Source organism: Nitrincola nitratireducens (assembly GCF_000585235.1).
GTDB lineage: Bacteria > Pseudomonadota > Gammaproteobacteria > Pseudomonadales > Balneatricaceae > Nitrincola > Nitrincola alkalisediminis.
In genome coordinates this window covers 1-91,820 of the sequence record NZ_AONB01000018.1, presented here as the reverse complement: position 1 = coordinate 91,820, position 91,820 = coordinate 1, and the positions used below count along the sequence as shown (strand labels likewise).

Sequence of the window (91,820 nt, the reverse complement as noted above, 5' to 3'; positions counted from 1 at the left end):
ACGCCACCAGCTGGGTAAACGGGTGCGAATCTGCAGAAATTGTAAGCTGAAGTGGAAAATACTCCAGGCTGAAAGGGTATATAGGGTCAAGATAATTGAACCGAGAAACTGGTTGAACGCCATCGGCCACAACCAGGGACCAAATCCCTGCGTGACGCCCAGACTGAGAAACACCAGCGAGTGAAACAGGATGTAAAAGCCGTAGGCAGGGTAGCGGAACAGTAAAAAAGTGACGGTGTTATGGATCAGCAAGATCAGCAGTGCACCAGCAGCGGCTGCCCAGATTTTGAAGCTCGTCTCGGTCAGTTGCTCAAACTGATGCTGACTCATCAGCCGCAAAGGTAAGAGAAGCGGTCCTTCGCTGGCTTTGCGAATCAGTACCTGATGGTTACTGCCCGGTTGCAGTTCCACCGGGAACCAGATGCTGGCGTAGGCGGCATCTGGACTCCATGGCTGCGTGTCGCCGCGTACCCAGTGACGCACGACCTCACCGTTCTCGATTAGATAAAAATCCAGCTCATCAATCATGATGTTGCTGAGTCGCAGGATTAATTCAGTTGGTGTATCAACCGGAGCAAACTCGATTTTGTGCCAATAGGCCTGGGCAGAAAGATCACTGGCCTGATGAAATAAAGCGGTGTCGAATTCAAGGCTTACCAGTGCATCTTCTGCCGCAAGGCGCTCCGAACCTTCCTGCGCTGTGAGCAGTGGCTCATGTAAATAGTCTGTCGTTCCAATGAATCCTGAAGGCATGACAAATGCTCCGACAGGTGTGGATAACAGACAGAACAGCACTATCCCGGCGCGACTCAGTAATTGCAGAATGCAGCTCCCATGCAGGTGCTCACGACATAAAACCTGAATGGAGTATAGTACGAAATTTCTGGGGGTGCCCAACTCGGAAATAGAGGATTGTTCTAGTGTATTGGATGTTCCTGTGGGAGGGTGCCAGAGTAGGGAAGGTGTATATCAGTTCTCTTTTAGATGTAACCCACGACACTTGGGAAAGGTGGAACATCCCCAAAATTGCTGACCCGTATTTGCACCACGCTTGGTTTCTCTGATGACCATGGCAGAACCACAACGTGGGCAGAGGGGGTCACTACTCATGTTACTGGCTTCTTGACTGACCTCATGGCTGACTTCCTTGTCGACCTCTTTAGTGACCTCTTTACTGACCACAAGCTCCTTGACATGCTGGCGGTGTTTATAGTCCGTTACCAGACCGGGTTTCAGCTTGATTTGGTTTAGCTTTGTAATCAGTCGGTAGACTTCCGTGTCAGGCATCACCGCCTCATTGAACTGCTTGATATAGTCCAGACAGCCTCGTGCAGCAGTCACATTGTCCGGCATTTCGGTTTTGAAAGTACTATCACCCACAAACACAATTACAGAGTGCATGAACTCAGGATTACAGTCCAAAAGAGACTCCAGTGTTTTAATGTGTTTGTAGTTTTGATGCAGTGGGTTTTGAAATTTAGCAGAGTGGCGGTAAATTTTTTGTGTCCACTGCTTTTGATGAGGTGAACCAAATATCCAGCCTTTCATATTCTTGGTTTCGATCACAAAAATACCAAATCGTGAAACCAGAATATGGTCAATTTGCGTGGTGCCATCCTCAGTTGGAAGAGTAACGTTTTTAATTAATTTGTAGTCGGTTTCAGGTAGACCAGCCAACAGCTTGTTGACAATGTATTCTCCCAGAACACCTTTAAACCAGCGGCTTTTTAAAGTTAATACGAGGATTAACAGTGGTATTATATACCAGGATTGTAAAATGCTATTGAGTAGTATGTTGGATATGTCCACTTGATTTCCTTATGCGATTAATAGCTTGTTTTAATTGGCTTGTTGATGGTTTAAATTAGAGCGCGTGTCGCTTGGATATTTGGCTGTGTTGAAGGGGGTATTGCAAGAATGGTAAATATTCTCCGGTCAAAAAGGTTAACCTGAATCAGTGAGTTGATGACAATTAAAAAGACACTAATTTATTGAATTTAATTTACTATTTTCTATTATTTTCGTTTACAAAAACTCACCGATTTATTGAATTATGCACATCAAGCCATCATAAGAAGAGAATTTTACCGTCAGACACGCTACCGCCCGCCTCGTGCTCCATCACAGCAGTAAGTATTCCCTGATTGTCTATCTATGATTTAAACAGGACTATTCCAGCCTTGCAAGGTGGCTTCGTTCAAACGGGTCTCTTCGGTACTGAATCTGCACTGAGAGGATCTTCATACCAAGAGTATTTTGGTAGCGCCTCACATTTATTTGCATACGTCTGCGTAGGTGTTTCGCCAGAAGTGGAGCAACCGACACAGTACAACATGCAGGGGAGAGCAGCTGGATGAGCATAAGGATCTGGCCGTGTGGCCGATGACCTTGTGCGATAAATTGCCCAGAGCCTCCTAACGCATCATTGCAGGGTTTTGAAATATTTTATAGAATCCTAAGTCTCTGATTCATGTCTAATTCTTAAGGAAAACCTAAATCAGGCAGTGGTGCCATCAATAATGTTGAGGATGTTGGCTGCAGATCAGCGATTCTTTAATATTGTTAGGCGCGATTGTACGAATTGCGTGGGGGCTGTTAGTTAAGTACATCAACCCCGTGTAGTTTGAAACATAACAAACCCTCAGGGTTTACTTAAAAATTGGATGAACACTCTGTTCAAATAGGCCGCTTATGAATGTATCTGTGCTTGTGGTTGACGATGCTAAAGCAATTTGTACACATGTGACACGTATTGTCCGCAACGCATACCCTAAGGCTAGCGTAGTCTCTGCCTTTAATGGCCGCGAAGCACAGAAATGTTTAGAGGGTGCTCAATTCAATATCATCATTTGCGATTGGGAAATGCCGCAAATGTCAGGTCTAGATCTGCTGAAATGGGTGCGTCAACAGGATGCCTATAAGTCGGTGCCTTTCTTAATGGTCACCAGCCGTGGCGAACGAGACTATATCTTAAAGGCCATTCAAGCGGGTGTCAGTGATTATCTTGGCAAGCCGTTTTCAGCCGCTTCGCTTGAGACAAAAATCCAAAAACTCTTGTTTGGAAAAACATCAGAGGCAAAAGCGGGCGTTAGCAGCACCGGATCAATCGCGCAACAGAAAAGCTTTGCTAAAAAGCCGAAGGGGTTAGCGCAACTCAGAACAAGTAAAGGGGTGTATCGCTGCGCGATTAAAGACCTCAGTTTGCGAGATGTGTTAGTGGTCATCAAAAATGAAGACAGCGGAGCCTTTCCCGACATCCTCGAACAAGCGGTAGTGGATATTGAACAAATCTCGGGTGACAGTGTGGCTCGTATTAACGGGTTTGTGTCGCGTCTAGAGGCGTTTGATAATCGTATTGACACGCCGTTTGTATCGGTGAAAGTCACGTTTGTCGACGATGATCCTGAGAAGTTAGAGCATATCTCCAAGTACATTGCGAGCATTCAGCGCTAGTGTTGATGCTGGCAATGTACAAAAAAAGCTTAAGTCAGCGATTGTATCCGTGTCTATCTGCTCTAGCCTTGCGGGATGGCCTTGTGCGGCCTTATCCAGAATCAACCTGCTGAAAGATCGTATAATTTTTTAGCAACACTGTTAGCCATTAGCATAATCGATTAAGATTACGTCCGAAAGGATAGTGGTTATCTCTACTATCGCTTGATATCTTATTATTCACAAACTCTGACGCTGGTGACACGCCAGTGGTGATTCATACAGGATGACAGCATGTCGGGTAACAGCATAGGTAAACTTTTCACGCTTACAACCTTTGGCGAAAGCATGGTTTGGCCCTTGGGGCCATAGTGGATGGTTGCCCTCCGGGAATCGAGCTGAGTGAGGCTGATCTCCAGCTGGATCTAGATCGTCGTAAGCCTGGGACGTCTCGCCACACAACGCAACGCCGTGAAGCCGACGAAGTGAAAATTTTATCGGGTGTGTTTGAAGGGCGGACGACGGGTACTCCAATAGGTCTGGTCATTGAAAATACCGATCAGCGCTCTAAAGACTACTCCAACATTCAAGACACCTATCGTCCAGCGCATGCGGATTACGTGTATGACCATAAGTATGGTTTCCGTGATTACCGTGGTGGTGGCCGTTCATCGGCACGCGAAACCGCGATGCGCGTGGCCGCAGGTGCAATTGCCAAAAAAGTGCTGGCCAGTAAAGGTGTGCAGATTCGTGGGTATTTGTCGCAATTAGGCCCGATCGCAATTGATCCTACGCGTTTTGATTGGTCAGAAGTGGATAACAATCCTTTTTTCAGTCCGGATGCACAGGCGGCTCTGGAAATGGCCGATTACATGGATGCCTTGCGTAAAGAAGGCAATTCCGTTGGCGCTAAAATCACGGTGGTTGCTTCAGGTGTTCCGGTTGGATTGGGGGAGCCGATTTTTGATCGACTCGATGCGGAATTGGCGCATTCATTAATGAGCATCAATGCGGTTAAGGGTGTCGAAATCGGTGATGGATTTGATGTCGTGAGCCAAAAAGGCACGGAGCATCGCGATGAAATGACGCCAGAGGGCTTTTTATCGAATCATGCTGGCGGAATCTTAGGTGGAATCTCTACAGGCCAAGACATTATTGCCCATATCGCCTTAAAACCCACATCCAGTATGCGTCTTCCAGGTCGCAGTATTAATCGTCAAGGTGAAGCCGTTGAAGTGATCACCAAAGGGCGGCACGACCCCTGTGTGGGGATACGCGCAACACCGATAGCGGAAGCGATGATGGCTGTGACACTTCTTGATCATTTGCTTAGACACCGCGGTCAAAATGCCGACGTGGTTACTGACCTGATCAAACTTAGTTAATACTTAACCCTAAGAGGGGAGTAGAGCCTTGGCAGATCCAAAAGATAGACAAGCCTTAACTCCAAACAGTGGTAGCGGTACCCCCGTTACCACTGAATCTAAAGATTTTTTTATTCAGCGTGACGATTACTGTTTTGCGGGAACCCATTTAATCATCGATTTATTTGGTGCTGATCGTCTGGATGATATCGAGACGATGGAGCAGGCGCTTCGTGAGTCTGTGATTGCCGCGAACGCGACCTTGTTGCACTTGCATTTACATCATTTTACCCCGAATGGAGGGGTGTCGGGTGTTGCGGTGTTGGCCGAGTCTCATATCAGTGTGCACACATGGCCAGAGCGTCATTATGCAGCGTTTGATGTGTTTATGTGTGGTAATGCAACGCCTAAGAATACCCTGCCCGTGCTAAGGCGTTTTTTTTCGCCGGATGAGGTGAAGGTAACCGAGCACCTTCGAGGGCAGATGCCACTGGGGCCCTTATGATGACCTTTACCGAAACACTTAACTCTGGCTATGGACAGTCTTTCAGTGTTGAAGATGTTTTGTACGAGGTGCAAACCGATTTTCAACACCTGATCATTTTTCGCAATCCTGTGTTTGGTACCGTGATGGCGCTCGATGGCGTGGTGCAAACAACGGAGCGGGATGAGTTTATTTATCACGAAATGATGGTGCATGTGCCGCTGATTGCGCATGCTCAGGCAAAACGTGTCCTCATCATTGGCGGAGGTGATGGCGGTATTTTGCGAGAGGTGGTCAAGCATCCCGGTGTTGAGGAAATCACTCAGGTTGAGATCGATGCTCAGGTCATCGACATGTGTAAAACCTACTTGCCACACCACTCTAACGGGGCCTTTGATGACCCGCGTGTTTCCATTGTGATACAAGACGGTGTTGAGTTTGTAAACCAAACCACGCAAACCTTTGATGTCATTATTTCCGATTGCACCGATCCGATTGGTCCGGGCGAAGTTCTGTTCACCAGCGATTTCTACGCAGGCTGTAAACGAATCTTATCCGATAAGGGAATTTTTGTGGCTCAGAATGGTGTGCCATTTATGCAGCCTCAAGAGCTTAAGGATACGCGCCTTCGCTTAGGTGCGTATTTTAACGATCAGACCTTTTATACGCTGACGGTGCCAACCTATGCCGGTGGTGTCATGGCATTAGCTGGGCAAGTGATCATGTTCTGTATCGCAGTGTATCGGCTGAGCAGATTAAGGAATATTTGGCTAAGCATGCGATCCACACCCGCTACTATACGGCTGAAGTTCATCAAGCGGCATTTGCGTTGCCGGGGTATATTCAGGCACTGCTGGGTTAAAAATCCTGATTTGAATCCATTTTTTGGACTGCCCGCGGGTTTTTGGGAAAAAAGTGTGCGTCGGCCTGAATTTGAAGGCTAAATTGGCGAGTGTTTTTATATGGCATTTTCATAAACCCCGAGACCCCTAAGCCATTGATTAAGGGAACGGCTGAGATAATGCGCGCCAAGGAGGCCTTGAAAACATCGTGTTGGGTAGGATCTAGCAGCACGTAATCACTGTGAATTTTGAGATGCGTCGGCAGTGCCTCGAAGATAATTAAGCCTGTGTGCCGAATATCGTTGAGGTAGGCGATTTCAGTCATAATCTCGCTGGGTAGCGTGAGAAACTCATCAGGATCTTGTCCATCCTCAAAATACGAGTGATTGCGGCTTTTGTCTTCAGAGAGTGGCGCTTGCATCACCTCGAAGGGAATCACTAAGTCGGCGGGCGGGATAAATGCATCGCTCTCGGATGCGCGCCGAATATGACGCGTGTTTTTCGCATTAAATAAACAGCATTTGAATACACCGTCACGATGAATGGCTCTTGCTAAATTCACCATCGTGTTGACGGCTTGCGTAAAAGCTAATGTTAGGTTGTCATCCTGTAAATTAAGGCTGGAGTCAATGAAAACAGCGTTTTCTTCCCAGCGAATTGCCAGTCCGCCCAACACAGGGTAGCGGCCTAAGCGGCTGATGGAGGCAAGAAAGGCGCGTTCGGTTTTTCCCATGCCGTGCATGAAGTTTTTATAGTATTTTTCCAACTCCACATCCTTCACGTCAGCCATTAAATAGGGGTCGATGTTTCCTTCACGCAGAAAACTCTTGCGCGAGCTGTAGACCACTGTTTCGATATCGAGGCCATCGTCATGATTCCAAACAGGGATCAGGGCTTTTTCAGGAGGAAGGTGTAAATCGGGAAGGGCTAAGCGGCTCATGTATTTCATGTGGGTTAATAAATAGTCACCCGCTTGAGCACGAACCTGTGATGAGCCTCTAAAAGTGCTTGCAGTGTCAGAGCGAACTCCTTGGGTAAGCCCAGAGAGGTGGCAGGGATGGCTTCGTAGCCATATCGACAGCTTTGACCCGATGCTAGGGCATAGAGAGTACCTGCCATGCCTTGTTCATCAAAACGCGGTGAGCTGAGTTCGCCATTTAATTGCTCATCACCAATAAAATAGACATCGCCGAGCTTGGCGTTGGTTTGTTGTAAACTATCACTCAAAAAATTAAAGGGGGATTGTCCAATCGCGTGGCCATTGGCATCCACTTGAGCAAAGACGCTGGATCCCCAATCAATCAGTTTGATGGTTTCTGTTCTTGGATCAAACACGATATTAGAGGGTTTAATATCACCATGAACGATGGGGCAGTCATGGTTGTCCTGACGAACATTGCGCAGTGCAATCAATACGTCTACCAGTTGTTTGGCAATTTTAATAATTAAGCGTGGTGAAAGCTTGCCGTGTTGAATGGAGTAAGCGTCCAGATCTAAACCGGGTGCGCGCTCCATCATTAAAACTGATTGGCGTGAGATTTTTGTATACTCGCTGACGGCTGGAATAATCGGGTGCAAGACTTGGCTCTGCATCCAGGCCTCATCTTCAAGCCGATCTTGAATGTGTTGCGGGAGGTTAATGCGCGAAAACTTAAAGACATAGTCATTTGCATTGCTATCACGCCCCCCGAACACAAAGCCATACGCGCCTTTGCCGATAAATTCGATATTGCTGAAGCCCAGCCGCATGAGTTGGTCCATGCAGAGCTTAACCCAGTCTTTGATCTTCTGAGCATCTTCATGGCTCATCAGATAAATCGACTGTTCCTCATTAATATAGAACTGTTGCAACAAAGGACGCGTCATCTGAATCCCCTCGTTACTTCAATTCAGCCAGCATCCGTAAGGGGTTCTCGAGATAGCCCTTCCAGTGACAACAGAAGCGTGCCATGGTTGCACCGTCGAGAAGGCGATGATCTCCAGACCAGCTTGCGTGTAGGATTTTAGCGGCGACGACATTGCCGTTTGCATCAAAGCGAGGCAGCGTTTGTATACGTCCGAGTGCGACAATGGCGACTTCTGGCTTATTGATGATAGGGGTCGCAACTGTTCCACCTATGGCACCTATGTTGGAAATCGTGATACTACCGCCTTTCATATCGTCGGCTGATAGCTTCCCTTGTCGTGCGGCGTGCGTCAGTTCATTGAGTTTGCGAGTGAGTTCAAGCAAAGACAGATCCTGAACACGTTTCACGTTAGGAACCAGAAGTCCGATGGGAGTATCGGCCGCCATGCCAATATTTATGTCATCCAAGTAATGAATTTCGGTAGCGTCTTCGTTCAGTCGGCTGTTCAAAATAGGATAGGCTTGCAGCGACAGCGCCAGTGCTTTCATGAAAAAAGGCATGAGGCTGAGCGATAAACCTTCGGCTTCAAACTGGGGCTTGAGTTCACGGCGGACAGCGTCAAGCTGGGTAACATCAATCTCTTCTGTATAGGTGAAGTGAGGAATGCTGCTTACAGAATCTGCCATTTGTCGAGCCATGACGGCACGAACCCCTTTGATGGCTTCAATACGAACACCCGAAGACTGGGGTGCGCTTACGGATTGAGTTGGGGCGTGTGTTGTGTCGACGGATGATGGCTCAAGTAGGTCTTCTTTGAGCACACGGCCATTTTTGCCAGATCCCTTTACCTGAGTTAAATCGAGATTCATTTCTCTGGCGAGTCGTCTGACGGCCGGGCTGGCAATAGCCTTGGATGACTGTGCCATCGGGCAGGCGAGCGCTGAGTTGGTTGCGGTGGAGGATGCCGTGTCGTCACCGGAAGAGGTTGCTTGGCTGGCGGACTTTGTGTCAGAAACCTCTGCTCCAAGTGTTGACTCTTCGACGTCACTCACGACCTCTATCTCAAACAAGGGTTGGTGCACCTTCGCAATTTCGCCTTGAGCATAGTAGAGTTTTGTAATGACGCCCGTGTGCATAGAGGTAATCTCGACCAGTGCTTTGTCGGTCATGACGTCGGCAACGGGTTGATCCTCTTGGATGTTCTGTCCTTCGTGAATGTGCCACTCGACCAGCTCGCACTCGACGATGCCTTCACCTATATCGGGAAGAATAAAATCAATTTTCATGTTCATGCTCCTATTAAAATCAATTCATCAAAAAGTCATGCTGGCCTTAATGGCTTCGAAGGTTTTCAAAGCATCGGGCATGTACTCTTTTTCTAAAGCCAAGGGGAAGGGGGTATCCAAGCCTGTGACTCGTATGATGGGTGATTCCAAATAGAGGAAGCATTCTTCCTGGATTGCAGCGGCAATTTCAGCGCCAAAACCTGAAGTTTTCGGAGCTTCGTGGTTAATGATTAAGCGGCCCGTTTTTTTCACAGAGGCCGCCAGTAAATCTCTATCCCAAGGAAGCAGGTTCGTAGGTCTATAAGCTCACAGGAAATGCCTTGTTCAGCGGCCATATCAGCAGCTTTTTCAATGGCTTCTACCTGTGCACCCCAAGCCACCAGTGTAATGTCTGTTCCTTCACGTAGCAGGTCTCCTTGGCCTAACGGAAGTTCATAGTCCGTGTCGGGAACCTCCCCAACAGACGCGCGGTAGAGCTTTTTAGGTTCAAAGAAAATAACGGGGTTTGGATCGCGAATCGATGCCAATAACAAGCCTTTGGCTTGATAAGGGTTGCGCGGTACCACGATTTTTAGGCCGGGTGTGTGCGTAAAATAGGCTTCGGGTGACTGTGAGTGATAGTGAGCGCCATTAATACCTCCACCATAAGGAGTACGGATGGTCAGGCTACCGACGTTGAATTCATTGCCCGAACGGTAACGAAATTTAGCGGACTCATTAACAATTTGATCAAATGCCGGAAAAATATAGTCGGCGAACTGAATTTCAGCAATCGCTGTCATGCCTTGCGCTGCAGCTCCATTGGCAAAGCCGATAATGCCTTGCTCCGTCAGCGGGGTATTAAAACAACGCTGTTTTCCATACTTTTCTTGCAAATGGCTAGTGGCACGAAATACACCGCCAAAGTGTCCGACATCTTCACCAAAACAAATAGCGAGGTCATTTTGCGCCAGAGTGCTATCAAGTGCTTGGTTGATCGCTTGCAATAGGTTGATTTTACTCATGGTCAAGCCTCCAGGATGTTTTGGGGTAAGCCTCGGGGTATTTACGGATATGGGCTTTTAGAGCGTCATATTGTTCCTGTAAATGCCAGGGAGGCGTGTCATAAACATCGCTGAACAGATCTTCCAGTGTTGGAGCTGGAATCTTTTCGGCTTTTTTCATGGCGTTTACAATCGCACTTCTGTGCGCTTGTTTGCGCTGTTCTTCTTGGTCTTCATCCCACCAGCCTTGTGCGATTAACCAGAGTTTGAAACGAAGGACAGGACACTTGGCCCGCCAGGTTTCTTCTTCAGATTTATTGCGGTATCCACTGGGGTCGTCAGAGCTGGAATGCGCACCTAGGCGATAGGTCATGGCCTCAATTAACACTGGCTCATGCTGTTCGACTGCCATTCTGCGGGCTTCTTGCGTGGCTTTGAGGACGGCTAGTACATCGTTGCCATCGACTCGCAGCGTTTTTATACCGTAGCCAACTCCTCTTGATGCAATCCCATCTCCAGCGAACTGTTCGTGAGCGGGCGTTGAAATGGCATACCCATTATTGCGACAAAAGAAAATAACGGGCACTTTAAAAACCCCTGCCATGTTCAATGCGGCATGGAAGTCCCCCTCGGAGGCTGCGCCTTCACCAAAGTAACAAATAACGCAGTTGGGTTTATTCTGCGTTTTTAACGCGAAGGCGTAACCCGTTGCTTGCGGAATTTGTGTGCCAAGTGGGGATGAAATGGTCATATAGTTCAGCGCTTGCGAACCATAATGAATTGGCATTTGGCGTCCTTTGCTAGATCCAGCTCGTTTGAAAAAATTTGATTCATGAATTGATCAAGGCTGAAGCCTCTAAAGGCGAGAGCACCTTGTTCGCGATACTGTGCCATGATCATATCATCAGGCGTTAACGCGGCTGTACTGCCAATATCTGCGGCTTCCTCACCTGTTTCGGTCATATAGAAACTAATACGGCCTTGGCGTTGCGAGGCAAGCATGCGTTCGTCTAAGGCACGAATGAAGAGGAATGTATCGTAAATTTTTAGTGCGAGTGCCTCGTCAATATCCGGCAAACTGGCGTCAGGGTATAGCGTTCCATCATCCTTGAGAATCCGCAGTGTGGGGATGCTCAGTTGAGAGCTATCAATAAATACAGGTCGATGCACGATCAGCGCATCTGTCTTGCGTTTATCCGTCATAATGTACCTTCTTGTTCTTATTGTGGTGACCATCGATTGTGTCGATTGTCGATAATTGAATCGGCTAGGGGATCACCCTAATGAGTTCAACGCAGAGAATGTAATACTCTGCTGCGTATTTGTAAAGCCTAGACCAAAGAAGGAAAAAATGAAGCAAATGAGGCGTTATCGACCTTGCTTGTTTTGATACATGCGTATGTCAGCGACTTGAGTCAGTTCAATTTCAGTTGCGCCATCATCAGGGTAGAGGGCGATACCAATGCTACAGCTAAGATTGACAGAGTCAGGCTCGCAAAAAGGATCGGTAAATGCTTGATGGATTTTATCGACGACTTGTTGAGCGGCGGCTCGTGAGTCAACATTGTGCAATAAAATCACAAACTCATCCCCGCCGATGCGACTGACGGTGTCTGACTCTCTTACGATGGCTTTGAGTCGGGTTGCGACCTCTTTTAAGACTAAATCGCCGAAGTTATGGCCAAATTCATCATTTATGGGTTTAAAGCCATTTAGGTCGATTAATAGAACGGCAAATGACGATGAGTGACGTTTTGCATGTTTAAGGGATTGATTCAGTCTGTCTGAAAAAAGTGAACGGTTGGCCAAGCCTGTGAGTGGGTCGTGTTGAGCAAGATGGCGATGTAGCTCTTCGCTACGACGCAATTCGTCATAGGCCAGGTGGCGCTCAATCGCAATTTCAGCAAGCTGAGCGCTTTCACGGATGAGTTGAATGTCATCGGAGGTCGGTTCAGAGACCTTGGTGTGATAAATGGCAAAGGTCCCTAAGAGATGTCCATTTTTCCGCATAATGGGTTCTGACCAACAGGCTTTAAGGCCATGTTTAAGCGACAAGTGTTTATAGTCTTTCCAAAAAGGATGCTGATCGATATCGGCGGTGATGACGCGTTTTTTGAAATAGGCGGCACTGCCGCAGGCACCAACAGCTGGGCCTATTTTTACGCCATTAATGGCTTGGTTGTATTCCTGAGGCAAGGAGGGTGCTGCACCAATGTGCAGTGTTTCAGTATCGGAATGAAAGAGTAAGATACTGCAAAATGTTTTTGGGTTGTAGGCTTCAACACCCAGGACGATCTCTTGTAGGATCTGCTCAATGGGTTGATCGGCGGCAATCATTTCCAGCAATGTGTTGCGATGGCGTTGCAGGACTGCGGCTTTATTTTTTTGACGTAAAAGCGAGTTGAGCTTGAGATTGACGCGGTAAATATAAAGGGCAATACCACTCACCAGTGATGCTATCAGTGAGGAGATGATCAATGGAGCAAACCAAGACGTGCTCGTATTGCTGGGATGCTTAAACAAAAACTCGGATAGATCAAGCGGACTTGAGACTAGGTTCAAGGATTGGTAGGTGTTGTGAATATGCGCCCATCTTCCGGGGTTGATATAGCCTATCTCAATCAGCTCAGGCTTGATCAATTGGTGCATGCGGCTGGCTTCAAATTGAAGAAAAGATGCGCTATGCGTTTGAGTGTATTGTTCCAGAATCAATTCGATGATGTAGTCTGGATTTTGTAAGGCATAGGTCCAACCCTTCAGGCTTGCTTGGGTGAAGGCGCTGACAATGTCAGGGCGCTGTTGGGCGAAGGCTTTGCTGGTAAAGAGATTGTCACCGTAAAAATCGATGCCGACCGAGCGGGGGGTGTAGATATGGTATCGGAAGTTGGCTAAGTCTAAATAATAAGGCTCATGCGTAATATAAGCCGACATGGCATCGACCTTTCCGGTGATTAAATCCTCAATGGAAAAGGTATGAGGTAAGCGCTTGTCTTGCTCAAGAAAAATACTTTCATACATTAGATACGCGAGTAGCTCGTCGGAGCCTTCTTCTAGCATGATCGGTTTGTCGGCAAGGGTATGGATGCTTTGTAGGGCAGTGTCCGCTTTCGAAATAATCACTTGGGGCGAGTGTTGAAAAATATTGGCAAGCAGAACCACTTCGTTGCCCTGATCTAAGTCGAGCAATAGGCCGCTGGTCCCTACGCCAAAATCAGCTTGGCGAGAGACAACCTGTTGAGTCGCATTAATACCGGGAGCTCCTTCAATCAGGCTTACATCAAGGCCTGCTTGCTCGTAAAACCCCTGATCGATGGCGGCATAGTAACCTGCAAACTGAAATGCGTGAGTCCATTTGAGTTGCAAGCTCACTTTTTCCAAACCAAAAGCCGTAGGAGGCAAAAATAGTAGGCTCCATAAAACGATGCATAAGGAGTAAAAAATTCGACCGAGCGTAGAGCGCAATTTCAAGTCACTGGCCTCGTGAAGGGTACATAGGTTGTAAGGCACTCTTTAAGTGTAGAAGCTAAGTGTGAAAAGTATATAGTGTCTTGCCTCAAGAGTTGTGTGTATTGGCTGTTGTGCGCTAGTACGGCTATAAAGCATCGCACTTTTTCTAAAGTGAAGTCAAAATTCAAACGCTGTTCCTATCAAAGCGAAAGCAAGAAAAAGCACAATCGCTCAATAAATTAAGGCTACATACCGAAGTCATTTTTCCGCAGTTGCTTTCTATTCAAACAAATAATATCAGAAAAAAACGAATTTTTAATCACATGCCCTCCATTATGGGCGATTCTTCAATGGTTTTTTTGCGTTTGCACAAAAGATAAGTATGATTTAAGTAAATTTTATACTTGATTTGCCGGTCTAAAATTAAATACACTCTTTTTATCGGCTCAGACACCCTTTGAGCTGTTGTTTTTATGTAAATTAACCAAATAAATACAATAAGCATGGTGAGAAAATGAAGTTTACGCCTTTTCGGGTGCCAAGACTGGTATCCTGTGTCTCCTTAGCACTTGTTGCAATGGCTGGAATCCCAAGTATTGCAGTTGCAACACCTTCCCTGACATTAGATGCCAACATTGAGTTGGATACGGATGCTGTGAAAGCATCGTCAAGTAAATCCAGCTATGATCAAGGCGGGCGTTTGGAAGTCAATTTTATGGCTGAGCATCGCATGGGGGATCACTTTGTGCGGGGTAAAGGGACAGGGTTGCTGAAAACCGATGGGAAAACGGCGACGGATGATATGTGGCTGATGTTTGGTTCGGATCAGTGGGATATACAGGCAGGGCGATTTGAGGCGGTTAACCTGTTCCCTCTAGGAAAAGATACGGTCATTATGCATGCAGGTGATGGCTCTGCCCGTGTCTATGAAGCCAATTTAGTGCGTGGGCGAGTGAGTGATGGAGGGCAGTTTGCGTTTCATGCGAACCCATCGGATCAAATTCGTTTTGAGCTGGCGACCGCCTATGGTCAAGGTGATAAGTCGAGAGCATTTACCGGTGTTCGTCCTTCGGTCACGTTTGTGGGTCAGGGCTTTACACTAACCGCAGGGTATGAGCATCAGAAATTTGATGATGCGCAAACAACGCATAAGGCAAATGGCGTTGGTGTGACCGCAGGGTTTACTCTAGGAGACGCTCAGGTAAACTTGAGTGCAGCGCACTTAAGGGATCGTAGTCAGCCTTCAACGGTAAAGGTGAACAGTTACGGTGCCAACCTGACGCTGGGTGGCTTTGGTGCTGGTATCATTCATTCAACAACAGCATTAAGTCAAGCGGCTGATCCTGATGTCACGACGGCCTACGCTGCCTATACATTACCGCTGTTTGATATTCAAAATGCGAGTGTAACCTTTGCAGGTTCGACCTCTCGGGCCGATAATGTTGCCTCCGATAAAACCGTACACGCGTTAAGACTGCGCTTTAACTACACGTTCTAATTGATCCCCCTTCAACTCAATTAGAGCGTCAGCCTGTAAAGCAAAAGTGGGGCGCAACTGAAGGATGCGCCCTGTTTGGAACAAACGAATGGGTTCAGTCAGTAAGCTTACAATCAAAGATGTTGCTAAAGCGCTTAATGTGTCGACGGCAACCATTTCAAATGCGTTTAACCGCCCTGATCAATTATCAATACAATTACGGCAAAAAATCATCGAACAGTGTAAATTATTGGGGTATGACGGCCCGAATAGTGGTCTGAAAAATCGCCGTAATCAGCGCAGTGGTATTGTCGGTGTGCTCTTGTCCGATGGGTTGTCTCAGAGCATGATTGACCCGGTTGATAGCCAATTTTTATCGGGTGTTGGTAAGGTGCTAGATCAGCAGGGGTATCATTGTTTAATGCTGCAGTCGCTCGACAAAATCGATGCAATGCAGCAGCGCTCTCTGGAGACCTTGGTGGATGGCATTATTGTCTATGGCATGATGAGGCGTCCAAGTAGCTATCAGCGTTTGTTGACCCAGCATAAACCCTTGGTTACCGTCGACTTTACCCTCGATGCGTTTCCCTCTGTCACAATTGATAACCTCACGGGTGCAAGAAATATTGCACTGCATGCCTTGCAGCACGGTCATCAGCGTGTAGCGATTATTGGGCTTCGCGTGGTTTTAGATGAGTGCGTGTGTCGAGTAACAGAAGAGCGGGTGTTGAATTTAGAATCCTCTTTTGGCATGCAGCGTTTGATGGGGTATCAGGAGGCCTTGCAAGAAGTGGGTATTGCACTCAGCGAGGTCCCTGTATGGAGTCTGCCTGAAAACTCCCATCGTCAAGCTTACCCATTGGTGTGTGATATTTTGTCGTCTTTGCGACCGACATTATTGTTGTGCATGAGTGATACGATTGCCTTGGCTGCAATGCAGGCGGCCAGTGCACTGGGTTTGTCCGTTCCGCAGGATCTGCATATTGTTGGGTTTGATGGCATTCCTTTGGATGAAAATATACGGCCGTCTTTGACAACTGTGTATCAGCAAAGTGTTGAGAAAGGGCAAGCGGCGGCTCGGGTCTTGTTGGGGCAAAAAGATCAGCAGCATACGGTGTTGGATACTCAGCTGCTTGTGAAGGAGAGTTGTCCTTATCCGGAGTAAAGCTCCAGGTGCTTTAGCAAAAAAAAACCAGCGACAGCTGGTTTTTTTGTATGAGGAATTAGATATTCTGGTGTGGGCGTAATTGAAAGACGGTATCTCGTGCAATTTGTTGAATCGCAGCCCAGTCTTGTTGATCAATCAGCGCTTGCGGTGTTAGCCAAGAGCCGCCGACACACATGACATTGTTGAGATTTAAATAGTCTGCTGCTGATTCAAGCGAATACCGCCGGTAGGACAGAAGCGCACATCGCCGATAGGGCCCGCAAAGGCTTTGAGGGCATTCACGCCACCGGAAACTTCTGCAGGGAAAAATTTAAAACGTTTGTAACCCAGCGCATAGGCTTGCATAAGCTCTGAAATCGTTTGAATGCCAGGTAGTAGAGGCACCTGTTGAGTGAGTGCGTGTTTGAGTAGTTCAGTCGTGGAGCCCGGTGTGACGATGAACGTGGCACCTGCCTCACAGGCTGCCTCATATTGCTCTGGATTCAGTACGGTTCCTGCGCCGACTTGTGCGTCAGGTAGGTTGTCGGCGATGAGTTTGATGGCTTCTAGGGCAATATCGGTTCTGAGAGTGACCTCAAGAACCGGTAGTCCGCCCTTGACGAGTGCTTCAGCAATAGGGAGGACTTCATCCAGTGAATTAAACGTTAATACCGGTATCACAGGGCTTAAGCTGCAGATGCGGTCGATTTCAGTGATATTTTGTTGTTTTAATGTTTCGTTATTCATAGTCAATCCTGATCAGCGGCCGTTGAGTCCAACTTTAAAGTCAGCATTAGGCGCTCCAATAAATGGTTAATGGATGTGCAAGAAAGTAGCGAATGGGCATTTCAATTGAAGGGCCGTCGCTTAATGCCTTCTGTAAGGTTAGGAGTTTGTCTTCACCGCAAATGTGTAAAATTCGGCGGTGTGCATTGAGAATGCGTTTGGGTGTTAGGGTTAAGCGAGAATAGGGTGCCGTTTTAGGGGTAACTAATGCGCAATGCGACTGACTATTCACTGCTGACTCTATGTCATCGGAGCAAGGGAACAGTGAGGCAGTGTGCCCGTCATTGCCCAGTCCTAGTATGATAAGATCTAATGGATCGCTAACCTGATTCAAACGAGCTTCGCATTGAGCTTGTTGCTCTTGATGGGTTAGATCTGAACGGTCTTCAAATAGTGCAACAAAGGATGCATCGCTGGCACAGTTTTGCAGTAACGTATGGCGAACTAAGCCTGCATTGCTATCTGGGTGTTCATGTTTTAAGCAGCGGTCATCGGCTAATGTAATTGTAACCTTAGCCCAGTCTAAGGGGGTTAGGCTGAGTTCATGAAAAAGCTGAATGGGGGTTCGGCCACCCGAAACAGCCATGCTAGCCTGTTGGCGTTGCTGAATCGCTTCGCCTAGCTGTTGAGCAGTATTTTTAGCCAAGGCATGAGTCAGTTCTTCTCGGCTAGAGAAGCTCTTCCATTCAATGTGTGCGGGTAAGTTGAGATCACTGATTTTCATACCAAACTCTTCCGTCATTTGCGAGTAATAAATCCGAGTTGGCAGGTCCCCAGCTTCCTGCAGGGTAGGGAAGAGGTGGGCTGTTTTGTTTTTGCCACTGGTTTAAGAGAGCATCACACCATTTCCAGGCATGTTCGATCTCATCTCGGCGTACAAAGAGGTATTGCTGGCCTTTGATCACTTCAAGAAGGAGTCGCTCGTAAGCATCGGGAACACGGTCAATGCCGAAGGCTTGTGAAAAGCTGAGTTGAAGTGGTGCTTTTCTCAGTTGCATGCCTTTTTCCAAACCTTGATCTTTGGTCAGAATATGCAGTGCAATACCTTCATCAGGCTGTAATTTGATTATCAGCTTGTTGTTGGCAAGTTGGCGTTGTTCAGGATCAAAAATGTAATGCGGTTGCTGTTTAAAGTGCACGACAATTTGAGAGGATTTTTCAGCCATGCGTTTGCCTGTACGCAGGTAAAAAGGCACGCCCGCCCAGCGCCAGCTTCCAAGCTCAACACGAATGGATACAAAGGTCTCGGTTTGGCTGGAGGTGTTTGCCCCTTCTTCTTCAAGATAGCCGGGTACGCGTTGGTCGTTAATGTAGCCACTTGTGTACTGGCCGCGGACCACGTGATGTCCCATTTCTTCTGATTTGATTGGACGTAAGGATTTGAGTACTTTTACCTTTTCGTCACGAATGCTGTCGGCTGACAGGTCGGCAGGTGGATCCATTGCAACAAGGCATAACAACTGCAAAAGGTGGTTTTGCACCATGTCGCGCAGTTGTCCGGCTTTGTCAAAGTAACCCCAGCGCCCTTCGATGCCCACTTTTTCAGCCACGGTGATTTCGACGTGGGAGATGTGGTTTTGATTCCATTGAGTGCCAAACAGGTTGTTGGCAAAACGAAGTGCAATCAGGTTTTGAACGGTTTCTTTGCCGAGGTAGTGGTCGATGCGATAGATTTGGGATTCATCAAAATACTTGCCGACCTCCGAGTTAACCTGATGAGATGTTTCCAGGCTGAACCCTATCGGCTTTTCGAGGACGACTCGGCTTTGCGCATTTAAGCAGCCTTGTTCGTTTAAGTTGGCACTAATGGTGCCGTATAAAGACGCGGAGGTGGCGTAATAAAACACGCGCTCTTTGTTGCTTGAGGCGTCTAGGATTTCTTTTAGGGGTTGGTAGCTGTCTAACTCATCAAAATTCACACTTAAAAAATGGATGCGTTCTATGAATGCTTCTAGAATTTCGGTGCTCATCAGGCTTTCGTTCACATATTTCGTGAGGCTCTGACGTGTTTGACCTATCCCTTTGTCTTGGTCTGTGTTGCGAGCAACGCAGAGGATTCGCGTATCTTTATGGATGAGCTTGGCGCGTTCGAGTTGGTAAAGTGCAGGCAGCAACTTGCGTTGTGTTAAGTCGCCCAAAGCACCAAAAAAAATAATGTCGCAAGCGGATAGGTGTGCAGTCATGGTTGATAACCTGTTTTTGTAGTTATTTAACATACATAGTTGGATTTTATTCGCCATTAGTGGCCGAGTCAAGTTAGATATTTTGTTAAATTTACCTATTATTTGAGTGTTTGCAGGCAATTGTCTGTGTTAAAAAGAGGTCGTTTTTACTGGTTAAGGCCCATATAACCCGTTATAGTTCAACTTGATTGCAATATGTTGAAAATTTACGTATGGACATAAGGTTATGATCGATCAAAGTGGAAATCTGCTGGAAGAAATTCGCAGTCGCTTAGAGACTCTGAACAAGTCTGAGCGTAAAGTGGCGACGGTAATTCTTCGAGATCCAAAGGCGGCGATACGCTTGACTATTACCGCTTTGGCGCAAGAAGCCGGAGTCAGTGAGCCGACCGTCAACCGTTTCTGCCGTGGGTTTGATGAGCGTGGTTATCCTGATTTTAAATTGCGCTTGGCGCAAAGTTTGGCTGAAGGCATGCCCTATGTCACCCGCAATGTTGAATATGATGACAGCACTGAGGCATATAGTGAGAAAATTTTTTCATCCACGATTGCGGCGTTAGACACAGCGCGCAAGTCTTTGCAGCCGAATGTCATCACCCGTGCGGTGGATCATTTAAGTCAGGCGAAACAAATATTCTTTTTTGGTTTAGGGGCTTCTGCATCCGTGGCAGCGGACGCGCGTCATAAGTTTTTTCGGCTGAATATTCCGGTGATGTCCTACGAAGATGTGTTGATGCAACGCATGGTGGCGGCAGGGGCTCATACGGGTGATGTGATTGTCATTATTTCCTATACTGGGCGTACGCAAGAATTGGTTGAAATTGCGGCATTGGGGCGAGAAAGTGGAGCGACGGTGATAGGGATTACACACGATCCATCGCCTTTGGCACGAGAATGCAGTTTGTTGATTTCATTGCCTGCGCAAGAAGATACCGATGTGTATATGCCAATGACATCGCGATTGATACAGTTGACCATGATTGATGTATTGGCAACTGGGGTCACATTGAGGCGAGGAATCGAGTTTCAGCGGTATTTGAAGCGAATTAAAGACAGTTTGTTGCCGACACGCTATAAGTCTGAGTAACGAGAGAGGGGGCAGATCGCCCCTCCTCTGCGATGGGTTGTGCTTATTTTAGGCTATTTTTTGGCCAACGGTTACAATTTTCAGGGTGTTTGTACCGCCTTGAGCGTTTAAATAATCTCCTTTCGTAATAATGACGCGATCGCCTTCACTAACGGCACCTCTGCGGACGAGTTCATCAATGGCGCTTTGATTGATTTGCTCTGGAGGTAGGGTGTCGCTGTCAAACGGAATGGTTTGCACGCCTCTATACAATGCGACGCGATGCTGTGTATCGGCTCTTCTGGAAAAAGCGTAAATAGGAAGCGGTGAACGAATCCGTGACATGATACGCGGGGTTAGGCCGGTTTCTGTCATGCAAACAATCGCTTTAATGTTGCGAAGGTGGTTGGCTGCATACATCGCCGACAGCGCAATCGCTTCGTCAATATTCTCAAAAGCTTCGTGCATTCGGTGCTTAGAGATGTGTGTGATTGGGTGCAATTCGGCACCGATGCAAACACGAGACATGGCCTCGACTGCTTCAACTGGGTAGTCACCAGCCGCTGTTTCAGCCGAGAGCATGACGGCATCGGTATAATCCATAACTGCATTCGCGACGTCAGACACTTCGGCGCGAGTTGGCATGGGGCTGTGGATCATCGACTCCATCATTTGTGTTGCCGTAATCACGATTTTGTTTAAGGTGCGCGCACGGGCAATAATGTGTTTTTGCACGCCAACCAGTGTTGCGTCACCTATTTCAACCGCAAGATCGCCTCGAGCGACCATGACGACGTCTGATGCACGAATAATGTCATCGAGTATCTGATCATCATTCACCGTTTCGGCGCGTTCAATTTTTGCCACTAAGCCTGCTAGAGAGCCTGTCGCCTCGACTAATTGGCGAGCCTCATGCATGTCATCAGCATCCCGTGGGAATGAAACCGCGACATAATCAACGCCCGCTTCAGCTGCGGTAATGATATCGGCACGGTCTTTATCGGTCAGTGCTTTCGCGGATAGACCGCCGCCTTTACGGTTAATGCCTTTATTGTTGGAGAGTTCGCCACCAATAATGACACGGGTAATCACCTCGTGGTCGGTGACCTGCGTGACGACCAGCTCAATGCGGCCATCATCTAAAAGCAGAATGTCGCCTATGCGTGAATCATTGATTAAGGCTTCGTAATCGATGCCCACGCGTTCCGCGTTACCTGCATTTTTGTCTAGATCAGAATCCAGAGTGAAGGTTTGGCCTTTGCGCAGGAGTACTTTTTTTTCGGCAAAACGTGCAATGCGAATTTTGGGGCCTTGCAGGTCGCCCAGTAATGCAACGTGACGACCATGCTTGGCTGAGAGTGTTCTTACGAGCTTCGCGCGTTCAATGTGATCTTGCGCTTCTCCATGTGAGAAGTTCAGGCGCATAACATCAGCACCCGCTAAGATTAAAGCTCTATGGCTTCGGGCGTGCTGGTTGATGGGCCTAGTGTTGCTACAATTTTGGTGCGCCGTAACATGAAAAACTCCTCAGGCGGGGGCCTGCATAAGTGCGAGCGTGTTGTCTAGCATTCGGTTTGAGAAGCCCCATTCGTTGTCGTACCAGGCCATGATTTTTACTAAACGGCCTGACACTTTAGTCTGGGTGGAATCGAAAATGGATGATAGAGGATTATGATTAAAATCTATAGACACTAAGGGAGCACTGTTAAAGCCTAAGACTTTTGAATCTTCACTGGCGGCTTTTAACAGTTGATTGATCTCGTCTTTGGTGGTGTTGCGTTCCGCAATAATCGTAAGGTCGACTAGGGAGACATTGATGGTGGGGACGCGCACAGCCATCCCATCAAATTTACCCGCCAGTTCTGGCAGTACTAAGCCAACAGCGGCGGCGGCGCCTGTTTTCGTTGGAATCATGGACTGGGTCGCTGATCGAGCACGATAAGGGTCTGAGTGATACACATCCGATAAATTTTGATCGTTGGTGTACGCGTGAATCGTGGTCATTAAGCCGCTTTCAATTCCTATTTCACGCTGCAATACTTGAGCAATGGGTGCTAAGCAGTTCGTTGTGCATGACGCGTTTGAAATAATTTGATTGGAGGCGCGTAATGTTGAGTGATTCACGCCATACACGATAGTGGCGTCAACCTCAGTGCCGGGTGCCGAAATAATCACTTTTTTAGCGCCTGCTGTAATGTGGGCGGCGGCTTTATCGCGATGGGTGAATAGACCTGTGCATTCATAAACAACGTCAATATCGAGTGACTTCCAGGGAAGTTCGGATGGATTGCGAATTGCGCTGATGGCAATGGTGTCGTGATTGACGGTTAATGAATGTTCATCATGACTGACGTCGCCGGGAAAGGTGCCATGGACAGAATCGTATTTGAAAAGATGGGCGTTTATGCTGGCATCGCAAGATCATTGATAGCGACGACCTGAATTCGATCACGGTAGTTGTTTTCGTAAAGAGCGCGAAGGATGTTGCGGCCAATACGGCCAAAGCCGTTAATAGCAACACGTATAGTCATGGTCTTGTACCTCGCTGTTTTATGGATTTTATATTTTTTATAAGTAAATATTACTCCTTAAAATGAGATTTTTACAGGTTTTACGTTAAAAAATATGTAAAAATACTAAAAAAATGATATAGAATGGCCTTAATTGAATAATGATAAGAGTAGGTGGTGATCTCTATGCACGCAAATGTTGAAGCCGTAACCGCACGTATTAAAGAGCGCAGTAAGCTTAGCCGGAGTCGCTACCTCGATCAGATGAAGCGCGCCGAGGAGCAGGGGGTGCACCGCAGCCAATTGTCCTGCGGCAACCTTGCACATGGCTTTGCGGCTTGCCAGCCTCAGGATAAGCAGGCGCTGAAGCTGATGAATGCGGTGAATATCGGCATTGTGACGGCTTACAATGACATGCTGTCAGCGCATCAGCCCTATGAGCGCTACCCGGATATGTTGCGTGCAGCGGCACGGGAGATGGGATCGGTTGCACAGGTTGCTGGCGGTGTTCCCGCTATGTGTGATGGCGTAACTCAGGGGCAAGCGGGCATGGAACTGAGTCTGTTTAGTCGCGATGTTATCGCTATGTCAGCGGGTATTGCGCTGTCTCATAATATGTTTGATTGTGCATTGTATCTAGGTGTTTGCGATAAAATTGTTCCAGGTTTATTAATGGCGGCTTTGCGTTTTGGCCATCTGCCTACTGTATTTGTTCCTGCTGGTCCTATGGTCTCAGGGCTTCCAAACAAAGAGAAAGCAAAGATCCGTCAGCTGTATGCAGAAGGCAAGGTGGGTAGGGATGCGCTTCTCCAATGCGAATCCGACTCGTACCACAGTGCGGGAACCTGTACGTTTTATGGAACGGCAAATACCAATCAAATGGTTGTTGAAACCATGGGCTTGCACCTGCCTGGCTCCTCCTTTATCAATCCGGGTACTGGACTGAGAGATGAGCTGACAAAAGAAGCGGCACGTCAGGTCATTCGTTTAACAAAAGAAAATGGCCGCTTTACACCTCTGTATGAAATCATTGATGAAAAAACCATCGTAAACGGGTTAGTGGCCTTGTTGGCCAGTGGCGGCTCTACCAACCATACCCTGCATTTTGTTGCGATTGCGCGAGCAGCAGGCATTATTATCAATTGGGATGATTTTTCCGATCTTTCTGCAGCAGTGCCTTTGTTGGCGCGCGTTTACCCCAACGGTGAAGCCGATATTAATCACTTCCAGGCGGCGGGTGGTACTTCGTTCCTTATTCGTCAGCTCTTGGCCGGTGGTTTCTTGCACGAAGATGTGATGACGGTTATGGGGCAAGGCCTATCACGCTACACTGCCGAGCCTTTCCTTGAAGACCAACGTTTGGTTTGGCGCGAGGGCCCTACAGAATCTCTAGATTCCAAAGTGCTAGCACCTCTTGAAACACCCTTTAGCCCTGATGGCGGTGTTAAGGTTCTGCAAGGAAATCTCGGACGCTGTGTGATTAAGGTGTCCGCGGTTGCGAAAGAGCATCAGGTGGTCGAGGCTCCCGCCATTGTGTTCGAAGATCAGGATGAACTGGCGGCCGCGTTTGATCGTGGTGAGTTGGAGCGAGACTTTGTCGCTGTGGTTCGTTTCCAAGGACCGAAAGCGATTGGTATGCCTGAATTACACAAGCTCACACCTTATTTGGGTACGCTGCAGGACCGGGGCTTTAAAGTGGCTTTAGTGACGGATGGACGTATGTCGGGTGCATCCGGTAAAGTGCCCGCTGCGATTCATCTCTGGCCTGAGGCGATTGAGGGTGGTGTGTTGGCGAAGGTGCAAACGGGGGATGTTATTCGATTGGATGCATTAGCCGGTCAGCTAGACTGGAAGGTCGATCCTTCAGTTGCTGAGCAAAGAGAGGTTGCCCAGCCTATCGTGAGAGCTTCGCATATGATGGGCATGGGACGAGAGTTATTTAGTCCGATGCGTGATAATGTCGGTAATGCTGAGCAAGGCGCCAGTGTCTTTTTGTATTCGGAGGTTTAAATGAGTCGGTATGCTTTGGTTGCAGATATTGGTGGAACCAATGCGCGCTTTGCTTTAGTAAAGGAGGGGCAGGTTCAGTTAGAGCAGGTTAAAACGCTTGCGTGTGCAGACTACGAGAATATTGATCATGCTGTGAACGCCTATTTGAAAGAGTTGGATATTGAGCATGTGGATAAGGCCAGTATTGCACTGGCCTGTCCTGTTAAGGTTGAACAACTGCGCATGACCAATAACCATTGGGTGTTTACGCGCGATCAGCTCTCAAATGCATTGAATCTTAAGCAGCTGACCCTGTTAAATGACTTTACCGCCATGGCGTTAGGGATGCTGGAGGTTTCTGACGCCGATTTGATTCAAATAGGGGGTGGTGAGTCTGATGATGATGCGCCGCGTTTGGTCGTAGGGCCTGGTACGGGGTTAGGTGTTTCGGCGCTTGTGCCCTTTAACGGACAGTGGAAAGCCTTGGCCGCAGAAGGAGGGCATGTCAGTTTTGCCCCAACCGATACGGCTGAAGCAGCGGTTTGGGCGTATCTGACCCAAGTGTTTGGGCGCGTATCCGTTGAGCGGATACTGAGTGGTCAAGGTTTGTTGAGTCTGTATACGGCATTGGCCGATTTCAAACAGATCACGCCTGTGCATAGATCGCCTGCCGATATTTCTAAAGCGGCTTTAGAAGGAGAGGTCTTTTCTCAAGAAGTGTTAAATCGCTTTTGTCGTATTCTGGGTGCCGTGGCAGGGGATGCCGTGCTCATGATGGGGGCAAGAGGGGGATTTATCTCTGTGGCGGTATTTTGCCTCGCATGGTGGACTTCTTCAAAGCCAGTCCTTTCCGTGAAGGTTTAGAGTCGAAAGGGCGCTTTCAATCTTACATGCAGAAGGTACCGGTCTGGCTGTGTGTGGCTGAGAATCCAGGGTTGCTGGGTGCCGCTGCTGCGATTCGTTAAGTCTGCTGGTTTTGTTAAATCTACTGTTTTGTTAGGTCTAGTGGTTTCGTTAAGCTTACTCGGCAAGCGCTTGTGTAATGTTCATAAACGTTCCGCCTGTTCATTCGGTCAAATGGCATGAGTGAGCAGGCGGTTTTTCGTTATGCTTGGGTGCGTTCGCGTAGATAGGATTCGTAGTCTGGAATTTCGTAGGAATGGGCTGTTGAAAACAGTGGTGAGCTGATTAAAAAGTCCGCCGTAGTGCGATTGCAAGCGACAGGGACATTCCAGACCGATGCCAGTCTTAGCAGGGCTTTAACATCGGGGTCATGAGGCATGGCTTCAAACGGGTCCCAAAAGAAAATCACCATGTCGATGCTTTGGGTTGTCAGCATTGCGCCTATGTGTTGATCGCCGCCCAATGGGCCGCTGATCATGGCCTGCACATCCAGTCCCAATTGGCTTTTTAATAAGTGTCCAGTGGTGCCCGTCGCAAAGAGTTCATGTTGTTTAAGTTGATCCAAGTGGCTTTTGACCCAAGCGAGTAGGCCGATTTTCATGTTGTCGTGTGCGATCAGTGCGATGCGCTTACGTGCAGGCATGATGATTTTTTTGCGCTTAATCATGTCGGTTCTCTTTATCGATTCGATCCGGTTGTTGCTGCGACAACACGATTCGCTGTTCTTGAAAATGGCGAATCAAGTTGCTCGTCGATGAGTCGTGGCCTGCATTTTCAATTTTCCCAGTTAGGACAGGAAGTATTTTTTTAGCAAGCGTTTTACCCAGTTCTACACCCCATTGATCAAATGAGCAAATATTCCAGATTACGCCCTGAACAAAAATCTTGTGCTCATAAAGAGCGATCAATGCACCAAGGGTGCGCGGATCTAAACGTTGTAAGAGTAGGGTGTTCGTGGGTCGGTTGCCACTATGAATTTTATGAGGCACCAAGCGCTCAATTTCATCCGCATCTAAGCCTTGCTTGCGCAAATCCTCTTTGACTTCCTCTGCGGTGATGCCGTTCATCAAGGCTTCCGTTTGGGCGAAAAAGTTGGCCATCAGGTTTTCATGATGACCTGGAACGGGGGTGCTGCTTTCCACAGAACCAATAAAGTCTGCAGGAACGATGGTGTTGCTTTGATGCAAGTACTGATAAAAGGCGTGTTGGCCATCTATCCCGAGCTGTCCCCAAATGATGGACCCTGTTGTGTGAGGAACCACTTCACCTTTATGGTTAACAGACTTGCCATTGCTTTCCATTTCCGCTTGCTGAAGATAGGCTGAAAAGCGTGCCAGTGGCCAGTTATACGGAAGAATTGCTTGGGACTGGTAGCCCAAAAAGGTGCTGTTCCAGATGCTGATTAGGGCCATTAATACAGGGGCATTTTTTTCAAGCGGTTCATCCCTGAAGTGTATGTCCATCTCATGAGCGCCCGTCAATAACTCTTCGAACTGGCTAAAGCTAAATAGAGTGCGATGGGAAGGCCAATCGCCGACCAAAGCGAAAAGCGCCCTCCGACCCAGTCCCACATTTGAAAGCTGTTTTCCGCGCTGATACCGAAGGACTTGATGGCTTCTTTGTTGCTTGATACGGCAATAAAGTGCTTTGCAACAGCACGCTCATCGAAGGCGGAGGACATCAGCCAGTTACGCGCCGTGTGCGCGTTGGTCATGGTTTCGCTGGTGGTGAAGGTTTTAGATGCAACGACAAACAGCACGCGTTCAGGATTGAGTGGGCGCAGCGTATTGGCTATTTCCACACCGTCAACATTGGAGACAAAATGGACACGAATGCGATCATCAGCATAGGGTTTTAAGGCTTGGGTAACCATACGCGGACCGAGATCTGACCCACCAATGCCTAAGTTCACAACATCGGTAATGCGCTTGCCTGAGTATCCGCGCCATTCACCTCTGCGCACCTGATTGACAAACTTCTTGATGCGAGCCAGTTCATTGTTAACGGCAGGCATAACATTTTTTCCATCAACATAGACAGGTGTATTCGTCCTGTTACGCAAGGCGGTGTGAAGGACGGCTCGCCCCTCGGTGATGTTGATGCGATCCCCTTGAAACATCCGGCGACGCCAATCATCGACTTTGGCTTCATTCGCTAAGTCCAAGAGGTCGTTTAGAGTCTGGTCGTCAATCAGATTTTTTGAGTAATCGAGAAGAATGTTTTGCACGCGAAGTGACATTTTGTCAAAGCGTTCTGGATCAGCCGCAAATAACTCCCGCAGGTGAGGCGGATTTGCTGTATTGGCACGTTGCAGAAGTGTTTGCCATGCATCCGATTCGTAAATTCGAGACATAGTGCAGATCCTTTTAGTTATTATTGGTCAGAAATAAGATAGGTAAATTTTTATCATTATTTTGTTAAATATACCAATACTTTTATCTTTTTAGGGATCTTTTTCTGATAAAAATAGTAAATTTACCTCTATTTTGTCTTAGTGATCAGCCGCAAGCCGAAGTTTCATGGTGAGTTGTGTATCTAAGGGGTGTGAAATGCTCGCGGTTTCCACACACAGCATTTTCTGAAAGTCGTCTGTGTTCATATCGCTTAAAGATTGAGCGCCTTCCCGCCATGGATTCCAAACAACAACTTCTTGGTGATGTTGATGTTCAACCTCAATCGCACTTGGGAATAAGGGGCTTCTCACGATGGATAGGGGTAAGGGGGTTGTGTAAATGCGATCAATCGCTTGGTTAATCTGCAGTGCAGGCGCATCAAGGTCGTCGATTTGAACCTGTTGTTGCGTGAGGCTGTCGAAATACGCCAAACCTAAGCCACTGACTTGGGTGTTTTGAACATCGCCTACATTCAAATAGGTATGAAGTGCGCCTGTGCTGGCAGCTTGGCAATCGATGTTAAGGTTAATCTGGCACTCTTGTCCGAGTGATAGGGTCAGGCGTAAATGAAAAGAATGGGGCCAGAGTTCACGTGTGTGCGCAGAGTCTTTAAGCTCTAGGGTAACAATGACTCGGTCAGACAGTGTCTCTTGCGTGCAAAGAGTCCAGCGTTCAGTACGCGCGAATCCATGTGAGGGCTGCCCTTGCTTATTAAACCAAGGCCAGCAAATGGGGATGCCTCCACGTATGGCGCGCCCTGGTTGGAAATACTGGTCTGGCGTACACCAAAGAAGAGAGTGATCGCAGCCATGGGGTGTCCATTCAAGTAATTGTGCGCCTTGCAAAGCGATACGCGCATGGCAACTTGGATGCTGAATCTCAATTATGTCCATTTACATGACTCCAATGACGGTTGATTTAACCAAAGGGTTGACTTACCAAGGGCCGACGACAAATCCAAGCTTATCTGGCAGCCAAAGCGCAATACCCGGAATGAGCATGACCAATAATAAGGATACGAACATGGTGACCATAAACAATAAGGCCCATAAAAAGGTCCGTTCCAGCCCTATCTCGGCAACCTTGGTCGTGACCATTAAATTGACAGCGACGGGCGGGGTAAACTGACCTATGGCAATGTTCATTGCCAGCAAAATGCCGAACCAAACCGGATTCCAGCCAAAGTGATGCACTAGCGGAATCAGGATCGGGGTAATAATCAAATAGATAGAGACGGCATCTAAAAACATGCCCGCGATCAGGACCAGGAGCATGATCAAAAGCAATAATACCCAGCTGTTATCGGATAGGCTGAGTAAAGCATTGGCGAGGCTGTTGAAGGTTCCAAGGGTCGTGCCTGCCCATGCAAAGATTCCTGCGAGCGAGATGATGATCATGACCACGCCTGAAATGCGTGCGGCATCGGTCATCAAGGCACCGATTGCGTTGAAGTTGAGTTGCTTGTAGACAAAAACACCAATTAAGAAGCCATAGGTGACGGCGACGACAGCCGCTTCAGTGGGGGTAAAAAGCCCAGAGCGCAAACCACCCAAGATTAAAACGGGTGCAAACAGCGCCGGGATGGCCTGAATAAAGCTTTCTTTAATGGGTGGACGTTCGCCAGAGTCAGGGTGTTCCCAGCCATGACGCTTTGCCATCCACCAAGCGGGAATGAGTAAAGATAAGCCTGCTAATATGCCAGGAAATAAACCAGCCGCAAACAAAGCCCTAAGATCAACCCCCGGCATCACCACCGAATATAAAATCAGGGCAATTGACGGCGGGATTAGAATGGCAGTGGAAGCGGACGCCGCAATTAAAGACGCCGAAAACGGTTTTGGATAGCCCGCTTTCGTCATGCTGGGTAACATCACCATGGCAACGGCGGCGGCATCGGCTGGGCCTGATCCGCTCATACCGCCCATGATTAAGCAGACAATGACAGCGACGAGCGCTAACCCACCATGGCGTGGCCCGATTAAGGATTGGGCAAAGCGAACCAAGCTGGCGGCCACTCCGGCACGTTCGAAAATCAGACCCGTTAAAATAAAGAGAGGAATAGCAATTAAAGGGTATTTTGCAATGCTGTTGTAGGTGTTAGTGCCCAGTGTTGCGAGCATGTCGGGCGATAAGCCAACAAGAATGCCTGCAGCGCCACCGAGCCCCAAGGCGAAGGCGACGGGAACACCCATGAGCATCATGCCCACAAAGACCAGCAACATCACTAAGTCTGGACTCATTGATCCGCTCCTTTGTCGGCGAACTTAAGGCGCTCAATCAGGCTTTGAAGCAATCGATGTATCATCGCGAGCGATAGGATAGGCAGCCATATCAGATAGATCCAAGTGGGGTAGCCAAGCCCTGGTGAAAGCGATTCCCACTGATACTCTTCATAGGTGAGCAGCCCTCCGTACCAGACTATCAGACTGAGCAGTAGTATGCTAAAAAAGGCTTGTGCGATGAGTAGGATGCGTCTCCAGAACCACGGAAGCTTGTCTTCAATAAAGGTGATGCGGATATGTTCATTCTGGCGGGCAGCAACGGCGGCACCTGCAAAGGTTAACACTACCAGTAAAAAAACTGAAAACTCTTCAGTAAAAGCAAAGGAGGCGTTGGTGGTATATCGAACCACAACATTGCCGAGGCTGATTAAACAAATAGCCGATAAGGCGATTGCCGCAATCCAGGATTCTGGTCTTGATTTAGGGTTTGACATGATGAAGGGAGTTCAAGCCATATATGAGCTCTGGTATCTGTGGCTTCCTTCAGATACCAGAGACTAAATTAACGCGCGTCTACAGCGGCTTTAGCCTTGTTAAACAGGTCTTGTCCAATGCGCGGAACCCATTTTTCGTAGACGCTCTCAGTCGCATCGACAAATGCAGCGTGTTGTTCCGGTGTGAGTTCGGTGACTTCAACGCCGCGCTCTTTGATGCGTTCGAGTGTTTCAACCAGCTCAGCACGCGATTTGGCAATTTCCCACGCGCCGGCTTCAATTGCAGCCTCTTTCAACAGTGTTTGGTCTTCAGTTGATAGCGAGTTCCAAACGCGTTGGTTAACACCAAATACCAGTGGGTCAGCCATATAGCGCCATAGGGTTAGGTGTTTTTGTCCGACTTGGTCAATACGTGCAACGTCGAAAACAGACAAGGGGTTTTCCTGTCCATCAACGGCTCCAGTGGTGAGAGCAGGTTGTGCATCTGCCCAGCTCATTTGGGTTGGATTCGCCCCAAGCGTATTAAACGTGTCTAGAAATAAAGGTGAGCCTACGACGCGAACCTTTAGGCCCTTGAGATCAGCGGGTTGACTGATGGCGCCCCGTGAGTTGGAAAGTTCGCGAAAACCGTTTTCACCCCATGCAAGGGGAATGACTCCACGCTTCTCGATGGCTTCAAAAATAGCCTGTCCAGCTTCACCCTGAGTGATGGCATCAATAGCGGCCTCGTCTGGCATTAAAAAGGGCAGAGAGAAAAGGTTAAGTTCGGGGACTTGAGGCGACCAGTTAATGGTCGAGGCAACGGCCATATCGATGATGCCACTGCGCATAGCTGAAAACTCACGGGTTTGGTCTCCTGAGACCAGCTGAGCATTTGGGTAAATCGTCAGTTTCATGCGTCCTTCTGAGCGTTCTTCAACGAGTTCTGCCCATTTCACGGCGGCTTGTCCCCAAGGAAAAGCATCCGATAAAACCGTTGATACTGAAAATTCGCGTGTTTCTTGTGCGAAGGTTGGGGCACTGATAAGGAGTAAGGAGCTGGCTGCTAGAGCAGTTAGAAGGTTCTTTGAGTTCATAATCGGCCCTTTATATTTTTATTTTCTAGAAATGAAAGACATATATTCCGTTTGTTTGAGCAATGAGCATTTTTAGTCATAAGTCTAAGGTTGGTCTATAGTAGACCAGTCAGTTTGAATTTAAAAGCAGTTGAGTTGTCAGAGATTGGATGACGTATTGTAGTTAAAACAGGAGCTAATTTGATGAAATTTAAGACGTGTTCGCTTTTAGTCTGTTTAACTTTAGGAGGGTATTCTTCTTTAAGCTGGAGTAATGATCGTTTTTCGACAGACCTCTATTCGCTAAACGTGAAGACTCATGTGGATGGGTTAGTCAATCCATGGTCTCTTGCATTTTTGCCTGAAGGTGGGATCTTGGTAACGGAGCGACCGGGTCGTTTGCGTTTGATAGAAGCGGGAGTGCTGCGTGAAAGGCCGATTGAGGGTGTGCCTGACGTGGCGGCTTCTGGACAGGGTGGCTTGCTTGACCTTGCCTTGCATCCTGACTTCGAAGAAAACCGTTGGTTGTATTTATCTTTCTCGGATCGAACCGCTGAAGGTTTAACGACGCGCGTGATCCGTGCACGTTATCAAGATGGGCGTCTTACCGATCATGAAGACATCTTTGAAGCGCTGCCTCGATCTTCAGGAGGGCGTCATTTTGGTGGGCGTTTGTTGTTTGATCGTGCTGGCTATTTATACCTGTCAGTAGGGGACCGTGGTGAAATGGATCGAGCGCAGGATCTGGCGGACCACGCTGGCAGTATTATACGTCTGCATGACGATGGTCGAATTCCAGATGACAACCCCTTCGTCGATAACCCACAAGCCAAACCTGAGATCTATTCATGGGGGCATCGGAATCCACAAGGCTTGGTGCTGCATCCCGAAACAGGTGACATCTGGTCACATGAGCATGGGCCAAGAGGGGGAGATGAGATCAACCGGATTCAAGCGTCCCTTAATTATGGTTGGCCAAAAGCAACACATGGGATTAATTACACAGGATTTTCAATTTCGCCGCATCAAACCCTTCCGGGAATGGAGTCTCCTTTACTCTATTGGACGCCTTCAATAGCTCCCAGTGGTATGACGTTTTACACCGGTGATGATTTTCCTGAATGGCAAGGACAGTTGTTATCTGGTGCGCTCAGTCATCGTTTGGTGTCTCGTGTATCGATTGATTCGGCTGAAAATCCTGAATCCGTTGTTGAGGTTGAACAGATGCTCAAAGGGTTGGGTCGTCGAATTCGAGACATACGTCAAGATGCAGAGGGGCGTTTATGGTTACTGACGGATGAATCGCCCGGACGTGTGATGTCGATCCATTTAAACGATTAAGTTTAAAAAGTGCTTGCATTATAAGTACGATAGCCATATAGTACGCACCGTCTTCACGGGCACGGAGTGTAGCGCAGTTTGGTAGCGCATCTGGTTTGGGACCAGAGGGTCGGGGGTTCGAATCCCTCCACTCCGACCATCTTATTTTTATCCTCCCTTTGTTTAGCCTTAGTCCTCGATCACTATCGTTTAGTAAGATGTATTTTAAATACACTTTTTATTTAGTTTGCCCGACAAAGCGTCAGTGCAAATGTTCTGTTATTCTTTGGTTTAATCGATATGGCCCATTAAACGCCTCATTTCCGTGCTATAGCCGCTTTTGTTAAGCGGGTGGCTTCCGCGCTGAGTGGATTTTCAGGCCAAGGGTGTTTCGGATAGCGTCCTCGCATTTCTTTACGCACCTCTGTGTACGCATGCCGCCAAAAATGCGGGAGGTCCCCCGTGATCTGTAAGGGGCGGCGTGCGGGTGATAATAAGTGTATTAATAAAGGTAAACGACCGTTTAGCACCGTGGGTTGGCCTTCGTAGCCGAACATTTCTTGTAATTTTACGGCCAGAATGGGTGGTTTGTGTGCGTAATCTATCGTGACGTTTGAGCCGCTGGGTACTTTAATCTGAAGAGGTAGTAATTCACTTAGTTGTTGCTGTTGCTCCCAACTTAATAAACAGAGTAAGGCTGAATAGGTGTCCACTTTATCCAAGTCGCGTAGATGACGTGCATGATTTAAAAAGGGGAGCAGCCAAGTAGACATAGAACCCAATAAGGCAGTGTCGCTGACGTCCGGCCAAGCACTGCCTTCATATTCATGAAGTAAGCTCAACCGAGCTCTTAAGTTGACTGCAGCTTCCGACCAGCGAAGGCAATTGATGCCACGCTGATGAATAATGTCTTTCCAAGCCTGTTGCCAATCTTCTGCACTTAGGTCCGGCAAGGCCTCGCTGCTGATGTGAAGCTCACCTAAATATAAGGATCGGCGAGCAAGATGCTGCCCGTTTTCTTGCCAACCGATCTGAGTACGCTGATTGAACATTTGCGGGGCCAAGGATTGCAGTAATTCCAAGTGATTGCCGGATACTTCGCACGCGAGGCGAATGCGTGTTGTTTGATTGATACTGAAATCCGCACAGGCCAGCCAGTCCGCAGATACTAAGTCCGATTGAGGTAAGAGCTCAGCTCCTCGACCATTGCTTAACAGAAAATGCAGATTGTGATCACGTCGACGCGCGATTCGATCTGGAAATGCCAAGGCCACCAATACGGCAGGTAGCGCGTCTTCGCTGACAAAATGTTCTTGGTAGACTGAGATTGCCAGAGATTGGAGTTGCTGCCATAAGCGTCGTGATAAGGGGTCTACTCGTTGCTGCCAAAGGTTGTGTTGTCGCGCTTGACCGATTAAGCGTATTAAATCATCGCTTTTGCGCAGACTGTTTGGCCATTCTTGAATAAGAGCCACAATATCGCATGCAAGTTTTCCGAGACCCAAGCTCTGTGCGCAGATAAGCGCATGTGCCCAGCGTGGCTCAATGCCTAAGCGTGCACAAGCTAAGCCCTGTTCTGTTAAGCGTAGTTGATCCTGTGTGATCAGTCCTAATTGTTGCAAGAGATCTCGTGCTTGCTGTAAGGCTGCTAAGGGAGGAGGGGTTAGCCAAAAGAGTTCTGACGGTTCGGCTCCCCAACGTAAGAGCTCTATTAGTAAGGGGGCTAGGTCGGCCTCTAAAATATCAGCGCGAATGTGTGCATCTAAGCGCTCATGCGTGCTTTCTGGCCATAAGCGATAGCAAACCCCAGCCGCTTGTCGACCCGCTCTACCACAGCGTTGCTCCGCAGATGCCCGTGATATACGACGTGTTTTCAGCTCATTCAAACCGCTGCTAACATGAAATACGCTACGCCTTTCTAATCCGCTGTCTATGACAACTCGAACCCCATCTAAGGTAATGGAGCTTTCGGCGATGTTTGTTGCTAGGATGATTTTTCGTTGTCCTGTGGCGGCGGGTTTTAATGCGATCTCTTGCGCTTTGTTACTCAGTTGCGCGTGCAGGGGAAGGACTTGAATGTCATTGGCTAGGTTGCTTAGGGCATTTTGCAATTGATTAATCTCCCTCACACCGGGAAGGAACACTAAAATATCCCCTTCATGGGTCAATGCCTGACGGACAACCTGAGCGCAATGATCAATCAGTGATATTTGAGTATTCAGGGGTGGTTGGTAATGCACACTGACTGGAAAGCTGCGTCCCTTGCTTTGGATTAAAGGCGCATCTAAAGCGGATGTGAGTGTTTGCACATCTAATGTGGCCGACATGATTAATATGCGGAGGTCAGGACGCAAGATCTGTTGACTATGGTGCACCAGAGCAAGCGCAAGATCCGATTGTAAATTGCGCTCATGGAACTCATCAAAAATAACCAGCCCTACGCCTGTTAACTCAGGGTCGTCTTGAAGTAAGCGCGTTAAAATACCTTCTGTGACAACTTCAATGCGGGTTTTTTGGCTAATTTTTGCATCTAAACGAATACGATAGCCGACTGTTTCTCCAACCGATTCCCCGCATTGTTGTGCCATGAACAGCGCCGCATTACGCGCAGCAACACGCCTGGGTTCGAGCATTACAATACGTTTACCAACCAGCCAAGGCGCATCTAATAAAGCTAAAGGCACACGCGTGGTTTTACCTGCGCCGGGCTCTGCGCTTAATAATACAACACCAGGTGTTTGCAGTGATTCACAGAGTTTCGGAATAACGTCATCAATAGGCAAAGCAGTTGTATGCATAAAGGCTCAGAATTGGGTTGGGAGGCGGTGGCTTCGCTATGATACCATGTCGGAAGGGTATGCCAATCCTCGCCTTGCGGGTGAGCCCAGTACTCGATATCGAAATGCACATAAATCGGTGTTGAGTAGGAGTGCAAGATCATTTTAGAGAGTCCTGTTGAAGGGAGGCTGGATTTAGCCTGAAACATGCAGCAGAATGCATAAGCGCTTTGCCCTGAAAAGACAGATAGGCGTGTTTGATAGCCATTTTACTCGGAGTGCCTTGTTTGAATACTGTAATTAGTGGTGTAGGACTGTATACGCCTATCGATACCATCAATAATGATGAATTGGTGGAATCGTTTAACCGTTTTGTAGCTGACTACAACGAGCAGAACAGTGCGGATATAGCGCAAGGTGAGCTGACAGAGTTGCAGCCCTCATCGACGGCATTTATTGACAAAGCGTCGGGTATTCTTAGCCGCTATGTAATCGATAAACAAGGGATTCTTGATCCAAAGCGGATGAAACCCTATGTTGCACCACGAGCCAATGACAGCCTGAGTCTACAAGCTGAAATGGCCGTGAAGGCTGCTCAGTTGGCGTTGGATGAAGCAGGTTTGTCAGGCGCTGATCTGGATTGCGTGATTGTTGCCTGCTCCAATTTGCAGCGTGCCTACCCTGCAGTGGCAATTGAAGTCCAGCAGGCATTGGGGGCAGGCGGTTTTGCCTTTGATATGAACGTTGCCTGCTCGTCTGCTACATTTGCTCTGCAATTGGCGGATAATACTCTGCAAGCGGGCAGTGCTTCGCGTGTGTTGGTGGTGAATCCCGAAATTTGTTCGGCACATTTGAATTACCGCGACCGCGACAGCCATTTTATTTTTGGTGATGCCTGTACGGCGATGATTGTTGAACCAGAGGATGCGGCACACAGTCCGCGACAGTTTCGTATACTGGGAACACGCCTAAAAACCGCCTTTTCAAACAACATCCGCAATAACTTTGGTTTCCTGACTAAGTGTGAAGATCGCTCCTTGGATGCACCGGATACCTATTTTGTGCAGCAGGGGCGAAAGGTTTTCAAAGATGTGGTGCCGATGGTGGCAGATCTCATTCTGGACCATTTGAATTTGCTCAAGCTGCCGCCGTCGGATCTTCGTCGATTATGGCTGCACCAGGCTAACATCAATATGAACAGTCTTATCGCGCGTAAGGTACTCGGGCGTGATCCTACGCAAGATGAAGCGCCAACCATTTTGCATGAGTTTGGTAACACGAGTTCCGCAGCGTCGATCATTGCATTTGAGCGCTATCGTGATGGATTAGATTCAGGCGATTTGTGTTTGCTGAGTTCGTTTGGTGCTGGTTACTCTGTGGGTTCGGTGGTGTTACGCAAAGTTTAGTGTCATGGTCAGGCGTCATTTGTGAAAGCGAGTGACTCTTTCGAGGTCTAAGGTGTATTTTTGACGAAAGCGTGTCTTAGGTTACGCTTTCATTCCTTCTTTGTGTCTAAAAAATCGTATGCAGACTTCATCAGCTCTTAGTATTTCGTTCTTTGGGCTGTTGTTTACTTTACCTTAATCATTAAGTTAGTTAGACTAACTAATATTGATATTGCCTATATTTAGAGAGTTTCTATGGATATACGACCCAGCTTGCAGCGACTAGAGTGGCATCTCTGGAATCAATGGCGTGAACGAGCCCAGCATAACGACCATCTTGAGTTGACAAACAGCGAGTTGCAATACGTCTATATTTTGTTGGCTTGGAGCGAGACGGGGTTGCGTTTGACTGAGTTGGCTGAACTTATGCAAGTGAGTAAGGCTTCAGCTAGCAGCATGATCAGTAAGCTAGAGAAACGTGGTTATCTTTCAAGACAGCCTTGTTCTGAGGACGCAAGGGCGCAAAGACTCCTTCCCACTACAAAAGCGATGACGTTAAAACAAGAGGAGCCAAGAGTGTATCAGGCCGCGGTGCGTCATTTTGAGCAGGTTCTTTCGGCAGAAGAGTTGCAACAATTGACTGTTCTACTGGATAAAGCATGTCGAGATCTTGATCTGGGTGACCTTTATCCACCTCAGCTATTTCAGTCTCCTTATAACATTTGATCATTGCAGATATCTAGGAAGGCGTTAGGAAACGGAGCCACACATGCAAAGCAATTTAGACAATAAACATTTATTGGAACAGGGACCTGTCAGTAGCCTGTTTATTAAGTATGCACTCCCCAGCGTGGTGACGATGCTATTCTTTGGAATTCAAAACCTGATAGACGGGATTGTGGTAGGCAACCATCTTGGGTCTGATGCATTGGGTGGCGTCAATATTATTCTACCCTTATTTAGTGCAATTATGGTGATAGCATTGATTGTGGGTATTGGCAGTCAAACGCTTGTCAGCATGGGGTTGGGTGAACAGAATATTGAAAAAGCTCAAGATGCAATGACAACAGGTTTCTGGTCGTTGGTACTGGTTAGCTTGGTTTCTACAGGTGCTTTACTGATGTTTGCAGAACCCTTAACGCAACATTTGGGGGCGGATGAGCGTCTATTGCCCCATGCGTTGGCTTACTTCAAAGGGCTTGTTCCTTTCATTCTTCCTATCACCTTATGCTTTTACTCAGATGTTATGTTGAAGGCGCTGGGGCATCCCAAGTTTTCGATGATGATTATGACCTCGGTAGTAATCATCAACGTTGCACTGAGTTTGTATTTGGTTCTAGGCACCGATATGGGCACAATGGGGGCAAGTTTGGCAACAGGGATTGCGTTTTCGATCGGACTTGGGATGTCCGCCTATTTGACTTTCAACGTCAAGCAGCGTTTATCGATGCTCAAAGGGCGTATGCGTATGCCTTTGTTGATCAAAGCCGTTTATAACGGTTCCTCCGAAGGAGTATCTGAACTCGCAGCCGCAATCAGTATACTGATTATCAATCTAACCGTGGTTAAAATGCTGGGTGCCGATGGCGTTGCGGCGTTCACGGCAATTAATTACATCAATTTCGTAGGGATACTACTGTTTCTCGGTATTTCAGATGGATTGATTCCAGTATTGAGCTATAACTTTGGTGCAAAAAACTACGAGCGCGTAAAACGTATTTTCCGTTTTGCGGCTTTGGTGAATTTCGGGATAGGTATTAGTGTGTTTATCCTATTGCAAGGGTTTGGTGAATATGCCCTGGGTTTGTTTTTTGATTTAAGCAACAAACGTGTGTTTGAGATCGCATTGGCGGGTCTGCATATATCCGCATTCGTGTTTTTAATGAATGGCCTCAATATACTGATTACGGCTTATTTTACGGCACTCGGCGAAGCAATGAGTTCGATCGTTGTGGCGGCATTGCGTGGTGTCGTATTTGTCTTGATTGGTGTGGCACTTTTACCCAAATTTATGGGTATTGAGGGTGTCTGGATCACCATCCCGCTCGCAGAACTGATGGCGCTAGGTGTTGCATGTGTGTTGGTCTTAAGGATTAATCGAAAACTACTCATGCTCACAAAAAAGACTGAGACACAGTGACTTTTATTACTTCACTCCTGTTGAAGTTTTTAAAGCATAATTGTGCAATCGTGAACATTTTCGGGCTTATTAAAGCCCGAAAATGTTGTAAGCCTTTAATGTGTGGCTATTGACCCCACTGCATTTCACCCATGATGACTTTAGCGCTTAAGCTTAAAATGCTGTCACTAATGTTTGGTTAATTTTATTTCACGTCGGTATTCAGTGTCTTATAAACGGCTGATGATCAGTGCCGCATTGACCCCGCCAAAGCCAAATGCATTGCACAAAGCATGCTTTACTTCGTGATGACGATTCAAGTCAGGCACTAAGTCTAGGTCTTCCATGCCTTGATCGGCTTGCTGCAAATTCAATGTGGGTGGAAGTTTTCCTTCCATGACTGATAGCGCTGTAAAAATGCTTTCAACTCCACCAGCTGCTCCGAGAAGGTGTCCAGTGGCTGACTTAGTCGCCGAGATTGGGATGTGAGGTAGCCGCTCGGCGAAAACACTTCGTAACGCAGCGATTTCTGCATTGTCACCGACAGGCGTAGAGGTAGCATGAGCATTGATGTAATCCACATCTTCAGGTTGAAGTCCTGCCATTTTGAGTGCACGGTGGATGGCCGCTGCCGCTCCTGATCCATCTTCCGGCCCTGAGGAAATGTGGTGCGCATCTGCACTGGTGCCGTAACCACTGATCATGGCGAGAGGTGTGGCGCCACGTGCAAGGGCATGTTCAAGCGTTTCGATAACGAGTAAGCCAGCGCCTTCGCCCATGACAAAGCCGTCGCGTTCTCGATCAAATGGGCGTGATGCTTCCTGCGGCACTTCATTTAACGTTGATAGGGCTTTCATCGCATGAAAACTGGCCAGAGCGAGTGGGTCGACGCAGCTTTCAGCGCCACCTACGAGCGCAATATTTGCCTCGCCGCTACGGATAAGGCGCATGCCGTCGCCAATCGCTTGCAATCCTGCAGCACAGGCTGTGATTGGGCAACCAATGGGTCCCTTGAAACCATATTTGATGGATACATTACCAGCCGCCAAATTGGCCAGAAATGAGGGGACAGTAAAGGGCGATATTTTTTTATATCCGCGGCTTATCAGCGTCTGATAAGCATTTGTAATCGTCGGAAACCCACCGATGCCAGTGCCAATGACTGTCGCCGTGCTTTGTTTGTCTTCTTCTGACTGTGGGTGCCAGCCAGCCTGCTTCAGTGCTTCTTGCGCGGCAGCGAGTGTGAAAAGGGTAAATTTATCCATTTTTTTACGCTCTTTGATGCCGATAACGGACAGCTCGTCTAACCCCCCTTCGGGTCCTGCAACTGACTTGGTACCAGTCCCGCAATTTGAACGGGAAAGTCGGAGGTGTCGAAATGTTCAATAGGGAGAATACCAGAGACACCGGATAAAAGTCGTTGCCATACAGCATCAACATGAATGCCGAGAGGGCTGACGATTCCCATGCCTGTGATTACAATCGGTGAACTCATTGCCATATCTCCATTTGGTGGTAATAGATGCAATATAATCTCGGCCAATATATGATCAAGATAATATTTATAGGGTGGGGTTGGTAAGTGTCTTATTCCAAAGCACATAAGTCTCAATCTAAAGAGCGCATTTTGGCTTCGGCTACCGAGCTTTTCTGTCGCTACGGCTTTGAAAAAGTGTCCATTGGTAAAATTATGAAGTTGGCACGGATGACACATGGTGCTTTTTATGCGCATTTTGAGTCGAAGGAGGCTTTGTTCAATGCATCTATACTGGAGACTTTCAAGCGTAGCCGTGTCGCGCGCTTAGCAAAGGGGCCCTTCGCGGTTAGACATTTGACGTCACTGATAACCGACTATCTCAATCTTCTTGCAGTGAAAGAGCAAAGTACACCGGGGCCGGAAACCCTATTGTTCAATGAAATTGGCAGCGAGCGAATTGAAATCCGCAAGCTCTATGAGCAGGCTTACCAGCATATGAAAAGCGTGTTAGAAAAGCGAATTACAGCCTTGGCAAGATTAAACAAGCTGCCATTTGCCGCTGATCAAAACACTATCAGTGAAAAGTCGCGTGCAATTATCGCTTCGATGATTGGTGCCGTCAGTATCGCTAGAAGTATTACGGATGAGCAGGAGCAACAGCAAATTTTGCTGGCAGGGCAAAATCAGATACTCGCTATTTTGGGAGTTGAAACGGCGGATGCAGATTGGGTAATAGGCTCATAACCGGTATGACGGCCTAATCCAGTGGGCGTAGAGTTTGTTTACGACGAACACAAATAGTAAAGATTAACGACGTTTAAGAGTCCCGTTGGATTCTTTATCAGCAGGTTTCCTGAGTATGAAAAAACTACATTCTTTCCTGAATCGAATTGCAGTTGCACTTGAAGCGGCTTTGCCTGTCGATTCCCCTTCAATTGACTGGTCAACTCAGTGTGCCGCCGTTTGGCGAGTGGAACGAGGGCAGGGAGCTCTGATACCTGTTGTAACAAGCAGCCCCGTGAGTCTAGAGGACTTGATCGGGATTGAGTCTCAGCGTGAGCGTGTTGTCAGTAATACGCGTCAGTTTTTGCATGGGCTACCTGCCAATAATGTGTTGATGTGGGGAGCACGCGGTACAGGTAAATCTTCACTTGTCCGAGCTTTATTGCAAGCATACTCCGATCAAGGGTTGCGATTGGTCCAAGTTGATCGTGAAGATCTCATCCAGATGCCTTATATTTTGAATGCTTTAGCCGATCAACCTTGGCGTTTCGTTATTTATTGTGATGACTTGTCCTTTGAGGAGGATGATGTCAGTTATAAACGTTTGAAGAGTGCATTGGATGGCGCTTTATCGCGGACACCGGACAATGTGCTTCTGTATGCCACGTCCAATCGACGCCATCTGTTGCCCGAGGCTGCATCGGACAATCTGCAAACCGAATGGGTGAACGGTGAGCTACACCCAGGTGATGCGATTGAAGAAAAGATATCCTTATCGGATCGGTTTGGTGAGTGGATTGGCTTTTATCCTTTCGATCAAGCAACCTATTTGCGAGCCGCCGAACATTGGACCAAGCGATTAGGTCAAAGTCATGGACTAGCCCCTGAGTTTTGTCAAGGATTACAGTTAGAGGCTGTGCGTTTTGCGCAAGGGCGTGGCGTTCGCAATGGCCGTGTAGCACAGCAGTTTGCTAAGTATTGGGTGGGGCGTGAGTTGCTTAAAAAGTTATGACGTGTGATTGTGACGGTCCAGTTGTCTTGAAATCTAAATTGGACCGCCATTTTTCTATACTAGAAAAAATCGCTTTTTAAACCTTTCTCTAACTCATATTAGACCTTCTTTGTTGAGTTGTCATTAGTGATTAAAGCGAGCTCACAACAGAGGGAGTCAGCTTCATATAGCCTTCCGCAAACCGAATATCCTGTTTGCTCGTAATGCCAATATTGCGTTTCGCTTGAACACCACGTTGCTGGGCAACTCGAGTGTAATACTCCCATAGATGCTCTTGGCCCTCCATGCACTTAATGGCTTCGAGCTTTGTATCCCATACATCGCTGATGTCTAAAAATGTGTTTGGTTCCCACTGGCATTGCTCTGGTTGATGCGGTTCGAATGCATAAATCGGAGGAGCGCCCAACACTTGTTCACCGGGGTGGTGGCCTTCGGCTTGAGCAATAATGCGTGCTTCTTGTGCCAGCTGCATTGCACGTGGGTGGTCGAAGTTATAAGGGTCATGCAACGAGTGACTCAATACAAACTCCGGTTGTAAGGTCCGGTACAGGTCAACCAATCTGAATAAGATGTCATTATTGATCTGCAGAGGATAGTCGCCGATATCCCAAAACTCGATATCGCTTCCCAAAATATTGGCGGCGCGTTCTGCCTCATTTTGTCGTACGGATTTAACTTTTTCCAATGTCATATTTGTTTGCCGCCAGAGTTTGGCAGACTCTCCGCGCTCACCATATGACAAGCAAATGACCTTAACTTTCCACCCTTGTTTGACATGTGATGCTATGGCACCTCCGGCTCGCCAGACAAAGTCTGCTGAATGAGCACTAACGACAAGCGCATGTTTCTGTGATGTAAGCATGTGACTCCTTGATATGTAATATACGGTTATTATTTATATTTGTTATAACATAACAATTTTGAGAAAAGAAATTCGAAAATGTGATAAATCAATCCACTAGAGCTGTGGATAGGGGGGCATTGTGTTGAAAAAGTCATGGGGTTCCTGTATCTCTAACGCAATTGCTAGTCAACAATGTAGCCTTCTATGCCTTATTTACGTGTATCTGGGTTTTATTTTTTTTACTTTGCGCTTCTTGGAGCGCTAGTCCCTTACTGGAGCTTATATTTAGAATCGCTTCACTTTGATGCGCAAACCATTGGGCTTCTGATGGCAACGCTTCACATCTCTCGAATATTTGCGCCGAACCTCTGGGGCTGGATTGCGGATCATACGGGACAGCGTGTAAAGGTTGTGCAATTCGGTGCGTTAATGGCATGGATCGTGTTCATTGCTATTTTTTGGCAAGGTACGGCCCTTGGCGTTGGCTTGACCATGCTTGCATTTAGCTTTTTTTGGAATGCCGTTTTACCGCAATTTGAGGTGTTGACCTTGAAACTGCTCGGTAAAGATAAAGCCAAATACAGCCACATCCGATTATGGGGGTCTGTGGGGTTTATTTTTGCCGTATTGATGATTGGCGCTTTATTAGAAGTTGTCGAGATAGGTGTTCTTCCTTGGATTTTGTTGATGATCATGCTGTTGATTTGGTTAAACAGCTTACTGATTAAGCCAGCCAAAGAGGTTGCTGGCGCTGATCACCACGACACACGTTCCATGCGCCATATTATGTTTATTCCTCAGGTCCAAGTATTTTTTCTTATCTTTTTTCTCATACAGTTAGGTCATGGGCCTTACTATACGTTTTACTCATTGATGATGCTGGATCTTGGATATAGCTCGGCTCAAGTGGGTTGGCTTTGGGCGGTGGGTGTACTGGCTGAGGTGGCACTGTTTTGGATGATGCCTTGGATTTTTAAGCATCTTAGCTTGCGACTCGTTATGTTGATAAGTTTAGCCTTGTGCGTGTTACGTTGGATGTTGATCGGGCTATTCTCACAGGAGTATTGGGTAATGATGCTATCTCAGTTGCTGCATGCGGCTACGTTTGGCAGCTTACATGCGGTTGGAATTGCACTGGTTAGTCATTATTTCAGTCCATCAACACAGGGGCGAGGGCAGGCATTATTCTCAAGTGCGGGCTTTGGTGCCGGAGGGGCAGCAGGTGCCATTCTATCCGGTGTTTTATGGGGGGTGATGGGCAGTGCAACCTTTTACATTGCAGCCATGGTGAGTTTGCTCGGATTCGGCTTAGCATGGGTGTGGATTCGCCCCGAAAAGGTGCTTAAGCTGGACTCTTAGAGGTTTCTTGTTATAGTGTAAGTAACTATCTGAAGCTTATGCAGTTAAACGCTAGAGGCGCTCATAATGAAGTTTAAAATTGACATCGAAATGACCCCGCAAGAGCTTAGGGAAAGCTTAGGCTTGCCTGATGTATCTGGGTTTCATGAAGAGATGTTGCAGCAAATACGTGACCGAATGCAAGCCGGTGTTGAAGGGTATGATCCTTTAACACTATTCAAACCGTTTATGGCAACAGGGGTTGGGTCGTTAGAGGGATTTCAAAGGTTATTAATGAATATGATGAGCCAGTATTCTCGCATGGGTTCCGAGTCTGATGGTAGGGAATCTAAGTGAGTAGTGATCAAGTTAAGGAGCCGAGCATGCGTATCCTGAGAAAATATACCAATCGACGATTGTACGATACATCTCGCAGTTGTTACGTGACTCTGGAGGATGTCAAAGCTTTAGTTTTAAAGTCAGAAGCGTTTCAAGTGTTAGATTCAAAAACGGGTCAGGACTTAACTCGTAATATCCTAATGCAGATCATCAGTGAGCAAGAGGCTGAAGGGCACGGCACCTTATTGACCAATCAGGTCTTACAGCAACTGATCCGTTTTTATGGCGACAGTATGCAAGGTATGATGAGTCAGTATCTCGAACAAAGCATAGCGGCCTTTCTTGAACATCAGGACCGCATTCGTGATCAAATGCAAAATATGATGGGTGTTGCAAACCCTTTAACGATGATGAACCGCATTGCCGATCAAAACCTTGCAGTATGGAAAATGTTTAATCCCAATTTGCGTGAGTCTGATTATCAGGCTGAGCAAGCCGCTAAAAAAGGCTCGCCTAAAGAAGGCGCTAACGACGCTCCTGTAAAGGACGAGCCAGCGAAGTAAATGAAACTGCCATAACACTAAGGTTATGGCAATTCGCTTTAATTTTGCATCCACCCTGCGATTTCTGCCGCTAACGTCAGATTGTGTTTTGGGCTAACAAAAATACCAATATGTCCTGCATTGAATACTCGTTCTTGATAGTTTGAACTGCTTGTTAACCCTTTAAGTGCCATCGAAGAAGAGGGGGGAACCAAGTGATCTTGAGATGCATAAATATTTAAAATAGGTTGATGAATTCGCTTGAGATCAATGGTGTGATCACCGATGACAAGTGTCTTTTGAATGAGTTTGTTTTGTTGAAAAAAGTCTTTCAAAAAAGATCGGAAGGCTTCGCCCGCTTGATCGGGGCTGTCGTAAATCCACTTTTCCATACTTAAAAAGCGAACAGCTGTTGAGGCTGTGCTTAAGTTTTTTGGCATTTGTAAATTCTTAAGGACGCCAAGGCGCATGGGCAGCAACGCATTAAAGGTTTCATTTAGTAAGCTGCCGGGAATGTTGCCATACGTCTTAACGGCGAGGTCGACATCGACGTGTTTAACCAATCGGCTGAGCGTAAAATCCTCCGTGCTGAAATCAACCGGGGTGACGACTGTGATCAGTCGGTCAATTTTGTGTGGGTTGAGTGCCGTATAGCACAGACTAAAGGTTCCACCCTGACACACCCCGAGTAGGCCGAGTTGAGTTGTCTTTGTGGCGTTGAGTGCTGCCTCAACACAGGCATCCATATAATAAAGAATGTAGTCATCGAGATCCAAAAAACGGTCACTGGCATCTGGATAGCCCCAATCGATCAAATAAATCGGTTGGCCCTGATCGAGTAGCGACTGAATCAGAGACTGCTCGGGGGTTAGGTCAAGCATGTAAGGGCGATTCACTAAGGCATAGCACATCACTAAGGGGGTTAGTGATGGGTCTATTTTTTTAGGCTCAAAGTACTTGAGTTGGACTTTATCAATCGTGTAAATCACATGATAAGGGGTTTGTCCGGTTTTAACCTCTGGTAGCCGCTTTAATACTTCATAACTGTCAATCAGGGCTTGATTGAATTCGAGTATTTCGTTTTTTAATGTCTCAGCATCAAGCTGAATTTTAGTCATTCGAGTTGTTCCTGAGTTGATCAATCTCCAAGCGTAGCTCGGATAATGATCGCTGCAATTCGGGAATCACAGACAATTCTTTTTCTAATTGCCTTACGTGTTTTCGTAAGCGGTGTATGTGCTCAAATGCTAAGCTTAGAGAGGTTTCGGATGCAATACCTATCTGAGCGAGTTGTTCATTACGAAACGTCTGATAGAACTCGCGTAGGGCAAAAGAGGCGTTGCTAATCTGCCCGTAGGTGGTTTGGTAGTGTTCCGTTGCAACCACGCTTGCATACTCTTTTTCGTAGGCATGTGTCCAGGCTTCGTGTAGGGCTTTGAGACTGTTAATCGGCTCAGGTGCGCTATCGATTTTATCCGTAAGACCTTTGATGGCGCTTTGATTAATTTGATCAAAAAGCTCAGCGTATTGCCCAAATGCAATTTGATAGTCGTAAAGCAGCTGAGTGCCTTCGCGAATTAAACGTTGTTGTTTTAACGTTAAGTGTTCAGCATTGGATTCAAGTAGCGTATTTAGCCCTTGCAGCATAGGTTGTTCACCTAAGCCTTGAAAGGTAAGTTGGCTGGTGTGGATGAGCGCATGAAGCTGCTCAGGAATTTGCCAGCGCTTTAAAATCCAATCCCGGCTCAGTTGGCTAATGTGCTCTTTAAAGCCTTTTACGAACCCCTGTATATCCTGCAGAGTGTGGTTTTGCAGAATCAGTTGACTGGCAAAGCGTGTGAACTCAATGGACTCCTGTGTCATCAAGCTGATGAGTTCAGCATGTTGCTCAGGTAAATACTCCCAGCTGCTTTGCTGTAAACGTGTCATGAGGCGAGACCAATCCAGCAATGGATCATCCGATGAGACGGTGCCTTGTTGTTGCATCGTCAACCATTGTTGAATCAATGTGTGCAGATCATCTGTCACAAACGGCTTCCTCTGACTGCTTTGGTGTGTGTTTTTATTGTACCTAAGAGCGTTTTTTTATTCATTGGGCTTGTCTATGTGTTTATCAAATAGTGATGAATACTTTTATAGGCTGGGCTATGATCGGGCTTGTTCAAGAAGCTGAATCATCTCAAGTGCAGCATTCGACAGGGTTCGATTGCGATGATAAATATAGCCTAAGGGGCGTTCAACGGGTTCTACATTCAGTTGTAAACGTACTAAAGTATCATCAATCATCGTCTCAGGTAGTAAGCTCCAACCCAGTCCGATGGATACCATCATGCGCAAGGTGTCGAGGTAGTTTGTGCTCATGTGTACACTCGGTTCAAGGTTATGCTCTGAAAACTGCTTAAGAACGAGTTGGTGAGTAAATGTATTGCTTCTGGGTAAAATGGCGGGGTATTGGCTCAGTCTATCCAAGGTTAATCTAGATTCTTTTGCTAACACGTGTTGTTGCGATGCGACATAGAAAAGTCGATCTTGCCAAATGACTTGCGAAATAATTCGAGCATCATGCTCAGGTGCAAGGGTAATTAACGCCAGTTCAATGTCACCGCGCAATACGCTTTCGTAAGCCAGCTCAGACTCATCAAAGCGTAAGTCTAGCTCAACCTCTGGAAATTTAGCGACATAGTGTTTGAGCACGGGGGGGAGTCTATGCAGACTAATATGATGGCTGGCGGCAACGCAAAGACGGCCGTTGACGGAGCCTCTTAAATTCGAAACAAGTCGTTCTGCATCCTTGATCGCAAGTAATATTTCGCGAGCTTTTGGCAATAAATGGCGGCCTGCGTCGGTGAGCATGACGTGCCGTCCGATTCGATCAAATAAGCGACAATTGAGTTGGCTTTCTAACAGAGCAATGCGTTTGCTAATGGCCGATTGCGTCAAATATAGTCGATCAGCGGCTTCTGAAAAGGATTGGCAGTCAGTAACTGTAACGAAGGCTGTTAGGCTTGCATTGTCCATGGAGATGATCCGTGCCTTTGTATTCCTTTTAGGAATGAATAAGATAAAAATTATGAATTTGTTTATTGTAACGGAGTGAATTAGTATTCCGCTATAACTATTTTAAACCTGTCTTGGAGATTGCGATGGCCGGTAAGACGCTGTACGACAAATTATGGGATGATCACTTGGTGCGCGCGAATGAAGATGGCAGCGCGCTTCTCTACATTGATCGTCATTTATTGCATGAAGTAACCTCTCCGCAAGCATTTGAAGGGTTGCGCATCGCAGGACGTAAGCCTTGGCGTATTGATGCAAACCTCGCAACTCCAGACCATAACGTGCCGACGACCGAACGCTCTGGCGGGGTTGATCGTATAGTTGATCCAGTGTCACGCATCCAAGTGAAAACCCTGGATGATAACTGCGATACCTTTGGTATTACCGAATTTAAAATGAACGATATCCGCCAAGGGATAGTGCATGTTGTCGGGCCTGAGCAGGGAGCAACCTTGCCAGGCATGACGGTTGTCTGTGGGGATTCCCATACGGCGACACACGGTGCGTTTGCCGCGCTTGCACACGGGATCGGCACGTCTGAAGTCGAGCATGTACTAGCGACTCAATGCTTGATTACCAAAAAAATGAAAAACATGTTGGTTCGTGTTGATGGTCAGTTAGGCTTAGGTGTGACGGCTAAAGACGTTATTTTGCATATCATCGGAGTTATTGGAACCGCCGGTGGAACAGGCTATGCAATCGAGTTTGGCGGAGAAGCCATCCGTAGCATTTCAATTGAAGGCCGAATGACCATTTGTAACATGGCCATTGAAGCCGGTGCCCGTGTTGGATTGGTTGCGGTGGATGAAAAAACCCTTGAGTATGTAAAAGACCGCCCATTCTCGCCAAAGGCTCAGGATTGGGAGAGCGCCGTTACGGCTTGGAAAGCGTTGGTTTCTGATGACGATGCAGTGTTCGATGAAGTGGTTGTCATTCGTGCAGAAGATATACAGCCTCAAGTCACCTGGGGAACCTCACCCGAAATGGTGACCTCTGTTGTGGATTGTGTTCCTGATCCCGCTGAAATGGACGATCCCGTTAAGCGTGAAGGTGCCGAGCGAGCTTTGCACTACATGGGCTTGAAGCCGAAGCAAAAAATTACGGATATTCAATTGGACCGTGTTTTTATTGGTTCGTGCACCAACTCTCGTATCGAAGACCTGCGTGAGGCAGCGGCGGTTGTTAAAGGAAAAAAAGTCGCGAGCACCATCAAGCAGGCATTGGTAGTGCCTGGATCTGGCTTGGTGAAAGCTCAGGCTGAACAGGAAGGATTGGATAAAGTCTTTTTGGACGCTGGAATGGAGTGGCGTGAGCCCGGTTGTTCTATGTGTTTGGCGATGAACCCAGACAAGCTCGGTGTTGGTGAGCATTGTGCATCGACCTCCAACCGTAACTTTGAAGGGCGGCAAGGATTTGGCGGTCGGACGCATTTGGTCAGTCCTGCAATGGCTGCCGCTGCTGCGATTGCAGGTCATTTTGTTGATGTTCGCCAAGTGAATAATGCCTAAGGAGCACGCATATGAAACAGTTTATAACCCATCAAGGCATTGTTGCACCCTTAGATCGTGCGAATGTCGACACGGATATGATCATCCCAAAGCAGTTTTTGAAATCGATTAAACGCTCTGGATTTGGTCCAAACTTATTCGATGAGCTTCGCTATTTGGATGAAGGACAGCCAGATCAGGATTGCAGTCAACGCCCTTTGAATCCAGAGTTTGTTTTAAATAAACCGCGCTATCAAGGTTGCAGTATTTTATTGGCGCGTAAGAATTTTGGCTGTGGATCAAGTCGTGAGCATGCGCCTTGGGCTTTAGAGGATTTTGGCATTCGAGCGATTATTGCTCCTAGTTATGCAGATATCTTTTTTAACAACAGCTTTAAAAACGGACTTTTACCCATCATCCTCGACGAAAAAGACGTCGATCAACTCTTCGTTGAAGTTGAAGCGAATGAAGGGTATCAACTGACGATTGATCTCGAAAACCAGCAGGTGGTAAAGCCAGATGGAAGCGCTTTAGGGTTTGAGATAGATGGTTTTCGTAAACATTGCTTGTTGAAAGGGCTAGACGATATTGGCTTGACCCTAGAGCATGCAGACGCGATTCGCGAGTATGAGCAGAAACGGAAAGAAACGGCTCCTTGGTTGTTTTCATAATTTTTCACGATTGATATAGGATTCTTTGCGTCATGTCTAAGCAGATACTGATTTTACCGGGTGATGGCATAGGGCCAGAAATTGTTGCAGAAGCGCGTAAGGTTTTGGAGACCGTTAATGAGCAATTCTCATTAGGGCTGGTGTTGTCTGAAGCACTGGTTGGGGGAGCGGCTATCGATGCAACTGGCGTTCCATTGCCAGCAGAGACGCTGGATGCCGCTCAAAAAGCCGATGCCATTCTTTTAGGTGCTGTTGGTGGACCTAAATGGGATACGAACCCAGACTTCCAGATCCGTCCAGAAAAAGGCCTTTTGGGGATTCGTTCTAATTTACAATTGTTTGGCAATTTGCGCCCTGCAATACTGTATCCGCAACTAGCGCATGCATCCACGTTAAAGCCGGAAGTTGTGTCAGGCTTGGATATTCTGATTGTACGTGAGTTAACAGGCGGCATTTATTTTGGCCAGCCACGAGGCTATCGCACTAAAGACGGTGGTGTTCGTGAGGGCTTTAACACGTATGTGTACGATGAAAACGAAATTCGTCGAATTGGGCGTGTAGCGTTTGAAGCCGCACGAGCGCGCAATAAAAAGCTGTGCTCTGTCGATAAAGCCAACGTGCTAGAAGTCACAGTGCTTTGGCGTGAGGTTATGAATGAACTTTCAGCTGAATACCCGGATGTTGAATTAAGCCATATGTATGTGGATAACGCCGCTATGCAGTTGGTAAGGGCACCTAAGCAGTTTGACGTGATGGTAACGGGCAATATGTTTGGCGATATTTTGTCTGATGCAGCTGCAATGCTGACAGGTTCAATCGGTATGCTACCATCCGCGTCATTGGATGCAAACAACAAAGGTATGTATGAGCCTTGTCATGGATCGGCACCGGATATAGCAGGTCAAGGAATCGCAAATCCGTTGGCAACCATCCTTTCTGCCGCTATGATGTTACGATACTCTCTTGGAGAAGGCGCGGCTGCGGATAAAATAGAGGCTGCGGTTAGTCAAGTGTTGGATCAAAACTTACGCACAGCTGATATCATGTCAGAGGGTATGGTGCGGGTGAGTACGTCTGAAATGGGCGAGGCGGTTGTAAAGGCCTTGCAAGCTTGATGATGCGTGAGTAGGTAAGCGGTAGAGTATCTACCGCTTTTTTGCGTTATTTAAATTTTATTATTAGTTGGGGGCACGAATGAGACGTGTAGGGTTTGTTGGCTGGCGTGGTATGGTCGGTTCGGTACTGATGCAGAGAATGATTGAGGAGCGGGATTTCGATCTGATTGACGAGCCTGTGTTCTTTACGACATCTCAAGCAGGAAAACCAGGCCCAGATATCGGCAAGGACATCCCCGCACTGAAAGATGCTCGCAATATTGACGAACTTGCGCAGATGGACGCGATTATTTCTTGCCAAGGCGGCGATTACACCCTGGAAGTCTATGGCAAGCTGCGTGAAGCCGGATGGAAAGGGTATTGGATCGATGCGGCGTCCACCCTGCGTATGGACCAAGACAGCATTATTATTTTGGATCCAGTCAACCTTGATGTCATTGAGTCAGGTCTCTCAAAAGGGATTAAAACCTATGTGGGGGGAAACTGTACGGTTTCGTTGATGTTGATGGGCCTTGGCGGACTTTTCAAAGAAAATCTGGTTGAATGGGTCAGTTCCATGACCTATCAAGCGGCATCCGGTGCGGGCGCTCAAAACATGCGTGAGTTAATTACGCAGATGGGGCAGGTGAATGCCTCCGTTAAGTCGCTGCTTGATAACCCTGCATCGGCGATTTTAGAAATTGACCGTCAAGTTGCGCAGGCGATGCGCAGCCCAGTGTTTGCCACGGATAATTTTGGTGCGCCGTTGGCGGGCTCCCTGATTCCTTGGATTGATAAAGCCGTTGCCGATGGGCAGAGCAAAGAAGAATGGAAAGGATTTGTTGAAACCAACAAAATACTGGGTCGTTCTGAAAACCCAATCGCAATCGATGGTACCTGCGTTCGTATCGGCGCAATGCGCTGCCACAGTCAAGGCTTTACGATCAAACTGAAAAAAGATGTACCGCTGGATGAAATCGAAAACATGATCGCTTCAGCAAACGATTGGGTAAAGGTTGTGCCTAATGAGCGTGATATCACAGTCCAAGAGCTCAGCCCAACGAAAGTAACGGGCACATTAAGTATTCCAGTGGGCCGTTTGCGTAAAATGAAGATGGGTCCTGACTACTTAAATGCATTTAGTGTCGGTGATCAGTTATTGTGGGGAGCCGCAGAGCCCCTACGCCGTATGCTTCGGATATTAATTCAGGCATAATGCCTGATTAATAGGTGACCTATTCACAGCCCGATTTGTTCGGGCTGCTTTGTTTATAGCGTTTATCTTTGTTGTGACGCAATAATCATAGTAAATTATGATTTATTACATTAGATTAGCGTTATGTCTTTGCGACAATTTAGGATTATGAGTATTACATGAGTATAGCGGTAGCAGTGGTCGGTGCATCAACGCTTTTGGGCGAAAATTTGCTGGAAATATTAGCAGATCGAAATTTCCCAGTAACCGATATTCGGCTTGCGGATGTTGGTGAAATGACTGAGCGTAGTGTTATGTTTAAAGGGCATGCAACGCGTATTCGGTCATTAGAGAAAACCAATTTAGCTGGCGTTGGTATTTTGTTTAACTGCAAGCCTGCAGGGTTAACAAATCAGGACTTACAGCAGCTTCTCAATGAAAAAGTAACGGTTATTGACTTGTGTCCAAGCGATGATGCCGATTTATCAAACTGTTGGGTGCCCAGCATTGGTAATCAAGATGCGGCGGCAATGTGCAATGAGTATATTGTCAGCCCGTCGTCTGCAGCGATTGTGACAGCAATGGCGCTATCCGCTTTGAATGAAAAGTATAAGGTCTTGCGTTTGAATCTGACTTGCCTCAATTCGGTTGCTGAGTCCGGGCGAGAAGGGGTTGAGGCCTTGGCGCTTGAGGCATCTCGCTTGCTCAATGGCAGGCCTGCTGAAGGCGAGTATTTTGGTCAACAAATTGCCTTTAATATTTTGCCAGCAGCGGGTGGTTTATCGGCTTCTGGGGAGTCGTTAGAAGAGCAACGTATTGTCAGTCAAGTTCAGTCATTGCTCAATGATGATCAATTAGAGGTTATGGTGAGTGCTCTACAAGTGCCACTGTTTTACGGGCAGTGTGTTGTGATCCATGCTGAGTGTCAGCATCCAATTGAGCTTGATCAGGCGGCTGAAATCCTGGGTAAAGTACCGGATTTAACCTTCTCGAAAAGCGAATTGTACTCGCCAGTGACACATGCGGCTGGACAGGATGGAGTCTTTGTATCGCGCTTGAGAGTTGAACCAAACTCCGCTACGGGGTTTGCATTGTGCGCGGTAACAGACAACTTAAGGAAGGGTGGAGCCCTAAATGCCGTACAGATTGCAGAGGAAATCGTTACTCTGCTTGACCGTGGATAGGGTTTTCAATAATACTAAGCTATAAATTTGGATGCAACTTTCTGTTTTTTCTGATATTTAAACACAGGTTGCGGATCATGAGGGAAATCAGATGCTGCGAAAACTTGCCTTAAGCCTCGCTGTTGCCGGGGTACTTGGGATGCCGAATGCCCACGCGTTGGGACTTGGTGAGATCAATATCAAATCCGCCTTAAACGAGCCTCTGAATGCAGAGATTCGGTTGATGCAGTTGAATGATCTGTCGCCATTGCAAATCCAACCCAAAATGGCAAATGCAGATGATTTTTCGTTAGCGGGATTAAATCGCTCTGGCATCATCAATAATATTCGATTTCAAGTGTATGCCTCACCGGATGGAACTGGCGTTATACGTTTGACCTCGAACGACCCGGTCAGAGAACCTTTCCTTAATTTTTTGTTGGAGGTTAACTGGCCAAGTGGACGCTTAGTCAGAGAGTACACAGTGTTACTGGATCCTCCCGCATTTGATCCTGCACCTGTCGCTCGCAGTGTACAGCCAGCGGCTTCCACATCGCCCTCGGTTGCCGTTACTCCGGCACAGCCTGCACGTCCTGCTCAGCCGTTGCCTTCACCTGTTGCCGATACACCAGCGTCTGCTCCATCTCCTGCTCCGACGACTCGTGCCGCTGACCCTAGTCAGATTCAAGTGCAACGAGGTGATACTCTTTGGGTCTTGGCTAACCGCTTTAAGCCAGATGCCTCGATTTCAACAGATCAGATGATGTTGGCGATCCAACGCAAGAATCCGCAAGCGTTTCCGTCAGGTAACATCAATATGATGTCAGCTGGCACAGTGTTGTCAATTCCGACAGCTGCGGAAGTAGGTACATTAACCTCACGTGAAGCATCGCTTGAAGTCGCAAGGCAGAATGACCTGTGGCGTTTGCGTGGCCGTACAACCACTCCGGTTGAGTCCGTATCGCAAGTCGCTGCAACAGCTGAACCGACAGATGCACCGACGACTCCAGTTGAAGCAACGGAGCGTGTTGAATCTGAAGTTGCCCAAGCTCAGTCTGTGGTGCCGACAGCAGAGGCGGAACTGCGCATTGTGACGCCTGACTTGGATCAGCGTATTACATCTGATCAACCCGCGGTTGCAGGTGATCAAGAGCGAACTGTTGCCCAAGCACCCGATACAACCGCTCAAAGTGTTGATGGCCTCCTGCAGCGCAGTGGCGAGATTGAACAGCAGTTAATGTTCACGCTTGAAACAATTGATAAGCTTGAGCGTGAGAATATAGATCTAAATGAACAGCTGGAATCGGTTCAAGACCAGTTGGCTTTAATGCAGCGAATGCTTGAGTTGAAAGATCAGGATTTGGCTGCGTTACAAGCGCTTGTCGAGCAAAATGTGTCGTCTGAAGGGCGTGAAGAGTCAGCTAAGCTCTTTATGCTGTATGGAATAGGCGGGATATCCATTGCAGCCTTGTTGGCATCGATTGCGGCTTTGCTGGTGGGTAGACGTCGTAAAAATGCTGCAGCTAAATCATCAAAATACAACGTTGCAGTCAAAGATGACACTTCGGATTCGGATACAATCCCTAAAGTAGCCACAGCCGCTGCAGCGACAGCGCTTGCAGGTGCCGCAGTTGCTCAAGCACAAGAAGAGCAGCAGGATGCGCCAGTCGCCGCTGCAGAAGAGGCCACGGAGTTTGTCTCAGAGGAATTAGACACCTCAGGAGAAGAAAACGATTTTGCAGATTTAGATCTTGATATGGATCTAGATTTGGACTTGAACCTCGATGATGACCCTGTCGATGACGTTAAAGTGATTGATGAAGAATTTGATTTATCGGCGGTAGTAGAGCCAGAGATCGAAAATACATCGGAGGTTGATGACGTCAGTGAAACGGATTTCGATGCGTTAGCGGCGGAAAGCTTCGATGAGTTAGAGTTTAACGATGACGAGTCCGAAGAAATACAGGCTAGTGACGAAAGCCTTGAAGAGATGGATCTCGATGACTTGATGGACATCACCGATGCGCCTGATGCGTTAGATACATACGAGAGTAGCTCGGATGCATCTTTGGATGATGATATAGATCTTGAGTTCTCAATTGATGATATTGCGCAACGTGATCCGCTTGATGAGCGGGTCTCCGATGCCGATCCTGAGGTCGATGATGAGGATTTGCTGGACTTCAGTGATTTAGCATTGAGTGATGCAGCCGAAACGGAAGAGGATCAGGATCAGGATCAGGAGGTTTCGGCCGCTAATGACATGGATGAGCTTGAGTTCTCCTTGTCAGAAGCCGATTTTGACGCAGCTGAAGATGAAACCTTGGATGATGATTTAGAGGCTTTGTCTAACGACTTGGCGTTTGAGTTAGATGATGCTGAGACGGTTGATGATGCAGAAGCGCCTAAAACATCACCAGGTAAAAAGACTGAAGAAGAATTAACAGCGAACATCGCTCATGATTTGGAAATGGGCTTGGATGACGAGTTAGATGATATCCTCGCAAGTACTGATGATGACATTGCGCTTGACGAGTCTGACTCCTATGAAGAAGCCATAGATCTTTTAGATAATCTAAATCTACTTGATGGTGCTGACGAGAATGAAACCAAGTTAGACTTGGCACGTGCGTACATTGAAATGGATGATGCTGAAGGTGCGCGCGAAATTCTAGGTGAAATAGCTCGTGAAGGAAATGAAGCGCAGCGTTCCGAAGCAGAGAAGCTGCTGAATTCTTTATCCTGATAGATACGAATGGCTTTATGACTGATGTAATACCTGAAGGGGCGGTTTCGACCGCCCCTTATCGTTATGCTTTAGCAGTGGAGTATGCGGGTGGGCTCTATCACGGCTGGCAAAAACAAGAACATGACGCCGTGCGCTGTATTCAAAGTGAGGTCGAGAAAGCCTTAGCAAAAGTGGCAAATCATCCGGTGAATGTGATTTGTGCTGGAAGAACAGACGCAGGAGTGAGTGCCAGTTGCCAAATAATTCATTTCGATACCCATGCTATACGTGACCCGCGTGCATGGGTAATGGGTACCAATACGTACCTGCCTGATGACATCGCTGTGTTATGGGCAACACCTGTTACACAGGATTTTCATGCACGTTTTTCCGCCAAGGCGCGGCGCTATCGCTATGTCATCTACTCATCACCCGTCAAACCGGGATTGTTGCATAAGGGGGTAACGTGGACATGGAAAACCCTGGATGTCGAATTGATGCGACAAGCGTCAAGGTTTTTGATTGGAGAGCATGACTTTACATCCTACCGAGCCGTCGGATGTCAAGCGAAGAGTCCAGTGAGAACTGTACAAAACATAGAGCTGCATCAAATTGGTAGCTTGATCATCATTGATATTAAAGCAAATGCTTTTTTGCATCATATGGTGCGTAACATTGCGGGTGTTTTAATGAAAATCGGTGCACAAGAGGCGCCTGTTTTTTGGGCAAAAGAGGTTTTAGACGCAAAAGATCGGCGACAGGGTGGCGTGACGGCACCGCCGTTCGGACTCTACTTTGTTGATGTGGACTACGATCAAGTTCATGGGTTGCCGAGATTGCCTCTGGGGCCATTTTTTCTTGGCTTACAGAATTAACGAATTGATGTTGATATGAATAGGTAGAACATGCGCGCCCGAGTGAAGATTTGTGGTATTACCAACCTTGATGACGCTTTGGCTTCTGTGAGTGCTGGAGCGGACGCCCTCGGTTTTGTTTTTTACAAACCAAGCCCGCGATATATTGAGCCTAATGCAGCTGCAGACATTATTAAACAGTTACCTGCTTTTGTGACCAGCGTTGGATTGTTTGTTAATGAAACGCACAGCGAAATAGAACGCATTGTAGATCTCACACAGATTGATCTTTTGCAATTTCACGGTGATGAACCACCTCTGTTTTGCCAGGGCTTTTCAAGGCCTAGCATTAAAGCGCTTCGAGTAAGCAATGACATGGACTTGGTTCGTGAAGTTGAAGTCTACGCAGATGCTGTAAAAGGTGTATTGTTAGATACCTATGTTGCAGGAGTGCCGGGTGGAACGGGCGCACAGTTTGACTGGGGTCTAATTCCTGATGGCTTAGCGGATAAAATTATCTTGGCGGGTGGTTTAGACCCTAACAATGTAGCGGAGGCTGTGTTATGTATAAAACCCTACGCGGTTGATGTGAGTGGTGGCGTTGAGAAAGCAAAAGGCTTTAAGGATATTTCAAAAGTTCAGCGATTTATTCACGAGGTAACGCGTGTCAGTATGCGTTAGCAAATAAGGAAGAGGGCGCATTGAGTGCTCGTCAATAGGGCGTTGTTTTTGATAGTGTCGTTACCCTTACCTTGTATTTGTAAAAGAGTCACTAATTTTAGTGCTGAATATGTAGGGATCGCCTGTTAAAATCTTTTAAGTATGTCTTATGGCAAACGTGTTTTGAGTAAAAATGTTTCAGCTTTTTTGTGCTGATTCGGTAGGAACCATCGAAAATGTATCCGATGGTGTAGTGGTTGGAAGCGTACTTGTGAGTCAAATTGCGTCTTTGGTCGATAGTCCGGAGTTGATCCCATCGAGGGTAAGCGCGATAATTGCAGACATGCGAACGGCGATGGATGCCTGATCTGATAATGCAACTTTTTCATCTGGATTAATGTAATGAGCAGCTGGCTGGATAAAATAGTACCCTCTCTGGTGAAACGTACAGAAGCGAAACGTTCGAGTGTGCCAGAGGGATTGTGGGAAAAATGCCCGAAGTGTGATTCGGTTTTGTATAAGCCTGAATTGGACAAAAACTTAAATGTTTGCCCTAAGTGCGATCACCACATGCGCATTGGGGCTCGCCGTCGTTTGGATCTTTTCCTCGATCCTGATAATCGGAAAGAAATCGGGGCTGATGTGTTGCCTGTGGATCGTCTTAAGTTTAAAGACTCCAAAAAATACAAAGATCGTCTAGTGGCGGCTGAAAAAAGCACCGGTGAGACGGATGCCTTAGTCGCGATGAGTGGAACCCTTGAAGGTCAGCCAGTTGTGGCCGTTGCTTTTGAGTTTAACTTCATGGGCGGCTCTATGGGTGCGGTTGTCGGTGAGCGGTTTGTGCAAGCGGCTCATCTTGCCCTAGAGCGTAAAATTCCACTGGTTTGCTTTGCAGCATCTGGTGGAGCACGTATGCAGGAAGCCTTATTTTCATTGATGCAGATGGCTAAAACCAGTGCTGCACTCGAAAAAATGAAGCTCTCAGGTGTGCCGTATATCTCCGTATTGACCGACCCTGTTTACGGTGGTGTGTCAGCGAGTCTTGCGATGTTGGGAGATCTGAATATTGCTGAGCCCAATGCACTGATCGGCTTTGCTGGCCCGCGTGTGATTGAGCAGACCGTGCGTGAAAAACTCCCCGAAGGTTTTCAACGTAGTGAGTTTTTATTGGCCCACGGTCAGGTGGATATGATTGTTGAGCGGAAAGAGATGAGAACGCGTGTTGCGGCTATTCTCAGTAAGCTCATGGGGCACCCGACGGTGTGTCCAGTGTCTGATGCGCCCGCATCAGAGGCTTCAACCGATGAACCTATTGAAAATGAAGTGAGTCAATAACTGTGGTAGAGGTTGCATCGTCGACGTGGGGTCTTGCCCGATGGTTGGAGTATATTGAATCTTGCCATCCTGGCGAAATTGATCTGGGTTTGGATCGTGTCAGTCAGGTTGCAGCTAAGCTGGAAATCAACTTAAACAAGAGCTTTGTTTTTACGGTGGGAGGGACCAACGGAAAGGGGACCACCACACGTCTCTTGGAGTCAGTGTTTTCGGCCGCTGGCTTGGTGGTTGCAACCTACACCTCGCCTCATTTTCTACGCTATAACGAGCGCGTTCGCTTGGCTGGCAAAGACATCAGTGATCAGACTTGTGTCAATGTTTTGCGCAAATTGAAGCGGCGCGGTCCGATATACCCCTTACTTACTTTGAGTATGGAACATTAGCGGCCTTGTTGTTTTTTACTCAGACCGCGCCTGATATCGTTATTCTGGAAGTTGGGCTTGGTGGGCGTTTGGATGCGATCAACATCATTGATGCTGATGTTTCAATCGTGACCACAGTGTCGATGGATCATATGGATTGGCTTGGTGACACGCGTGACGCGATAGGTTTTGAAAAAGCCGGTATTTATAGGTCTGAAAAACCGGCCATCTGTGGAGATCTGAATCCACCGCAAACTCTGGTAGACCATGCGCAGTCGATAGGTGCTCATTTATTCCTGCGCAACCTTGATTTTTCGATTCAAGAAAAAGATGGCGTCTGGGATTGGAAAGGACGCGATCTCCAGGGCGCTACCGTCGAGTTATTGGATTTAGATATGCCTGCTTTGCCTTTGCAAAATGCGGCCACAGCCGTTCAGGCCATTTTGCTTTCTCCATTTTCCGTGACGGAAGCTCATATTCGTTCGGGTTTGTGCAGTGCCTCATTAACAGGGCGTATGCAAATGCTCAGGCTGAATGATTCAGAATGTATTCTTGATGTGGCGCATAATCCAGAATCGGCGGCGTATCTCAGCTCGGCTTTAAGTAAGCTTCCCCCAAAGCCAACACACGTTGTTCTTGGAATGTTGGCAGATAAAGATATAGGTGAAGTTTTACGAGCACTTCGTTTAGACGTTGAGCATTGGCACCTTGTCAGTCTCGATACACCTCGTGGTGCAACCGCAAAACAATTGCAGGCATTTTTTAACGATTGCGCACCGAATCACTTGGATAAGCTCACTCTTCATTCTGACGTACCGAGTGCGTTAACCTATCTTTCCCAGCATCTTTCTGAGCAGCATCGAGTGGTCGTGGCAGGCTCATTCTATACCGTGACAGATGCGTTAGCCTATTTAACTTCCCCTTAGGTTAGTAAAAACAAATGAAAGATGCGATTAAATATAGAGTCACGGGCGCCTTGATTTTAGGCGTTATGTTAGCGGCATTAGTTCCATTTGCATTCGATGGTGCAGGGCATGGTGAACGCTATGTTGCGCCTGCCGTGCAGATCGCGCCTAGACCTGTTGCCCCTGAGCCAGTATTGCAACCTGTGCCAGACATCGGCGTTCAGGTGGAGGCTCAGATGGAAGAAGCGGTTGTCGCGGCTCCCGTTGTTATTGAGCGAACCCCACCTGCACCTGTTCAGCAGGTTGTGAGTATCGACCCTCCACAGGCTTCGGTGTCTCGTCCGTTGGAATCTTTAGCGCCGACGTTAAATCCTGTGCAAGAAGCCCCGGCTTTAGATGCCGATCAGATACCCGCTGCATGGGCACTTCAGCTTGCGAGCTTTCGTCAAGAAGCGAATGCGCGTGAACTTAGAACGCGGCTCATTAATGCCGGTCATCGTGTGTACATTCGCCATGGGGATGATGTTGTTCGAGTGTTTGTCGGTCCCGAGATGCAGCGTACACGTCTTGAAGAGTTGAAGGTCAGCCTTAAGAATGAATATGGCTTAGACGGCATTATCGTTCGCTTTTCAACGCAATAACACGATAGGTTTGCTGCAGTTGCTCTGTTAAACTAGGCACATTGAGGATGTAATTGGATTCATGATGAATTGGGTTGATTGGACAATTATTGGTATTATTGCCATATCGGCAGTGTTAAGTCTTAGAAGAGGCTTTGTCAAAGAGGCAATATCCCTTGCTTCTTGGGTAGCGGCTTTTATTGTTGGACGTTTATTTTCTGATGTGTTGGCGGATATCCTTTCAGGCTATCTTGATGTGCCACCATCGGTCCATTTACTCATCGCATTCTCTGTGCTGTTCATCGCCACGCTGATTGTTGGAAACCTCTTGGCTTCTTTAATTGGCGGCTTGGTGCATGCAACGGGCTTATCCGCCACCGACCGGATTTTGGGCGTTGGTTTTGGTGTGCTTAGAGGCGGTTTAGTGGTTGTGATCATGATTGTGTTATTAAAAATGACACCCGCTATACAAGATCCCTGGTGGAATGAGTCCGTGCTTATTCCGCATTTTTTGGTGATGGAAACCTGGTCAAGGGATATGGCGCAGGATATAGGGCAGGCGATCTGGAATATAGGTCGCTGAGCTATCTTACATGGATCTCGAATTAACGCGTCTCTCTTGAGGTTGATTGAATGTGCGGTATCGTCGGCATTTTTGCCAGAAGCAATGTTAACCAGACTATTTTCGATGCACTAACAGTGCTGCAACACCGTGGGCAGGATGCAGCCGGTATGGTAACTTGTGAGGGTGATCGTTTCTTTATGCGCAAAGACAACGGTCTTGTTAACGAAGTATTCAGAACGCGTCACATGAAACGCTTGATGGGTAATATGGGGATAGGGCATGTTCGCTATCCTACAGCCGGTAGTTCTAGCTCTGCGGAAGCTCAGCCGTTCTATGTAAACTCTCCTTATGGTATAGCCTTAGCTCATAACGGAAATTTGACCAATGCTGAAGCCTTGGCGGATGATATTTTCCGTGCAGACTTGCGACACATTAATACCACGTCGGACTCTGAGGTGTTGTTGAATGTGTTTGCTCATGAGCTCCAGCGTCTTGGCAAGCTGACACCGACGGCTGTCGATATGTTTAAAGCCGTTGAAGAAGTGCACAAGCGTTGTCAGGGTGGTTATGCCGTGGTTGCCATGATCACAGGTTACGGTGTTTTGGCTTTCCGTGATCCATACGGAATTCGTCCATTGGTCTACGGCAAGCGTGTGGTTGATGGCAAAGTCGAGTACATGGTGGCATCCGAAAGCGTGGCCCTTGATACCTCAGGTTTTGAGCGTGTACGCGATTTAGTGCCGGGTGAAGCGCTCTACATCGATAACGAAGGCCAGTTGTTCTTGCAGCAGTGCGCAACTCAGCAGACATTGGCGCCTTGTTTATTTGAGTATGTCTATCTTGCTCGCCCTGATTCCATTATTGAAAATATCTCTGTTCATTCTTCCAGAATGCTAATGGGGGTCAAGCTTGCGGATAAAATTAAGAAAGAGCGTCCTGATCACGATATCGATGTGGTTATTCCCATACCCGATACAAGTCGAACGGCGGCTCTCGAAATGGCGCATGCATTAGGTGTTACTTTCCGAGAAGGCTTTATTAAAAATCGATATATTGGCCGCACGTTTATTATGCCGGGTCAGACATTACGCAAAAAGTCTGTTCGTCAAAAGCTCAACCCAATTGCATCGGAGTTTAAAGATAAAGTAGTGATGCTGGTTGATGACTCAATCGTGCGGGGAACCACCTCTAAGCAAATTGTGCAGATGGCGCGTGACGCTGGCGCTCGAAAAGTCTATTTTGCATCCGCTGCCCCCGAGGTTCGTTTTCCGAACGTATACGGCATCGACATGCCAAGTGCCACTGAATTAGTGGCTCATGGCCGCTCAGCTGAAGACGTTGGCAACTATATCGGTTGCGATTGGATGCTGTATCAGGACCTGGATGACCTCAAGGCATGCATTACAGAGCTGAATTCAGATATTAAAGAGTTTGATACCTGTGTTTTTGATGGCAAGTACGTCACGGGTTCGGTGAACGCTGAATACTTACAAAAGCTTGAGAGCAAGCGCAATGATGATGCCAAAACCATGGCTGATTCAGATAGCGATGCAGAAGAAGATGCATCTGCCGATCTTCACACTCGTATTAACTGAGGTATCCCTATGACTGATTCGTTTGAGCGTGCTTCTCGCATTCAATTCTCCGGTCAGGAGTATGACCTTGAGACCTTAGCCGTTCGAGCGGGTCAGCATCGGAGTGATGAAGGCGAGCATAGCGACGCTATTTTTCCGACCTCAAGTTTTGTTTTTTCGACGGCGCGTGAAGCGGCTGCTCGCTTTGGTGGCGAGGAAGACGGCAATATATACTCGCGTTTTACCAACCCAACGGTGCGTGCATTCGAAAAACGGATTGCAGCGCTTGAGGGTGGGGAACGTGCAGTTGCGACAGCCTCTGGCATGGCCGCGATCTTGAGTTTGGGCTTGGCGTTGATGAAGACAGGCGACCACGTCGTGTGTTCAAGAAGCGTCTTTGGATCCACCGTGGCACTTTTTACTCGTTATTTAAGTCGTGCGGGTATCGAAACCACGTTTGTTGATCCAACGAATTTAAACGCTTGGTCTGCCGCCATTAGGCCTGAGACCAAAATGTTTTTCTTGGAAACCCCTTCAAATCCCTTGGCAGAACTGACGGATATTTCAGCCGTTGCCGAGATCGCTCATGGAGCGGGTGCTCTGCTAGTTGTGGATAATTGTTTCTTAACCCCCGCATTGCAGCGCCCATTAGCCTTGGGCGCTGATATCATCATGCATTCGGCAACCAAGTACCTAGACGGTCAAGGGCGCTGCATTGGCGGTGTGCTGGTTGGACGTGATGCCGAGATGGAAGCCATTTTTGGCTTTATTCGCACAGGTGGTGCCTGCTTAAGCCCGTTTAATGCCTGGGTCTTTTTGAAGGGCTTAGAGACCTTGCCGCTGCGCATGCAAGCGCACAGCGAGCGCGCATTATCCTTGGCTAAGTGGTTGCAAACCCAGAAAGGGATTAACAAAGTCTATTACTCAGGACTTGAAGATCATCCTCAGCATGCATTGGCCTGTCGTCAACAGAGCGCGTTTGGTGGCGTTTTGTCCTTTGAAGTTGAGGGTGACAAAGACGCGGCTTGGCGTTTCATTGATGCGACAGAGATTATCTCAATCACTGGCAATCTCGGTGATGTTAAGTCGACCATAACCCATCCGGCCACAACAACGCACGGTCGTATGACACCAGGAGAGCGTGCCGATGCAGGCATTAAAGATAACTTGATCCGCCTGTCAGTGGGTCTTGAGTCTGTTGATGATCTTAAAGCTGACTTGTTGAAAGGCTTAGCTGCGGTCTAGATCGAATACATGTCTTTAATTTACCTTGCGCCCATGGAGGGTGTAGTTGACTACACCCTGCGTGATATCTTAACGGCATCTGGCAATGTCGATCACTGCGTTACTGAATTTATTCGAGTTTCTGAACGTCTATTACCCATCTCTGTCTTTTATCGAATGATGCCAGAATTGCATCATGGAGGTAAAACGCACTCGGGTGTACCTGTGTTTGCCCAGTTGCTGGGCAGTGAGCCTTCAGTCCTTGCCGAAAATGCAGCTCGTGTTGTTGAGTTAGGGGCACCTGGCGTTGACCTGAATTTTGGCTGCCCCGCAAAAACCGTGAATAAAAGTCGAGGCGGCGCTGTTCTGTTAAAAGAACCGGAGCTCATTCATTCCATTGTAAGTGCCGTCAGAGAGGCGATTCCTTCATCTATTCCTGTAACGGCCAAAATGCGTTTGGGGTATTTTGATAAATCTTTGGCAATTGAAAACGCACAAGCCATTGAATCAGCAGGGGCGTCAACCTTAACGATTCATGCTCGAACAAAAGAAGAAGGCTATAAGCCGCCTGCGCATTGGGAATGGATTGCAAAAATCCGTGATCATGTGTCTTTGCATCTGGTTGCCAATGGTGAAGTTTGGACGCCGGAAGATTATCATCGCTGTCGGCAGGTGTCAGGTTGTGCGGATGTGATGATCGGCCGTGGAATGTTAGCCAATCCTTTTTTGGCCGATCAAATTAAACAGGGTCAGGACGTTAGCGCAGCGTCTGATGAGCAATGGATTGCGCTCATTCCCATGTTGGAACGTTATCATCAACAGGTGATCGATGATTTATCGGAGCGGCATGTGCATGGGCGGATCAAGCAATGGTTGAGCATGTTAAAATTGGGTTACCCGCAAGCATCACGGTTGTTTGATCGAATACGCTCTGAGCGAGATCCGCTGAGCATCATGGAGACTATTCGAGCTGAAAGAGAGCATTACTCTGTTCCAGCCGAATAAACCTAAGCCTTAAGGGCGATTGTCCATACGCTCTTGATGAAGGCGCTGCTGCTCTCTCCAGGCTTCATACATCTCTTCATCTGTTGGTTGCGTGAGTGCTGAATACCAAACAGGGGAGGTGCCTAATAAAAAACCACCTACTGCAATTACAAGTCCTAAGACTTTCATTTTAGGTTTAATACTTAAACCCAATATGACCACCAGTAATCCACTGAAGTGTAAGACGTAGGTCATGAATGAACCCATCGTCATAGCGTTTCCTTATCGGCAAATTTGGTGCGAATGAATTCCTCAACATCATTGGTGATCATGACTTCGGTTGTCGGGACAGGGATTTGATAGTCATACACCTGTATCCAGCCATCGGTGTCTGGAGCTCTTTCCCACACGGTGCCTGCATTGTATTGAACGAGAGGCGTCAGAGACGGGTCGAGTAGGCAGATTTTTTCAAGTGGAACGGGGAGAAGATTTTTCATTTCATCCGCTAAAAAATCGTCTGTTTCGTAGCCTGTAAACATTCGCCAACCCGTATCATTTAAATGCTCCGGTACGGTTTTGTACATAAAGCGAATAGGGAGCTTTTCATCAAATACCAGTCGGGATGCAAGAACTAAAAATCCATTTTTGGTTTGGGCTGTTTCGTAGCCGGGTTCAGGAGCTGTGTCAGAATTTAAAGGCTTCATACCACCCTCGATTGAGTTAATAATAGCGCAGTTTAACAGCTACGCCTTAGCGCTGCATTAAGGTAATTTAGACGTAAAAAAGCCCTGAATGGTTCAGGGCTTTTTTGTCAGCCGTTTAACGAATTAAACGCTGGTGGTTGGAATAACAGTTGATGCCTTTTCTACATACTTGTCCATCTGATCGAAGTTCAAGTAGCGGTAGACTTCAGACGACATGCTATCGAGCTTGCTCGCATAGGCCATGTATTCGTCAACACTGGGTAACTTGCCTTCAAGTGCAGCGACAGCCGCTAACTCAGCAGAGGCCAAGTACACGTTAGCACCTGTTCCTAAACGGTTAGGGAAGTTACGCGTTGAGGTTGACACAACCGTGGCTTTGTCAGCAACACGTGCTTGGTTACCCATGCACAATGAACAGCCTGGCATTTCCATGCGTGCACCTGCTTTACCGAAGACATTGTAGAAGCCTTCATCAGAGAGCTGTGCGGCATCCATTTTCGTCGGTGGAGCGATCCACATACGGGTTGGAATTGATTTGCCAGAGGCTTCTAGCAGCTTGCCTGCGGCACGGAAGTGACCGATGTTGGTCATACAAGAACCGATGAAGACTTCATCAATTTTGTCGCCAGCAACGTCTGACAGTAAGCGAGCATCGTCTGGATCGTTTGGAGCACATAGGATAGGCTCTTTGATTTCAGACATGTCGATTTCGATAACCGTATGGTATTCGGCATCGGCATCGGCACGCATTAGGCTTGGGTTAGCCAACCATTCTTCCATGCCCTTGATACGACGCTCGATTGTACGTGGGTCGCCATAGCCTTCAGCCAGCATCCACTTCAGCATCACGATGTTTGAGTTCAGGTATTCTGCAACTGAGCTCTCAGACAGAGTGATGGTGCAGCCTGCAGCAGAGCGCTCAGCAGATGCATCAGACAGTTCGAATGCTTGCTCAACGGTCAGGTCTTCTAGGCCTTCGATTTCCAGTACACGTCCAGAGAAGACGTTTTTCTTGCCCGCTTTAGCAACGGTCAAGTGGCCTTCTTTGATGGCGTAGTAAGGAATGGCGTGTACCAGATCACGTAACGTGATGCCAGGGTTACGCGTGCCTTTGAAGCGAACCAGAACAGATTCTGGCATATCCAATGGCATAACACCTGTTGCGGCCGCAAACGCTACCAAGCCAGAGCCCGCAGGGAAGGAAATCCCCAGTGGGAAACGGGTGTGTGAGTCACCGCCAGTACCCACAGTGTCGGGTAGCAGCATACGGTTCAACCAAGAGTGAATAACACCGTCGCCTGGGCGCAAAGATACACCACCACGATTCATGATGAAGTCAGGTAGTGTGTGGTGAGTGTTCACGTCAACTGGCTTTGGATACGCCGCTGTGTGGCAGAAAGACTGCATCACAAGATCAGCAGAGAAGCCTAAGCATGCCAAGTCTTTTAGCTCGTCACGCGTCATAGGGCCAGTGGTGTCTTGTGAGCCAACCGTGGTCATTCTTGGTTCGCAAGAAGTACCAGGCGAACGCCAGCAACGCCACAGGCTTTACCTACCATTTTCTGAGCAAGGGTGTAACCTTTGCCCGTGTCGTTAGGTTGCTCTGGTGTGCGGAAAATATCAATTGGGCCTAGGCCGAGCGCTTCACGCGCTTTTTGTGTCAGACCGCGACCGATGATCAGCGGAATACGTCCACCTGCACGAACTTCATCCAGAAGCATTTGAGTTTTTAATTCAAATCGGCAGAGTTCAGCACCTGTGTCGTGGTTTTTAGCAACACCTTCATATGGATAGACATCGATGACGTCGCCCATATTCATTTGAGTCACGTCCATTTCGATTGGCAGGGCGCCAGCATCTTCCATCGTGTTATAGAAAATAGGTGCAATTTTGCCGCCGAAGCAGAAACCGCCAGCACGTTTGTTAGGAATATTGGGGATATCATCACCAAAGAACCATAACACAGAGTTGGTTGCAGACTTACGAGAAGAGCCTGTTCCGACAACATCGCCAACATACGCAACAGGGAAACCTTTTGCTTTAACAGCTTCAATTTGTGTTAACGGACCTGTTGTGCCTGGGTTAACTGGCTCAATGCCTTCACGCTCCATTTTAAGCATGGCGTTTGCGTGAAGTGGGATGTCTGGGCGTGACCAAGCATCTGGAGCAGGTGACAAGTCATCTGTGTTGGTTTCGCCAGGTACTTTAAAGACAGTAACAGTTATTTTTTCAGCCACTTCTGGCTTGGAAGTAAACCACTCGCCAGCCGCCCAGGATTCCATGACCTGCTTAGCAAACGGGTTGCCCGCTTCGGCTTTGTCTTGAACATCGTGGAATGCATCAAACATCAATAAGGTGTGAGATAAAGCTTTAACAGCGGTTGGAGCCAAAGCTTCATGGTCTAATGCGCTGATCAATGGCTGAATGTTGTAGCCGCCAAGCATCGTGCCTAGCAATTCAACCGCTTTTACAGGAGAAACAAGAGGAGTGGTGACTTCACCCTTAGCAACAGCATCTAAAAAGCCCGCTTTTACGTATGCTGCTTGGTCAACACCGGCTGGAACACGGTTGGTCAACAGATCTAGGAGAAACTCTTCTTCGCCTGCTGGTGGATTCTTAACCAGATCAACCAGTGCTGCTGTTTGCTCTGGATCCAGTGGCTTTGGTGGAATGCCTTCTAAGGCACGTTCTTCGACATGTTTACGGTAAGCTTCAAGCACGATTTAGCCCTCATCTGTTGTCACAATCGTACATCGGACATGAATTCTGCCGATGCCGGTTCGAATAATATGTTATCGAATGTGGATTGGCGGTGGAATTCTAGCCTATGGGGGCGCTAAAGTTAAGTATTGTCGACAATCCTGAGCTTAGACTTTGTACCAACGTAATGGACTATAGGCCTTTAATCTATAAATCGCATTAGTCGAAAAGATATGTTTCAATAGTCTGCGATGTACGCGTATAAAGGATGATAGAGCCTATTTCTGGTCTCATTGTTCGGGGTATGATGTTACTCGCATTCTTAAGGTTAATTAGGTTTAGTGTACTACATGGATAAAGAACAGCTTAAATCACGAGTCTACGAAGTTGCAGATGACTTGCTTTTATCAGCGAGCTATCCGAGATCAGAAGCGATAGCCGAAACGCTTGAGATCGAGTCTGAAGAGGTCTCTCGTTACCTTTCGCAGTGGTGGTATGAGCTGCCTCAGCGAATCGTTATGACGGATCGAACGGATCGCGCGATTAGTGTGCCAGGGATGCCGGATACACTGGCGCAGGCCTTTACTCGAATTTGGCTGCATGCACTGCAAGAAGCAAATTCAAAAGTGAATTTTACCCGGCAAATGGTGGATGTGGGTCTTGAGGAGGATCGGCGTGTTAATGACGATGCCTTGCAAAAGTCACAGCATCTCTATTTAGAGCTCGAAAGTCGCTACCGCGAGCAGTCACTCAAGCTTGAGGAATCACGAGAGCAGTTTAAAGCACTCGAGGCCGAAATTGCGGTTCTAAAAAATAATTTAGCCATTGAAACGAACACTCGCAAAAAAGAAGAGCAGTCGCGCGTTACCATAGAGCATGAATTAGCGCAGCTGCGTAAAGCCCATGACGATGCTAAACGTGTCTTTGACCAACGTATCAAAGACGAGCAGCGGCATATGATGGAAGCGATTGCGAAAGAGGAAGTGGATACGCGCTATTATCGAAACACCCTTGAAAAAGTGCGTGAAGAGGCCAGTAAAAAAGAGTCTGAGCTGGTGCGTGAGATTCATGACTTGCAGGCACGTATTGCACGCAAGGACGTTAAAACCGATACGCTAAAGTCGCAAGTTAAGAGCCAAGAAGCTGAACTCTTGAAGTATAAGCAAGACAGCGGTGTGCTTCAGCGTGATCTGTCGCGTGTTAATGCTCAGCTTTTAACCGAGGTGAACAAAACGAAGCGACTGGAAGCAAAGGTTAAAGAGCTGCAAGAAGACATTCGACGCCTTAATCAGAAACACATTACGGCTTCCAATGAGAATGCTAAGCGCGAAAATATTCTGCGCTCTCAATTAGTAGAGAAAGAAAACATCATCATTCGGGCTGAAGCTAAGGTGAACTCATTAGAGAAACGGATTATTAGCAATGATGAGGAAATCCGTCGTTTAAGCTCACGAGTTTGATGATTATTTGATCAGAAAATTGGCGAGTGTCTAAACTTCTGTTATTCTTGTCTGTTATAAATGATTAACTTTTTATAATCAGGAAATAATAACATGAAACTTCAGCAGTTACGCTATATATGGGAAGTGGCCAAGCATGATTTGAATGTTTCGGCCACCGCACAAAGCCTTTATACGTCTCAGCCGGGTATTAGTAAACAGGTGAGATTGCTGGAGGACGAATTAGGTGTTGAGGTGTTTGCTCGAAGTGGGAAGCACTTAACACGAGTGACCCCGGCAGGTGCTGCCATTCTCCAGATTGCCGGTGAAATTCTGCAGAAAGTTGAAAGTATCAAACAGGTCGCCCAAGAGTTCAGTGATGAGCGCAAGGGCAGCTTGAGCATTGCCACAACCCATACACAAGCACGCTACGCGTTACCGCCGACCATCAATGAATTTATTAAAATGTACCCTGATGTTGCATTGCATATGCATCAGGGTACGCCTATGCAAATCTCTGAGATGGCGGCAGACGGTGAAGTTGATTTTGCCATCGCAACCGAAGCCCTCGCGCATTTTCCTGATTTGATTATGATGCCGTGTTATCACTGGAACCGTTCCGTTGTTGTACCAAAAGACCACCCCTTAGCACAGGTTAAGGAATTGACCTTAGAGCGTTTGGCAGATTTTCCAATCGTGACTTATGTTTTTGGTTTTACGGGGCGGTCTAAGCTGGATGATGCATTCATTAAGCGTGGTCTTGAACCTAAGGTTGTGTTTACGGCTGTGGATTCCGATGTCATCAAAACCTATGTGCGATTGGGCTTGGGTGTCGGGATTATTGCTTCAATGGCGGTAGATCCACTGCAAGACAGTGATTTGGTTGCACTGGACGCATCTCATTTATTTGAAGCCAGCACGACTCGAATCGGCTTTCGCAAAGGCAGTTTCTTGCGCAGTTATATGTATGATTTTATTCGGTTATTTGCCCCGCACTTAACGCCGGAAATGGTTGATAAAGTTCAAGCCTGTGGGAACCGCTACGAAGTGGATGAGTTGTTTGCTGACATTGAGTTGCCGATGCACTAAGACAAAACCCTAAGGATTTTGTTGAATATCAATCTGTCACCCAGTAGATTAGCCTTTTTAAATCAATAGTGGAGGTGTTTGTGGAGTTAGCCTGTCTTGACCTAGAAGGGGTGTTGGTTCCTGAAATCTGGATTGCGTTCGCAGAGGAGACAGGGATTGAAGCGTTAAAAGCCACGACCCGAGATATTCCAGATTACGACGTCTTGATGAAGCAGCGCCTGCGTATTCTGGATGAACATGGATTGACCTTGCCGCAAATTCAAGAAACGATCAGTCGTTTAGCGCCGCTGGAAGGCGCGGTAGAGTTTGTGAACTGGTTAAGAGAGCGCTTTCAGGTTGTTATTCTTTCAGACACTTTCTATGAGTTTTCACAGCCGTTAATGCGTCAGTTGGGTTTTCCAACCTTACTCTGTCACAAGTTAGAAGTTGATGGTCAGGGACGTATTACAGGCTATACCTTGCGTCAAAGAGATCCAAAGCGTCAGTCAGTGCGCGCCTTTCAATTATTGAATTATCGCGTCATCGCGACGGGTGACTCTTACAACGACACCACGATGCTGACACAGGCCGAATCCGGTATTCTGTTTCATGCTCCCGATAATGTCATCCAAGAGTTCCCCCAATTCCCGGCGGTGCACACCTATGAAGACTTAAAGAAAGAGTTTATCAAGGCCAGTGTGAGGGATTTGACCCTATAAGGCAAAATGCCTCTACCCAAGCCGACTTGGGTAGAGGTGTGATGGATTACACTTTAAAGCGATCGGTGAGGGATTTTAGCGTATTTGCCATATCACTCAACTCTCTTGAACGTCCTCTTGAAATATCAGCTTGATCGGCTAAATTGTCAGCCAATAGCTTAATACGCTCAGTATTGCCGCTAATTTCAGTGGTCACTGCGTTTTGTTCTTCAACCGCACTGGCAATTTGCACAGCCATGTCGCTGATGTCGCAGCTTGCTTTATCAATTAACTGAAGACGGCTAGCGGCCTGTTCGGCACGCTCTGCGTTTTCGTAGGCTTGATCGAGGCTGCTCGTCATCATGGTGACGGAACGAGAGGTTGAATGCTGGAGTTCGCTGATCATCTTTTGAATTTCTTCAGTTGCTTGATGCGTGCGTTGTGACAGCGTTCGCACCTCATCCGCAACAACAGCAAAGCCACGACCTTGATCTCCAGCGCGAGCCGCTTCAATGGCGGCATTCAATGCCAACAAGTTGGTCTGCTCAGCAATGCCCTGAATGTTCACCAAAATGCTGGAAATGTTTTGAACATGCCCATTGACATCATTAATCGCGCTGGTGCTAAGCGAGATTTGCTCTGCAAGCTCCGTTGTTTTAATGCGGTTTTCATTTACAACGGACAAGCCTAGCTGGGTTGAATCGGCCGCATTGCGGGCTGCCAGAGCGGTTTTTTCGGCATTGCCTGCGATTTCTCCTGTCGCACAGGACATTTCTTGAGCCGCAGTTGCTAGCTGGGTCAGTTCTTGATGCTGATCTGCTATCTGATCCAAGTTCAGTTTTACTTGCGTAGCCGTGTTGCTGGCATCGTCTTTAATGCGGTTTGCCAGATGAATAATTTCTTGGATGGTTTGGCGCAGATTGTTGGTGAACTTGTTAAACGCATGGCTCATGCGACCAAACTCATCATCAGTGTCGGCATTGAGTTTGCGCGTTAAATCGCCTTCACCTTCAGAAATGTCGTCTAGTGCTTTTGCAAGACTTTTTAGCGGGCGCATTAAGTACTGAACAAGCAGGTAAAGTAAGAGTGCGGCAATGCTAGAATCAAAATACTCAATATGCCTAAACGCCAAGCTAGGGTGTTCATTGCTGCATAGGCATCACTGCGTTTGACCAAGAGTAAAAAAGTCCAATCTGCCGACTCTATCTTGATGGAAGACAACAGCCACTTTTCACCCTTGTAGTGTATGTCGTTGATGCTGTAGACAGCAGGAATAGTCGTATTCGTCAGCAGTTGTGAGACGGGTTTGCTCACTTGAGAGGCGTCTGGGTGCGCGATAATTTTCATATCCTTGTCTAGCATCCACACTTCCGATGTCCAGCGTGAATCAATCGCTAAGAGTTGGGTGATGACATTTTTTATACTGATGTCACTGCCGATTACTCCACGTGCACCGTTGCGTAAAGGAGCCGCCAACGAAATAATCAATTCTCCACTGCCTGCATCGACATAGGGTGGGGTAACGACCATGCGATTTGCTTGCAAGGCTTGTTGATACCAGGGGCGTGTTCTTGGGTCGTAATCCGAAGGGAGTGAGGCGGGCGGTTGAGATTGCCACATACCGCCTTGGTCTGTTCCAGCATAGACAAGATCAAAATTACCCGCGATACGCGAGAGGGTTAGCGGTGCCTTTGCTTCATCATCGCTTCCCGGCAGTTCAGCCGTGAGTGCGTGAATAATATCAAATTTCGCATTTAGCCAGCCGTTGGCGAAGGTTTGTATGTTTTTTAATGTACTGTTGATTTCGGCTTGAATGCCATTGTTTACTTCTTGTTGAAGTAAGCGAGAAGACAGAATCCCTAAGGAAACCAAGGCAATAATCAGCAATGCGAGCATTGAACTGAGAATCTTTGATTGAAATGAAAGTGGCATCTGCGGAAGCCCCATAGTCTGTACTGTTTATGAGTTATAATGTATCTATGCCTTATGCTTGGCACTTGTCAGGTTGAAGTTGTGCATCGTCTTATAGGCAGTACTCCACGAGGATAGGCTTAATTCTATTCAGACAATAGTATTAAGCAGGGTGATTAAAGAATTGTTAATAAACTGACATCTGTCAAATGAAAGCCATGCAATTCGCGAATTTAGGAACCCAAAAAGTGTTCTTCAAGGTTTTGAAGCAAATTGTTGACCTTGTTAAAGGTTTCCTGATACTCCGATGCGATATCTGAATCAGCGACTATGCCACCACCGGCCCAGCAGTATATCTGTTGCCTCTCGCACAAAAGGGTGCGAATAGTAATGCTGCTGTTCATATGCCCACAGGCGCTAATGTACGCGATGGATCCACAATAAATTGAGCGGCGATGTGGCTCAAGTTCATCAATGATTTCCATGGCTCGAATCTTGGGTGCGCCGGTAATTGACCCCCCTGGAAAGCTGTGTTTTAACAGATCAAGCGGTGTGTGAGGAGTGTCCAGTGTGCCAGTAATGCTGCTGACGAGATGATGCACATTTGGATAGGTCTCTAAGGAGAAAAGCTCAGGCACTTTGACGGAGTCGGGCTGGCAGACTTTGCTGAGATCGTTGCGCAGTAAGTCGACGATCATTAGATTCTCTGCACGATCTTTTTCAGAATGGCTAAGTTCTTCTTGCAAGGCTAAGTCGAGGTTCGGGTCTGAGTGGCGTGGACGCGTGCCTTTAATGGGGCGCGTTTCAACCTCTCCTTGAGCATTGCACCATAAAAAACGCTCTGGTGATAACGACAGAACCGCGCCTTGATCATTTTCTAGATAGGCTGCATAGGGAGTCGGGGCAATGCGCTTTAATGCCGTCCAGGCCTGCCAAGGGTCTCCTTCGAACGAGGATTGGAAGCGCTGCGCAAAATTAATTTGGTACACGTCACCTGCGTGGATGTACTCATCCACTTTATTCAGTGCGGACGCATAGTCTTCGGCACTGAGATTGCTGGCGAAGGGCGCGTTGAGCTTGAATGCTTGACGTGTCGGTGACGCAGTCGGATTGGTGAGGCGCTCGACTAAACGCTCAATCTCTTGGCGGTCGACCCATTCAGAATGAAAGACCAAGTGACTGTGTTGTTGGTGGTGATCAATCACCACGGCCCAAAGGTAGCGTCCAATCTCAAGATCTGGGTAAGCAATATCGGCTTTGGCTATTGAGGGAAGGGTTTCGAGGTGGCGACCAAGATCATAACTGAACGAACCGATCAAGCCTGTGTTGAAGGGGCCGTTAAGGTCTGAGGGCGTCTTTAGCTCTGCTAACCATGCATTTAAGATTGAAAAGGGCTCGCGTTGAGTCAGGGTCCAATCTGCAGATGCTGTCTCACGAGTCCAAGTGCCTTGATCGTTCACGCGTAACTTACGATCAGGTGCCGCGGCAATAATGTCGTATCGTCCAAACTGACTGTCAGGTTGACAGCTATCCAAGAGGACGGCGTCGCCCAGTTCGCGAATTTGGTTAAAAATCTCGATTGCTGTCAATTTGAAAGGAAGCGAAATGTACTCAATCACCGTGCAGCCCTGTGACAAAAGTCTAATTCTACTCTGCTTGTTACGCTTAGGCGAGATTGTTCGTTAACAAAGGTATACTGTTCACTTCATTTAAGTTTGGGTTAGGTTATGCGAAAAATTTGCCCTAGTGAAAAACATCAGCTACTTGTGCCGGATCAACGTATCGTTTATCGGCTTTATCGTCATCCCAATGCCTTGTCTTCACGTCGCTTGGTACTTTTGCATGGGGCAGGGGTTGCAGGTCAAGACACCTGGGAAATGTTGATTCAGTGCACCCAGCAATGGCGCGAAATACTCGTACCGGATTTGCGAGGTGCGGGTGAAACTCAATATTTTGATGGGGTAGAGCATCCCTTTACCCTAGTCGACCTTGTAAATGATGTGGCGCATTTGGTTGATCATCTGGATTGGAGGGTTTTTGATTTAGGCGGTTATTCATTGGGTGGCTTGGTGTCTATGCTGTTAAAAGCGCGTTTCACTGACAGAGTCGAAAAACAATATCTGCTTGAATCCGCCTTGCTGGATCGCAGCAGTCTTGATGACACAATTCGATTGCGTGATCGATATTCGCAAGCCGCCGAGTTCCTGCGCTCTCAAGATCAGGAGCAGGGCATACGTCAGTTTTTGGACACCATCTCGCCGAATCGAAAAACCACGGCGCAAGTGGATGATCTAGCCGTGAGTCGTTTGGCACGACGTCCTGTAGGATTTTCTTGGGCGCTGGATGCGGTGAGTCAAGGGATTCGGCAGTTGGATCGATCCCAGTTATTGGCGGCCCAAGGTGACGTGACAAGCTTTATCGGAAGCCAAAGTGTGCAGATGATGCACCAGTTGCACTTGCAGTTGGCTGAACAAATGCCGAATTGGCACTATATTATGGTGCCCGGTACAGACCATTCCTTACCTTTTCAGAAGCCTCGGCAAATCGCCAGGGTTATGAATGATGAGTTGCTTCGTTATTTGTCTTGATCGCGAGGCGTCAGGTGCTTAATCGGCTTTTCCGCAGTGGGTCAGTACACAGTCTGACAGGCTGCTAGGAAAAGCCTCGTGTCCCTTCAGGAATTCACTGGATTGTAGACAGTTCTATGGCTTCTGTTTATGTGTTCAAGGCGTTATTTTGATCAATTCTTAAAAATCTGTTTATTTTCAAATATTTAATTTTTTTCTTCAGTACGGGTAAATCTTAATCCGAATTTCATACTTTTGTCTAGTGTAGACAATTTAGTCTGTTTCGGGTGTTGACTGGTCGTTTTTTGCTCGGTAATGTAGCGTTACATAAAAATTGTCGACAATGTGAAGGGTCGCAATGATAAATAATGACAATGTAACGCCTCTCGAACCCGCTACACGCACGTTAGCTGATAAGGTCTGTCAACAGATTGTCACGGCTATCGTCAAGGGCGAGTTACCTCCAGGCTATAAAATCAGTGAGCCAGAACTGGCTCGTATGTATGGCATCAGTCGTGGGCCGCTTCGAGAAGCGATCCGTCGGTTGGAAGGCCTGCGTCTAATCGAACGAAAGCCTCATATCGGTGCGCGCGTAGTTAAGCTGTCGGTGCATGAGTTAATTGAAATTTACCATGTGCGCGAAGCACTGGAAGGCATGGCGTGTCGCTTAGCGGCACAAAACATGACCGACAGTGAAATCACGGCATTAAAGAATTTACTCGACCATCATGAGCGCTCCGTTGAAGAGAAAGAGTGGAGCAGTTACTTCCAAAAGGAAGGGGACTTGGATTTCCACTACCGAATTGTTCAAGGCAGCAAAAATGAAAAGCTGCTAGAGCTTTTAGGTGCTGATCTATATCACTTGGTGCGGATGTACCGTTACCAATTCAGTGTTTCAAGTTCACGTCCCAAGCGTGCACTGAAAGAGCACCGTCAAATCATCGATGCAATAGATGCACGAGATCCCGAATTAGCAGAAATGTTGATGCGCCGTCACATCAGTGCGGCACGTCGTAATATTGAAAATAAACTGAACACTGTGACTCACTTGAAAGGGGAAAAAAATGGCTAATCGATTATCAGCGGGCGCTCGTTTCCGCAAAGCTTAGCAGAAACCCAGCCGCTACAAATTGTTGGCACCATCAACGCTTACCACGCAATGATGGCAACGCGTGTTGGCCATAAAGCAATTTACCTTTCAGGTGGTGGAGTAGCGAACGCATCTTACGGTTTACCGGATTTGGGTATGACCTCTTTAAATGATGTGTTGGAAGATGTTCGTCGCATTACCAGTGCTGTCGAGACGCCTTTGCTGGTGGATATCGATACAGGTTGGGGCGGTGCATTTAATATTGCACGTGCTGTTAAAGAAATGATCAAAGCAGAAGCCGCTGCGGTTCATATCGAAGACCAAGTCGCTCAGAAACGTTGTGGTCATCGCCCAAACAAAGAAATCGTTTCGTTAGAGAGATGGTTGATCGTGTTAAGGCTGCCGTTGATGCTCGTACCGATGAGGATTTCTTTATCATTGCTCGTACCGATGCCTTCCAACAAGACGGTTTAAATGCCGCTGTTGAGCGTGCTCAAGCCTGCTTAGAAGCCGGTGCAGACGGTATCTTTGCCGAAGCGGTGCACACGCTTGAAGATTACAAAGCCTTTGCAGACGGTATTCAAGGCCGTCATTTATTGGCGAATATCACTGAGTTTGGTGCAACGCCTTTATTCAACACCAAAGAGTTGGCTGAAAATGGTGCCAGCATGGTGCTGTATCCCTTGTCTGCATTCCGTGCGGCCAACAAAGCGGCACTGAATGTTTTTGAACATATTCTAAACGATGGCGACCAAAAAGCAGTGGTCGACACCATGCAAACACGCATGGATCTTTATGACTTCTTGAATTACCACGATTTCGAGCAAAAGCTAGATGCTCTGTTTGCTGAAGGTAAAAACAAGTAATTCAATTCAGATTAAGCTTCTGGGGGGCAAAGCTCTCCGGCGTAGAAGGAGACCGAAATGGCAGAAGCAAAACAACTTAGTGGTGCAGGTTTACGGGGTCAATCCGCAGGTCAAACCGCACTTTGTACTGTGGGTCAAACGGGTGCAGGCCTGACCTACCGTGGTTACGATGTTAAAGATCTCGCCGATAATGCTCAATTTGAAGAAGTAGCCTATCTATTATTGTACGGAAAGCTACCCACTCAAGTTGAGTTAGATGGCTATAAAGCACGCTTGAAGTCCATGCGTGATTTACCTGCAGCCTTGAAAACCGTTTTAGAGCAGATCCCCGCCGATGCACATCCGATGGATGTGATGCGCACGGGTTGCTCTATGCTCGGTAACTTAGAAACCGAAATGGATTTCGCTGAGCAGCATGACAAAATTGACCGCATGCTGGCCGTGTTTCCAGGCTTGATTAACTACTGGTACAACTTCACACATCACGGTAAGCGTATTGATGTGAATACTGAAGCTGACTCCATCGCTGAGCAGTTTTTGTGGACGTTGCATGGTCAAAAGCCTGAGCCTTTGCATGTCGAAGTCATGCATGCATCATTGATTCTGTACGCAGAGCATGAGTTTAATGCCTCCACCTTTACCGCACGTGTCTGTGCATCGACTCTGTCGGATATTCACAGCTGTGTGACCGGTGCAATCGGCTCTTTACGTGGCCCTCTGCATGGTGGTGCAAACGAAGCGGCAATGGACATGATCGAGAACTGGACTTCGCCTGATCAGGCTGAAGATGCGATTATGGGCATGTTGGCTCGTAAAGATAAGATCATGGGCTTTGGTCACGCTATTTACCGTGACTCTGATCCGCGCAACGCCATTATTAAAGAATGGTCGAAAAAGCTCTCCGCTCAAGTGGGCGATACGCATCTGTATGCCGTTTCTGAGCGTGTTGAAGCCGTCATGTGGCGTGAGAAGAAACTCTTCTGCAATGCAGACTTTTTCCATGCATCGGCCTATCACTTCATGGGGATTCCAACCAAGTTGTTCACCCCAATCTTTGTGTGTTCACGTGTCGCTGGTTGGACAGCGCATGTGATGGAACAGCGCGCGAATAACCGCATCATTCGCCCAAGCGCCGATTACACAGGCCCAGATAATCTTGATTGGTTGCCTATCGACCAACGTGCGTAAGGTCGTTGCTCGGTCAGTTGTTCTGACTGATCGAGCCGTTGTGCACCCACATTAGGCCTGTCAATGACATTATAACGACTCAACGGAGTCTACCCAGATGAATACTGAATACCGCAAAGCCCTTCCTGGCTCTACGTTAGATTATTTTGATACCCGTGCGGCTGTTGACGCGATTGAAGCGGGTGCATACGAAAAACTTCCTTATACCTCTCGCGTGTTGGCTGAACAGCTGGTGCGTCGTTGTGAGCCTGAGCTGCTGACCGATGCACTGAAGCAGCTGATTGAGCGCAAGCAAGAAATCGACTTCCCTTGGTATCCAGCACGTGTTGTCTGTCACGATATTCTCGGTCAAACCGCACTGGTTGACCTGGCTGGTCTACGTGATGCCATTGCTGAAAAGGGCGGTGATCCTGCGAAGGTCAACCCTGTTGTACCGACCCAATTGATTGTTGACCATTCGTTAGCGGTTGAGTGTGGTGGCTTTGATCCCGACGCGTTTGAGAAAAACCGTGCCATTGAAGACCGTCGCAACGAGGACCGCTTCCACTTCATTGAATGGACTAAAACAGCTTTTGAAAATGTTGATGTTATCCCAGCGGGTAACGGCATCATGCATCAGATAAACCTCGAAAAAATGTCGCCCGTTATTCAAGCGCGCGATGGCATTGCCTTCCCCGATACTTGTGTGGGTACCGACTCGCACACGCCACATGTCGACGCACTGGGCGTTATAGCGATAGGTGTCGGTGGATTGGAAGCCGAAACTGTCATGTTGGGTCTTCCCTCCATGATGCGTCTGCCTGACATTGTTGGGGTCGAGTTGGTTGGTAAACGTCAGCCTGGCATCACGGCAACGGATATTGTATTGGCCCTCACGGAATTTCTACGTAAAGAGCGTGTTGTCGGCGCCTACTTAGAATTCTTTGGAGAAGGTGCGTCAAGCCTCAGCATTGGTGATCGTGCCACCATTTCCAACATGACACCGGAATACGGTGCCACGGCTGCGATGTTCTACATTGACGAGCAAACCATTGATTACCTCAAACTCACGGGGCGTGAACCTGAGCAGGTGGCATTGGTTGAGAACTACGCGAAAGTAACAGGACTGTGGGCAGATAGCCTAAGCACGGCTCAATACGAGCGTGTTTTGAAATTTGATTTGTCGAGTGTCGTGCGTACCATGGCCGGCCCATCGAATCCGCATGCACGTGTTTCCACCGCTGACTTGGCCGCAAAAGGGATTGCCGCTCCTTGGGTAAAAGAAGACGGTTTGATGCCCGATGGTGCAGTTATTATTGCGGCCATCACCAGTTGCACCAACACCTCTAACCCACGCAACGTTGTTGCAGCGGGCTTGCTGGCGAAAAAAGCCAATGAACTCGGCTTGCTGCGTAAGCCTTGGGTGAAGTCATCTTTTGCGCCAGGCTCCAAAGTGGCCAAGCTCTATTTAGAAGAGGCCGGTCTCTTAACTGAGCTGGAAAAACTGGGCTTTGGTATCGTCGCGTATGCGTGCACTACCTGTAACGGTATGTCCGGTGCCCTTGATCCTGTGATTCAGCAAGAAATCATTGATCGTGATCTTTATGCGACAGCGGTTTTATCGGGTAATCGTAACTTTGATGGTCGTATCCATCCCTATGCCAAGCAAGCCTTCCTTGCTTCTCCGCCCTTAGTGGTGGCCTATGCCATTGCGGGTACCATCCGTTTCGATATTGAAAAGGATGTGTTGGGAACAGATCAAGCAGGCAACCCCGTAACCTTGAAGGATCTCTGGCCAAGCGATGAAGAGATCGATGCAATCGTTGCGGAGAGCGTGAAGCCTGAGCAGTTCCGCCAAATCTACATTCCAATGTTTGACTTGGATCGTGGTGAAGCGGCTAAGAGCCCGCTTTACGATTGGCGTCCGATGTCGACGTATATTCGTCGTCCTCCATACTGGGAAGGTGCATTGGCGGGTGAGCGCACCATGAAGGGCATGCGTCCTTTGGCTGTCTTACCTGACAACATCACAACCGATCACCTGTCACCTTCAAATGCGATCATGATGGACAGCGCAGCAGGTGAGTATCTGCACAAAATGGGCGTGCCTGAGGAAGATTTCAACTCCTACGCAACGCACCGTGGCGATCACCTGACGGCGCAACGTGCCACCTTTGCGAACCCGAAACTGATCAATGAAATGGCCGTTGTGGACGGTAAGGTCAAGCAGGGTTCTCTGGCACGTGTTGAGCCAGACGGCGTTGTGATGCGCATGTGGGAAGCGATTGAGACCTACATGGAGCGTAAACAACCTTTGATTATTGTTGCAGGCGCTGACTATGGTCAGGGGTCTTCACGTGACTGGGCGGCCAAAGGTGTTCGTCTAGCGGGTGTCGAGGTAATTGCGGCGGAAGGATTCGAGCGTATTCACCGCACAAACTTAATCGGCATGGGCGTGTTGCCTTTGCAGTTTGAAGAGGGTACGACCCGTCAAACGCTGAGCATTGATGGAACCGAACTCTACGATGTAGAGGGCGAACTCACACCGCGTGGAACAATGACCTTGGTCATCACTCGTAAAAATGGCGAGATTGTGCGTGTGCCGATGCTTTGCCGTCTTGATACTGCCGCCGAAGTGCGTGTATATCAAGCGGGCGGTGTCTTGCAACGTTTTGCTCAAGATTTTCTTGAGTCGACACACTAATTAACAGGTAGGAGCGAGACCATGTCGAGTCGCCCTCAAATTAAGATCCCCGCCACCTATATGCGTGGCGGCACCTCGAAAGGGGTGTTTTTTAGCCTGACCGATTTGCCCGAAGTGGCACAGGTTCCGGGTGAAGCACGCGACAGCATTTTGCTGCGCGTGATCGGCAGCCCAGATCCATACGGCCAACAAATTGATGGAATGGGGGGCGCAACCTCCAGCACCTCTAAAACGGTGATACTGGCTAAAAGCGAACAGCCGGATCATGATGTTGACTATTTGTTTGGTCAGGTCGCGATCAACAAGGCCTTTGTTGATTGGTCGGGTAATTGCGGCAATTTGACCGCTGCTGTTGGAGCCTTTGCGATTAGCAAAGGGTTGGTTGATCCAGCGCGTATCCCTGAAAACGGCATTTGCGTGGTGCGAATTTGGCAAAAGAATATCCAAAAAACCATCATCGCCCATGTGCCCATTACCAATGGTGAAGTTCAAGAGACCGGTGACTTTGAGCTGGATGGCGTGACCTTTCCTGCGGCTGAAGTGGTGATTGAGTTCATGGACCCGGCCGATGGTGAAGGCTCGATGTTTCCAACGGGTAATCTAGTCGATGATCTTGAAGTTCCGGGTGTCGGCACGTTCAAAGCAACCATGATCAATGCTGGTATCCCAACTATTTTCGTTAATGCGGCGGATATAGGGTATACGGGCACCGAGCTGCAAAAAGACATCAACTCCGATGCGGAGGCTCTGGCACGTTTTGAGACCATGCGTGCATACGGTGCGGTGAAAATGGGCTTGATTCAGGATATCGCTGAAGCGGCCGCGCGCCAGCACACCCCCAAGATCGCCTTTGTTGCACCAGCAACGGACTATGAAGCCTCCAGTGGTAAGTCGATCAGCGCCAGCGACATAGACGTGTGCGTGCGCGCCTTATCCATGGGTAAGCTCCATCATGCCATGATGGGCACAGCCTCTGTCGCCATTGCGACCGCAGCCGCGGTTCCAGGTACTCTGGTTAACCTTGCAGCGGGTGGTGTTGAACGTGATGCGGTTGTCTTTGGTCATCCATCTGGCACCCTGCGTGTTGGCGCAGCGGCAGCTGAAGTGGATGGCGAATGGACGGCCACCAAAGCGGTGATGAGCCGCAGTGCGCGAGTATTAATGGAAGGGTGGGTACGTATCCCCGGCGACACCTTCTAACCCCATTCTAAGGCTCAGGTTTCAGGTTCTGAGCCTTAGAAGTTTGCCCTGTGCAAATGTGCATCTGAGTCTTCGGACTCACCTATCTTGTCCCCGGCTTGCCGGGGTTTTTTATGGGTGTTTGTATTTGCTTTGTGTGCGCCCGCAGATTGTCGGGGCGTATTATTTGTTGGACATAACCGCTACGCGGTAGAGTAGTAAATTCAAAGGATTATAGGCATAGGGACATGCCAAATAGACTCTTACAAAGTGTGTTTCGAGCGTATCGCTCGGAACTAGATCAGCAGCGACAGCCGCTGAAAAATCGAAAAGCGATTGATGCTATCACTGCTTGCCGTTTTCCGGAAATGGGTGTGAGTACATATCGTTGCGCTCAAGGGCACGATACTTGGGAGCATTATCATTCGTGTCGTCATCGCAGTTGTTATTTATGTGCTGAGCACCGAAGGTTGAGTGGATAGAGAAGCAAAAAAAGCGCTTACTGGCCGTTCCACATTTCCATTGTATTTTCACTTTACCACATGAGTATCTAGCGCTATGGCGTTACAACGAGGCTTTATTTGCACGATTGTTGTTTCGTGCAAGTCAGGAGTCTTTGCTAGAGCTATTGGCGGATAGAAAATATGGAGGCATCAAGCCGGGTTTGTTGATGACACTGCATACTTGGGGGCGTCGTTTAAACCTTCATCCTCATATTCATTGTTTAGTAACGATGCTTTATTTAGCACGTTATTGCAGAGGTGGACCTTTAAATCCCGAGCAGCTTAAGCGTTGGTCAGGAAGTCGTGTTGAAATGAGTTATTTCGACCATCGGAAAAAGCGAGCGGCAACGCAATGGTTAGAGCAGAGGCAGTTAATCAAGCGTCTTTTAGAACACGTACCAGCTGAGGGTGTTCATACAATACGTCATGCTGGTATATACGCATCAGCATCAAAGGATTATGAGGGGATAGTCGCTCAGTTTGGTAACCTTGAAGGACAGCATGTGAAGACTTGTGTTGACTCACAACATCGGTTAATTTGCTGTAAACGCTGTGGAGAACCGGGTTTGCTGATTGGGCAGCGATGGCGGCAGTCGAAAAAAGGAATTTCCTATATAAAGGTAGTCGTCCAAGACGGTGCCAGCGGTTCAGTCCAACAAGGCGTTGAAAGAGGCCTCGAAAGTGATAGATTGGATGATACATCCTAAATTTGGTGCTGGCGGGTATTTTTTTTGCGCTTTCGTCGGCTCATTAACTAAGCGTTAGGCACAGAGGAGATCAAAATGAGCATAGGATACCGCGTCTTCATAGTGCATTCGGATGACAGTGTTGAGCACATTTCACAGAAAGCCTTTGAAGGATTTTTTTCTCGAAATGAGCCAAGTCTAAAAAAATTCGCTGGCAGCAATATTCATATAGCAATGGCGCTTTACACACTGAAGGAAAGAAAGCCCGACCAAGTAATTCGAATAGACAATATGCGACTGACAGTTAATACAGATGGTTCGCTAGACGAAGATCGAAGCTCTGATGCCTTGCGGCTTGCAATGAATCGAGTATACCTCGCAGAAGAACGTGCAGAGTCAATGGCGCCAGTCATTGATGCCACAGCCAAGTTCGATGAAAGACGCTGGGAGCAATATAATCCCAAGCTATCGGGTCCAGCACACAAAAAAATTCTCGAAAGGCTTTTTGGCGGCAATGTCTGAAAATAGAGATTTTGGCTCTTTTCTGTGACCATTAAGTTAAATATGCCTAACCCATATGAGCCCCTCCGGAGTCAATAGATAAAACCGCTCTTCTGGCCGCGTTAGCGGCCAGTTTGTTATCCATCAGCAAGATAGACTGCTTCATCTGTCATCATGGTCGCCAGGCGATAGCCTGCAACAAACACATATCGGGGCTCTCTTATCTCATGCTCAATGAGCGCCTGCTGATTTCAGCTTCCGTACTGGTAGCAGGGGCACCACGCTACAAGGATGTAGGCGATAGAGCGACGTAGGAAGCATTCATCGGTTAACCTGTTGCTGGCACTATTCAAGTGTGACGGGCTTAAAGCCAGTTAGTTTCAGGCTCAGTACAGGTGTAAACCATCTTGCTGATGGTAGTGCGCGGCGGCAAGGTGTCTAATCAAACGATCTGGCTACGGCTGTGTGCCAGAAGATAGGTGATTGAGCTTATATGGCTAAGGGTAACCCAATCTTCATTTGAGCATCAGCCAGGGTGTTCCAGTTAGACGTTCAGCTCACCTTGCCCCGCGACTTAACCAGTTAGGAAACGTTTTTCATCGAACACCTTTTGATTTTTCAGCATGTAGTACACGCAGCGACCAATCTTATGCGCTAGGGCGGAGAGTGCTTTGGCTTTGCTCATGCGTTTTTGTAGTTTTAACAGGTAATTTTTTGCTTTGTCGTTACCGCGCAGGTACAGCACAGCAATTTCGCCAAAGGCCCACTTCAGATGCGCATTGCCAATTTTATTGCCTTGGGTGCCGTAGCTCTTGCCTGCTGATTCCGCTTTACACTTAATAAGCCGACTGTACGACGCAAAGTCCTGTACCGTGCTAAAACGGCCAATGTCACCGACTTCGTACAGGATAGTCAGTGCCAGAATGCGACCAATGCCAGGGAAGCTGGTGAGGATGTGGTAATCTCGACCGTTGTGGTGCTTGGCATGCTTTTCAATAAAGCACTCAATTGAGCTGAGTTCATGGCGGTAAAACGCGATGATGTTTAAGTCCAGGTCAATATTGCGTTGCACGAACACATCATCAAAGCAGTTCCGCATCGCTTCCCGAGCGCAAGGGTATTGTAGATCCAGGTTATTCGGTGGCAAATTGTATTGGCTGGTGGTGTTTTTCACATGCGCTTTTAAATCGGCACCATGCCGAACGATACGGGTACGACGACGGAGTAAGTCACGAGCAGCACGCATCTCGGGTGGATACACATAAGCCAACGGAAAATTGCCACCACGAATAAGATGAGCGATCTTATAGGAGTCAATGCGATCATTTTTGGCTTTGCCGCCATGGATGGCCTTCATGTAAAGCGCATGGCCCAGAATAAAGTCGATGCCATGTTGAGCACAGAAATCGCTAACCCAGTACCAGCAGTGCATGCATTCAACACCGACAGCAATGTTGCCGATATAGGGCGTTAATAAGTCCAGTAAGGGTTCTGGTCGTGCTTTGATTTCGCGGTGCAGGATGGTTTCACCGGTTTCATCCAGAATGCACACGTATAAAGACCGTGCATGTAAATCTATTCCACAATAATACGGATGTTGTGTAGTATAAAATCTCATTGGGTCTTCTCCTTTTGGTTTCGTCGCCTTTCAGCTTAGCCAATCTGGCTAGGCTGAGGGAGAAGGCTCAATGAGTATCAAACAAATTTTATCGCCAGCAAAAAACGCTGGCTGCGACGTCAACCCGCTGCGCGGCTTTCCGCGCTAAATTTGGGCGTTAGCCATAATGGGAAATTGAGATCGTGTACCAATATTTAGAGTCAACAGAGTACATAGACTGGAAAACACCAGCGGTGTTGGCCAAGGCAAAATCGCTTGCTGATGGCGCCAATTGTGTCGAGATGATTGCTGAGAAGTGCTTTCTCTTTGTCCGAGACAAAATCGAACATAGCTGGGACTTCGAGCGTGATCCTGTTACATGCAAAGCCTCTGATGTTCTGGAGCATGGAACAGGTTACTGCTATGCGAAGAGTCATCTACTTGCGGGATTACTGCGTGCGAACGGTATTCCAGCCGGGCTGTGCTATCAGCGGTTGACCATTAGCAATGACAAGCCGCCATTTTGCCTGCATGGATTAAATGCTGTGTATTTAGAAGATCATGGTTGGTATCGGATTGATGCCAGAGGAAATAAAGAAGGTGTCTCGGCTGATTTCTGTCCTCCGGTTGAAAAGTTGGCATTCCCAATAATTTCAGATGGAGAGGCTAATTTGCCAGAGATATGGGCAAGCCCTATTGGACCTGTTCTTGAGGTGCTTCTAAAAAGCAGTACTTATAAGGAGGTCGCAGATAATCTTCCGGATATTCAGCTGGCTTTGGCTAATAAGGCAATGCACGCGCCAAGTGCGTGATTGCGGCGTTGAGACTGTCGGATTAGTCCCAGAGCCATTGGCTTATGCGGCAGATGAAGGCTAAAATCCGTTAACTGAACTTTACCTCAGAGGTGGTAAGGGATGGCGCGGTATAAACACTACGATTACAACCAAACCAAGATGATACCTCTGCGGTTTTCGGATCAGATCCAGCCTAGCACGTTCGAATATACGCTGAATCATGTCGTGGATAATGATTTAGATCTCAGCGTGTTTGAGTCTAGCTATCGAAATAATTATAACGGCGCGCCTGCCTATGATCCGGCAATTCTGCTGAAGGTCGTGTTATTCGCTTATTCTAGAGGCATTATCAGCAGCCGCAAGATTGCCCAAGCCTGCCGTGAGAATGTCCTGTTCATGGCACTGTCAGCTGACAGCCAACCCCATCACAGCACTTTAGCCGATTTCATCTCTCGAATGGATGAGGTGATAGCACCCTTGTTCACGCATGTTCTGATGGTGTGTGATAGCTTAAACTTAATCGGACGGGAAATGTTCGCGATTGATGGCTGCAAGATGCCCTCGAACGCTGCCAAGGAGTGGAGTGGCACACATGCGGAGTTGAATCGTAAGAAAGCCAAGATTGATCGCGCCGTAGAGCGAATGCTAAAAGCGCATCAAACGGGTGATCAACAGGATCAACCCATTGAGGTCACCGACCGTGAACGTGCCCAGATCGTGAAGCTTGAAAAGGTTTCAGCCAAGATAAAAAAACACTTAACAACGACTCCTGAGCGGTACGGCCAACGGGGTACTCCAGTTAAAGGCAATATCACTGACCCTGAAAGTGCCAAGATGAAGACATCTAAGGGTGTGATTCAGGGCTACAACGGCGTGGCTGCTGTGGACAGCAAACACCAGATTATAGTACATGCCGAAGCCTACGGTGCTGGGCAGGAACAACACACTTTGGAGCCGATGCTGTTCGGTATCCAGCGTCAATTCAAGCAGTGCTCAGGAGATGAGCATATCCTGCAACACATCGCAGATAATCAGTTCCGTAAACGTGATCCAAGATTTGCAGACTCGATCACTTTCAATGAAGCCAAGGCTCAACGCCTGACAGAGCGTGGTGGTCAGGTAGCGAAGCGCTTTACATCCACCGATTTACAGTCAGCGATTAGGCACGGTAGAACCCGTGTTTGGTAATCTAGAAAGCAACAAGGGACTGAATCGATTTACCTTAAGGAGTAAAACCAAAGTCAATGCGCAGTGGTTAATGTACTGCATGGTACACAATATCGAGAAAATAGCAACATAGGGGCAACAATGAGGTGAAACTCAATAGTTGAGGGTAAAATAACCTTGAAGCCCATTAGTTATTGAGTGTAGGTTGTTTGAATAGGTGATTCAGATCATCGATTTGGGCGGTAAATAAAGATTATAGTAAAGGGCTGGCTGTTGATGCTGGGTATTTTGATTTCAAAATGTCTAATCCGACAGGCTCGTTTAGCTGTAGTATATAAAATGGAGAAAAGTATGGCTTTTAAAGATGTGTTTGAATACGAATTTAACTTCAATGATGCGTCAGACTATGTGGAACAATATTGGGATGAGTTAGAGACGATTTATTACTCGGAAGAGGCTCCAAATGGTGATAAAGGAAAAATGTGGCGACAGTTTCATGGTAAGCCTCAAGAGATCAGTCCTTTGACTGTGTATCTATCTCAAAAGATATTTGATCTGGAAGAAGAGTTGGCTGGCGCAAATAAAAAGTATAAAAAATCCACGAGAGAAGCAAAGGTTTTAAAAAAGCGTGCGGACGGACACAAATTAGAAGTTTGTAAAATCCAACGAAGAAATGAACTTCTTCTCGATGAGAATGAAGAATTAAAATGTCATTTAGATACTGATACAGCTCGATCTCTAATGGAGAGTATCAAGTTTCTGTCTGAGCAATGTAAGAAGCATAATATATTAATAAAGCCAGAAGATTTGCCTCATTATACAAATATTTCACCACAACAAGTTGCATATTTAAAGTCATTGGTTGAACAAGGCAGCTAACAAAGCATTTAAGAGTGATTCTCAATGCTTGGCATTTTCAGCTCAAGGTTGGGTTTTGTGTTTACGGTGCAATGGTTATGCTAGGTGGTAGCGTTGTTCACACCTTAATGCGGTGTTAGCTATTTAGTTTATCGCCACAGTATCAATTCAGGAGGAGTGAATGGGCGCTTGGGGAGTTGGACTCTATCAAGATGATTATGCATCGGATTTGAAGAATACAATCTCACTGGTTTGCAAAATACCAATGGACGGATCTCGACTTTTGGCAGTGCTTTGGAAAATGCAGTGTGATGCAGGAATAGATGGTGATGACGAGTGCACCTTCTGGCTTGTTGTGGCAGATCAATTTGAACGTCGCGGCATTGCTTGCTCTGAAGCCATTGCCAAGGCGCTTGCAGTTATTGACGATGGCCATGATATCAGACGTATGGAGGGGCTCAAGCAAAAATACATTGATAAGCGACAACACATGCTACTTGAGTTAGCCGACCGCCTGCGCTCTCCCAGACCAGAGCGTCCCAAGCCGGCTGCAAAAAAGCCTGCTGAATATGTTGTAGAAGTAGGTGATATTTACGCCTATCCAACGATGGAAGGGAAAGCTGTTAATGCTTGGTCCTCAACTTGGGAAGAGGCAGGCTTTCAGCCGGATGGTTGGGGAGCACTGGTTGTACTCCAGAAAGGAAGGGCTTTTGACTGGATACCATGGGTCTCGGTTGCCGCCTTAACGGTACCCCATGAGCGTTATCCTTCTCTTGAAGATGCGTTGAAAGCCAGGCTGCTGACATTTGACCTGCAAACAGAGGCGCTGCCAAGGTTGTGCCAAAACGGAGCCACTTTAAACGCATGAAAATGGAGTTACTTGGGCAGGTAAAGCTCAATACAAAGAAAGCTGAGCGTCAAGTTTCTACTTGGAGTGACGTCAGTGTCGTCGATAGCGGCTGGGCGCTTTCTTCGCCAGCCTACTCAGGTAATATTGGTGACTTATCGATTTTATCGGTTGGCCCTTGTTTGGCCGACCTAATGGAAGAGCCCGCTAACACCTATGAGCCCAAACCTTGTTAATAGGCATTAGTTTTTTATTGGCCGCGTTAGCTGCCAATATCAAGTCTCTGAGCCAGTGATCCTACTTCGTCTGTCATCGTTGGCTGTGAATGGCTTACAGCAAACATACCCAAGGGCACTTCCTTCGGTCGCCTACAGAGGCTCACTTAATGTGGTTGTTAACCACGGCCAAGCTGAGTAGCTCCTTGCTGGTTGGCTTGGGGCACTACGCTACATGGATGTAGGCGATAGAGCGACGCAGGATGCCAAAGCCGAGACATTCTTCGGTTAACCG

General features: G+C 47.6%; 74 protein-coding genes, 1 tRNA gene and 11 pseudogenes. 53 read left to right on the top strand and 33 right to left on the bottom strand.

What is annotated here, in order from left to right:
* Both D791_RS14355 and D791_RS14350 read right to left on the bottom strand, forming a co-directional pair.
* The coding region (locus tag D791_RS14355) for a 7TM-DISM domain-containing protein (protein WP_036513065.1) at window positions 1–753 on the bottom strand (753 nt) is incomplete at its 3' end.
* Between the two features lie 216 nt (window positions 754–969).
* Window positions 970–1,809 carry a nuclease-related domain-containing protein gene (locus D791_RS14350; RefSeq protein ID WP_036513062.1) on the bottom strand — a complete coding sequence of 280 codons (840 nt, stop codon included), beginning with the start codon at window positions 1,807–1,809 and terminating at the stop codon, window positions 970–972.
* Between the two features lie 882 nt (window positions 1,810–2,691).
* Between D791_RS14350 and D791_RS14345 the strand changes: the two genes are divergently transcribed.
* The 4 genes and pseudogenes from D791_RS14345 to speE all read left to right on the top strand — a co-directional run bounded on the left by D791_RS14345 (window position 2,692) and on the right by speE (window position 6,224).
* Window positions 2,692–3,453 carry a response regulator gene (locus D791_RS14345; protein ID WP_036513059.1) on the top strand — a complete coding sequence of 254 codons (762 nt, stop codon included), beginning with the start codon at window positions 2,692–2,694 and terminating at the stop codon, window positions 3,451–3,453.
* A gap of 273 nt (window positions 3,454–3,726) precedes the next feature.
* A pseudogene (aroC, locus tag D791_RS14340) lies at window positions 3,727–4,817 on the top strand (chorismate synthase).
* 28 nt (window positions 4,818–4,845) lie between these two features.
* Window positions 4,846–5,301 carry an adenosylmethionine decarboxylase gene (speD, locus tag D791_RS14335; protein WP_036513057.1) on the top strand — a complete coding sequence of 152 codons (456 nt, stop codon included), beginning with the start codon at window positions 4,846–4,848 and terminating at the stop codon, window positions 5,299–5,301.
* Entirely contained in the window at window positions 5,298–6,224 is a 927-nt protein-coding gene (speE, locus tag D791_RS14330; RefSeq protein ID WP_337588666.1) for a polyamine aminopropyltransferase, read from the top strand. Before speD ends, speE begins: the two co-directional genes overlap by 4 nt.
* Here speE and D791_RS21865 read toward each other — a convergent pair.
* From D791_RS21865 to D791_RS19160, 6 genes and pseudogenes are all read right to left on the bottom strand, one after another.
* The gene (locus tag D791_RS21865) at window positions 6,139–7,062 is read right to left on the bottom strand and encodes a hypothetical protein (protein WP_337588665.1); all 924 of its coding nucleotides are present in this window, start codon (window positions 7,060–7,062) and stop codon (window positions 6,139–6,141) included. The two genes, speE and D791_RS21865, sit on opposite strands and share 86 nt — an antisense overlap.
* Window positions 7,063–7,076: 14 nt before the next feature.
* The gene (locus tag D791_RS21860; protein WP_337588664.1) at window positions 7,077–7,988 is read right to left on the bottom strand and encodes a protein kinase domain-containing protein; all 912 of its coding nucleotides are present in this window, start codon (window positions 7,986–7,988) and stop codon (window positions 7,077–7,079) included.
* A 13-nt stretch (window positions 7,989–8,001) separates the two neighbouring features.
* The gene (locus tag D791_RS14320) at window positions 8,002–9,255 is read right to left on the bottom strand and encodes a 2-oxo acid dehydrogenase subunit E2 (protein ID WP_036513054.1); all 1,254 of its coding nucleotides are present in this window, start codon (window positions 9,253–9,255) and stop codon (window positions 8,002–8,004) included.
* Window positions 9,256–9,282: 27 nt separating this feature from the next.
* A pseudogene (locus D791_RS14315) lies at window positions 9,283–10,259 on the bottom strand (alpha-ketoacid dehydrogenase subunit beta).
* Window positions 10,252–11,441, bottom strand: a pseudogene (locus D791_RS14310) (thiamine pyrophosphate-dependent dehydrogenase E1 component subunit alpha). Before D791_RS14310 ends, D791_RS14315 begins: the two co-directional pseudogenes overlap by 8 nt.
* Window positions 11,442–11,606: 165 nt before the next feature.
* On the bottom strand, window positions 11,607–13,637 hold the full coding sequence (locus D791_RS19160) for a diguanylate cyclase domain-containing protein (RefSeq protein WP_051514555.1): 2,031 nt from the start codon (window positions 13,635–13,637) through the stop codon (window positions 11,607–11,609).
* Between the two features lie 562 nt (window positions 13,638–14,199).
* Between D791_RS19160 and D791_RS14290 the strand changes: the two genes are divergently transcribed.
* A complete protein-coding gene (locus D791_RS14290; RefSeq protein ID WP_051514554.1) occupies window positions 14,200–15,183 on the top strand; it encodes a carbohydrate porin in 984 nt (327 codons plus the stop codon).
* A gap of 88 nt (window positions 15,184–15,271) precedes the next feature.
* Window positions 15,272–16,327 carry a LacI family DNA-binding transcriptional regulator gene (locus D791_RS14285; RefSeq protein WP_036513049.1) on the top strand — a complete coding sequence of 352 codons (1,056 nt, stop codon included), beginning with the start codon at window positions 15,272–15,274 and terminating at the stop codon, window positions 16,325–16,327.
* A gap of 58 nt (window positions 16,328–16,385) precedes the next feature.
* On the opposite strand, the pseudogene D791_RS14280 reads toward D791_RS14285, so the two are convergent.
* The 3 genes and pseudogenes from D791_RS14280 to zwf form a co-directional block, all read right to left on the bottom strand.
* Window positions 16,386–17,056: pseudogene (locus D791_RS14280) on the bottom strand (bifunctional 4-hydroxy-2-oxoglutarate aldolase/2-dehydro-3-deoxy-phosphogluconate aldolase).
* 46 nt (window positions 17,057–17,102) lie between these two features.
* Window positions 17,103–17,819 (bottom strand): 6-phosphogluconolactonase, encoded by a 717-nt coding sequence (gene pgl / locus D791_RS14275; RefSeq protein WP_036513046.1) that lies wholly within the window; start codon window positions 17,817–17,819, stop codon window positions 17,103–17,105.
* Window positions 17,806–19,278, bottom strand: coding sequence for a glucose-6-phosphate dehydrogenase (gene zwf / locus D791_RS14270; RefSeq protein ID WP_036513043.1), 1,473 nt, complete (start codon window positions 19,276–19,278; stop codon window positions 17,806–17,808). The genes pgl and zwf overlap by 14 nt, the downstream gene beginning before the upstream one ends.
* 226 nt (window positions 19,279–19,504) lie before the next feature.
* Here zwf and hexR point away from each other — a divergent pair, with 226 nt between their 5' ends.
* Entirely contained in the window at window positions 19,505–20,365 is an 861-nt protein-coding gene (gene hexR / locus D791_RS14265; RefSeq protein ID WP_193365005.1) for a transcriptional regulator HexR, read from the top strand.
* Window positions 20,366–20,413: 48 nt separating this feature from the next.
* Here hexR and pyk read toward each other — a convergent pair.
* Together pyk and gap are read right to left on the bottom strand one after the other, a co-directional pair.
* A pseudogene (gene pyk / locus D791_RS14260) lies at window positions 20,414–21,861 on the bottom strand (pyruvate kinase).
* Between the two features lie 10 nt (window positions 21,862–21,871).
* A pseudogene (gap, locus tag D791_RS14255) lies at window positions 21,872–22,875 on the bottom strand (type I glyceraldehyde-3-phosphate dehydrogenase).
* Window positions 22,876–23,040: 165 nt separating this feature from the next.
* Here gap and edd point away from each other — a divergent pair.
* Window positions 23,041–24,864: a phosphogluconate dehydratase gene (gene edd, locus D791_RS14250; RefSeq protein ID WP_036513040.1), complete on the top strand. Its 1,824-nt coding sequence runs from the start codon at window positions 23,041–23,043 to the stop codon at window positions 24,862–24,864.
* A pseudogene (locus D791_RS14245) lies at window positions 24,865–25,808 on the top strand (glucokinase). It begins immediately after the preceding gene.
* A gap of 140 nt (window positions 25,809–25,948) precedes the next feature.
* Here D791_RS14245 and D791_RS14240 read toward each other — a convergent pair.
* The 6 genes and pseudogenes from D791_RS14240 to D791_RS14215 all read right to left on the bottom strand — a co-directional run bounded on the left by D791_RS14240 (window position 25,949) and on the right by D791_RS14215 (window position 31,931).
* Window positions 25,949–26,413: a methylglyoxal synthase gene (locus D791_RS14240; protein ID WP_036513037.1), complete on the bottom strand. Its 465-nt coding sequence runs from the start codon at window positions 26,411–26,413 to the stop codon at window positions 25,949–25,951.
* A pseudogene (gene pgi / locus D791_RS14235) lies at window positions 26,406–27,985 on the bottom strand (glucose-6-phosphate isomerase). Before pgi ends, D791_RS14240 begins: the two are co-directional and overlap by 8 nt.
* Window positions 27,986–28,237: 252 nt before the next feature.
* Window positions 28,238–29,032 (bottom strand): D-hexose-6-phosphate mutarotase, encoded by a 795-nt coding sequence (locus D791_RS14230; RefSeq protein WP_051514552.1) that lies wholly within the window; start codon window positions 29,030–29,032, stop codon window positions 28,238–28,240.
* 42 nt (window positions 29,033–29,074) lie between these two features.
* On the bottom strand, window positions 29,075–30,379 hold the full coding sequence (locus D791_RS14225; protein WP_036513035.1) for a TRAP transporter large permease: 1,305 nt from the start codon (window positions 30,377–30,379) through the stop codon (window positions 29,075–29,077).
* Window positions 30,376–30,858 (bottom strand): TRAP transporter small permease, encoded by a 483-nt coding sequence (locus D791_RS14220; protein ID WP_202806882.1) that lies wholly within the window; start codon window positions 30,856–30,858, stop codon window positions 30,376–30,378. The genes D791_RS14225 and D791_RS14220 overlap by 4 nt, the downstream gene beginning before the upstream one ends.
* A 65-nt stretch (window positions 30,859–30,923) precedes the next feature.
* The gene (locus D791_RS14215) at window positions 30,924–31,931 is read right to left on the bottom strand and encodes a DctP family TRAP transporter solute-binding subunit (RefSeq protein ID WP_036513029.1); all 1,008 of its coding nucleotides are present in this window, start codon (window positions 31,929–31,931) and stop codon (window positions 30,924–30,926) included.
* 183 nt (window positions 31,932–32,114) lie between these two features.
* On the opposite strand from D791_RS14215, the gene D791_RS14210 reads away from it, so the two are divergent.
* Both D791_RS14210 and D791_RS14205 read left to right on the top strand, forming a co-directional pair.
* Window positions 32,115–33,251, top strand: coding sequence for a PQQ-dependent sugar dehydrogenase (locus D791_RS14210; protein ID WP_036513026.1), 1,137 nt, complete (start codon window positions 32,115–32,117; stop codon window positions 33,249–33,251).
* 62 nt (window positions 33,252–33,313) lie between these two features.
* Window positions 33,314–33,390, top strand: a tRNA-Pro gene (locus tag D791_RS14205).
* A gap of 157 nt (window positions 33,391–33,547) precedes the next feature.
* Here D791_RS14205 and hrpB read toward each other — a convergent pair.
* Window positions 33,548–36,028 (bottom strand): ATP-dependent helicase HrpB, encoded by a 2,481-nt coding sequence (gene hrpB / locus D791_RS14200; protein ID WP_036513024.1) that lies wholly within the window; start codon window positions 36,026–36,028, stop codon window positions 33,548–33,550.
* A 266-nt stretch (window positions 36,029–36,294) separates the two neighbouring features.
* Here hrpB and D791_RS14195 point away from each other — a divergent pair, with 266 nt between their 5' ends.
* From D791_RS14195 to D791_RS14185, 3 genes are all read left to right on the top strand, one after another.
* Window positions 36,295–37,413, top strand: coding sequence for a beta-ketoacyl-ACP synthase III (locus tag D791_RS14195; RefSeq protein ID WP_036513022.1), 1,119 nt, complete (start codon window positions 36,295–36,297; stop codon window positions 37,411–37,413).
* 234 nt (window positions 37,414–37,647) lie between these two features.
* Complete coding sequence (locus D791_RS14190; RefSeq protein ID WP_036513021.1) at window positions 37,648–38,118, top strand: MarR family winged helix-turn-helix transcriptional regulator; 471 nt, start codon at window positions 37,648–37,650, stop codon at window positions 38,116–38,118.
* A 43-nt stretch (window positions 38,119–38,161) separates the two neighbouring features.
* The gene (locus D791_RS14185) at window positions 38,162–39,532 is read left to right on the top strand and encodes an MATE family efflux transporter (RefSeq protein ID WP_036513017.1); all 1,371 of its coding nucleotides are present in this window, start codon (window positions 38,162–38,164) and stop codon (window positions 39,530–39,532) included.
* Between the two features lie 209 nt (window positions 39,533–39,741).
* On the opposite strand, the gene D791_RS14180 is transcribed toward D791_RS14185, so the two are convergent.
* Both D791_RS14180 and D791_RS21855 read right to left on the bottom strand, forming a co-directional pair.
* On the bottom strand, window positions 39,742–40,794 hold the full coding sequence (locus tag D791_RS14180) for a beta-ketoacyl-ACP synthase II (RefSeq protein ID WP_337588667.1): 1,053 nt from the start codon (window positions 40,792–40,794) through the stop codon (window positions 39,742–39,744).
* Between the two features lie 20 nt (window positions 40,795–40,814).
* Window positions 40,815–41,006, bottom strand: a complete 192-nt coding sequence (locus tag D791_RS21855; RefSeq protein WP_337588663.1) for a beta-ketoacyl synthase N-terminal-like domain-containing protein — start codon at window positions 41,004–41,006, stop codon at window positions 40,815–40,817.
* Between the two features lie 87 nt (window positions 41,007–41,093).
* On the opposite strand from D791_RS21855, the gene D791_RS14175 reads away from it, so the two are divergent.
* Both D791_RS14175 and D791_RS14170 read left to right on the top strand, forming a co-directional pair.
* Entirely contained in the window at window positions 41,094–41,732 is a 639-nt protein-coding gene (locus tag D791_RS14175) for a TetR/AcrR family transcriptional regulator (RefSeq protein WP_036513014.1), read from the top strand.
* 115 nt (window positions 41,733–41,847) lie between these two features.
* Window positions 41,848–42,723: an ATP-binding protein gene (locus D791_RS14170; protein WP_036513011.1), complete on the top strand. Its 876-nt coding sequence runs from the start codon at window positions 41,848–41,850 to the stop codon at window positions 42,721–42,723.
* A 130-nt stretch (window positions 42,724–42,853) separates the two neighbouring features.
* Here D791_RS14170 and D791_RS14165 read toward each other — a convergent pair whose 3' ends face one another.
* On the bottom strand, window positions 42,854–43,585 hold the full coding sequence (locus D791_RS14165; RefSeq protein WP_036513008.1) for a PIG-L deacetylase family protein: 732 nt from the start codon (window positions 43,583–43,585) through the stop codon (window positions 42,854–42,856).
* Between the two features lie 186 nt (window positions 43,586–43,771).
* On the opposite strand from D791_RS14165, the gene D791_RS14160 reads away from it, so the two are divergent.
* The 3 genes from D791_RS14160 (at window position 43,772) to phaR (ending at window position 45,807) form a co-directional block, all read left to right on the top strand.
* Window positions 43,772–44,926: an MFS transporter gene (locus D791_RS14160; RefSeq protein WP_036513005.1), complete on the top strand. Its 1,155-nt coding sequence runs from the start codon at window positions 43,772–43,774 to the stop codon at window positions 44,924–44,926.
* A 66-nt stretch (window positions 44,927–44,992) separates the two neighbouring features.
* The gene (locus tag D791_RS14155; protein ID WP_036513002.1) at window positions 44,993–45,262 is read left to right on the top strand and encodes a DUF6489 family protein; all 270 of its coding nucleotides are present in this window, start codon (window positions 44,993–44,995) and stop codon (window positions 45,260–45,262) included.
* A gap of 26 nt (window positions 45,263–45,288) precedes the next feature.
* Window positions 45,289–45,807: a polyhydroxyalkanoate synthesis repressor PhaR gene (gene phaR, locus D791_RS14150; protein WP_036512999.1), complete on the top strand. Its 519-nt coding sequence runs from the start codon at window positions 45,289–45,291 to the stop codon at window positions 45,805–45,807.
* 38 nt (window positions 45,808–45,845) lie between these two features.
* Here phaR and phaC read toward each other — a convergent pair whose 3' ends face one another.
* The 3 genes from phaC to D791_RS14135 all read right to left on the bottom strand — a co-directional run bounded on the left by phaC (window position 45,846) and on the right by D791_RS14135 (window position 48,804).
* Window positions 45,846–46,904, bottom strand: a complete 1,059-nt coding sequence (gene phaC / locus D791_RS14145) for a class III poly(R)-hydroxyalkanoic acid synthase subunit PhaC (protein WP_036512996.1) — start codon at window positions 46,902–46,904, stop codon at window positions 45,846–45,848.
* A complete protein-coding gene (locus D791_RS14140) occupies window positions 46,897–47,814 on the bottom strand; it encodes a poly(R)-hydroxyalkanoic acid synthase subunit PhaE (RefSeq protein ID WP_036512993.1) in 918 nt (305 codons plus the stop codon). The genes phaC and D791_RS14140 overlap by 8 nt, the downstream gene beginning before the upstream one ends.
* Window positions 47,815–47,931: 117 nt before the next feature.
* The gene (locus D791_RS14135; protein ID WP_036512991.1) at window positions 47,932–48,804 is read right to left on the bottom strand and encodes a LysR family transcriptional regulator; all 873 of its coding nucleotides are present in this window, start codon (window positions 48,802–48,804) and stop codon (window positions 47,932–47,934) included.
* 125 nt (window positions 48,805–48,929) lie between these two features.
* Here D791_RS14135 and leuC point away from each other — a divergent pair, with 125 nt between their 5' ends.
* The 17 genes from leuC to D791_RS14060 all read left to right on the top strand — a co-directional run bounded on the left by leuC (window position 48,930) and on the right by D791_RS14060 (window position 66,285).
* A complete protein-coding gene (leuC, locus tag D791_RS14130) occupies window positions 48,930–50,351 on the top strand; it encodes a 3-isopropylmalate dehydratase large subunit (protein ID WP_036512988.1) in 1,422 nt (473 codons plus the stop codon).
* A gap of 11 nt (window positions 50,352–50,362) precedes the next feature.
* Window positions 50,363–51,001 carry a 3-isopropylmalate dehydratase small subunit gene (gene leuD, locus D791_RS14125; protein WP_036512985.1) on the top strand — a complete coding sequence of 213 codons (639 nt, stop codon included), beginning with the start codon at window positions 50,363–50,365 and terminating at the stop codon, window positions 50,999–51,001.
* A 32-nt stretch (window positions 51,002–51,033) separates the two neighbouring features.
* Entirely contained in the window at window positions 51,034–52,116 is a 1,083-nt protein-coding gene (leuB, locus tag D791_RS14120; protein WP_036512982.1) for a 3-isopropylmalate dehydrogenase, read from the top strand.
* Between the two features lie 79 nt (window positions 52,117–52,195).
* Window positions 52,196–53,311 (top strand): aspartate-semialdehyde dehydrogenase, encoded by a 1,116-nt coding sequence (gene asd / locus D791_RS14115; protein WP_036512979.1) that lies wholly within the window; start codon window positions 52,196–52,198, stop codon window positions 53,309–53,311.
* Between the two features lie 158 nt (window positions 53,312–53,469).
* Window positions 53,470–54,474, top strand: coding sequence for an aspartate-semialdehyde dehydrogenase (locus D791_RS14110; protein WP_036512976.1), 1,005 nt, complete (start codon window positions 53,470–53,472; stop codon window positions 54,472–54,474).
* Between the two features lie 91 nt (window positions 54,475–54,565).
* Entirely contained in the window at window positions 54,566–57,199 is a 2,634-nt protein-coding gene (locus D791_RS14105; protein ID WP_036512973.1) for a FimV/HubP family polar landmark protein, read from the top strand.
* 17 nt (window positions 57,200–57,216) lie between these two features.
* Entirely contained in the window at window positions 57,217–58,056 is an 840-nt protein-coding gene (truA, locus tag D791_RS14100) for a tRNA pseudouridine(38-40) synthase TruA (protein ID WP_036512970.1), read from the top strand.
* 30 nt (window positions 58,057–58,086) lie between these two features.
* Entirely contained in the window at window positions 58,087–58,716 is a 630-nt protein-coding gene (locus D791_RS14095; RefSeq protein ID WP_036512967.1) for a phosphoribosylanthranilate isomerase, read from the top strand.
* A gap of 172 nt (window positions 58,717–58,888) precedes the next feature.
* A complete protein-coding gene (locus D791_RS20080; RefSeq protein WP_157682387.1) occupies window positions 58,889–59,062 on the top strand; it encodes a tryptophan synthase subunit alpha in 174 nt (57 codons plus the stop codon).
* Between the two features lie 35 nt (window positions 59,063–59,097).
* Entirely contained in the window at window positions 59,098–60,030 is a 933-nt protein-coding gene (gene accD, locus D791_RS14090) for an acetyl-CoA carboxylase, carboxyltransferase subunit beta (protein ID WP_051514551.1), read from the top strand.
* 2 nt (window positions 60,031–60,032) lie between these two features.
* The gene (locus D791_RS21090) at window positions 60,033–60,413 is read left to right on the top strand and encodes a hypothetical protein (RefSeq protein ID WP_237748656.1); all 381 of its coding nucleotides are present in this window, start codon (window positions 60,033–60,035) and stop codon (window positions 60,411–60,413) included.
* Window positions 60,338–61,318 carry a bifunctional folylpolyglutamate synthase/dihydrofolate synthase gene (locus D791_RS14085; RefSeq protein WP_237748655.1) on the top strand — a complete coding sequence of 327 codons (981 nt, stop codon included), beginning with the start codon at window positions 60,338–60,340 and terminating at the stop codon, window positions 61,316–61,318. Before D791_RS21090 ends, D791_RS14085 begins: the two co-directional genes overlap by 76 nt.
* A 14-nt stretch (window positions 61,319–61,332) precedes the next feature.
* On the top strand, window positions 61,333–61,938 hold the full coding sequence (locus tag D791_RS14080) for an SPOR domain-containing protein (protein WP_036512964.1): 606 nt from the start codon (window positions 61,333–61,335) through the stop codon (window positions 61,936–61,938).
* A gap of 64 nt (window positions 61,939–62,002) precedes the next feature.
* Entirely contained in the window at window positions 62,003–62,500 is a 498-nt protein-coding gene (locus tag D791_RS14075) for a CvpA family protein (RefSeq protein WP_036512961.1), read from the top strand.
* Between the two features lie 50 nt (window positions 62,501–62,550).
* The gene (purF, locus tag D791_RS14070) at window positions 62,551–64,077 is read left to right on the top strand and encodes an amidophosphoribosyltransferase (RefSeq protein WP_036512958.1); all 1,527 of its coding nucleotides are present in this window, start codon (window positions 62,551–62,553) and stop codon (window positions 64,075–64,077) included.
* A 9-nt stretch (window positions 64,078–64,086) separates the two neighbouring features.
* A complete protein-coding gene (locus D791_RS14065; protein WP_036512955.1) occupies window positions 64,087–65,301 on the top strand; it encodes an O-succinylhomoserine sulfhydrylase in 1,215 nt (404 codons plus the stop codon).
* 9 nt (window positions 65,302–65,310) lie between these two features.
* Complete coding sequence (locus D791_RS14060; RefSeq protein ID WP_036512951.1) at window positions 65,311–66,285, top strand: tRNA dihydrouridine synthase; 975 nt, start codon at window positions 65,311–65,313, stop codon at window positions 66,283–66,285.
* A gap of 9 nt (window positions 66,286–66,294) precedes the next feature.
* Here D791_RS14060 and D791_RS14055 read toward each other — a convergent pair whose 3' ends face one another.
* The 3 genes and pseudogenes from D791_RS14055 to acnB form a co-directional block, all read right to left on the bottom strand.
* Entirely contained in the window at window positions 66,295–66,537 is a 243-nt protein-coding gene (locus D791_RS14055; RefSeq protein WP_036512948.1) for a hypothetical protein, read from the bottom strand.
* Window positions 66,534–66,968, bottom strand: a complete 435-nt coding sequence (locus tag D791_RS14050; protein ID WP_036512945.1) for a DUF2185 domain-containing protein — start codon at window positions 66,966–66,968, stop codon at window positions 66,534–66,536. The genes D791_RS14055 and D791_RS14050 overlap by 4 nt, the downstream gene beginning before the upstream one ends.
* 123 nt (window positions 66,969–67,091) lie before the next feature.
* Window positions 67,092–69,688 (bottom strand): annotated as a pseudogene (gene acnB, locus D791_RS14045) (bifunctional aconitate hydratase 2/2-methylisocitrate dehydratase).
* A gap of 330 nt (window positions 69,689–70,018) precedes the next feature.
* Here acnB and D791_RS14040 point away from each other — a divergent pair.
* From D791_RS14040 to thrH, 3 genes are all read left to right on the top strand, one after another.
* The gene (locus tag D791_RS14040; protein ID WP_036512942.1) at window positions 70,019–71,128 is read left to right on the top strand and encodes a DNA-binding protein; all 1,110 of its coding nucleotides are present in this window, start codon (window positions 70,019–70,021) and stop codon (window positions 71,126–71,128) included.
* A gap of 93 nt (window positions 71,129–71,221) precedes the next feature.
* Window positions 71,222–72,196 carry an HTH-type transcriptional regulator CysB gene (gene cysB, locus D791_RS14035; protein WP_036512939.1) on the top strand — a complete coding sequence of 325 codons (975 nt, stop codon included), beginning with the start codon at window positions 71,222–71,224 and terminating at the stop codon, window positions 72,194–72,196.
* A gap of 80 nt (window positions 72,197–72,276) precedes the next feature.
* A complete protein-coding gene (thrH, locus tag D791_RS14030; protein ID WP_036512936.1) occupies window positions 72,277–72,894 on the top strand; it encodes a bifunctional phosphoserine phosphatase/homoserine phosphotransferase ThrH in 618 nt (205 codons plus the stop codon).
* Window positions 72,895–72,940: 46 nt separating this feature from the next.
* Here thrH and D791_RS14025 read toward each other — a convergent pair whose 3' ends face one another.
* The 3 genes from D791_RS14025 to pabB all read right to left on the bottom strand — a co-directional run bounded on the left by D791_RS14025 (window position 72,941) and on the right by pabB (window position 76,403).
* Window positions 72,941–74,005 (bottom strand): methyl-accepting chemotaxis protein, encoded by a 1,065-nt coding sequence (locus D791_RS14025; protein ID WP_157682385.1) that lies wholly within the window; start codon window positions 74,003–74,005, stop codon window positions 72,941–72,943.
* Complete coding sequence (locus D791_RS19155) at window positions 73,930–74,805, bottom strand: cache domain-containing protein (protein WP_157682383.1); 876 nt, start codon at window positions 74,803–74,805, stop codon at window positions 73,930–73,932. The genes D791_RS14025 and D791_RS19155 overlap by 76 nt, the downstream gene beginning before the upstream one ends.
* Before the next feature lie 212 nt (window positions 74,806–75,017).
* Window positions 75,018–76,403, bottom strand: coding sequence for an aminodeoxychorismate synthase component I (gene pabB, locus D791_RS14020; RefSeq protein ID WP_036512933.1), 1,386 nt, complete (start codon window positions 76,401–76,403; stop codon window positions 75,018–75,020).
* A 108-nt stretch (window positions 76,404–76,511) separates the two neighbouring features.
* On the opposite strand from pabB, the gene D791_RS14015 reads away from it, so the two are divergent.
* The 8 genes and pseudogenes from D791_RS14015 (at window position 76,512) to D791_RS13980 (ending at window position 86,068) form a co-directional block, all read left to right on the top strand.
* On the top strand, window positions 76,512–77,372 hold the full coding sequence (locus tag D791_RS14015) for an alpha/beta fold hydrolase (RefSeq protein ID WP_036512929.1): 861 nt from the start codon (window positions 76,512–76,514) through the stop codon (window positions 77,370–77,372).
* A 337-nt stretch (window positions 77,373–77,709) separates the two neighbouring features.
* A complete protein-coding gene (locus D791_RS14010) occupies window positions 77,710–78,423 on the top strand; it encodes a GntR family transcriptional regulator (protein WP_036512927.1) in 714 nt (237 codons plus the stop codon).
* Window positions 78,416–79,307: pseudogene (gene prpB, locus D791_RS14005) on the top strand (methylisocitrate lyase). The gene D791_RS14010 and the pseudogene prpB overlap by 8 nt, the downstream one beginning before the upstream one ends.
* A 57-nt stretch (window positions 79,308–79,364) precedes the next feature.
* Window positions 79,365–80,495, top strand: a complete 1,131-nt coding sequence (gene prpC, locus D791_RS14000; RefSeq protein ID WP_036512925.1) for a bifunctional 2-methylcitrate synthase/citrate synthase — start codon at window positions 79,365–79,367, stop codon at window positions 80,493–80,495.
* 97 nt (window positions 80,496–80,592) lie between these two features.
* Complete coding sequence (gene acnD, locus D791_RS13995; RefSeq protein WP_036512922.1) at window positions 80,593–83,178, top strand: Fe/S-dependent 2-methylisocitrate dehydratase AcnD; 2,586 nt, start codon at window positions 80,593–80,595, stop codon at window positions 83,176–83,178.
* Window positions 83,179–83,199: 21 nt separating this feature from the next.
* Entirely contained in the window at window positions 83,200–84,378 is a 1,179-nt protein-coding gene (prpF, locus tag D791_RS13990; RefSeq protein WP_036512919.1) for a 2-methylaconitate cis-trans isomerase PrpF, read from the top strand.
* Window positions 84,379–84,605: 227 nt separating this feature from the next.
* Window positions 84,606–85,567, top strand: a pseudogene (locus D791_RS22210) (IS91 family transposase).
* A 75-nt stretch (window positions 85,568–85,642) separates the two neighbouring features.
* Entirely contained in the window at window positions 85,643–86,068 is a 426-nt protein-coding gene (locus tag D791_RS13980; RefSeq protein ID WP_036512916.1) for a hypothetical protein, read from the top strand.
* 553 nt (window positions 86,069–86,621) lie between these two features.
* Here D791_RS13980 and D791_RS13975 read toward each other — a convergent pair.
* On the bottom strand, window positions 86,622–87,665 hold the full coding sequence (locus D791_RS13975; protein ID WP_036512914.1) for an IS110 family RNA-guided transposase: 1,044 nt from the start codon (window positions 87,663–87,665) through the stop codon (window positions 86,622–86,624).
* A 182-nt stretch (window positions 87,666–87,847) separates the two neighbouring features.
* On the opposite strand from D791_RS13975, the gene D791_RS13970 reads away from it, so the two are divergent.
* The 6 genes from D791_RS13970 to D791_RS13950 all read left to right on the top strand — a co-directional run bounded on the left by D791_RS13970 (window position 87,848) and on the right by D791_RS13950 (window position 91,546).
* Window positions 87,848–88,456 carry a transglutaminase-like domain-containing protein gene (locus tag D791_RS13970; protein WP_036512911.1) on the top strand — a complete coding sequence of 203 codons (609 nt, stop codon included), beginning with the start codon at window positions 87,848–87,850 and terminating at the stop codon, window positions 88,454–88,456.
* A 102-nt stretch (window positions 88,457–88,558) separates the two neighbouring features.
* Entirely contained in the window at window positions 88,559–89,626 is a 1,068-nt protein-coding gene (locus tag D791_RS13965; protein ID WP_051514547.1) for a transposase, read from the top strand.
* The gene (locus D791_RS21085) at window positions 89,616–89,738 is read left to right on the top strand and encodes a transposase (RefSeq protein WP_237748654.1); all 123 of its coding nucleotides are present in this window, start codon (window positions 89,616–89,618) and stop codon (window positions 89,736–89,738) included. Before D791_RS13965 ends, D791_RS21085 begins: the two co-directional genes overlap by 11 nt.
* Before the next feature lie 218 nt (window positions 89,739–89,956).
* A complete protein-coding gene (locus D791_RS13960; RefSeq protein WP_036512908.1) occupies window positions 89,957–90,484 on the top strand; it encodes a hypothetical protein in 528 nt (175 codons plus the stop codon).
* 160 nt (window positions 90,485–90,644) lie between these two features.
* The gene (locus D791_RS13955; RefSeq protein WP_036512905.1) at window positions 90,645–91,331 is read left to right on the top strand and encodes a hypothetical protein; all 687 of its coding nucleotides are present in this window, start codon (window positions 90,645–90,647) and stop codon (window positions 91,329–91,331) included.
* On the top strand, window positions 91,328–91,546 hold the full coding sequence (locus tag D791_RS13950) for a hypothetical protein (RefSeq protein WP_036512902.1): 219 nt from the start codon (window positions 91,328–91,330) through the stop codon (window positions 91,544–91,546). The genes D791_RS13955 and D791_RS13950 overlap by 4 nt, the downstream gene beginning before the upstream one ends.
* The last annotated feature ends 274 nt before the right edge of the window (window positions 91,547–91,820 follow it).

What these genes read in the sequence shown, in the direction of transcription:
- D791_RS14110 (WP_036512976.1), top strand. Translation starts at nt 53,470, where the DNA reads ATGAGTATAGCGGTAGCAGTGGTCGGTGCATCAACGCTTTTGGGCGAA.
- D791_RS14080 (WP_036512964.1), top strand. Translation starts at nt 61,333, where the DNA reads ATGAAAGATGCGATTAAATATAGAGTCACGGGCGCCTTGATTTTAGGC.
- phaR (WP_036512999.1), top strand. Translation starts at nt 45,289, where the DNA reads ATGCGTATCCTGAGAAAATATACCAATCGACGATTGTACGATACATCT.
- D791_RS14290 (WP_051514554.1), top strand. Translation starts at nt 14,200, where the DNA reads ATGAAGTTTACGCCTTTTCGGGTGCCAAGACTGGTATCCTGTGTCTCC.
- D791_RS14285 (WP_036513049.1), top strand. Translation starts at nt 15,272, where the DNA reads ATGGGTTCAGTCAGTAAGCTTACAATCAAAGATGTTGCTAAAGCGCTT.
- D791_RS14320 (WP_036513054.1), bottom strand. Translation starts at nt 9,255, where the DNA reads ATGAAAATTGATTTTATTCTTCCCGATATAGGTGAAGGCATCGTCGAG.
- D791_RS19155 (WP_157682383.1), bottom strand. Translation starts at nt 74,805, where the DNA reads ATGCCACTTTCATTTCAATCAAAGATTCTCAGTTCAATGCTCGCATTG.
- D791_RS13960 (WP_036512908.1), top strand. Translation starts at nt 89,957, where the DNA reads ATGGCTTTTAAAGATGTGTTTGAATACGAATTTAACTTCAATGATGCG.
- D791_RS14105 (WP_036512973.1), top strand. Translation starts at nt 54,566, where the DNA reads ATGCTGCGAAAACTTGCCTTAAGCCTCGCTGTTGCCGGGGTACTTGGG.
- pgl (WP_036513046.1), bottom strand. Translation starts at nt 17,819, where the DNA reads ATGAAAATCAGTGATCTCAACTTACCCGCACACATTGAATGGAAGAGC.
- edd (WP_036513040.1), top strand. Translation starts at nt 23,041, where the DNA reads ATGCACGCAAATGTTGAAGCCGTAACCGCACGTATTAAAGAGCGCAGT.
- D791_RS14075 (WP_036512961.1), top strand. Translation starts at nt 62,003, where the DNA reads ATGAATTGGGTTGATTGGACAATTATTGGTATTATTGCCATATCGGCA.
- D791_RS21865 (WP_337588665.1), bottom strand. Translation starts at nt 7,062, where the DNA reads ATGAGCCGCTTAGCCCTTCCCGATTTACACCTTCCTCCTGAAAAAGCC.
- purF (WP_036512958.1), top strand. Translation starts at nt 62,551, where the DNA reads ATGTGCGGTATCGTCGGCATTTTTGCCAGAAGCAATGTTAACCAGACT.
- acnD (WP_036512922.1), top strand. Translation starts at nt 80,593, where the DNA reads ATGAATACTGAATACCGCAAAGCCCTTCCTGGCTCTACGTTAGATTAT.
- prpF (WP_036512919.1), top strand. Translation starts at nt 83,200, where the DNA reads ATGTCGAGTCGCCCTCAAATTAAGATCCCCGCCACCTATATGCGTGGC.
- asd (WP_036512979.1), top strand. Translation starts at nt 52,196, where the DNA reads ATGAGACGTGTAGGGTTTGTTGGCTGGCGTGGTATGGTCGGTTCGGTA.
- D791_RS20080 (WP_157682387.1), top strand. Translation starts at nt 58,889, where the DNA reads ATGTTTCAGCTTTTTTGTGCTGATTCGGTAGGAACCATCGAAAATGTA.
- D791_RS14015 (WP_036512929.1), top strand. Translation starts at nt 76,512, where the DNA reads ATGCGAAAAATTTGCCCTAGTGAAAAACATCAGCTACTTGTGCCGGAT.
- D791_RS14010 (WP_036512927.1), top strand. Translation starts at nt 77,710, where the DNA reads ATGATAAATAATGACAATGTAACGCCTCTCGAACCCGCTACACGCACG.
- prpC (WP_036512925.1), top strand. Translation starts at nt 79,365, where the DNA reads ATGGCAGAAGCAAAACAACTTAGTGGTGCAGGTTTACGGGGTCAATCC.
- leuD (WP_036512985.1), top strand. Translation starts at nt 50,363, where the DNA reads ATGAAACAGTTTATAACCCATCAAGGCATTGTTGCACCCTTAGATCGT.
- D791_RS14165 (WP_036513008.1), bottom strand. Translation starts at nt 43,585, where the DNA reads ATGCTTACATCACAGAAACATGCGCTTGTCGTTAGTGCTCATTCAGCA.
- zwf (WP_036513043.1), bottom strand. Translation starts at nt 19,278, where the DNA reads ATGACTGCACACCTATCCGCTTGCGACATTATTTTTTTTGGTGCTTTG.
- D791_RS13955 (WP_036512905.1), top strand. Translation starts at nt 90,645, where the DNA reads ATGGGCGCTTGGGGAGTTGGACTCTATCAAGATGATTATGCATCGGAT.
- D791_RS14060 (WP_036512951.1), top strand. Translation starts at nt 65,311, where the DNA reads ATGTCTTTAATTTACCTTGCGCCCATGGAGGGTGTAGTTGACTACACC.
- D791_RS14190 (WP_036513021.1), top strand. Translation starts at nt 37,648, where the DNA reads ATGGATATACGACCCAGCTTGCAGCGACTAGAGTGGCATCTCTGGAAT.
- D791_RS14170 (WP_036513011.1), top strand. Translation starts at nt 41,848, where the DNA reads ATGAAAAAACTACATTCTTTCCTGAATCGAATTGCAGTTGCACTTGAA.
- phaC (WP_036512996.1), bottom strand. Translation starts at nt 46,904, where the DNA reads ATGACTAAAATTCAGCTTGATGCTGAGACATTAAAAAACGAAATACTC.
- D791_RS14240 (WP_036513037.1), bottom strand. Translation starts at nt 26,413, where the DNA reads ATGATTAAGCGCAAAAAAATCATCATGCCTGCACGTAAGCGCATCGCA.
- leuB (WP_036512982.1), top strand. Translation starts at nt 51,034, where the DNA reads ATGTCTAAGCAGATACTGATTTTACCGGGTGATGGCATAGGGCCAGAA.
- cysB (WP_036512939.1), top strand. Translation starts at nt 71,222, where the DNA reads ATGAAACTTCAGCAGTTACGCTATATATGGGAAGTGGCCAAGCATGAT.
- D791_RS21855 (WP_337588663.1), bottom strand. Translation starts at nt 41,006, where the DNA reads ATGAGTTCACCGATTGTAATCACAGGCATGGGAATCGTCAGCCCTCTC.
- D791_RS14095 (WP_036512967.1), top strand. Translation starts at nt 58,087, where the DNA reads ATGCGCGCCCGAGTGAAGATTTGTGGTATTACCAACCTTGATGACGCT.
- D791_RS14055 (WP_036512948.1), bottom strand. Translation starts at nt 66,537, where the DNA reads ATGACGATGGGTTCATTCATGACCTACGTCTTACACTTCAGTGGATTA.
- D791_RS14230 (WP_051514552.1), bottom strand. Translation starts at nt 29,032, where the DNA reads ATGGACATAATTGAGATTCAGCATCCAAGTTGCCATGCGCGTATCGCT.
- D791_RS14065 (WP_036512955.1), top strand. Translation starts at nt 64,087, where the DNA reads ATGACTGATTCGTTTGAGCGTGCTTCTCGCATTCAATTCTCCGGTCAG.
- D791_RS13965 (WP_051514547.1), top strand. Translation starts at nt 88,559, where the DNA reads ATGGCGCGGTATAAACACTACGATTACAACCAAACCAAGATGATACCT.
- D791_RS13975 (WP_036512914.1), bottom strand. Translation starts at nt 87,665, where the DNA reads ATGAGATTTTATACTACACAACATCCGTATTATTGTGGAATAGATTTA.
- D791_RS14160 (WP_036513005.1), top strand. Translation starts at nt 43,772, where the DNA reads ATGCCTTATTTACGTGTATCTGGGTTTTATTTTTTTTACTTTGCGCTT.
- D791_RS14155 (WP_036513002.1), top strand. Translation starts at nt 44,993, where the DNA reads ATGAAGTTTAAAATTGACATCGAAATGACCCCGCAAGAGCTTAGGGAA.
- D791_RS14225 (WP_036513035.1), bottom strand. Translation starts at nt 30,379, where the DNA reads ATGAGTCCAGACTTAGTGATGTTGCTGGTCTTTGTGGGCATGATGCTC.
- D791_RS13950 (WP_036512902.1), top strand. Translation starts at nt 91,328, where the DNA reads ATGAAAATGGAGTTACTTGGGCAGGTAAAGCTCAATACAAAGAAAGCT.
- D791_RS21860 (WP_337588664.1), bottom strand. Translation starts at nt 7,988, where the DNA reads ATGACGCGTCCTTTGTTGCAACAGTTCTATATTAATGAGGAACAGTCG.
- speE (WP_337588666.1), top strand. Translation starts at nt 5,298, where the DNA reads ATGATGACCTTTACCGAAACACTTAACTCTGGCTATGGACAGTCTTTC.
- D791_RS14345 (WP_036513059.1), top strand. Translation starts at nt 2,692, where the DNA reads ATGAATGTATCTGTGCTTGTGGTTGACGATGCTAAAGCAATTTGTACA.
- D791_RS14185 (WP_036513017.1), top strand. Translation starts at nt 38,162, where the DNA reads ATGCAAAGCAATTTAGACAATAAACATTTATTGGAACAGGGACCTGTC.
- D791_RS14040 (WP_036512942.1), top strand. Translation starts at nt 70,019, where the DNA reads ATGGATAAAGAACAGCTTAAATCACGAGTCTACGAAGTTGCAGATGAC.
- D791_RS14210 (WP_036513026.1), top strand. Translation starts at nt 32,115, where the DNA reads ATGAAATTTAAGACGTGTTCGCTTTTAGTCTGTTTAACTTTAGGAGGG.
- D791_RS13980 (WP_036512916.1), top strand. Translation starts at nt 85,643, where the DNA reads ATGAGCATAGGATACCGCGTCTTCATAGTGCATTCGGATGACAGTGTT.
- accD (WP_051514551.1), top strand. Translation starts at nt 59,098, where the DNA reads ATGAGCAGCTGGCTGGATAAAATAGTACCCTCTCTGGTGAAACGTACA.
- D791_RS14135 (WP_036512991.1), bottom strand. Translation starts at nt 48,804, where the DNA reads ATGGACAATGCAAGCCTAACAGCCTTCGTTACAGTTACTGACTGCCAA.
- hexR (WP_193365005.1), top strand. Translation starts at nt 19,505, where the DNA reads ATGATCGATCAAAGTGGAAATCTGCTGGAAGAAATTCGCAGTCGCTTA.
- D791_RS14050 (WP_036512945.1), bottom strand. Translation starts at nt 66,968, where the DNA reads ATGAAGCCTTTAAATTCTGACACAGCTCCTGAACCCGGCTACGAAACA.
- leuC (WP_036512988.1), top strand. Translation starts at nt 48,930, where the DNA reads ATGGCCGGTAAGACGCTGTACGACAAATTATGGGATGATCACTTGGTG.
- truA (WP_036512970.1), top strand. Translation starts at nt 57,217, where the DNA reads ATGACTGATGTAATACCTGAAGGGGCGGTTTCGACCGCCCCTTATCGT.
- D791_RS14215 (WP_036513029.1), bottom strand. Translation starts at nt 31,931, where the DNA reads ATGAACTCAAAGAACCTTCTAACTGCTCTAGCAGCCAGCTCCTTACTC.
- hrpB (WP_036513024.1), bottom strand. Translation starts at nt 36,028, where the DNA reads ATGCATACAACTGCTTTGCCTATTGATGACGTTATTCCGAAACTCTGT.